Consider the following 115,343-nt stretch of genomic DNA (forward strand, 5'->3'; position numbering starts at 1 on the left):
TCGTCACCAGCGGCTGGCTGGCCGACGCCGGCAAGGACGCGGCGGGCCGGCCGCTTGACGACATGCTCACCTGGGGCCAGGCCCGCGAGGCCGCCGCCAGCGGCATCGAGATCGGCGGCCACAGCCACAGCCACCCGCAGCTCGACCAGCTGGCCGACGCCGAGCTCCGCCAGGAGCTGCGCAGGAACAAGGGCCTGCTGGAGGACAAGGTGGGCACACCTGTCGTGACCATGGCATACCCCTACGGCTACTCCAGCGCGCGGGTGCGCCGCGAGGTGCGCAAGGCCGGGTACTTCGCCGCCTGCGCGGTCAGCAACGCCATCGCCGCCGACCGGCACGACGTGCTGGCCGTGCCGCGGCTGACCGTGGCCAGGCGCACCAGCATGGACCGCTTCCGCCGCGCCGTCGAGGGCCGCGGCGTGCCGCTCATCTACCTGAGGGAACGTACGCTGACCAAGGGCTACGCGATCGTCCGCCGCGCGCGTTACGCGATGCGCCAGGTGTCCCCCGGTGGCTGAGCGCGGCCTGAAGAGGTTCCTGCCCGCCGACCTCAACGACCCGCTGCTGCGCAGCGCCTACTCCCTCATGCTCAACGCCGGCGCGGGCGCCGTCATCGGGCTGGCCTACTGGACCGTGACCGCGCGCGTCTTCGACGAGAAGGACGTCGGCGTCGGCATGGCCATCCTGGCCGCGATGAGGTTCCTGGCCGCGATCACCTCCTTCGGCTTCGTCGGTACGGTCGCCCGCTTCGTCCCCGAAGCCGGCCGGCACACCGCCCGCTTCGTCGGCACCGTCTACGGCGCCGCCACCGGCCTGGCCGTCGCCGGCTGCGCGGTCTTCCTGCTCACGCTGACCAGCTGGGGCGAGACCTACAGCCTGCTGTCCGGCTGGACCGCCGGGCTGGTCTTCACGGTGATGGTGATCGTCTGGAGCATCTGCACGCTGCAGGACGTGGTGCTGACCGGCCTGCGCAAGGCCCCCTGGGTGCCGGTGGCCAACCTGGTCTTCTGGGTGGTCCGCTTCGGCGTTCTGGCCGTGTGCGCCGTGCTGCTGGGCAACTCGGCCGGCGTCTCGGTCTCCTGGGCGGTCTTCCTGGCCTGGATCGCTCCCGGCCTGGTCGTCTCCCTGTGCCTCAACACGGCCGTCTTCCGCAAGCTGATCCCCCAGCACGCCCGGCTCACCGCGGACAAGACGCTGCCGCCCCCGCGCCAGATCGGCCGCTTCCTGGCCGGCGACTACGCCGGCTCGATCTTCACGCTGCTGTTCAACTACGGCGTGCCCGTGCTGGTCGCGGCCCAGGTCTCCAAGGAGATGAACGCCTACTACGGGCTCACCATCACCCTCGGCGCCATGCTGGAGATGCTCAGCTACACGATGGCCTCCTCGCTGACCGTGGAGGGCGCCTTCGACAAGGCGACGCTGGCCGACAACTGCCGCAGGGCGCTGCGGCGCACGTTCCTCATCCTGACGCCGCTGGTCGTCGTGGCGACGCTGCTGGCCCCGGTGGCGCTGCTGCTGTTCGGCGAGGGGTACGCGCAGCACGCCACCGACCTCATGCGGCTGATCGCGCTGGCGGCGCTGCCCCGTGCCGTGGTCGAGCTCTACCTGGGCGCGCTGCGGGCGCTGCGGCGGGCGGGGATGATCGTGTTCGTGCAGTTCGGGATGGCCGTGATGGCGATCGGCGGGGCGCAACTGCTCCTGCCCGTCCACGGGATCACCGGGGTGGGCCTCGCGATTCTGGCCAGCCAGACGATCACCGCGCTGGCGGTGCTGCCGGGGCTGTGGCGGATCGCCTCAGGGCGCGCCCAGGCCGCGCGCCTCCATCCGCCGGACGACCCAGGTGGGGCTCAGGCGTAGCAGGGCGATGGCGGCGACGCCGTACGATCTGACCTCGCGCGGGTCGGTGGTGAAGGCCCGCATCGACCAGCGCAGGGCTTCGGAGCGGCGGCCCACCGCGACGCGGGTGAAGGCGACCTGCCCGGCCAGGCGGGAGTAGCCCTTGCGGGAGGTCTTGATCTCCGGGTAGCGCTCCAGCAGCCACTGCAGGGCCTCGGCGATGACGTCCCAGCGGCCGGCGAAGTGCGACTGGGCGTGCATGCGGACGTGGAGGTGCTCCTCCGGCACGTGCACGATGGGCGCGCACCTGGCGGCGCGCAGGAGCATCTCGTAGTCCTCGCCGTAGCCGCTGGGGATCGTCTCGGAGAACAGGCCGACGGCCTCGCCGGTCAGGGCGGAGCGGCGGGCGAGGAAGCCGGAGGGATGCATGGCGGGCTGGCGCCCGTCGAGCAGGTCGGCGAAGGGAACCCGCTCCTTCTCCAGGTGGATGTGGCGGGTCCAGTCGTCGTGGACGATGAGCGAGCCGCAGGTCGAGAAGACGGCGTCGGGATGCTTCTGGACCGCCCGGACCTGCGCGGTGATCTTCGTGGGCAGCCAGGTGTCGTCGTCGTCGCAGAAGGCGACCCACTCGACGCTCCCGGCGTGGGCGAGGATGCCGCTGTTGCGGGCGGCGGGCAGGCCGCGCGAGCGCTCGTTCCTGATCAGCCGGACCGGGCGGGCCGGGTCGTCGGAGGCGAGCTCGGGATCGGGGTCGCCGCCGTCGAACACGACGACGGTGGTGACCCGGCCCGGATAGTCCTGGGAGGTGATGCCCTTGAGTGTGTCTCTGATCATCTCCGGCCGGTCACCGCGCGTACACACCACGACGCCCACTTCGGGCCACGTGCCAGACTCCATGGAAAGACCGCCTTGGGAGACAAGACCTGCGATCGCTGAAGTTACAGCGTATCGTTCCAGGAGTGCCGAAGAACCAGGGAAAACGGGACGATGTCCTGATCGCGCCGCTGGTTCAGCGGACCGGTCTGCACGGCGTGTACCTGCCCTCCGCCAGGCTCGGGCTCTACCTCGCGTTTCGTGCTCTCGTGGAGCGCGGGCAGCGGGTGCTGATGTCCCCGGTCAACTGCGAGACCGTGCTCTTCGCGGCGGTCGCCGCCGGGCTGCGCCCGGTCATGGCGCCCGTCTCGCCGGACGACGCGACCATCGACGCCGAGCGCGTCGACTGGACCGGGATCGGCGCGGTCGTCGCCACGCACATGTACGGCCTGCCGGGCCAGGTCGACCGCCTGGCCGCCGAGTGCGCGGCCAGAGGCGCGGTCCTGGTCGAGGACTGCGCCCACGCCTTCCAGACCCGGCTCGGCGAGCGGCACGTGGGCACGTTCGGCGCGGCGGCGGCCTTCAGCCTGTCCAAGCACGCGCGGGCGGGCTCCGGCGGCGTTCTGCTGCTGCGCGATGCCGAGGCCGCCCGGCGGGCCGCGGACCTGCGCGACCGGCTGCTACTGGCCCCCTCCACCGCGGGCGAGCTGCGGACCGTCGCCGCCCCCCTCCTGCGCGACGCCGTCTACGCGCTACGCCTGAGCACCCCGGCCTGGCGGCTGGCCCGCGCGCTCGGCATCGAGGCCACCTACGTCAGCGACGACTCGCGCGCCCGCGACCTGGCCGCCGTGGGCGCCGAGGACCTGCCCGCCTTCGACCGCTGGATGTCCGTCGGCTCCGGCGGCTACCGCAACGCCCACGGCGCCGTGCAGCGCCGGTTCGCCGCCGCCCGCCAGCGCACCGCCGAGCGTGAGCGGGCCCGGCGGGTGGCGGGCGTGCGGATGCTGGCCGGGCTGCCCGTGACCGCCCCGCCGGTGCGGGAACTGGCCGACCAGCCGCTCTTCCGCGTACCGCTGCTGGTGGAGGAGCGTGACGAGGCGATCCGCGCGCTGGAACGGCGCGGCGTGATCACCACGGCGCTGTACACGCCGCCGCTGGACGAGGACTTCGGCGCGCCGCTGACCGAGCCCGGCCCCACCCCCGAGGTGGCGTCCTGGTGGACCCGCCACGTGCTGCCCGTCGACCCGCTCCAGGCGGCCCGCGCGCTGCCCGTGCTGCGCACCCTCGCCGCGCCGGTACGGCCGGCCGTCAGTACAGCCGATTGAAGGCGGCCCTCCCTACACTGGAGGCCGATTCACGCGTCATCCGTACGGAGCACCCATGCCTCAGGAATCGGCGGGCAAGCACGCCGTGCCCCGCAAGAGCCGCCGGATCCTGTGGAGTCTGGTCGTCGGCCTCGCCGTCCTCGCCACCGGGACCGTCGTGTACGTCACGTCCTACTCCGACCCGGAAGCGGGCGCCGACGGCACCCGCCCGTGCGGCTCCCCCGCCACCCTCAAGCAGGGCCCCGCGTGCGGCGCCTGGTGGGGCGTCTACACACCGCCGGCCGCCGGCGGCCTGCTCAACTCGGTCACCACGCTGGAACGCCAGGTCGGCAGGAAGTTCGACGTCGTGTTCGCCTACCACGACATGTCCGAGACGCCCAACGGCCAGATGCTGCGCGACGACGAGCCCCAGCTCGGCCGCGACCGGCTCCTGCTGCTCGGCTGGGAGTCCGAACGCTGGAACACCTCCGACAACATCCCCTGGGCCAGCATCGCCCGCGGCGAGGCCGACCACAGCGTCATCGACCCCCAGGCGCGGCGCATCAAGGAGTACGGCAAGCCCGTCCTGCTGGGCTTCGACGGCGAGATGGAGATGCGCAAGAACGCCGGAACCCCGGCCGACTACGTGGCCGCCTACCGGCACATCGTCGACCGCTTCCGCGCCCTCGGCGTCACCAACGTGGCCTGGGTGTGGGGTGTCACCGGCTACTACCCGTTCCGTCATCGCTGGAAGGCCTTCTACCCGGGCGACGGCTACGTCGACTGGGTCAGCTACGACCCCTACAACTTCGCCCGCTGCCGCAACGCCGAGTGGCAGGACTTCAAGACGACGATCAAGCCCACCTACGACTGGTTCGTGAGCAACGGGTTCGGCAAGAAGCCGTTCATCCTGAGCGAGTACGGCAGCGAGCACAACGTGCGCGACGACCGGGCCCGCGGGCGCTGGTACGCCGACGTGCCAGGCGTCCTGGAGGACCTTCCCCACATCAAGGCGGTCGTCCAGTGGAACGCCGTGGACGCCGACGGCTGCGACTTCACACTCACCGGTCCCGGCACGCTGACCGAGTTCGGGCAGGCGGGGAAGGCGGCCTACGTCCGGCAGAGCCTGCCAGCCGCCGTCACCCGGCCGGGGTCCTAGCCTGACGTGAGGGTTCTGCCCCGGGCCCGGGTTCTACCCCGGGCTCGGGGTCCTAGCCGGATTCCGCCCAGGACGGGCGTTCCACGGGCTCGAAGCGGAAGATCTGGTCGCGTTTGCCGGAGCAGGCGAGCTGGGCTATCTCGGCGCCGGGGTGGATGTCGGCTTCGCCGTACAGGGCACCGAGGCATTTGCCGCTGTGGACGGGGCGCAGCCTGAGCCCGTTGCGATCGCGCTCCAGCAGGAAGCGCTGGTGGGCGGCGGCGATGCAGTCGCTGGGGGCGAGCAGGGCCTCGTCGCCGAGGTAGGCGCCGTCCACGCTCAGGCAGCCGACGCCCTGCTTGGGGTGGTGCCATTGGATCTCGTAGACGCCGGGGCCGAGGGATTTGAGGTAGGTGGCCGGGCCCTCGGCCGCGCAGGAGGTCTGGACGGCCAGCGGGCGGTCGGTCTTGCCCGAGCGTTCGCGGCCCTCGCTCACGCACAGGCCGCGGTCGGCGACGTGTAGGGGGACGATCCGATACCAGCCGTCCTGCGGGGGCTGCGCGGCGGCGCTCTGGTTGGCGTCGGCGCGGCCTTCCAGGACGTCGCCCATGCCTCTGATGAGCGTGGGGGCGAACAGGAGCGCGACCGCGAGGCCGGCGGCCACGGCGATCACCGGCCACCACCGGCGCACGAGGGACCGGCGTGCCAAGGACCGGCGCGGCGGGGCGGGCTCCGCCGGGTCCGGTGCCGGGCTCACGGGTGTCTCCGGGTCAGGCCCGATCTCGCCCGAACCCGCCTGCCCACCCACGCCGGCCTGCCCCGAACCGGCCCGGCCCGTGCCGGCCTGGCCCGCCTGGCCCGTGTCGGTCTGGACCGTGTCGGCCTGGCCTGTGTCCGCCTGGCCCGTGCCCGCCTGGCCCGTGATGGTCTGTTCGCCTGTGGGGTGCTGCTCGCCCGTGCCGGCCGCCAGGTTTCTCCGGGCGCGGATCCAGCGGTCGGTCTCCGCCTCGTCCAGGCCGCAGGCGGCGGTGAAGGCCGCCACGAAGTCCTCCCTGGGCAGGGTCGTCCTGCCCAGGACGCCCGCCACCGTGCTCACGGGGAGCGCGCCGCCCGACGCGCTCGCCAGCCGCCGGTAGGTGAGGCCGCTCCAGCGGCGTAATCGGGCCAGCGCGGCGACGTACTCGGCGGCAGTGGTGGCTTGCGCCGGGTCGGGGGGACCGTCCTCGTCCAACGCTGCTTCTTCCGCTCGGAGCCCACTCCCGGCTCGGGCGGTCATGTTAACAAAGGATCTTTACGCGGGTCATCCCCCTGCCTTGGCGCGGGAAGTGGAGGCAGGGGGACGCTCGATCGAGCCCGTCAGCAGCAGATGTCGGCTCCGCGTAGAGCCTTGCCGCGCGGCTCCCGCCTCGGCCGGAGCCGAAGCCGATGCCCCTGTTTCCGGCTTCGTGCTTCCTGACCGCCTCGGAGCGGACACGGACGTGGGATGCGCATCGGGCGACCTCCGTCGGGAAGACTTCAAGGACCACCCAGAAGCTCGCCCACCCGGCCGCCCGCTGCCAAGATCGAACAACGTTCCGAACTGTTCGGAACACTCTGATCGAGACGACGATCAGGCGATTCGGACCGAGTAAAGTCACGGGTAGCCGTCGTTCAGCTCTGGGTCGGGAAAGGTACACACGGTGGAGGGCAGGCAAGCCGACGAGGCGCTCGATGACGAGACGACACGTCAGCTGAAGCGGCCCGCCGCCGATCGGGCGGCCTTACCTGACGACGACGCGACGAAGGTCGCCCGGCTGCCGAGGCCGCGTACGGACGACGAGGACGACGCGCCCACCGGCGTTCTCGTCTGGGACGCGCGCAAGCTGCTCGAACCGGAGCCGGACGAGGACGAGGACGAGGACGACGCCACCAGCACCCGTCCGATCCCGAAGATCACGGCCGAGCCGCCGCCCCCGATCGACGAGAAGACGGTGCCCACGCTCTCCGTGGTCGTCGTCACCGGAGAGGTCGGCGCCTGGCACCAGCTACGCGTCACGATCGCCTCTCTGCGCGCCCAGCTGGAGCCGCCCGAGCAGATCGTCGTGGTCGTCGACCACTGCCCCGAGCTGGCCGACCTGGCCCGCGGCGGGCTGGACGACGTCGTCGTGCTGCACAACGAGGGGCAGCGCGGGGTGGCGGCCGCCCGCAACCTCGGCCTGACGGTCGCGACCGGCGACGTCGTGGCCTTCCACGACGACGAGACCGCCGCCGAGCCTGACTGGTCCACCTGCCTGCTGCGCGCCTTCGACGAGCGGCAGGTCCTGGCCGTGCGGAGCAATCTGACGCTGCGGTGGGTGGCGGGGCGGCCGCGGTGGTTCCCGGAGGAGCTCGCCTGGATCATGGGCGCCTCGTGCACCGGCTCGCCCGAGGAGGCCGGGCCGATCGACGACCTCTACGGCGCCGGGGTGGCCTTCCGCCGCGCCCCCCTGGCCGAGGCCGGCGGCTTTCCCGCCGACCTCGACCACCAGGCGGGCGACGTGCTCGCCGAGCCGCCGGGGGGCGTGAAGGCCGAGCTGTTCCACCTGCTCAAGGAGCTCAACCCCAACGGCAGGGTCCACTTCGAACCCTCCGCGCACCTGCGGGCGGGCATCTCCGCCCGGCGGGCCACGCGCGCGTACGTGATCTCCCGCTGCGTCGCCGAGGGCAAGTCGCTGGCGGCGGTCCCCCACCGCGGGCGGGGGCGGCGGGCGCTCAGCGTGCACCTGGCGCAGGTGAAGTCCTCGCTGCCGCGCACGACCTTCCAGGCGATCACCGTCACCGGGCCCGGCAACGTCCGGCCGGGGCAGGCGCTGATCACCCGGCTGCTGGCGATGCTCGCCACCGTCATCGGCTACATGAGCGGCCGCATGGACTCCACGCGCGCCGACCTGATCCCCGCCGCGGGGAACCTGACCTGGTTCGTGGCCCGCACCGCGCTGCCGGTCTCCACGATCCTGTGGGGGCTGTCGCTGCGCCGGGTCAACCTCGACCAGATGACCGACCTCGGACTGCTCACGGTCCTGCCCGCGACGTTCTGGATCGCGATCGTGGTCATGATCGTCGGGTTCGTGGCGCTGCTCAACGACCGGCACGCGCTGGAGCTGTGGCACGCCGGGTACGCGCTCATCCTCATCGCGGTCCTGCACGCCACGCCCAGCCTGCTCTATCCCACGCTGCGCTACCCATGGGCGTGGAAGCACGTCTCGGTCATCGACTACCTGATCAGGCACGGCGCCACCGACCCGGCCGCGGGCTCGCTGTCGGCGTACCACCAGTGGCCGGGGTTCTTCTCCTTCTTCGCGCTCATGACCGAGGCGGCGGGGCTGGAGAACGCGCTCGACATCGCCAAGTGGGGCCCGCTGGTCTTCAACGTGGCCACGCTGCTGCCGCTGCTGCTGCTGTTCAGGACCGTGACCCGCAACAGGCAGCTCATCTGGGGCGGCATCTGGGTGTACTTCTCCTGCTCGTGGGTCGGGCAGGACTACTTCTCGCCGCAGGCCACCACGCTGGTGCTCTACCTCATCGTGCTGGCCGTGGTCGTACGGAGGTTCAGGCGAGGGCCCATCAGGGCCGGTGACGACCCGCACGGGCTGGCCGCCGAGCCGCCGCCGATGACCACGACGTACGCGCGGCTCACCTGGACGCTGCTGCTGATCGTCCCGATCGCCGCGATCGCCTCCTCGCACCAGCTCACGCCGCTCATGCTGGTGGCCACGCTCGGCTTGCTGTTCATCCTGCGCCGCTACCGCAACTTCGGCATCCTCATGGTGAGCGCGGGGCTGGCGGCCGGCTGGGCCGTGGGCATCGCCTGGCAGGTGCTCGAAAGCAAGATCAACTTCATCGTCGGCTCGCTCGGCGACGCCGGCGGCAACCTCGACGCCGGGCTCGTGGCACTCGGCGACGTCGCCCCCGGCCAGGTGATCGTCGCCTACGCCGACCGCGCCTTGTCCGTCGGCCTGTGGCTGCTGGCCATCGGCGGCGCCATCCTGCGCCGCCAGTGGCTGCGCCGCCCCGGCCTGCCGTTGCTGATGATCGGGCTGGCGCCGCTGGTCTTCTTCGCCGCGGGAAGCTACGGCGGCGAGATCCTCTTCCGCGTCTACCTGTTCACGCTGCCGATGACCGCGTTCCTGGCCGCCGCCGTCTTCCTGCCCAGCAAGCGCGCCTTCGTACGGCTGGCCGTCCTGCCCGTCGTCCTGCTGCTGATGGTCTCCGGCTTCTTCTTCGGCAACTACGGCAAGGAACAGGGCAACTACTTCACCCTCGACGAGGTCGAGCTGGTCAAGGAACTCCACCGGATCGCGCCCGTCAACTCGCTCATCGTCGCGCCCACCTTCTTCCTGCCCGGGGCCTACGACCAGTACGAACGCTTCGACCAGAGCTGGCTCGACGAACTGCCGCCCTCGCGCGAGGCCCTGCCCAACCTGCCCGCGTACGTGCCGACGCTCGCCGAGTTCGTCGAGAAGCCGGCGCCGTCGCTGATCAACCTCATGTCCAAGCTCCCGCCCGGCGCCAAGGGCTACCTCGTGCTCAACCGCACCCAGCGCCCGGCCACCGAGACGCCCGGCATCCTGCCCAAGGGCACCATCGACCGGCTCAAACGGGAGGTCGAGGCGTCGAAGCGGTTCAAGAAGGTGCTGAGCAACCCAGGTGGGGACGTCTACGAACTGCTGCCGGAGAAATCATGACGTTCTCGCGGGTGTCGTTGTTGTTGCTGGGACTGTCCGGGTGGCTCGCCGTCCTGGTCGGCCATCTGGCGGCGGGGTCGGCCGTGCGGGTGGTGGTGACGATCCTGTTCCTGGTGCTGTGCCCGGGGGCTGCGGTGCTGGGGCTGGTCCGGCCGTTGCTGGGGCGGCGGGACCACACGGGTGACGCGATGGAGAGCGGGGCGCTGGCGTTCGCGATCAGTGTGGGGCTGGGGATGCTGGTCAGCGAGGCGTACTTCCTCACCTCGACGTTCACCATGGACCGCGCCCTGATCACTCTGGCCGCCATCACCTCCGCCGCCTCCCTCGCCGCCCTCATCACCACCTCCCGCACCCGCGCCCCCCACGAGGGCGTCCTCCGCCGCCGCGTCTAGCTCTCTCTCCTATCCGTTACGGCAGGCCAAGTGGGCGCCTCCCGCCCTCGCGGGCCCGCACCCGTGCGAGGCCGACCGGCAGTCGGACGGAGTTCTCACCGCAACGCCGCACGTTGGGCCACTGCCCGTGGCCCACGCCGCCCGCCGCGACAACGCGCCGATCACCACCGTCCCCCCTCCCGCCGTCCCGGCGCGGGGAAGAGCCCGGGAACCCGACCTACCCCCGGCGTCTCAGCCCCTCGGCCTCACCCCCCTTGGCGTCTCAGTCCTTCGGCACCGCTCTTGGGTCGCGGGTGCCGGGTGGGTGGGCGGTTAGGTGCGGGAATGGATGTGGGTGGGGGGTGGGGTGGTGGGGTCCAGGACCGGGTCGGGGATGGGGGTGCCGTAGGTGGTGACCAACGGGAGGATGCCGGCCCAGATGGGGAGGGCGTAGTCGTAGTCCTCGTCGCTGGGCGGGCCGGTGCGGAGCTTTACCGAGGCTTCCGTGAGGCTCAGGGCCAGGACCGACGTGGCGGCCAGTTCCTTGCGGCTGGGCTGGCGGGCGTAGTCCCACTGGCCGGGGGCCAGGTGCTCGGTGAGAGCGCGGAGGCCGGCCATGCGTTCGTCGGGGTCGGTGACCAGACGGGCGGTGCCGTAGATCATGGCGCTGCGGTAGTTGAACGAGTGGTTGAAGACGGAGCGCGCCAGGACTATGCCGTCCACGTGCGTCACCGTCACGCAGATCTCCGTGTCCTGGCCGGAGCGCAGCGACTTGGCGCCCGTGGAGCCGTGGAGGTAGAGAGTGTCGTCGATGCGGCCGTAACCGGTCGGGACGACCATCGGGTGCCCGTTGTGCACCACGCCCAGGTGGCAGATCAGCCCGGTGTCGAGCACCTCGTACAGGTCGGCGCGGTCGGTGCTGGCGCGGTGCTTCTCGCGGCCGAGCGTGGTGCGGGGTGTGGTGGAGAGCATGCGGTCCATACTGCTCGGAAGTGGACTTGTAGATTAGGGCCACTAAATGCCGATACATGGAGACCACTTCCTGTGCGCAGCCTTGTTGACCTGCCCGTAGCCCTTTCCCGGGACTCGGCGGAGCCGCTCGCCGCCCAGCTGACCGCCTGGCTGCGGGAGGCCATGCGGGGCGGGACGCTGGCTCCGGGTGAACGGCTGCCGTCCAGCCGGGGGCTGGCGGCGCAGCTGGGCGTGAGCCGTACGGTGGTGACGGAGGCCTACCAGCAGCTTTACGCGGAGGGGTGGCTGGACGGGCGGCACGGGTCGGGGACGTTCGTGGCTCAGCTGTACGCGCCGCCGCCTGCCGTGGATGCCGCCACGACCACTGTGCCCCCGCCGCCCGCCGCCGCCGCGAAGCCTGTGATCGATCTGGCGCCGGGAGAGCCCTGGGTGCGGGACTTCGACCGTGCGGCGTGGAAGCGGGCCTGGCGCAAGGCGGCCGACCTGCCCCCGGGCGACGACCCCGACCCGTACGGCCTGCCGTACCTGCGAGAACTGCTGGCCGCGCACCTCAGACGGACCAGGGCCGTGGCGGTCGGGCCCGAGAACGTCCTTGTCACGCGCGGCACCGCCAACGGCCTGGACCTCGTCACGCTCGCGCTGCTCGGGCGCGGCGGACGGGCCGGGGTGGAGGATCCGGGCTATCGGGTCACGCGGAACGTCTTCGCCGGGCGCGGCGTCGAGGTGGTGCCGTGCCCGGTGGACAGCGACGGCGTGATCGTGGAGGGGCTGCCCGAGGATCTGAGCGTGCTGTACACGACCCCGGCGCACCAGTACCCGATGGGCGGGCGGCTGCCGATCCCGCGCAGGGAGCGGCTGCTGGCGTGGGCCAGGCGGACCGGCGCGATGATCGTGGAGGACGACTACGACGCCGAGTTCCGTTACGACGTGGCGCCGCTGCCCGCGCTCTACGGGCTCGATCCGTCGCGGGTGGTGCTGCTGGGGACGTTGTCGAAGTCGCTCGCCCCGGACGTCGGCGTCGGCTGGCTGGTGGGACCGCGGGACCTTCTGGCCAGGATCGCGGGCATCAGGAAGGATCTGGGCGACCGTACCAGCGGGCCGGTGCAGCAGGCGGTCGGGACGCTGCTTGAGCACGGCGACCTCGACCGGCACCTGCGGCGGATGCGACTGGAGTACGCGCGCCGCCGGGCCGCCGTGGTCGAGATCCTGGGCCCGGTGTGCCGCCTGCACGGCGACACCGCGGGCCTGCACGTCCTGGCCGAGCTGCCCGAGGACGTGGTGCCGGAGATCGTGCGCGAGTCCGCCGCGCGCGGCGTGCGCCTGGACTCGGTGGAGCGCCACCATCACGGCGCGCCGCGGGTGCACGGACTGGTCATCGGGTACGGCTCCGCGTCGCTGGCCGACGTCCGCAAGGGCTGCGCGATTGTCGCGGACCTCATTGCGCCGCCGACCAGAGCAAGGTTCTAATGTGGTCCCATGACCGTTCCCGGCTTGGACTGGCCCCGACTGACCGACTGGCTCGCCGCCCACGTGCCCGGCGCGGGTGAGGCGCTGTCGGCGTCGCTGATCTCCGGCGGCAAGTCGAACCTCACCTACCTCGTCGAATGCCGCGAGCGGCCGGTCGTGCTGCGCCGCCCGCCGCTCGGGCACGTCCTGCCGACCGCGCACGACATGCGCCGCGAGTGGCGGGTGATCTCCGCGCTGAACGGCACGCCGGTTCCGGTGCCGGAGGCGCTCGCCTTCTGCGCCGACGAGACGGTCATCGGGGCGCCCTTCTACGTGATGGGGCAGGTGGACGGCGCCGCCGTACGCACGCGGGCGGAGCTCGGCGACCCGCCGCCCGAGCAGGCGCGGCGGCTGTCGGAACGGCTCGCGGAGATCCTCGCCGCCATCCACGACGTCGACTACCGGCAGGTGGGGCTGGGCGACTTCGGGCGGCCGGAGGGGTACCTGTCCAGGCAGCTGAACCGGTGGGAACAACAGTGGGAGCGGTCGAAGGCGGCCGACCTGCCCGAGTACGACCGGCTCGTGGGGCGGCTGCGCGAGCGGATGCCGTCGCGCTCGGAGAGCACGCTCGTGCACGGCGACTACCGGCTGGACAACACGCTGGTCAGGCGGGATCCGCCGGAGATTCTGGCGGTGGTCGACTGGGAGATGTCCACGCTCGGCGATCCGCTGGCCGATCTGGGGCTGACGCTCACGTACTGGCAGGATCCGGGCGACGCGGAACGTGCGAGCGTGCCGGTGGCGGGGGATGTCACGCTGGCGCCGGGGTTTCTGAACGCGGCCGAGTTCGCCGCGTGCTACGCCAAGGTGTCAGGGCGGGATATCTCCGACATCAATTACTACGTGGCTTTCGGCAACTTCAAGCTGGCCGTCATCGTCGAAGGTATCCATGCCCGGTTCCGGCAGGGTAAGACCGTGGGAGAGGGCTTCGACGGCATCGGCGCCGCCGTACCCACGCTGATCGCCCGCGCCCACCGCATGCTCGACCAGGAGGCCCCATGAGTACGGTCGCGTTGATCACCGGAGCCGCCGGCGGGATCGGCGCGGCCGTCGCCAGGCGGCTGGCCCGCGGCGGCGCCCGCTGCGTGCTCGTCGACGTCGACGCGGACGGCGCGGAACGGCTGGCCAGAGAGCTCGGCGGCACCGCGGTGGCGGGCGACGTCACCGACCGCGAGACCTCCGCGCGGGCCGTCGCCACGGCCGAGCGCGCGTACGGGCGGCTCGACCTCGTCCACCTCAACGCCGGCATCTCCAGCGGCGTCGACCTGACCGCCTTCGACCCCGACCAGTACCGCAAGGCCGTCGGCGTCAACATCGACGGCGTCGTGTACGGCGTGGCCGAATCCCTGCCCGCCCTCGCCCGCGGGGGCGGCGGCGCGATCGTGGTCACCTCCTCGCTGGCCGGGCTCGTCGCCTATGACGGGGACCCGGTGTACACGATGACCAAGCACGCGGTGGTGGGGCTGGTCAGGGGGCTGGCCAAACCTCTTGCCGTGTCCGGGGTACGGATCGGGGCGGTGTGTCCCGGCTTCACCGACACGCCGTTGGTGGCCGGGATGCGGGACGTGTTCCTGGGGGCCGGGTTCCCGCTGCTGGACGCGGAGGACGTGGCGGCGGCGGTGGAGACGGCCTTCTACTCCGAGGAGCCCGGCGCCATCCTGGTCGTCCAGCCGGGACGCGCCCCTGTCCCCTACCGGTTCTCCGGCGTCCCGGGCCCGGCGGGCGGCGAACGCCCACCCACCCCCCTGACCACCCCCTGACCCACCACCCGCTCCGCCGCACCACCCGGCAACCCGCGCCCTCACCCCCACGCCAAGTGCTGCCTCCCTCCGCGGCTGACGGAACCCAGGACCCTTGGAGACGGGGAAACCCCGGAGACGGCGGAGCCCGCTGCCCGGAAGATCGTGGTGCCAACACCCCGGAGCACCCCGAACCCGGAGCGCCCGGAGCCGTGGGCGCCGGCGCCTCGGGGCCGGGTGGGGCATCGCGGAAGGCCCGGATGCCGGTGCCTCGAAGGCCGGGTGGGGCATTTCGGGGGTGGGTGGGGAGGGAGGCCGGGGAGGGCGAAGGTGGCGGGGTGAGGTTGGGGCTGGTCAGGGGGTTGGGTGGGGGAATCGGTTAGAGAAGGTATCGGTATAGCCGTTCACATCCGGAGATGGCAGTAGTTTCATGAAAACCTGACCGCTAGATCGCACGTCCAATCTGGTGGGCCGCCTCCTGATGGGAGTTGGCGATGGAGTGGAGTGCCCCCGGTTACACCGAGATCCGACAGCTCGGTACGGGCGGAAGTGGCCGGGTCGTCTTGGCCGAGCATGACGACACCGGTGTCAAAGTCGCGATCAAGTATTTGGCCGAACGGCTCAGACAGGATCCGGCCGCGCTGGCCAGGTTCCAGTCGGAGGCGCGGCTGCTCACCACGTTACGCGATCAGCACATCGCGACCATGTGGGAGTACATCCAGGAGCCCGCCGGCGCCGCCATCGTGATGGAGCTGGTCAACGGCGTGTCACTGCGCGCCGTGCTCCGCGAGAACGGCACCACGAGCCCCGAGGCGGCCCTGGTCGTGCTGAAGGGTTCGCTGCTCGGGCTGGCCCGTGCGCACACGATCGGACTGGTGCACCGGGACTACAAGCCGGAGAACGTGATCGTCCGCGAGGACGGGATCAGCAAGCTGGTCGACTTCGGCATCGCCGTACGGGAGGGGACGGCCGCCCATCCCGAGGGCACGCCGCCCTACATGGCGCCGGAGATGTGGGCGGGCGGGCCCGCCTCCCCCGCCACCGACGTCTACGCGGCGACGGCGGTCTTCTTCGAGTGCCTGACCGGGCACCGGCCCTACCGCTCGACCGAGCCGAGCGTGCTGGGCTATCAGCATCTGCACGCGCCGATCCCGGTCCACGACGCGCCGGAGCCCGTACGCGACCTCGTCACCCGAGGCATGGCCAAGCATCCCGACCAGCGCCCGGCCAGCGCGGCGGACTTCGTGGCCGAGCTGGAGGAGACCGCCAGGGCGGCCTACGGCGAGGACTGGGAGGAACGCGGCAAACGCCGCCTGGCCGCGCTTGTGGCCCTGCTGGCGACGCTCTGGCCGGTCCCGCAACCGGTGGCGACGCCTCAGGTGGGCACGTCCGTGACGCGGACGGTCTTCAAGGCGATGCGGCACAACGCGGTCAGGATGGGCGTCGGCACGGGCCTGGCGGTCGCGGTGGCGGTCGCCGCGGTGGTGATCCTGAGCTCGCGCGGCCCGTCGACCACCCCGGTGGACGTGGTCGCGGCCTCGCAGACTCCGGCGCCGCTCAGCCCCGCCCAGCTGGGCACACCCCCGACGACCACGCCTCCGGAGTCGCCCGAGGCGGTCGATCCGAGCGCGGTGGCCTCCGTGCCGATAGCCGTGATCCCGTCGGTGTCCAGCCCATCCAGCCCGGACGCCACCGAACCCGCCGGGACCACCGAACCCACCACGAACACCCCCACCACCACCAAGCCCACGACCAAACCGACCACCAAGACGCCCACCCCGAAACCCACGAAGACGCCCGCTCCCCCGGCGACGGTCTCGGGCATCGGCCTGGGCAAGCTGACGCTCTCCTCCTCGAACGGGAACGCGGCCGCCGGAACGGCCACCGTACGCGCCACGAGCAAGGGCCCGATCACGCTGACGGCCCGCTTCACCGTGGGCGGCGCGGTCGCCAAGACCACGACGGCGCGCCTCAGCGGCGCGCTCAGCTACACCCGCGCCTTCAGCCACACCCTGGACGACAGCGCGTGCGGCGAGACGGTCACGCTGACCGTCACCACCTCGCCCGCCGCGACGGGCGGCGCGAAGAGCGCGAGCGTGAACGTCCCCGACTGCCCCACGGACGTCACCCGCCTGCGCGTGGCGCTGTCGGTGGCCGAGTCCCCCGGCCGCTCGGTGAGCATGCGGATCACGGCCGCGGCCGGCGGAACGGCCGCGATCCCGATGCGCGCCAGCCTCTCCTTGAACGGCGAGCCGGTCCTGACCCGGGAGACGACGCTGTCCGGCGACACCTCCTACACCCGCGCCTACAGCCACAGCTTCGCCAAGCGCCCCTGCGGCGGCACGCTGACCGTCACCGTGACCGCGGGCGACCGGCAGGCCTCGTCACGGGCGACGGTCGGGTGTCCGGCGGGCGTGCAGCGCATCAGCGTGCTGCGCGCCGCGCTCGGCGCGCGCGGCCTGGCGAGCGCGACGGTCGCCGTCACCACACTCAACGAGCAGGCGGTACGGCTGAGCGTCACGTTCACCGTGGCCGGACGGACCATCGGCAGCGACGCCATGGACCTGTCCGGGGAGACCGCCTACACCAGGACCGTCTCGTTCGCGGCCGGGAAGACGCCCTGCGGGTCACGGTGGTCGGTGACGGCGTCGGCCGGAGGGAAGGCGGACAGCGCGAGCGGACAAACCCCCGCCTGCCCCTCCGAACCCTCCGAAAGCCCGTCGGAGACGCCAACAGAACAGAAACCCTCCGAGAAGATGTCGGAAACCCCCAAACCGGAACGATGAAATTTCCGACTTCTCTGGAGTAAGACGGGTTACACTGCCGAGCGTCTGCTGTGGGTGGGGGCCCTGACGACTCCAGAGAAGAGGCGTTATGTATGGGCATTGGGGGGTTCCCGGCTACACCGAGGTACGCGAACTCGGAGCCGGTGCGTCGGGACGCGTAGTCCTGGCCACGCGGGACCACGACGGCGAGCAGGTCGCCATCAAGTATCTGTCCGACGAGCTGCGCGCCGACGTCACGTTCGTCGCGCGGTTCCGCCATGAGGCCCGGCTGCTGGGCACCATGCGCAGCCCGTACAACGCCCGGCTGATCGACTACGTCGAGACCGGCGAGGGCGCCGCCATCATCATGGACCTGGTCAACGGCGTCTCCCTGCGCGAGGTCCTCAGCTCCGAGGGCCCCACGGGGCCCGAGGCCGCGCTGACGGTGCTGAAGGGCTCGCTGCTCGGCCTGTCCGAGGCCCACGCGGTCGGCGTGGTCCACCGGGACTTCAAGCCCGAGAACGTGATCGTCCAGGGCGACGGCACCAGCAAGCTGGTCGACTTCGGCATCGCCGTACGGGCCGGGCAAGGGGCGAACACCTCGGGCACGCCGCCGTACATGGCGCCCGAGCAGTGGTCGGGCGCGCCCGCGTCGCCCACGACCGACGTGTACGCGGCCACGATCGTCTTCTTCGAATGCCTGACCGGCGCCCGGCCCTACCGGGCGACCAACCTGGCCGCGCTGGCCCGCCAGCACCACAGCACGCCGCCGCCGGTCGAGGAGGTTCCCGAGGCGCTCAGGGGGCTGGTCGAGCGGGGGCTGGCCAAGCATCCCGCCGAGCGTCCCGAGACGGCCGACGCGCTGCTGGCGGAGCTGGAGGCGGTGGCGGTCGAGGCGTACGGGCCGGGCTGGGAGGAGCGCGGGCACCGGCGTCTGGCCAGGCTGGCCGGGCTGCTGCTGCTCATGTTCCCGACCCCGCCCGAGGAGGTGGCGGAGGTCGCGACGTCGATGGCGCGCACCGACCTCGCGACTCCGGCGGCCAAGCTCATGAGCAAGCTGGGGGCGAAGGTCGCGATCGGCGCGGTCTGCACCGGTGTCCTCGTGGCCGTCGCGATCGTGGTGGTCAACTCCTCCGACGGCGAGCCCACGCTCCAGGCGGCACGCAGTACGCCCACGGCCGGCGCGTCCTCGCTCGAAGTGCCGCTCCCCGAGGAAACCACCGAGGAGCCGACACCCGAGGTGACCACGCCCGAGCCGACCCCGGAGCCGTCCGACACGGTGACCGCGGCGCCGCCGCCCGTGGCGCAGACGACGAAGCCGCCCACCAAGACACCCACCCCGAAGCCCACACCCACCCCCAAGCCGACACCGACCAAGACGAAGAAGCCGACCAAGAAGCCGTCGCCGAGCGAGACACCGGACGAGGGCATCACGGGACGCTCCAGCGCCGACGAGACCTCGCCGCCGCCCAGCTCTTCGCCCCCGGCCACCTCGGCTCCGCCGACCACCCGGCCGCCCACGAGCCAGCCGCCCACCGGCCGCCCGTCCACCACCCCACCGGCCACGACCCAGCCGCCCGAGGGCGAGCCGACCCGCGGCGAGAAGGGCGACGCCCAGCAGGACACGGGATCCCAGCAGGCCGGCTCCCAGGCACAGCCGGCGCCGCGAGCCGCCGCCCAGGAGGACGGCGCCTCGCGGGACGGTGACGCGGCCGTGGAAGGAGTCGCCTCCGAAGGGTTCGACGGAGGAGGCGTGGCGGCGGTGCTGGCTTTCGGGCTGGTGACGTCCGGCGCGGTTCCCGTCACACTTGCGGTGAAGCGCCGCATGTCTGGCAGGCACCGTAGGAGGCGCTAGGAGACCCCGGGGGTAGGACGGCGATGAGCAACGCGAGCGAGTCCATCGCCGGTTACCGGCTCACGGACCACACCCGCATCACCGAGCTCGGCACCTGGTTCGACGCGATCACGCCGTCCGGCCGCCGTGCGGGCGCGCTGCGGTTCGACAGCGGCGTGGTCGGCCTGCCCGGCGTGCGTGAGCGCGTCGTGGCCACGGTGGTGGCCGATCGGCCGCTGACGCAGAACGGGCTGAGCGGCCTGGTGCAGGTGGCCGACGTGGTGGCGGCGGGCGAGGAGGTGTGGCTGCTCACGGCCGGACCGGCCAGCCCGTCGCTGGGCGATCTCATGGCGGCGCGGGCGGTGGACCCGCCGGGGGCGGCGGCCGTACTCGTGGAGACGGCGCAGACGCTGCGGGCCCTGCACGCGTCGGGACTGGCGCACGGCGCCCTGCACCCGGGCACGGTCGTGATCGGGGACGACGGCTCCGCGGTGCTGATCGAGCGCGGCCTGGCCGACGCGATCAGAGGACTGCGGGCCGAGCCGGAACGCGACGTGGCGGCGTGGGCGTCGCTGGCCAGGGCGCTGGGCGCGGACTGCCCGGCGCCGTCCGCGCAACTGCTCGACCGGGCGGCGGCCACGGCCACGCTCCACGGGCTGGAGGCGGCCAGGGACGTACTGCTCGGCCAGCGCGAGGTACTGCCCGGCGGGCAGATCACCCGCGACCGGCTGGCCCAGGAGGTGCGTAACCGGACGACCCTGGAGATCGGCGTCAACCCGATCCCGGACCGCGACGAGGGCGAGATCGTCACTCTGCTGCACGTTCCCGCCCTGGAGCAGCAGCACTTCGGGCCGGGGGTGTCGTCGTCCATCGGCACCACGGCGGAGCGGATCTGGCGGGAGGGCCGCGCCGACGCCGCCGGGACACCGGGCAAGCGGCGCGGGCGGGTCGCGCGGGCCCGGCGGCGGCGGACGATCCTGGCGGCCGCGGTGTTCGCGGTGATCGTGGCGGGGGCGTTGCTGGCGTGGTTCCGGCTGAGCGGGCCCTCGACGCCGCTGGCGGTGACCTCGGTCGACGTGTCGGCGCCGAAGAAGGCCCAGGGCTGCGACGCGGACGTGCTGATCAGCGGCAAGATCGTCACCAACGGCGCGTCCGGGGAGATCGTCTACGAGTGGGCGCAGAGCGACAGGAAGGAGAAGATTCGCCAGACGCAGCGCATCACCTCCGACAAGTCGTCCTACACGGTGCCGCTGAAGTGGAAGGTGTCGGGCAAGAGCACGGCCAAGCTCACGGCGACGCTGACGATCGTCTCGCCGCAGCGCCTGCAGGACAAGGCGAGCTTCACCTACAAGTGCTGACAATGCATCTCATAGCAGTTCTTACTACTCTGGCGACATGACCTCGCAGACCCCGGCGGGCTGGTACCCCGACCCCTACGGATCGCCCCAACTCCGCTGGTGGGACGGCAACCAGTGGACCGACGCCACGCACGCGCAGGAGCAGGCTCCCCCGACCCTTGTCGAGGGCGGCACGGACTGGTCGGCCCACCCGGCCAACCCCACGCTGCAGTTCGGCCAGCCCACGCAGGGCCAGAGCCAGTACGGCCAGCCGGACCCCCAGGCGTCGTCCGGCCCGAACCCGCAGCCGCCCCCCGGGTCCACACCTTTCGCCCAGCCGTCATCCGGCGCGAACCCGTACGGACAGCCGTCATCCGGCGCGAACCCGTACGCCCAGCCGCCTTCCGGCGCGAACCCGTACGCCCAGCCGTCATCGGGCGCGAACGCCCACGAACAGCCGCCCGCCGGAAACCCGTACAGCCAGCCGCCCTCCGGCGGAAACCCCTACGGCCAGCCGCCATCAGGCGCGAACCCGTACGGACAGCCGCCGTCCGGCGCGAACCCGTACGCGCAGCCGTCCTTCGCCGAGAACCCCTACGCCCAGCAACAGCCCGGCCAGTACGCCCAGCAGCCGGGCCAGTACAGCCAGCAGCCGGGCCAGTACGGCCAGCAACCGCCCTACGGCCAGCAGCCGACCGCTCCACACGGGCAGTACGGCCAGCTCCCCGGCCCCACCGCCTACGGCCAGCAGCCGAAGAAGTCCGGCGGCCCCCTGCCCTGGATCCTCGGCGGCGTGGGCGTGCTGGTCGTGGTGGCGCTGATCGTGGTGGCCGCGGTCGTCGTGGTCAACAGGACCGGCGGCACGACCGCCCAGGAGTCCCCGCCGCCCTCCTCGGACATCTTCCCGAGCCCCACCGAGACCGAGGACCCGGGCACCACGCCCACCCCGGACCCGGCGCCCTCGACGATGCCCGGCATCCAGGACGGCCGCATCACCGACCCCCAGGCGGGGGTGTCCTTCGAGGCGCCCGAGGGCTGGACCGTCCCTCCGGCCAACCGGGTCAACGGCACCGACCCGACGCAGCAGAGGTGGAGCAGCGCGGTCGAGGCGGTCTCGCACGAGAAGTACAACGGCGAGTCCAACTGGATCGGCAACGTCTACACCGGCGCGCTGAACGAGCTCTACCCCTATGAGAACGGGCAGAGCCTGCAGACGGCGGCCGGGGCGGTGCTGGCCTCGTTCAGCAACTACTACCAGCTCACGCACACCCGCAAGATCGTCAAGAACGAGGCGCTCAAGATCGGCGACAAGGACGCGTGGGTGTTGCAGTTCGAGCTCGACTTCTCCAAGATCTCCGCGGAGAAGAAGTACAAGTGGAAGAAGGAGAACGGCGCGGTGGTGCTGATGGACCGGGGTCCGGGCGAGCGTCCCGCGCTGGTTTACATCTCCGTTCCCGACAATCTGGGCACCGATGTGGTGGACAAGGTTATCGGCTCACTCAAGCCCGCCTGAGCAGGGGCACTAGGCTGGGCCCATGAGTGACTTGCTCGTATGGATCGACTGCGAGATGACCGGCCTCGACCTGGGTCGCGACGCGCTCGTCGAAGTGGCGTGCGTCATCACCGACAGCGAGCTCAACCAGGTGGACGAGGGCGTCGACGTGGTCATCAAGCCCCCGCCAGAGTCGCTGGAGCAGATGTCGCAGGTGGTGCGCGAGATGCACACGGCCTCGGGTCTTCTGCCGGAGCTGGCCGGCGGGGTCACGCTGGCCGAGGCCGAGTCGCTCGTGCTGGAGTACATCCGCCGCCACGTGCCGGAGTCGAAGAAGGCTCCGCTGTGCGGCAACTCGATCGGCACCGACCGCACGTTCATCTCGCGTGACATGCCCGCGGTCGACGCGTACCTGCACTACCGGATGATCGACGTGTCGTCGATCAAGGAGCTGGTGCGCCGCTGGTATCCGCGGGTCTACTTCGCCGCGCCGGAGAAGCAGGGCGGCCATCGGGCCCTCGCGGACATCACCGAGTCGATCAGGGAGCTGCGCTACTATCGGGCCGCGGTGTTCGTCAGCCAGCCGGGTCCCGATTCGGTGACGGCCCGCGGACTCGCCGAACGTGTCAGCGGCTAATCGGGTGGCGTAAAGACTCCCGAACACCGCTACACTTTTCCTGTGCCGCCGCGATGCGGCACGCATGGTGGGTGTAGCTCAGTTGGTAGAGCGCCAGGTTGTGGTCCTGGATGTCGCGGGTTCAAGTCCCGTCACTCACCCTTGGTGACATGGCCGGTCCTGAGGGACCGGCCATCGTCGTTTTCTCCGGCATCGTCCCCAAACCAAGACTTTGCGAGTTATGCTCGCTGTCTACCGCTAGCGCCGGAAGCACGGGGGTCCCTCGGCGATCTGACCGACATCGTGCCCACGGAGGCCGGATGAGAGTCGACGACACCGCCTTCGGCGGAGTGTTCACATCCTTAAGCAAGCGCGAGGCAGAGGTCATGGATCTGATAGCCACAGGTCAGTCCAATGGCCAGATAGCGCAGCGCTTGTTCCTGAGCGAGAAGACCGTGAAGAACCACGTCAATCGCATCTACGCCAAACTCGGCGTGGATTCCCGCGTCACCGCCATAGGCCTGTGGAACTCAAGGTCTGACGACTAGCCCGTACGGCAGAGCCGCCCCCACCCCGAACCGCCACAAGGGCTGGGGGCCCTCCAGGCCGACGCTCCTCCGCCGCACCGCCTGACCGCCGTGACGCGCGCCCGCGCACCGGCCGGGTGGTCACCCCATGCCCACCTTCAGATAGCCGCTCGCCTCGGCGATCAGGCCGTCGCGCAGCCGCATGAGGTTGAGGCCCCTGGTGACGGCGCCGCCCGAGACGAAGCGCCACCGGATGACCGCCTGGTCGCCCTGCACGCTGACGTCCTCGACCGTCCAGGTGAGCGTCTTGTCCTCGGCCAGCGCCGACCAGAAGCGCAGCGCCTCGCCCGGCCCCGTGTAGGCCGCGCCGTCCACGTTCTCCAGCGCGCAGTCGTCGGCCACCAAAGCGGGCAGGCCGGAGGGGTCGTGGGTGCGGAAGGCGGCGTTGAAACCGTCGATCACGTTCTTCGTCATGCCGACGATCCTGCTCGGCGGCGCGCGGCGCGGCAATTCCCGGCAGGGAATCGTGGCTAGCGCCCGGTTTGGGCTAGAAAGTGCTTGTGGAACGATTCGGAAGCGCGCTGAAGCACTGGCGCGGCGTCCGCCGGGTCAGCCAGCTGGAGCTGGCCGGGCGCGCGGGCACGACGCAGCGGCATCTCAGCTTCATGGAGAGCGGGCGCTCGCGTCCCGGCAGGGAGATCGTGGTCCGCCTGTCCGACTCGCTCGGGCTGTCGCCGCGCGAGCGCAACGGGCTCCTGCTGGCCGCTGGATACGCTCCGGCCTTCCCGGAGTCCAGCCTGGACGATCCTGTGCTGGAGCCGGTCAGAGAGGCGCTGGAGCGCGTGCTGGAGGGGCACCTGCCGTACCCGGCCGTGGTGGTCCGGCCCTACGGCGAGCTGCTCGCCGCCAACGCGGCCTTCGAGGTCCTCACCGAGGGCGCCGCGCCGGAGCTGCTGGAGCCGCCGGTCAACCTGTTCCGGCTGGCGCTGCATCCGCGTGGCATGGGCGCGCGGGTGGCCAACCTGGCCGACTGGGGGCGGCACGTGGTGGAGAACCTGCGGGCCCAGCTGCTGCGCAGCCCGGATCCGCGGCTGGACGTCTACATCGGGGAGCTGGAGTCGTACCTGCCCGCGGCGGCGCCGGGGCCCGAACACCTGGGCTTCGCCGTCCCGCTCCGGCTGCGCTCACGGGACGGCGAGCTGTGCCTGCTGACCACGATCACCTCGTTCGCCACCGCGACGGACGTGACGGTCGCCGAGCTGCACTTGGAGGCGTTCCTGCCGGCCGACGCGGCCACCGCGGCCGCCCTGCGCGAGCGGGCACTCAAAACCAGGGCCTGAGCGGGCCCCTCAGACCAGGGCGCGTGCGATCGCCTTGAGTCCGTGGTCCAGGTCCTCTTCCGGGATGTTCAGGGCGGGGCGCAGCCGTACCGACCGCTCGCCGCACGGCAGGACCAGGACGCCCTCGTCCTCCCTCAGCCGGCTGACCAGCGCGTCGCGCCGGGCCGGGTCGGGCAGGTCGAAGGCGATCATGAAGCCGCGGCCCCGGGCGCTGGACATCAGGTCGGGGTGCTCGGCCTGGATCTTGGTCAGGCCTTCGAGCGCCTGCTCGCCGAGCGTGGCGGCGCGGGCGATGAGGTCGTCGCGCTCGATGATCTCCAGGAGCGCGCGGGAGCGGACCATGTCGACCAGGCCGCCGCCCCAGGTGGAGTTGATCCGGCTGCTGACACGGAAGACGTTGTCGGCGACCTCGTCCACCCTGCGCCCGGCCATGATGCCGCCCACCTGGACCTTCTTGGCGAAGGCCACGATGTCGGGTTCGAGGCCGAGCTGCTGGTAGGCCCAGGGGGTACCGGTGGTCCCGCCGCCGGTCTGCACCTCGTCGAGGACGAACAGCGCGTCGTACTCGTGGCACAGGTGCTGCATCGCCCGCAGAAACTCCGGGCGCATGTGGTTGTCGCCGCCCTCGCCCTGGATGGGCTCGGCGATGAAGCAGGCGATGTCGTGGGGGTGGGCCTCGAACGCGGCACGGGCCTGGGCGAGGGCGCGCGCCTCGGCGGCCTCCACGTCGCCGTGGTGGATCGCGGGGACCTCGACGCGCGGCCAGCCGAAGGTGGGGAAGCGGTCGGTCTTGGCCGGGTCGGTGTTGGTGAGGCTGAGGGTGTAGCCGCTGCGGCCGTGGAAGGCGCGCGTCAGGTGCAGGACCTTGGTCCCGAGGGTACGGCCGCGCCCGGCCGCCTCGTTGCGCCGGCTCTTCCAGTCGAAGGCGGTCTTGAGCGCGTTCTCGACGGCCAGCGCCCCGCCTTCCACGAAGAACAGGTGGGGCAGCTCCGGGTCGCCGAGCACGCGGCTGAAGGTGTCGGCGAAGTCGGCCAGGTGCTCGGTGTACATGTCCGGGTTGGCGGGCTTGTTACGCGCCACCTCGCCCAGGAGCCGGGCCGTTTCCGCGTCGAACGGGGGGTTCACGCCCAGCGGAGCCGAAGCGAAGAACGTGTAGAAGTCCAGGTACCTGCGGCCGGTGCGCAGGTCGGTGAGCCAGGAGCCCTGGCTGCGTTCGAGGTCGAGCACCAGCCGGTAGCCGTCGACGAGGAGATGGCGGGCGAGGCGGTCGAGTACATCCATGTCTTCCTCCCGGGTGAGCCAGACACGACATACCTTCCCTATAGATGCCGTAAATACCCGTAAACTTTCCGTGCCCACCGCTTCACGGCGCCAGCTTCTTCACCTTGAAGGACAGGACGACCATCGCGATGCCGTAGATGATCGCGAAGACGCCGAGCAGCCAGGTCAGCGTGAGCATCCCGGTGGCCGGCCAGATGATGAGCAGGATGCCGAAGATCACCGAGAGCACGCCGCCCAGGATGAGCATCCACTCGTTGTCGATCTCCTTGCGGAGCGCGATGCCGGCGACGATCTCGGCGATGCCGGTGAAGATCGCCCAGAAGGCGATGACGTAGAGCAGGGCGAGCGCGGTGATCCCCGGCCAGGCGAAGGCCACGATGCCGGCGAGGATGCCGATGATGCCGGAGATGATGAGCCAGGCCCTCGACTGCACGTTGTGGCCGAAGGCGGCGAAGAGCGAGAAAAGGCCGCTGACGATCGCGTAGGCGCCGAAGAAGATCACCAGGACGTACAGCGTGATCCCCGGCCAGACCAGCGCGAGGATGCCGAAGATGATGGCGCAGATGCCTCGGATGAGTACGAGCCACCACGTGCGCGCGATTTGCTCCATGCCCCGATGCTTTCCAGAAAGATCACTCATGGAGACCCCGATGGGGTCAAATATCGGTGATCCGGATGGCAAGAGTTCCGGTGGCACCCCTTCTGAGCCGGCTGCCCAGCAGGGTGATCCGCCCGATCAGGCCGTACTTGCGCCGCAGCAGGACGCGCACCCGCTCGGTCTCCCCGGCCGGGAGGATCTCCGCCGTGCCGTCCACGGCCGGGCCGCTCACCTTGCCGCGCAGGTCGCACGGGGCGACGCTCACGCGCGGGTTGGCGCGGATGCGCTTGACCTTCCACGAGTCGGCGACCGTCCAGATCACGACCGCCTCGCCGTCGCGGGCGCACCAGACCGGGGTGGCCACGGGGGTGCCGTCGCGCTTGAAGGAGGTCACCGACACGTACTGCTCATCACCGAGGTTCACACGTGGGAGTACACCACGATCGAGACGGCGATGTACTGCACCAGGTACGCGGCGAGGGTGAAGGCGTGGAAGACCTCGTGGAACCCGAACCACGCGGGTGACGGGTCCGGGCGGCGCAGGCCGTACACGATGGCTCCGGCGCTGTAGAAGACGCCGCCCACGGCCACCAGCACGACGGCGGCGAGGCCCGCGCCCTCCAGCAGCTGGGGCATCACGAAGATGGCGGCCCAGCCGAGCGCGAGGTAGAGGACGGTGTAGAGCCAGCGCGGCGCCCCCATCCAGAAGACGCGGAACAGCACGCCCATCAGCGCTCCGCCCCAGATGACCGAGACGACCGCGATGCGGGCGACGCCGGACAGGGCGAGCAGGGCGAAGGGCGTGTAGGTGCCCGCGATGATCAGGTAGATGTTGGCGTGGTCGAACCGGCGCAGCACCTCTGCCAGCCTGGGGCCGAGGGTGCCGCGGTGGTAGGTGGCCGAGATGCCGAAGAGCAGCCCCGAGGTGACGGCGTAGATCGCCGAGGCCAGCCGTGCCTGCAGCGTCGGGCCTAGTGCCACGAGCGCGAATCCCGCGACAAGCGTCACGGGCAGCGCCCCCGTGTGCAACCAGCCGCGCAGCCTGGGCTTCGCGAAGGTGGTCGTCATATAACCTACGGTACCGTAGGTTAGGTACCCCTTAGCAACCCCTACAGTCCCTGCAGGAACCGCGCCGCGATGGGGACCGCGGCCGAACGGCCCGAGCCGCCGTTGCGGACGAACACGCAGAAGGCCAGGTCGTCCCGGTAGCCGATGAACCAGCCGTGCTCGCTCTGCGTGTCCACCTCGGCCGTGCCGGTCTTGCCCGCCACGCCCTCGGGCAGGCCGGCGCCGGCGGCGGTGCCGTACTCGACCACGGCCCGCATCATCTCGCGCAGCCCCTCGGCCACGTCGGTGTCCAGCTCGACGTCGCGCAGGGGCGGGCCCTCCAGGTCGGCCGCCTCGTCGGCGGGCAGCAGCCGGGGCGAGCGCCACACCCCGCTCTCGACCGCGGCGGCGACGGCGGCCATGCACAGCGGCGTGGCCTGCACGCTCGCCTGGCCGATGACGGCCTCGCCGAACCAGTCCAGGTTCAACTTCTCCGGCTCGGGGATCTGACCGCAGGCGCCGCCCGCGCCGGTGGGCAGCCGCAGGCCGCGAAAGCCCCAGGGCGCGGCCGCCTCGATCAGGTCGCCGGGCTCCATGCGGGTGGTGGCCTCCTCGACGAAGGTGGTGTTGCAGGAGTGCGCGAACGCCTCGGTGAAGCTGATCGTGCCCCGGTCGGCGGCGCCGGCGTTCCTGAAGGATCTGAAGCCGGGGATCTGGTAGGTGGCCGGGCACTCGACCTGCGACGATCCGGACAGCCCCGTCCCCATCAACGCCGCGGCCACCACGGTCTTGAACGTCGAGCCGGGCGGGAACAACGACGTGAACGCCTTGCTGCCGCCCTCAAGCCGGTCGGCCACGCCCAGAATCTCGCCGGTGCTCGACCGGATCGCCACGATGGCCGCGTCCGAGACGCCGTCCAGGGCCCGCGCGGCGGCGGCCTGCACGGCGCGCGAGAGCGTGGTCTTCTGCGCCTTGGGCTTCGACACCTTGCTGATCAGCGTCTGGGTGCTGTCGTCCGGCAGGATCGCCTGGAGCGCGGTGCCCTTCTTGTGCGGGTACGCGTCGGCCAGCTTCTCCAGGTAGTACTCGGCGTAGCTGTTCTCGGGGAAGCGCTCGCCCTCGCTGGTGACCAGTTCGACCGAGGGCGCCTGCACCGTGGCCAGCTCCAGGATGCCGTTGTCCTTGAGCAGCGGGTGCAGGGTCTCCGGGGTCCAGAGGACGTGCCAGCCCTTCTCGCGTACGGCCAGCCTCAGCGTGCCCTGGAACTCCCACCAGCCGAGCTCGCGTAATTTCCGCCTCCCGGAGAACGGCACCTCGGCGCTCTCCTCGCCGGTCATCGTGAGCGTGCCGGGGGCCAGCTCGATGGCGTCCACGCGCAGCGAACTGGACAGGGACAGGTGCCGTGCCATGAAATCGTCGGGCACCTGGAAGACGAGCCTGCTCATGGCCTGCACGTCGCCGCGGCGCCAGGCGGTGAAGTACGACTCGGCCGTCTTCTCCGGGCTTCCGTGCGTGCTGTTGGCCGCGAGGACCGCGAAGGCTCCCGCCCCCATCACCGCCAGAAGCGCAATAAGGAGGACAATCAGCCTTCGTCGTCGCATACCGTTTCTCCCAGGAAAGGGGACAGAAAGTGGCACGTGGACAGCGGGAGCCGATGCCCGGCCGGTACCCGGTGACGTTCGGTGAGGTCGAGCTTCTCCGGGATCTGGACAGGCAGGACGGCTGGGTGCTGTCCAAGGATGGCGTACCTCAGTCCTATATCGACCTACAAGACCCCACATTCCTGGAATTTGAGTATGTGCGGTTGATGGCCGATGTGATCGACGTCATGGACGACGGCCCGATCAGCTGTCTGCACGTCGGCGGCGGCGCGTGCTCCATCCCCCGCTACGTCTCCGCCACCCGCCCCGGCTCCCGCCACATCGTCCTCGAGCCCGACGGCCTGCTGGTCAACCTCGTGCGCGAGCAACTCGACCTGCGCTCGGTCCCCAAGCTCAAGGTGATCGTCGCCGGAGGCAGGGAGGGCACTCAGAAGGTCTGGGACGAGAGCGCCGACCTGGTCGTGCTCGACGCCTTCACCGCCGCCACGATGCCGGTCGAACTGGCCACCGCCGAGTACCTGGCCGACCTGGCGCGCGTGCTGCGTCCCACCGGGACACTGCTGATCAACATCGCGGACGGCAAGGGCCTGTCCTTCGCCCGCCGCCTGCTGGCCACCGTCACCGCCGCCTACGGCCACGTCGCGCTGCTGGCCGAGCCCGCCATCATGCGCGGGCGCCGCTTCGGCAACCTCATCGTCGCCGCCTCCCGCACCGCCCTGCCCGTCGACCTGCTCACCCGCCGCGCGGCCGGCGGCCTCACCCAGGCCAGATGCGTGTACGGCGAGGCCCTCACGAACTTCGTCGCCGGCGCCGCCCCCATCCGCGACGGCGACCCGGTCCTCGCCCCGGTGCCGCCGCCTTCTGTTTTCGGATGACGCGACTTCGGATGAGGTCTCAGCCCTCCAGGTAGGCCAGCACCGCGGCCACCCGCCGGTTGACGTCGCCGGTGTTCTCCAGCCCGAGCTTGGAGAAGATCACGTTGACGTTCTTCTCCACCGACGACAGCGACAGGTGCAGCGCCCGTCCGATCGCCGGGTTGGACCGCCCCCGCGCCATCTCCCGCAGCACCCCGCGCTCCCGCTCGGTCAGCGAGCCGAGCGGCGAGTCGCCCCCGCCGCGCACCTCCCGCCGCGACATCAGCCCCTCGACCACCTTGGGGTCGATCACCGAGCCGCCCTCGGCCACCGCGGTGATCGCGCCGAGCAGCTCGTCGAGGTCGCCGACCCGGTCCTTCAGCAGGTAGGCGAAGCCCTCGGTGCCCTTCTTGAACAGCTCGAAGGCGTACAGCGCGTCGCCGAACTGCGACAGCACCACCACCCCGACCCCGGGATACGCCGACCGGACGGCGTGGGCAGCGTCGATGCCCTCGAACCCGGCCCGCCAGCCCCCGCCCGGCATCCTGATGTCGGTGAGCACCACGTCGGGCGCGAACCTGCGGACCGCGTCGAGCAGCTCGTCGGCGTTGCCCACAGCGGCCACCACCTCCACCCGCCCCGACGTCTCCAGCAGCCGCCTGGCGCCCTCGCGCACCAGGTAGTGGTCGTCGGCCACGACCGTACGCAGCGGCTCAGCCATGTGCCGGCACCCAGGCGCTCACCGTGGTCCCCTTTCCTGTCGTGCTGGTCACCTCCAGGCCCCCGCCGAGCGCGCTCAGCCGGTCGGCCAGGGCGCCCAGGGCGGTCGCGGCCGGCTCGAACCCCCTGCCGTCGTCACGGACCGAGGCCCGCAGCCGGCCGTCGTGGTGCGACAGCCGTACCTCTATCTTCCCAGCGGCGGCGTGCTTGAGCGCGTTGGCCAGCGCCTCGCTGACGGTGAAGTACAGCGCGCCCTCGATCTCGTCGGCGAAGCGGGCCGCGCGCAGCTCCGGATCGGCCAGCACGGTCGTCGGCACCGGCAGGCGGGCGCAGCGCGACTCCACCGCCTCCACCAAGCCGCCCTGCGCCAGCACGGAGGGGTGGATGCCGGCGGCCAGCTCCCGCAGGTCGTCGAGGGTCTGGCGGGCCTGCTCGCGCAGCGGCGGCAGCATCTCGGGGGCGCCGCCGGAGGCGCGGGCCAGCTCCAGCCCGGCGATGAGCGCGACGAGCTGCTGCTGGACGCCGTCGTGGATGTTGCGCTCCAGCCGCCGCCGCTCGGCCTCCTGGGCGTTGACCAGCCGCCCGGCCAGCGCGGCGCTGCGGATGGCCAGCCCGACCGGCACCGCGAACGCGTGCAGCAGCCGCCGGTCCTCCGCGGTGAAGCGCCCCTGGTTCTTCTCCCCCACGGCCAGTTCCCCGAGCCCGCCGGCCACGCGCTCGCGCACGGTCGCCTCGCCCTGTCTGCCGCCGGCGGTGAACCGCGCGCCGCCCGTGAGCGACACCTCCGCCCACCGCACGTCCAATCCCTCCCGTACGGCCCGCGCCAGCCCGGCCAGTTGCTCTCCTGGCTCGGCGTCCTGGAGCTCCGGCGACAGCTCGGACAGCAGTTCGCTCACCGTGGGCCGCATGTCGAAGACGAGCGAGAGCCTGGAGCCCCGGATGCCGAGCCGGATGTCGAGCAGCCGGTGCCGCACCAGCGCGACACCGATCGCCCCCGGCACGGCCGCCAGCACGGCCAGGGTGCCGATGCTCACGATCGCCAGGTGGCCGACGACCACGTAGATCAGCACCACCGCGAACCCGATGACGCCGAGTGCGCTTCCGCAGAGCATCCACAGGTACTGCGGCCGCTCCCGCGCCCCCGCGCGCCGCCACCGCACGACCAGCCCGAAGAGCACGACGATCGCCATGATGTACACGACCAGCTGCGCCATCCCGCTGACCACCGAGGCCACCAGGTCGGCCGGTCCGGTCATGACGGGCGGCCCCTGCTTGAGCGGGTCCAGGGACGACAGGGTCGTCGCCACCGCGTGCAGGACGATCGCCACTCCGGCGATCCAGGCGACCGGCCGCCACCGCCGCGAGGGCAGTCGGCCGTCGGGGAACAGCAACGGCAGGAAGACCCACACCAGCCCGTAGAAGACCGCGAACAAGGCGGCGAACCACTTGCCCGGAACATCCGCGCCGACGTGCCGGGCCAGCGAGCTGCCCAGCGTGCCCACCCCGAGGAAGCATGCGGTGGCCAGCAGCAGCCAGCCGTACGGGATCTCGGGGCGGCGCAGCGTGATCAGCCAGCCGAGCACGGGCGTGAGCAGGCCGATCAGCATGTAGAGCCACTGGCCGGCCCCGGTGCCGTCCATCATCGAGCCGATGATCAGGCTCGCCCCGGACAGCGCCGCCAGGGCGCTCGCGAACGCTCTCATGGGTGTCCATCCTGCTCAGAGGGCATGCGCCACGTCTATGCGGTTGACCGCATACCGGTGTGCGGTCAACCCGGTGGGTACGGCGGGCCCGCGTCGCCAGAGTGGAACCATGATCCCTCAACTGACATCGAAGTCCCTGCTCGCCCTGGCCGTCGCCGCGACGCTGCTGGCCGGATCAGGCGTCGCGACCGCCGCCGGTGCCGCGGCCGGCCCGTCGCCCTCCCCCACGGGCTCGCCCGGCGTGGAGATCCCCGCGACGCCCGCCGGGCAGCAGTTGCGCTGGGTGCTCGACGCCATCGGGCGCGCGCCGGTCCCGGAGAGCGAGATCAAGGAGCACATCGCCGACAGCTACCTCGCCGCGGTGCCGCCGGCAGAGGTCAACACGTTCCTCCGGCAGCTGTCGGGGCTGACGCTGAACGCCGTGGACAGCTCCCGGCCGAAACAGATCGAGGTCACGGCCACTCTGGCGGGCCACAAGTTCACGGTCACGCTGGGAGTCGACGGCACCGGCAAGATCGATCTCCTGGGCGCCGAGCCGATCCTGCCCCTGCCTCCGGAGCCCAAGACCTGGAAGGAGCTGGACGAGCGCCTCGCCAAGGTGGCGCCCCGGCATGCCTACCTGGCGGCGGAGCTCAAGGGGAGCCGGATCCGCCCGATCCACGCGATCGGCCAGAACACCGACCGGCCGATCGGCTCGATGTTCAAGCTCTACATTCTCGGCACGCTCGCCAAGCAGATCCGCCAGGGCAGGCTGTCCTGGAACACTCAGCTCACGATCACGCCGGAGCTGAAGAGCCTGCCCAGCGGCGAGTTGCAGGACCGTCCCGACGGCAGCAAGGTCAGCGTCCTCGAGGCGGCCACGCTGATGATCTCCATCAGCGACAACACCGGCACGGACATGCTCCTGCACAAGGTGGGCAAGAAGGCCGTCGAGAAGACCATGCGAGCCTGGGGCGCCCGGGACAAGAGAAACTTCCCGGTCCTCAGCACCCGGGAGATGTTCACGCTCAAGGGCGCCGACTATCCCAAGCACACCAAGGCCTACCTCGCGCTCGGCACTGCGGCGAAGCGCGCCTACCTGCGTGACACGATCGGCAAGCTGCCGCTCACCTCGATCACGCCGTGGCTGAAGCCGCCGCGCGAGCTCGACACCATCGAATGGTTCGCCTCCCCCACCGACATCGCCCGCGCCCACGCCGAGCTGCGAAGGTTCACCGACCCGAACGTCGGCCGGGTGATGTCGGTCAACCCCGGCAGCCTGGCGGAGGGCACCTGGTACAAGGGCGGCTCGGAGGTGGGCCTTCTGGCCCTCGGCCATTCCTACCGGGCGGCGAACGGGAAGGTCTACGTCATCACCACGCTGGCGGCCGACCCGTCCGCGCCGTTCCCGGCCACCGCGACGCCCGAGTTGGTGTCTCTGACACGGGGCGCGGTCAAGCTGGCGAAGTGATCGCCAGATCCAGGAAGAGGGCGGCCGACCAGCCGAAGCCGCTGGTCGCCCGCTTCGCCTTCCTGCCCGTCTCCGGGTTCCAGTACTCGTAGAGGCCGCCGCCGTCGCGGACCATGGCCAGCGTCCTGGCCACCAGGGCGTCGGCGGCCTCGCCGTACCCGGAACGGCGCAGCCCGTCGGCGAGCAGGTAGTTGACGTTCAGCCAGACCGGTCCGCGCCACATGGCGTCGGGGTCGTGGCGGGGGTCGTCGAAGGCCACGGTGGGCACCGGACGCTCGCCCCAGAAGGAGGGCGAGCGGAGGTCGGCCACCAGGCGGTCGGCGACCTCCTTCGGCAGCCGGCCGGTGAACAGCGGCATCAGGTCCAGCGGGGTTCTGACCTCGGCCTCAACCTCGCCGACCAGGGTGCGGAAGCGAGCGCCCGTCCAGCGCCGCCCGACCATGAGATCGGTGAGCGCCTGGGCCCTGGCCCGCCAGTCCGCGGCCTCGGGTCGGCCGAGCTCGGCCGCGATGTCGGCCAGCCGGTCGTACTGCAGGGCCAGGTAGGAGTTGAGGTCCGGGGGCTCGGCGCGGGGGCCGTGATCCCAGATCGGGCTGTCGTCCAGGCCGGAGGAGTACGGGTGCAGGTACTCGGCCAGGCCGTCGCCGTCCGGGTCGGAGCGCTCGAACCACCACTCCTGCGAGCGGACCAGCTTCGGGTAGACCTCTTCCAGGAAGCCGCGGTCGGGGGCGGCCTCGTGGATCTTCCAGACGGCCCACGCGGTCAGCGGGGGCTTGGTGACCGGCACGACCTCCCTGATCGGCTCGCCGCCGACGTGCTCGGCCAGGCGGGCCAGGTCGGAGCGGGGCAGGTCGGTGGTCTCGGCCAGCGATCCGTGGTCGTGCACGACGTCGGGGATCAGCCCGTCCTCGCGCTGGTTGTCCAGCAGGATGCGGATCTGCTCGCGGGCCAGCTCCGGGTCGGCGTGCCGCAGGGCGATGGCGTGGAAGTAGGAGTCCCAGTTCCACAGGCCGACGTAGCCGTACTTGGAGGGGACGAGCGACTCGCGGCCCCTGATGTCGATCAGGTTGACCGCGAGCGTCCACCAGGCCATCTGGGCGCGCTCGCGCAGGTCCGCGCGGACGGCGGGCAGCTTGGCGAACCACGCCGCCCACCTGGCGGCCGCCTTCTCCAGGACGTCCTCGTGGACGCCCTCGCCGACGAGGGTGAACGTTCCTTCCACGGCGGCCTCGCCCTGGTCCCAGACCGCGCGGGCGCCGGCGCCGACCAGGACGAGGGCCTCCGGGCCGGCGAAGGCCAGGCTCACGCCGTCCTCGAAGTCGATCCGGTCGGGCAGCGCCTGCCGTACCCGCAGCTCGTGGTCGCCGCGGAAGAGCCGCAGGCCCGTCAGGACGGTCGTCTCGCCGAGGCGGGTCTCGTACTGGGCGCGGGCGATCCAGAGGGAACCGTCGGCGGCGGCCATCACCAGCAGGCGGGAACCGCGGTCGGTGAAGGGGCGCTCGCGCAGGTCGAGGGTGAACAAGGTCAGCGTCCTCCGAGGCCGGAAGCGGCCATCGAGTTGATGATCTTCCGCTGGCCGATCAGGAAGGCGATCAGCGTGGGCACGACCGCGATCGAGGAGGCGGCCAGGATGAGGCCGTAGTCGATCGCGCCGAACTGCTTGGCGTAGGTGGCCAGGAGCAGCGGCACCGTGAACAGCTCAGGCGTGTTGAGGAAGATCAGCGGGAAGAAGTAGGAGTTCCAGGCGGCGAGGAAGGCGATGATGCCCATGGCGCCGAGGCCCGGCTTGATGTTGGGCAGGACCACGCGCCAGAAGATCGTCCAGCGGCCGGCGCCGTCGATCCTGGCCGCCTCCTCCAGCTCCATCGGCACCGCCCGGATGAACTGGCGCAGCAGGAAGACGGCGAACGGGTTGACGATCGTGGGCACGATCAGCGCCAGGTGCGAGTCGACCCAGCCGACCTTGGCCAGCATGAGGTACAGCGCCGTGATCGTCACCTGCGGCGGCACCATCTGGGTGGCCAGGAAGAGCACGAACAGCGCGCCCGAGCCCCTGAACTTGATCCGCGCGAAGGCGTAGGCGGCCATCGCCGAGGTCAGCAGCGTGAGCGCGACGTTGACGACGGCGATGTAAAAGCTGTTCCAGTACGCGGGAAGGATCGTGCTCTCGCCGAGCACGTCGCCGTAGTTCTGCGGCTGCCACGGGCTGGGCAGCCAGTCGGTCGGGTTGTTGAGCATCTGGTGCGTGCCCTTGAAGGATGTCAGCAGCATCCAGACGAAGGGGAACAGCATCAGGAGCCCGCCGACGGTCAGCGAGACGTGCAGGGCGACCTGCCTGGTTCGCATGGCGGATCCCTTAGGAGTCGTAGTGGACGAAGCGCTTCTGCGCCATGAACTGGACCAGGGTGACGATCAGCGTCAGCACCAGCAGCAGGACGCCCGCGGCGCTGCTCATGCCGAACTCGAACTTCTTGAAGCCGAGGTCGAAGAGGTGGTACACGATCGTCTGCGCGCCCTCGTTGTCCTTCGGGTCGACCAGCACGTAGATCAGGTCGAACGCCTGCAGGGAGCTGATGACGGCGACCACGGTGGAGAAGAAGATCGTCGGTGACAGCAGCGGCAGCGTGACCCGGCGGAACGTCTGGAAGGCCGTCGCGCCGTCGATCCTGGACGCCTCGAAGATCGCCGGCGGGATCGTCTGCAGCCCGGCCATGAAGATGACCACGTTGAGCCCGAGCGAGGACCAGATGGTCACGGCCGCGATCGAGACGATCACCCAGGCGGGGCTGCCCAGCCAGTCGGGGCCCGTGATGCCGAACAGGTTCTGCAGCGTGGTGTTCAGCACGCCGTTCTCGTCGTTGGCCAGGATGACCTGCCAGATCAGCGCGACCGCGACCGAGCTGGTGACGACGGGCATGAAGTACAGCACGCGGTAGACGTTGCTGCCCTTGAGGTTGTTGAGCCCCACCGCGACCAGCACGGCCAGGGTCAGGCCCACGGGCACGGTGATCAGCGCGATCGCCACCGTGTTCCAGACGGCCCTGCCGAAGTCCGGGCTGCTCAGCTGGGCGGCGAAGTTGTCGAAGCCGACCCACTCCGTGGCGCCGAGACCGTCCCACTTCATGAACGCCAGGACCACGGCGAACAGCAGCGGCACGATGAGGAACAACACCAGGCCCAGGACCTGCGGCGCGAGGAAGAAGGCGGCCCACAGGCCGTCCCGGTTCCGGACCTTCTTGGAGGAGGTCCGGGCCGGGGCGGCCGTGGGGCGGGTGAGCGTCGCCACTAGCCGAGCTTGCCTTCGACGAGCTTCTGCAGCTCGGTCATGCCCTGCTCGACGGGGACCTTGCCCTGCCAGACCTTCAGCAGATGGTCGTTGATGTCCTTGGTCAGGCCCGGCACGGCGACTTCCTCCGGGTAGTTGGCGAAGCCGTTGTCACGCACGTCGATCAGGGTCTGCGCGTGCTCGGGGTAGCCGTCCAGGACGACCGACTCCGCGCCCTTGATCGACGGCACGGCGCCGCCGCCCTTCATGCGGGTGATCTGGCCTTCCTTGCTGACGAAGTTCGTGAAGAACTGGAAGGCCTCCTTCGCGTGCGGAGTGTCCTTGTTGATCGCCAGGTAGGAGGCGGCCACGGCGCCCGACATCGGCTTCCCGTCCGGGGAGGGGAAGGGGACGATGTCGTAGTTGGACTTGTCGCCGCCCTTCTTGAGGATGTCGATCACCCAGCGGCCACCGGCGTAGAAGCCGGCCTTGTGCTTGAGGAACTGCGTGTTGCCGCCGTTGCTGGCCGGGAGCAGGTCGATCGAGACGAACGTCTTGTCCTGGTAGCCCTTGGCCAGCGTCTGCAGCGCCTCACGGGACTTGGGGTCGGTCGTCGCGGTGAACTTGCCGCCGTCCCACGCCTTGCCGCCGAAGCCGTGGATCATGCTGTACGTGGAGCCGTACCAGTTCCAGAACAGGGAACCGGACTTGCCCGCCTTGACCAGCTTCTGGCCCATCTCCAGGTACTTGGGCATCGTCCACTGGCCGGCGGCGTACAGCTCGGCCGGGTTCTCGGTGATGCCGGCGTCCTTGAGCGCCTGCTTGTCGAACCAGAGGACCTCGGGGTTGACGTCGTTCGGGACGCCGTAGATCTGGCCGTCCTTCTTGGCGCCGCCGTACACGCCGTCGAAGAAGTCCTCGGGCTTGCTCTTGGAGTCGGCGCCGGCGAGCTTGTCGTTGAGCGGGGTCAGGACACCGGCCTGGACGAACTTGCCGATGTTGTCGTCGCCCACGAAGAACACGTCGGGCGCGGTCTTGCTGGTCAGCTGGGTGAGGAGCTTGGGGTGGTAGTCGTCGTACTTGGCCACCGGCTCAAGCTTGAGCTTGATGTTGGGGTTCTTGCTCTCGAACTCCTTGACCAGGGGCTCGTAGAGCTTCATGTCCTCCGCCGACCCCCAGGCCGACCAGCGAATGGTCACCGGGCCGCCGGCGGCGTCCTTGCCGCCGGAGCCGGCGACGCCCGGTGCGCCGCCGCCGCCACTGCACGCAGTGGCAGCGATCGCGAGGATGCCGATGACGGCCGCCGCACGCTTCATGTCTTACTCCTGAGGGGTGTTACGCGAGCCCGCCGCCGTCGACGACGAGCGCTGATCCGGTGATGTAGCTGGCGGCGTCACTCGCCAGGAAGAGCACGGCCTGAGCGATCTCCTCGGGGGTGCCCGAGCGACCCATCGGCCGGTCGGCGGCGTCCTTCTCGAACGCCGCCCAGTCCTCGTTGAGCTGCTTGGCCTCGTCGCGCAGCATCGGGGTGTTGGTGTCGCCGGGATTGACGGAGTTGACGCGGATCCCGGCCTTGGCGTGGTCGATCGCCAGCGCCCTGGTCATGTTGACCACGGCCGCCTTGGAGGCGCAGTAGGAGATCGCGTTGCCGCCGCCCTTGAGGCCCCAGCCCGAACCGGTGTTGACGATCGAGCCGCCTTCGGTCATGGCCGGGATGGCGTACTTGCTCATGAGGAACACCGAGCGCACGTTGACCGCCATGACCCGGTCCCACTCCTCGACGTCGAGGTCGAGTGCGGTGGTGCGGCGGATGATGCCGGCGTTGTTGAACAGCACGTGCAGGCCGCCGTAGGTCTCGACCGCCGTGCGGACGATCAGCTCGCAGTCCTCCGGCCGCGACACGTCGGCCGGTACGGCGGTGCCGCCGATCTCCTCGGCCACGGCCCGCGCGCCCGCGGCGTCGACGTCGGCGACGACGACCTTCGCGCCCTCCTTGGCGAACAGGATCGCGGTCGCGCGGCCGATGCCCGAGGCACCGCCGGTGACGACCGCTACCTTGCCGTCGAGCGTGCTCATATCTGGAACTCCTCACTTGCCGGACAGATCCGGTAGATCGTGCTTTCGCGGTAACCGGTGATCACCCGGACGTGCCCGCTGAGCTTGCTGTCTGTCTCGTCGTCGCCGGTGTCGGCCAGCAGCGGCCGGCCGTTGAGCGCGGCCAGCTTCTGCTGGGTGGCCAGCACGAACAGCTCCCCTCCGCCGTCCCTGACCGCGTCGAGCACCCGGGGCGAGACCTGCTGGTTGCCGCGGCCGAGCACGAAGCCCTGCCCGCCGATCACCGACAGGACCAGCGCCGACCGCTCGCCGCTCACCAGCTCGAACAACTCGGGCTCCGAGACGTCCGCACCGACCACGACACCACCGACGCCGCCGAATCCCGAGCCGCCACGCTCGACCACGTCCACGCCCAGCAGGGTCGTGGCCAGCCCCAGCTCCCTGCCCACGGCCAGCGTGGTCGCGCCGGGGCCCAGGACGTAGCGGATGCCGGGGCGCATCGTGGCCACGACCTCGCGGGCGATGCCCTCGACGGTCCCCTCGGCCGTCGCGGACGAGCCCGCCTTCCTGCCCGACAGCGCCGCACGGGCCGCGGGGACCCTGAGCGAGCCGTACAGGCGTGGACTGACCGCGCCGCGGCGGTAGAGCTCCTCGTCGAGATCCACCACCTCGGCCTCGGCCGTCGTGCCGTCGAAGTCGGCGGCCACGAACCCGGCCGTGGCCGGGCTGAGGGCGAAGCAGCCCGAGTAGACCTTGACACCCGCCGGGATCCCGAGGACCGGAGGGGCCGCTTCACCCAGCTCCCGGACGGCGTCCAGGACGTCGCGCGCGGTGCCGTCGCCGCCGGCGAACAGCAGCAGGTCGACATCGGCCAGCGCGGCCACCGCCGCCCTGGTGTCCGCCGCCGTCGTCAGCCCCACCCCGCCGGCGATCCGGCCGGGCTCCGGGTTGTGGGGGGCCGGTGGCCGTACCAGCTCGTGGGCGCCTTCGACGCCCATCGGGCCGGGGACCGTGGCGATCCGGACGCCGGGACGGCGGGCGAGCAGCGTGCGGACGGCCTGCGCCGCCCGCTCCCCCGCCCGCGGCCGCGCGCCCCTGGCCAGGGCCTCGCGCTGGACGTCCGGCCCGTCGCTGCCCTTGAGCCCGGCCGAGCCGCCGAGCCCGGCCACCGGATTGACCACCAACCCCACGGTGAACATGGCTCAGTCCCGGCCCTGCAGGTGCTTGCGGACGTAGGCGCGCCAGGTGGGCGCCCACTGCTTGGGGTCGTCCAGCGACGTCATGTCGATCTTGTGGATCGTCTGGTTGTACGGCGCGCCCTTGACGAACTCCGGATCCCGGCGCGCCTCATCGGCGACGTGGGCCAGGATCGCGGCGTACTCGTCGAGGTCCTCCTTGGCGTAGGACTCGGTCGGCTCCAGCGTGAAGGGCTCGGGCACCAGGTAGGGGTGGTGCGAGGTCCAGTAGTGGACGCCGAAGTCGGCGGCGCGCACGCCGATCTCCTCCGAGTGCACGCCGGTCTCCTCCGACAACTGCTGCCAGGAGTAGCGGGCCTGCTCGACGTGGCGACTGTTCCATGGGACGGAGGCGCCGGGAATCTGGAGGATCTTGTGCATGAGGTAGTTGTTGTTGAGCACCGCGGTCTCGGCGACCTGACGGAGCCCTTCCGCGCCCAGCGACATGATCCATGCGTAGGCCCGGACGACGTTCGGGGTGACGCCGAGGAACGGGCGGATCTTGCCAACGGACTTTTCCGGATATTTCAGCACAAAACGCTCAGTGCCGTCGAATTCAGTAGTGTCGGATTCAACCCGGTCGACGGTCGGCTCGGGCAGGAACGGCTCCAGCGCGGACGAGACGCCACAGGCGCCCGCCGCCGGTCCGCCGCAGGCGTGCGGGGTGGAGAACGTCTTGTGCAGGTTGAAGTGGCACAGGTCGAAACCGACGTCACGCGCCCGGGTGATGCCCAGGATGCCGTTGGCGTTGGCCTGGTCGTAGCAGGCCAGGCCGCCCACCGAGTGGACCAGGTCCACGAACTCCTTGATCCGCGGGTTGAAGACGCCCGTGTCCTCGGGGTTGGTGATCATCAGCGCGGCGGTGCGCGGGCCGATGGCCGCCTTCAGCGCCTCGATGTCCGGCAGGCCCTCGGCGTCCGGCATCAGCGTGATGACCTCGTACCCGGCGGTCTTGGCGCAGGCCGCGTTGGACGGGTGCGAGAACATCGTGGTGATGACCTGGTCGCGGCCCTCACCGCCGTTGGCGGCGTGGTAGGCGCGGATCATCGCGATGTTGGCGTAGATCGCCGCCGACCCCGAGCCCGGCTGCAGCGAGACCCGGGACATCCCCGAGATCTCCGCCAGCATCCGCTCCATGCGCCAGTAGATCTCCAGCACGCCCTGCACGGTGTCCTCGTGCTGGTGCGGGTGGAGCGGCCCGGTCGCCTTGGCGAACAGGTCGTTGACCTTGGGGCTGTACTTCATCGTGCAGGTGCCCTGGCCGACGTCGATGTTGAGGTCGAAGCCCAGGTTCTCCTGCGACAGCCGCAGATAGTGCCGCAGCACGTGCAGCTGCGACATCTCGGGCAGCTTCGGCGCGTGCTCCCGACGCACCGACGCGGGCAGCTCCACCGCGGGCCCCTCAGCCTTGGGCACGGCGATGCCGCGCCGTCCAGGGTGCGAGAGCTCGAAGATGATCGGCTCGTCCCACCGGGCCTGGTGGAAGCGGCGCAGCGGCGGCTTCGGCGCCACCGGCAGCTCGGCGAACGACTCTCCGTGACCGCTCATGCGCCCAGAACCTCCTTGACGGCCGCTGCGAGCCGGTCGATGTCGTCGGTGGAGTGGCACTCGGTCACGCACACGAGCACCGTGCGGTCGTCGAGGGCGACGCCGCCGAAGATCCCCTTGTCCCGCAGCCCGTCCAGGAGCGCGCCGGACGAGGGCACCTCGATCGCGAACTCGCGGAAGTGCACGGCGTCCTTGTGGCGCACGGTGACGTGCCGGCCCAGGGCGTCCATGGCGTAGCGGGTGCGCGACAGGATCGTCTCCCCGAGCTCCTTCATGCCCTCCGGGCCCATGAGCGCCAGATAGACACCGGCCGTGATGCCCCACAGGGCGGCGGCCGTACCCACCCATTCCTTGCCCTCTTCGCGGTGGGCGAAGGAGGTGCGGTCGTAGTAGACGTCGCCGAAGCCGTACTCGCCGGGGACCTTCGTCGGCGCGATGCCGAACAGGCGCGAGGGGAACTCCGCGACCAGCGGCTCGTGGTCCTGGGTGGCGATGTAGCCGGCGTGGCCGCCGCCGAAGCCCGGGTGCATGCCGAGCGGCTGGATGTCGCCGCAGGCGATGTCGGCGCCGTAGGCGGCCGGGGGCGCGAGGACGCCGAGGGAGATCGGGTCGGCGCTGACGACCAGCAGCGCGCCGTTGGCGTGCGCCAGGTCGGCCAGTTCCTTGCCCCGGGTCTCGACCACGCCGTAGACGTTGGGGGTCTCCAGGTAGATCGCGCCGAAGGTGTCGTCGATCGCGACCTCGCCGATCTCGCCGTTGGCGGCGACCGGCGCGAAGACCATCTCGATGTCGTGGCCGAGGAAGTCACGCAGCTTGCTCAGCTTGTCGGCGGCGATGGCGCCGCTGAGCAGGACCTTGGGCCGGCCGGTGTAGCGGCAGGCCATGCGGATGGCGGTGCCGGACGCCTGGTAGCCGTCGTAGGTGGGGACGTTGACCACGTCCATCTCGAGCAGCTCGCCCATCATGCTCACGTACTCGAACAGGGCCTGGAAACGCCCGTGGTCCTCGTACGGCTCGCCGGCGTAGGCGGTGAGGAACTCGCTGCGGGAGTTGACCTCGTCGCAGACGGCCGGGACGTAGTGCGCGTAGCTGCCGTGCCCGAGGAAGCTCAGCCCGGCCACGTTCTTGGCGAACAGGCCCTCCATGTGGCGCACCAGGTCCTGCTCGGCCACCAGCGGCGCGGGCAGGTCGAGGGGACGGTTCAGGCGGAGCTCGGCCGGGATGTCGGCATAGAACTCCTCGACGCTCCGCGCGCCGACGGCGGCCAGCATCTCGGCCCTGACACCCGGCTCGGTGTTCGGGATATAGGGGTGTGTCAACGGATCTCCTTCAACACGATGGCGTCTCGGGGGGCGAGCTCGATCTCGCCGTGGAGGTTGGTCTGGGTGAGCAGGTCCTCGCCGCGGTGCGGGAGCGTGACCCGCCGGGTCTCGGCGGTGTGGTTGAGCAGGAAGAGGTACGCGCCCCTCCGCACGGCCTCCACCCCCTCGGGAACCTCGACGCCGCGGACGCCCGCGCGGGCGAGCACGTCGTCGAGGATCGGCGTCACGTCGTCGAGCAGGCAGCTCAGGTAGGTGGCCCGGCCCTTGCGGGTGATCGCGGGCCGCCCGTCGAGGTCGCCGCCCTGGTAGCGGGCGAGCACCTCGGCGTCGATCGGCCGCAGCCACTCCGCCCACGTGTGCGCGCTGCCGCCCTCCACGGGCTGGCGGACGCCGTCGGGCAGCGGCCACCACTCGTCCACGGCCACGCCGAGCAGCTCGCGCAGCGGTCCCGGCGCGCCGCCGTCGTGCACCTGGTCGTTGGCGTCGACTACGCCGCTGAACGGCCCCACGACCAGCTCTCCCCGGTACGCCGCGAGCTCGTCACCGGCGAGGTAGAGGTTGGGCGCGATCACCAGCTTGTAGCCGGACAGGTCCCGGCCGGGCGGCGTGAGGTCCACGGCGATGCCGCGCGCGTGCAGCGGCGCGTACCAGGCCAGCAGGAGGTCCTTGAGCTTGAGCCGGTTGGACGGCATCGACTCGGGCGCCTCCAGGCCCCACCAGCTGTCCCAGTCGAGGACCAGGGCTACCTCGGCGTCGCTGTGGGAGCCGGCGACCTCGCCGAGCCTGCGCAGGTCCGCGCCCAGGCGCAGGGTGTCCTGCCAGCCCCGGGTGTCGGTGCCGCCGTGCGGGAGCATCGCGGAGTGGAACTTCTCCGGGCCGTACTTGGCCTGGCGCCACTGGAAGAACATGACGCCGTCGGAGCCGTGGGCCAGCGCCTGCAGGCTGTGCAGGCGCATCATGCCGGGCGGCTTGGGCGCGTTGACCTCGCGCCACGACACGGCGCTCGGGGCCGACTCCAGCAGCAGCCACGGCTGCCGCTTCAGCGAGCGCATGAGGTCGTAGCTGAGGGCCACGGCCACGTGCGAGCGCGGGTCGGCGGGGTCGGGGTAGGCGTCGTCGCTGACGAGGTCCTCGGCGGCGGCCCACTTCCAGTAGTCCAGGCCGTGCAGGATGCTCATGAAGTTCGTGGTGACCTTGACCTCGGGGGTCACCCGGCGCAGCACGGCCTTCTCGGCCTCGAAGAGCTCCAGCAGGGCGTCGCTGCAGAAGCGGCGCCAGTCGAGGAGCTGTGCGGGGTTGACCGGGCCGGGGGCGGTGCGGGGCGGCTCGACCTGGGCCAGGTCGGTGTAGTGCTGGCCCCAGCAGGACGTGCCCCAGGCGGCGTTGAGGCCGTCGGCGTCCTTGTAGCGCTCGGCGAGCCAGCGGCGGAAGTGCCGGGCCGACTCCTCGCAGAAGCATTCGAGTGTGTGGTCGGCGTACTCGTTGCCGATGTGCCACATGGCCAGGGCCGGGTGGTCCTTGTAGCGCTCGGCCATCGCCTCGGCCAGCCGTACGACGTGGTCCTTGAAGACCGGGGAGCTGGGGCAGTAGCCCTGCCGGGAGCCGAACTCCAGACGCACGCCGTCGGCGCTCACCGGCATCACCGAGGGGTGCTCGCGCACCAGCCACGGCGGCGGGGTGGCGGTCGCGGTGGCCAGGTCGGCGGCGATCCCGTGCTCGTGCAGGAGGTCGAGGACGCGGTCGAGCCAGCCGAAGTCGTACTCGCCCCGCCTCGGCTCCAGCCGCGACCACGAGAACACGGCGACGGTGGCCATGTTCACGCCGGCCTCGGCCATCAGACGCATGTCCTCGGCCCAGACCTCCTCGGGCCACTGCTCGGGGTTGTAGTCCCCTCCGAACAGCAACCCCGGCACCCGGGTCAGCCCCACGCTTACTCCTCTTGTGCTGTGTACTATTTTGTACACAGAATTCATAGTGCAGTATTTTGCATCACGTCAAGCGCTACGCTGATCAGGGAAGATCACACCGAAGGAGTGCCATGCCGATCGAGCGGCGACCACTGCGCGAGCAGATCAGGGACGAGCTCTTGAGAAGGCTCGATCGCGGCGACTTTTCCGCGGGCACGGACATCAACGAGGCGGCGCTGGCGGGCGAGCTCGGCGTCAGCCGTACTCCCCTGCGTGAGGCGCTCATCACACTCGCGGGCGAGGGCGTGCTGGAGAGCTCCCAAGGCAGGGGCTTCCGGTTCGCACCGGTGAGCAAGAGGGAGTTCAGGGAGCTGTGCGAGATCGTCGCCGCCCTGGAGTCACTGGCGCTGGAGACCTCCGACCCCGGCTACCTGCGCAAGATCGCTCCCGAGCTGCTACGGCTGGCGCGCGACTTCCCCGACCCGGTCGCCGAGCAGCAGATCATAGAACGGCACGACGACGAGTGGCACGACCTGCTGCTGAGCGGCTGCCAGAACGAACGGCTGCTGGACCTGATCACCAGCGTCAAGGCCGGCATGCGGCGCTACGCCCACCTGATCGCCGGCGACGACGCCCCCCTGGAGCGCGAGGCGGCCGAGCACTGCGAGGTGGCCGAACTGCTCATGGCCGGGCACCTCGACAAGGCGACCGAGGCGCTGCGCGACAACTGGGTGAACGGGATGGAACGCATGATGTCCCGCATCCCCTCCGCTTAGACCCGGAATAGTTGAAAGATAAACTGGGTTAGGCCCTGCAGACACCGCAGGAAGGAGCCCGACATGCCCGCCGTAACCGTCGAGAACCCGCTCACCCTCCCGCGCATCCCGGCCCACACCGGTCCGCAGCGCAAGGTGCTGGCGGTCGAGACCGCGCCCACCGGCTTCGAGGGCGAGGGCTTCCCCGTCCACAAGGCCCTGGCCGCCATCAAGCCGCAGTACCTCGACCCGTTCGTCATGATGGACCAGATGGGCGAGGTCGACTACGCCGCCGGCGAGCCCAAGGGCACCCCGTGGCACCCGCACCGCGGCTTCGAGACCGTCACGTACATGATCGACGGAGTCATGGACCACCTCGACTCCAACGGCGGCGGCGGCACGATCACCAACGGCGACACCCAGTGGATGACGGCCGGCGCCGGCATCCTGCACAAGGAGGCGCCGCCGGAGTGGCTCGTCCAGAAGGGCGGCCTCTTCCACGGCATCCAGCTCTGGGTCAACCTCCCCGGGTCCAAGAAGATGATCGCCCCCCGCTACCAGGACATCGGCAGGTCCAGCGTCGTCCTGCTCAGCAGCGACGACGGCGGCGCGCTGGTGCGCCTGATCGCCGGCGACCTGGGCGGGCACGCCGGGCCCGGCTCCACCCAGACGCCCATCACGCTGCTGCACGCCTCGCTCAGCCCCGGCGCGCGCCTGACGCTGCCGTGGCGCAAGGACTTCAACGCCCTCGCGTACGCGCTGTCAGGGAACGGCAGCGCCGGGACGGAGAAGACGGCGTTCGGCAGCGGGCAACTGGCGGTGTTCGACGGGTTCGGCAACCGGCCCGGAATGGCCACCTCGGGTGAGGCGATCACGCTCACCGCGGCGCCGCGTTCGGCGCTTGAGGTGATCGTCCTGGGCGGCGAGCCCATCGGGGAGCCGGTGGCGCACTACGGGCCGTTCGTCATGAACACGCGGGCCGAGCTGGTTCAGGCCTTCGAGGACTACCAGGCGGGCAAGCTGGGCGTCATCCCGGCCGAACACGCCTGACCTCATCCGGCCCGCTTCTCCGATTCCGCGGCCGCCCACGCGAAGACGCTTCTGGCCATCAGCGACTGTTCGCCCGCCGCCCTGGCGGCGAAGACCTCGGCGCGGACCCGGTGCACGCCCGGGTCGCCGGGGGCGGCCAGTGCGGCCATCTCGGCCAAGTGGCCGGCCAGGCGCTCGTCACCCTCGCCCAGGGCCTTCAGCGCGGCGTCGGCCAGCACCGAGGCGCCGCCGGCCAGCCCGGCGACCGCCGCGGCCACGGTGGCGTCCGGGGCGGGCTTCAGGGTGGCGGGGTTGCCGTCGTACCAGCCGCCGTACAGCCGCCAGAGGTTCCTGACCACGAACTCGGGCTCGTCGTAGCGGGCACGCAGGTACGGCCGGTCGGACAGGTGCGCCGGCGGGCGTACCGTGTGCATGATCTCGTCCAGGCGGGCGCCGGCGTTGAGGAGGCCGAGCGCCTGGGTGACCAGGGACTCCAGCCATTCCGCCGTCTCCAGGAGCGCCGTGCGGACGCGGTCGCGGCCGAAGACGGGCGCGCCGTGGCTCGGGAGCATGATCTCGGCGTCCAGGGCCGCCATGCGGCGCAGGGCGTGGACCCACTCGCGCGGGTAGCGCTGGACCTTCTGCGGATTGCCGCAGTTCGGGGTGACCCAGATGAACAGGTCGCCGGGCAGCAGGAGCTTGTGTTCCGGGACGTAGCAGACGCTCGCGTCGTCGGTCTCACCCTTTGCGTGGAAAAGGTCGAAGGTGAGGCTGCCGCGCCGTACCGTCAGAGAGTCGTCGAAGGTGACGTCGGGGTGACGGTAGTCCATGGGCCAGCGCAGGTTCGGGGCCTGGAACTGGCGCTGGTTGATGATCGCGTTGTAGCCGTTCGTCAGCACGTAGCGGTGGAAACGGGCTACAACTGCTTTGTGGGCGTAGATCGTCGCGCGGGGTCCGGACTCCTCGAAGGGCGCGGTGCCGAAGACGTGGTCGATGTGGCCGTGAGAGTAGAAAGCCGTGGTCAGCGGGGCCTTCGACCAGGCGCGTACGTCGGTGTGGAGCTGGGCAGCCGAGAAGGGGCTGCTGGTGTCGAAGAGGACCAGTTCGCCCTCGGTCTCGAAGGTGATCACGTTTCCGAAGCCCGGCCACCACCCGAGCCCGTCCGCGATCGGCTGGACGCCCTTGCCGTCCATGCCCGTGTCCACGATGCTGTCGTCCGACTCGCCGTTCCAGATTCGGTCCGCGTACTCCTCAATCATGGGCATCACCTTGTTCTAGAACACGATTCTAGGCAAGGGGTCACGGAAGCGCCTCACAAGGTCACGGGTCGATTGCGCCCTCTTGACGGGAGTCACCGGACATTCGTACGTTCGGCAAAACGTTTAGGAAACTTTCCTAATTGATCCCCTTCAGGAGAGATCCGTATGTCCCACCCGGGAGAGATCACACGGCGCCAGCTGCTGCGCCGGATCGGCCTGACCGCGTTCGTCGCCGGCCCCGGGGTGGGCCTGCTCTCAGCCTGCGCCACCGGCGGCACGGCGGCTCCGTCCGCCTCCGCCCCCGCACCCGCCTCCAGCGCCGGCTCCGACCCGAAGAACCCCTTCGGCGTCGACGCCAAGAAGGGCCTCGAGGTCGTCATCTTCACCGGCGGCTTCAAGGACGACTACGCCAAGCTCGTCCACGAGGCGATGTACACCAAGTCCTTCGCCGGCGTCTCCATCAAGCACACCGGCACCCAGAACGTCGGCACCATGCTGCGCCCGCGCTTCCTGGCCGGCGACGCGCCCGACGTCGTCAACAACTCCGGCCCCGAGGCCATGGACGTGGCCGCGCTCGCCGCCGAGGGCCACGTCGCCGACCTGGGCCCGCTCTGGGACGCCCCGGCGCTCGACGACCCGGGCAAGAAGGTCCGTGACACCGTCACCCCGGCCGCGCTCGAGGAGGGCAAGCTCAACGGCAAGGACATGACGCTCAACTACGTCGTGTCCCACCGCGGGCTCTGGTACAACAGCAAGCTCTTCGAGAAGGAGGGCTGGACGCTCCCGCAGACCCTCGACGAGTTCAAGGCGCTGGGCGACAAGGCCAAGGCCAAGGGCATCCACCTGTTCGCCTACCCGGGCCAGAAGGGCCCGTACTACATGCTGTGGAACATGCTCTACCAGGCCGCGAAGATCGGCGGCAACCAGGCCATCATCGACATCGACAACCTGGTGGACAACGCCTGGAAGTCGGAGGCGTTCAAGGCGTCCGTGACCGCCTGGCACGAGATCTTCACGAAGTACAGCGACAAGTCCTACCTCGGCCTGGACCACACCCAGACCCAGATCAAGCACCTGCAGGACAAGTTCCTGTTCTACCCGACCGGCTCCTGGCTGGAAGGTGAGATGGCCAAGGACAAGCCCGACACCTTCGAGTACGCCCTCGCGCCGTTCCCCACCGTCACCGCCAACGACACGATGCCCTACGGCGCCATCCAGGTCGGCACCGGCGAGGTCTTCTTCGCCACCGCGAAGGGCAAGAACCCGCAGGGCGCGCTGGAGTACCTGCGCATCATGCTCTCCAAGGAGGGCGCGAAGGGCTTCGTCCAGCAGACCAAGAGCCTCACCATCGTGAACGGCTCCGCCGAGGGCGTCGACCTGCCCCCGGGCCTGGCCTCGGCCAACAAGGTGCAGACCGCCGCCGGTCAGAGCCTCATCACCTCCGCGCGCTTCGAGGGCTGGTACAAGGAGCTGTTCGACTACGCCTGGGCGCAGCAGAACATCCTCATGGGCGGCCGGATGACCGTCGACGAGTTCCTGGACAAGGTCCAGAAGAAGGCCGACGACATCAAGGCCGACTCCTCCGTCGCCAAGCAGACCAGGAACGCGTAACTCGATGGAGCGGCTTCGCAAGTACGGTTTCGTCCTGGGATTTCTCGCCGTCCCGGTGACGCTTTACGTAGTCTTCGTGATCAGTCCGTACATCCAGGCTTTTCAGCTCTCGCTGACGAGCTGGAACGGCTACCAGGCGAACCCCGCCTTCGTCGGGTTTGAGAACTTCACCAGACTCTTCAACGACGAGGTCTTCTGGAACGCCCTGCGGACCCACGGGATCGTCCTGCTTGTGATGCCGCTCGTCGTGCTCGCCCTCGCGCTGGTCTTCGCCTTCCTGCTCAATCTGGGCGGCGGCTCGCGCGGGGCCGGCATGCGGGGCGTGTGGGGCTCGACCTTCTACAAGGTCGTGTTCTTCGCGCCCCAGGTTCTGGCCGTCGCCATCGTCGGCGTGCTCTGGAAGGCGATCTACCGCCCCGACGAGAGCGGCGTGATCAACGGCGCCGTCATGAAACTGGGCGGCGAGCCGATCGGCTGGATGAGCGACCCGAACCTGGCCCTCTGGTCGCTCATCGCGGTCATGGTCTGGCAGGCGGTCGGCTTCTACGTGGTGCTGTTCTCCGCGGGCATGTCGGCCATCCCGAAGGACTACTTCGAGGCCGCCGCGCTCGACGGGGCCGGCCGGTTCACCCTCTTCTTCCGCATCACGCTGCCGCTGCTGCGTGACACGATCCAGGTCGGCTGGGTCTACCTGGGCATCGCCGCCTTCGACTGCTTCGCCCTGGTCCAGGTGCTCACCCTGGACGCCGGCGGCCCCGACGGCGCCACCACCGTGCTCCCCGTGGAGATCTTCAAGACCGCCTTCTCCTACAGCAAGGTCGGGTACGCCTCCGCGATGGGCGTGGCGCTGTTCTTCCTGACGGTCACCTTCGCGGTGCTGACCCTGCGCGTCACCCGGCGCGAGAAGATCGAGATGTGATGGATCCGAAGCGACACGCATCCATCCGTCATCGCTCCGCAAGAGGACTCTGACATGCGAAACAAGCCGAAGCCCAGCGCCCTGAGCGGCCTGTCGCACGTCGCGCTCGCCGTCTGGGCGCTGCTGATCATCCTGCCGCTCCTGTGGACGTTCCTGGCCGCGTTCAAGGACAACACCGAGATCTTCGGCGACGCGCTCCAGTTCCCCGGCGCGGCCCGCTGGGACAACTGGGCCCGTGCCTGGGAGAAGGCCCACGTCGGGCAGTACATGATCAACACGGTGATCGTCGTGTTCTTCAGCACGCTCGGCACGATGTTGTTCGGCTCGATGGCCGCGTACGTGCTGGCCCGCTACAAGTTCGTCGGCAGCAAGCTCATCTACCTGCTGTTCGTCTCCGGCATGGCGTTCCCGGTGTTCCTGGCGATCACCCCGCTGTTCTTCGTGGTGAAGCAGGTCGGGCTGCTCAACTCCTATCTCGGCCTGATCATCGTCTACATCGCCTACTCGCTGCCCTTCACCGTGTTCTTCCTGGCCGCCTTCTTCCGTACGCTGCCCGAGGCGGTAGCGGAAGCGGCGAAGATCGACGGGGCCTCGCACACCCGCACGTTCTTCCAGGTCATGCTGCCGATGGCCAAGCCCGGCCTGATCAGCATCACCATCTTCAACGTGCTGGGCCAGTGGAACCAGTACCTGCTGCCGCTCGCGCTCGTGCCGGCCGACCGTTCGAAATGGGTCATCACGCAGGGCATCGCCGACATCTCCACCATCGCCGGCTATGAGGCCGACTGGCCTGCCCTGTTCGCCGCCATGAACCTGGCGATCATCCCGGTGCTGATCGTCTACATCATCTTCCAGCGCCAGATCCAGTCCGGGCTCGGCGCGGGAGCCTTGAAGTAACGTTGCCCTCATGAGTGAGTGGACCCGCGAAGGTGAGGAACTCCGGCGCACGATCACCGCGCCGGACTTCCCCACGGCCATCCGCATCGTCGACGAGATCGCGGTCAAGGCCGAGGAGATGAACCACCATCCCGACATCGACATCCGGTGGCGTACCCTCCACCTGGTCCTGACCACGCACGACGCGGGCGGCCTGACCGACCTCGACCACCGGCTGGCGGCCATCATCGACGACATCGCGGCAAAACACGGAGCGTAGGCGCCCGATCACTCGCTAGAGTTGGCGGGCCCACAGCCCGTCACTCCGGGGAGAGAGCATGCGCCGGCCCGCCATCCTTCTGTCGTTGTTCGTGCCGCTGCTGGCCGCGGGCTGCACGCAGTCCGCCACCCCCGCGGCGGCCCCGTCACCCGCCGCCGCCGTGACGCTCAAGGGCGCCGGCCGCTTCACCGACGCCAACACCGCGGCCATCGCCTACGACCGCGCGCTCGCCCCCGCCGGGTCACAGGCCAGCCTGACCGCCGAGTCGATCGGCGGCAGGACAACGTCGTCGCTGGTCGTGGAGGGGCTGCTGCCCAAGCGTGCGTACGGCGCGCACCTGCACACCAACCCGTGCGGCGCCAAGCCCGACGACGCCGGGCCCCACTTCCAGCACCACGGGAAGAGCGCCAGTGCGGCGAACGAGGTGTGGCTCGACCTCACCACGGACGCCGAGGGCACGGGGCGCGCGACAGCCCGCAACGACTGGGCCCTGGAGCCGGGCCATCTCCCCCGCGCCCTGGTCATCCACGCCCAGACGACCACCAGCACGGGACCGTCAGCGGGCACCGCAGGCCCCCGAGTAGCCTGCCTCACCCTCAACTAGCCTCACCCCTCCCCCGGCCCCGCCCCTCCCCGGGAGGCGGCGCCGCTCATTCAGCTGTGAGCGCCGCGCCACCCGCTCTCCCTCGCAACGCCGCTTCACGTCGCCACCACGTCCGCATCGCTGCGTGCCCCGCCCTCGCCGCGCGCTTCGCTTCGCCTCGCCCCGCTCACCCGCGCGCGCCGCCCGTTTCGCGCCGCCGCTCCCTTCGCGCTCGGCCTTTCGCGCACGCCCGCTGAAGCGCCCCACTCCCGTGCCCAGGTCTGGGCGGACTTGTCGGCTATGGCCCTAGGATGCTTACACAATTACGTCGAAGGGCTTGAAGAATGTCTGAACGCCGGTGGCAGCCGCCCCGCTTAAGGCTTTTCGAGGGTGACCACAGGCGCGCCACCTGGCTGGAACTCCTGTACGACCTCGTGTTCGTCGTGGCCGTCGCGGAGCTCGCCGACGTACTGGCCCACGGAAACGGCCTGGCCTTCGTCGGCCTGTTCGTCCCGCTCTGGTGGGCCTGGGCGGGCTATGTCTTCTACGCCAACCGCTTCGACACCGACGATGTCAGCCACCGCCTGCTCATGCTGCCGCAGATCCTCGCGATCGCCCTCATGGCGGCCAGCGTCGGCGACATCGGCAACCGGTCGGCGTTGTTCGCCGTGTCGTACGTCGTCGTACGCCTGCTGCTCATCGTCGCCTACATCAGGGCGCGCAAGCACGTCCCCGAGGCCCGCGCGCTCACCACCCGCTACATCCAGGGCTTCGCGATCGCGGCGGCGATCTGGCTGCTGTCGCTGGCGTTCGAGCCGCCGATCCGGTACGTCCTGTGGGGCGTCGCCGTGGCCATCGACCTGGCGACGCCGTTCCTCGCGCGACGCCATCAAGGCTCACTGCCGCCGCAGACGGAACACCTCCCCGAGCGGTTCGGACTGTTCGTCGTGATCGTCCTGGGCGAGGTCGTGGCGGCGGTCGTGTTCGGCCTCAAGAGCCACGCCGTGACGCCGGGCAGCGTCCTGATCGCGCTGAGCGGGATCGCGGTGGCGATGGCCTTCTGGTGGCTGTACTTCGGGCACCTCGACGAGTCCGTCGTCCTGCGCACGCGGCTGGCCGGGCAGGTATGGGTGTATTCGCACCTGCCGCTCGCGCTCGGGCTGGCCGCGTTCGGCATCGGGGTGGAGCACGCCCTGGCCGATCCGGGATCGTCCGGCTGGTCGGTGGGCATCCCCGCCGCGCTCGTACTGGCGGCACTCGGCCTGCAACACCTCTGCTCCGGCGACCGCCGTTCCTCCACCGTCCGCGCCGCGAGCGCCGGGCTGATCCTCGTGTTCTCGTGGCTCCCGGTGACCGCTGTGCTCCTGTTCGTCCTGCTCCTCGGCGCCGGTCAGGTCGCGTACCTGCTGGCCCGCCCCGTCACCGGAGACGCACAATGATCGAAGACCTCTTCACCCGCCAGCTGACGGCCATCGCCGACGGCGACCTGGAGGCCATCCTCGCCCAGTACCACGAGGACGCCATGATCGTCCGCCTGGACCACGTGGCAACGGGCCCCGAGGAGATCCGCGCCTTCTTCACCGCCTACCTGGCGCTCAAGCCCCAGGTGGCGGAGATCAAAGCCCTCCAGGCCGTGAACGACACCATCTTCTACAACGCCGTCATGACGGTGAACAACAACCAGGTCAGCGCCTACGGCACCCTGATCATCCGAGACGGCCGGATCTGGCGCCAAACCGCCGCCGCCATCCCCCTGTAGCCCACCCTCCTCACCCGACCGCGCCGCACCGCCTCAGGCGCGGCGCCCTTCATCCGGTACGCCGTCCAACCCGGCCTCCACCACAACCCACGCCCTACCCCGGCCAGTTCGCGCGCCTACACCCTCACGGCCACATCACGCTGCTCCACCCCCAGCCGCATCGCACGCACGCCCCTACCTCGGCCGCCTCGCGCCGCCCTACACCCTCACGGCCACATCACGCTGCTCCACCCCCAGCCGCATCGCACGCACGCCCCTACCTCGGCCACATCGCACCGCCCTACACCCTCACGGCCACATCACGCTGCTCCACCCCCAGCCGCATCGCACGCACGCCCCTACCTCGGCCACATCGCACCGCCCAACTCCTACGGCCACCTCGCGCCGCCCCACTCCCTCGACGGAACCAGCCCTCTCTGCGCGGTCAACACCCGCACACCCGCACACCCGCACACCCGCACACCCGCACACCCGCGCACCCGCACACCCGCACACCCGCACACCCGCACACCCGCACACCCGCACACCCGCACACCGAGGCATTGCACTGCCTGGCAGCACGGATCGCCCAGGGACCGCTCCATCACGGGCCTCCCTGGGCGCGGGTCCCGATGCCCTGAGGCGGCCCCCGCGCGAGGGGAGGCGTCGCCTGGTCGTTCGCCGGTGTCAGCCGAGGTGAGCGCGGGTTTCGGCGAAGGCGGCGTCGGTGCCTTCCAGGGCGCGGGCCACGTCGGCCTCCGTGTGGGCGGCGGACATGAACCAGTTGTGCCACGGATGGATGTACACCCCATGCCGCAAGCACGCCGAACTCCAATGCATGGCCACCGACAGATCGGCGTCACCCTCGAAGCTCAACCAGGGAATCGTCACCGGCCCCGTCTGCTTCACCGTGAACCCGTGGGACTTGGCCTGCGCGTACAGGCCTTCACGCAGTTGGGTGCCGGCCTTCTCCATGGCGGCGATGCCGTTCGTGTCGCGCAGGGTCTCGATCGTGGCCTTGGCGGCGGCCATGGCCACGGCGGAGAACCAGAAGGAGCCGGTCGAGTACAGGGTCTGCGCCGGCCCGCGCAGTGCGTCCGTGCCGGTGACCGCGGCGATCGGATAGCCGTTGGCCATCGCCTTGGACCAGGCGGTCAGGTCGGGCCGCACGCCGTACGGCTCCCAAGACCCGCGCAGATCGATCCGGAACCCCGCCCGAACGTCGTCGATCACCAGCGCGGCCCCGAGCCGATCGGCCAGCGCCCGCGCACCCCGCGCGAACGCCGGCTCCACGAGCTCCTGATCCTCGAACGAGTCGTGCTTGAACGGCGTCACGATGATCGCCGCCACATCCCCCTCAACCGTGGCCGCGGCCTCCTCCAGGCCGGCCAGCGAGTTGTAGGCGAACTCCACGAGATCGGCCCGCTCATTGGGCGTGGTCCCGGCCGGCGACGGCGTACACCAGGGATCGGCCCCGTGGTAGGCGCCATGGGCCATCAGCACCTTGTTCCGCCCCGTGGCCGCCCTGGCCACCATCAACGCCTGGGTAGTGGCATCGGTGCCGTTCTTGGAGAACATCGCCCAATCAGCGCTGGGCACGGTGTCGACCAGCAACTCCGCCAGCTCGACCATGACCGCGCCCGGCCCGTTGAGACAGTCCCCCTTGGCCAGCTGAGCGGCCGCCGCCTCCTCCACCTCGGGATGCCGATGCCCAAGCACCACCGGCCCCCAACTGCACATGAAGTCGATGTACTCCCGCCCGTCCACATCCCACTGCCGACACCCATCCCCGCGCTCAAAGAACTGCGGGTAGCCCGGCGCGAAGATGGCAGCGTTGAGATGCCCATACATCCCGCCCGGCACAACCTTGTTAGCGCGCTGACGAAGTTCGCTATCTGTCATCTCAATTCCTTCCGGCGTCGCCCCCCAGGAGTCACCCCTCCAAGCCACACGTCCCGGGTACCGCACGATCTGGGTACCGCACGTCTCGGGTCTCGCGCGTCCTGAATGCCGCGCTCCTCGGGTGGCGCACCTCTCGGGCGGCATCTGCCGGGTGGCGCGTCCCGGCCGTGGGGCGAACTGTGGGGTTGTGGTGGCGGGTCGAGGTGGGCTGATCGGGCCAGCTGCCTGGGGCGGCAAGTGGGGGTGGGCAGTGCGGTCGTGGGCCACAGGAGCGGGCAGTGGCGGGTCGAGGTGGCGTCGCCGGGATGGTCCGGCGGGGTGGTCGGGGCGACGGGTAGCGGTGGCGTGGACGGGTGGTGGGTGAGGTGGTGCATGGGGGTGGGGCGGGTGGTTGGGGTGGGGCGGGTGGTTGGGGTGGGGCGGGTGGTTGGGGTGGGGCGGGTGGTTGGGATGGGGCGGGTGGTTGGGATGGGGCGGGTGGTTGGAGTGGGGCGGGTGGTTGGAGTGGGGTGGGGTGTTAGGTCGGGGTGGTTAGGAGGGTCAAGGTGGAGGGGAGGTCGGTGATGCCGGCGTCGGAGCCCAGGCCGGTTGCGACGCGGGCGGCGGCGGCTGTGCCCCAGTGGGCGGCGGTCAGGACGGTCTGGCCGTGCAGGAGGCCGGTGATGAAGCCGGCGCAGTACGCGTCGCCGCAGCCGGTTGTGTCGCTGACCTCGGCTTTCAGGGCTGGTACCACCTCCACGGTCACCGGGCCTCCGGCCACGGGGGTGGTGTGGATGCGGCTGCCCTTCTCGCCCATGGTGATCAGGACGGCCTTCGGGCCCTCGGCCAGCAGGGCTGCGGCGGCCTCTTCCAGGGTTGGGGCGCCGGTCATGAGGAGGGCCTGGGACTCGTTCGGGAGGACGTAGTCGACGTGCGGGAGGAACGCCTTTGCCATGGCCAGGAGGTCGGGCATCTCCGAGAGGAGGTCCATGGTGATGATGGTTCCGGCGGCGCGCAGTGTGTCCAGGAGAGCGAAGAACGCGGGGTCGCCCAGGCCGAAGGTCACGTCTACGCCGCCCAGGTGGACGGCCTTGGCCGTACGCAGGATGTCGGGGTCCACGTCGGCGGGGGTGACCGAGAGGTTGGCGCCGGGGACGTGGAAGCTGGGACGGCCGCCGTCGGGGCGGATGGGGAGGATGGAGGCGGCGGTCTGTTCGCCGGGGCGGCGGCGGATGTGGGAGACGTTCACGCCGTGCCGGCCCATGACCATGAGGAGGAAGTCGCCGAGCTCGTCGTCGCCTATGGCACCCAGGGAGATCACCTGGTTGCCGAGTTTGGCCAGGTCCACGGCAGTGCCGGCGGCGGCGCCCGCGGCGGTGAGGCGGATCTGGTCGACGAGCACGGTGTCCTGGCCCGGGGGGATGTGTTCCACGGGGCGGGTGAGGATGTCGACGATGTGCACGCCGACTGTGACGACCGTCATACCGCGTTAGTAGACAGACGTCCGACTAAAAAGTCAATACAATGCCCGCATGCCGAAGATCGTGGACCACGACGAGCGCCGGCGCGACGTGCTGACCGCCGCCAGCAGGGTCATCGTGCGGGATGGCATCGACGCGGCCACCACCCGCGCCATCGCCAAGGAGGCGGGGCTCTCCAATGGTGTTCTGTCCCATTACTTCGCCGACAAGGACGAGATCCTGCTGTCGGCGTTGCGGGAGTCGCATCGGCGGATCCGGGAGCGGCTGACCGCCAAGGTCGGCGAGCTCGGCGGGCTCGCGGCCTTGCGGGAGGTGTTGCTGGACAACCTTCCGCTCGACGCGGAGCGCACCGAGGAGACCCGGCTGGAGGTCAGCTTCTGGAGCCGGAGTCTGGCGTCGGAAGAACTGGCCGAGGTGCAGCGGGAGGAGGCGGGTGAGTTGCGCGCCGCCGTACACGGACTGCTGGTCGAGGCTCGGGCGGCGGGAGAGGTACGCGCGGAGGCGGACCTCGATGATGCCACCGAGCATCTGCTCGCCCTGGTCGACGGGTTGAGTGTGCATCTGCTGCTGTATCCCGGCCGGCTGCGGGATGCGGACCTTGAACGGCTCATGAGGGTGGCGATCGACGGACTCGCGACAAGTTAGGGTTGTCGAATGGGCGTCGACAACTTAGCATTGTCGGCATGGACAGCCACGCGCTGAACACCCAGGCCATGATCGAGGCGGTGGCCGAGCGGGCCGCCTCGCCGGAGCCTCTGGCACAACTCGAAGCCGCCATCGCCTACGCGGCGCTGGCGGGCGCCGCCGCCGATGGCATGGTCGACCACTACGTCGACGCCGCCCGCACCGCCGGGCTCTCCTGGACCGACATCGGCGAACGGCTCGGCATCAGCAAGCAGGCCGCTCGCCAGCGGTTCGCGCCGAGGCTGGAGGTGAGCGGCGGGCCCGCGGCCGAACCGGCGCCGGTCGCGCCGCGGCTGTCGGTGTGCGTCGAGGTCGCGCAGGCCCTCGCGGACGCGGAGGGAAGCGTGCCCGGCACCCAGCATCTGCTGCTCGGGCTGCTGGAGGTGGGGGTCGCCGCGAGTGTGCTCGACCGGGTGGGGGTGACCAGGGAAGGGATCCGCGAATCGGCCGCGCGGCTGCTCGCGCCGCGTGGGGGCGTGGTGGGGGACGGCGAGGCGTACGACAACGTGATGCGCGCCCGCCGCCTCGCCGCGAGCAGGGGGCAGAACCTGACCCGCACCCAGCACCTGCTGTGGATCCTGGCCATGGATCCCGGTTCGTCGGCGCGGCGCGTCCTGGACGATCTCGGCGTCGACCCCGCGCGGATCAAGAAGGAGCTCAACGACCTCATCCCGCCCCCTCCCCGGCCCGGACGACGCGGACGGAAGCTCGGCAAGCGGGACGTTTCGGCCTGCTCGTTCTGCGGCTGCGTGGATCCAGGGCGGGCGATGGTCAACGGGCCGGGCGTGCGGATCTGCGGCGAATGCGTCGGGTTCGCCACGGAGATCATCCACACCGCCCACGGCGCGGCGACCGCGCCCGGCCGCCGCCTGATCCCCTGACCGGTTCGCGATAGATTGTCCGGCATGCTGCTGGCCGAGCTCAGACAACAGATGTGCGAGTACGGCCGGCGCGCCGTCGACCAGGGCCTGGTCATCGGCTCATCCGGGAACCTGAGCGCCAGGGAAGGCGACCTCGTCGCGGTGACACCGTCCGGGGTCCAGCTCGACCGGCTCACCGCGGAGGCGTGCCCGGTCGTCGACATGGACGGGTACCTGGTGGAGGGCGACCTCCAGCCGTCGTCCGAGACCCCGATGCACCTCGCCGTCTACGCCACCACGTCGGCGCGGGCCATCGTGCACACGCACTCGGTGTTCGGGACGGTGGTGGCCACCACGATGACCGAACTGCCTCCGGTGCATTACAACGCGCTCATGCTGGGCGGGGTGGTGCGGGTGGCCGAGTACGCCACGTATGGGACGCCTGAGCTGGCGGCGAACGTCAGGCTGGCCATGGAGGGCAAGCAGGCGGCGTTGCTGGCCAACCATGGCGGGGTGACGATCGGCGGCACGGTGGAGCAGGCGTTCGAGGCTGGTCGGCTGCTTGAGTGGTTGTGTGAGGTGTACGTGCGTGGGTTGTCGATCGGGAAGCCTACGGTGCTGACCGAGGACCAGCTGGCCGCGGTGATCGACCGCTCCTTCAACCCACCCACCTTCCCCCGCCGCACCCCCTGACCACCCTTCGTGGTCCGGGGTCCCCCGGTAGCCGGAGCTTGGGGAGAACACCGGAAGGGAAGCCCGCGGACGGGACCAGGAGACGCGAAGGGCCACAGGCCAAGAGCCGAGGCCCCTGGGAGGCGCAGGCTCAGGCCGGAAGGGCGGGAGCCGCGAGGCCCGGAGGCTCGGGACCGGGGCCCCGAGGCTCCCGGAGGGCAGCGGCCCAGGCGTGCGGGAGCCGCGAGGCCCGGAGTCGCGAGAGCCCGCGACGCCCGGCGTGCGGAGGCTTGCGGGGGTTGGAGCCCGGAAGGGCGGGAGCCCACGGGATCGGGCGCCCCGGGGCTCCAGGAGGGCAGCGGTCCGGAGGGGTGGGAGCCCGGGTCTGCGGGGTTGGGGGCTCGGGGTCAGGGGTGGGTCAGGGCCTTTTCGGCCAGGCCGAGGGGGAGGCCGCCGGAGCCGGCCAGGCGGTCGTGGAACGACTTGAGGGTGCCCGGGTAGGACTCCCGGATGCGGTCGATCTCGATGGCGCCCGTCAGGTACGAAGGCGCCTGCGTGGGCCAGGCGCAGTACCGGTTGACCTCCCCCTGCGCCGTCCCCGGCGACAACGACGCCCGCGTGGCCATGAAGGTCTCGGCCTGTTCGATCGTCATGTCCCCGCAGTGCAGCGCCGTGTCCACGACGATGCGGGCGGCGCGGAAGATGCGGCAGTCCAGGTGGGCCAGTTCGGTGGCGGGCGTGTCGAAGTAGCCCTGCTCGTGCAGCATCTTCTCGACGTACAGGGCCCACCCCTCGGTGAAGTACGGCGTGCGGAACACCTTCCTGACCGTCCGGCGGCTCTCGGCGATGTGCGACAGGTGCCAGTGGTGTCCCGGGTAGGCCTCGTGGACCGCGATCGACGGCATCTGGGCGCGGGCGTTGGTGCGCAGGCGCTGCCGTATCTGCTCGTCGGTGAAGTCGTCGGGGGTGTAGGGCACGTAGAAGATGCCGGTGCGGGAGGTGCTGAGGGGCGGCGGGGCGAGGTAGTGGGCCACCGCGAGGATGGGGCGCGTGTACTCGGCCGAGGGCAGCACCTTGCACTCCTCCCCTTCGGGGAAGGTGACGAGGTCGCGGTCGCGGACGAATTCGCGGGCCCGCTGGGTCTCGGCCTCGTATTCGGCGCGCATGGCTTCGAGGGTGGGCGGGTGGTCGTCCATGAGGGATTCCATGGCGGCGCGCCAGTCTTCGGTGCCGTTGACGCGCTGGGCCACCTCGCGCATGCGGGTGTCGAGGGCGGCCCACTCGTGTTCGCCCTTGGTGTGGAGGTCGGCGGCGCCGTACCCGAGGAGCTCGCGCTCGCGCAGGAGGACGGTGTAGAGCTGTTCGCCCATACGCCAGGTGCCGCCGCACTCGAAGCCGTCGAGGAAGGTGACGAGCTGGTCGAAGGCGTCGGCGGCGGGTTCGGCCGCGGCGGCCAGCTTGGCGCGCAGGTCGGGGTCGTCGACCAGCGACGGGAGCGTGGAGGTGAGGAAGCGGCGGCCGGTACGGGCCTGGCCGAGTCCGCGCTGGATGAGCAGCGGCGCGGCGATCGTGGGGTCGAGGTTGGCGCGGCAGTCGGCCAGGACGCCGGGGATCTCGGCCAGCCGCGAGATGGCGGCGGCGACCAGTTCGTGCTCGGGCTTGAGCTTCTGCTGGAACGGCGTGTTCAGGGAGGTGAACACGAGGGCCACGTAGAACGCGGGGTCGCGCCGCCACGCCGGCCACTGCGCCATCGCGACGGAGCCGCGCAGCTGCGACAGGACGAGGTCGCGATCGATCGCGTCGTCGAGGGTCGGGGGCTCCAGCTCGGACAGGCGGGTGATCCAGCGGCGCTCTTCGTCTTCGACGGCGATCAGCCCGGCGGCGGAGAAGTCGCCGAGCGTGTGGTCGTATCCGTCGGCGCCGAGGTGGTTGGCGAGGATGGGGTGGTTGGTGAAGTACCAGGAGAGAAACTCGTCCACGGATCGCACCATATCCTGATGAAATGCCCCTACAGATCACCGGCGCGCTGGGTGACCCCGACCTGATCCGGCTGCCCTGGGAGACCCCTCTCGCCGAGTGGCCGCAGCACCATCTGGTCGACCTGCCCCGCGGCATCTCGCGGCACGTGGTCCGCTTCGCCCGCCTGTCCGGCAAGGTCTACGCGATCAAGGAGATCAGCGAGAGGTACGCCAAGCGCGAGTACCAGCTGCTCTGGGACCTGGCCAGGCTGGATGCCCCGTCGGTGGAGCCGGTCGCCTACGTCACCGGCCGCGACGAGGGCCTGGACGCCGCGCTGATCACCCGGCACCTGCAGTTCTCGCTGCCCTACCGGGCGGTGATGTCCGGCACGCTGCGCCCCGACACGCTGACCAGGCTGCTCGACGCGCTGGCCGTGCTGCTGGTGCGCCTGCATCTCAACGGCTTCTACTGGGGCGACTGCTCACTGTCGAACACACTCTTCCGCCGGGACGCGGGCGCGTTCGCCGCGTACCTGGTGGACGCCGAGACCGGCGAGATGCACCCGATGATCAGCGAGGGCCAGCGGCTGGCCGACATCGAGACCGCGCACGTCAACATCTTCGGCGAGATGCTCGACCTGGAGACCGGTGGCCTGCTGCACCCGTCGATCGATCCGATGGAGACGGCCGAGGACATCGTCACCCGCTACCACCGGCTGTGGAGCGAGATCACCCAGGACGAGATCATCGAAGAGGTCGACTGGCACAAGGTCGAGCAGCGTATCCGGCGGCTCAACCTGCTCGGTTTCGACGTGGCCGAGATGATGGTGCGCCGCAAGGTCGGCACCGGGCGGCTGATCGTGCGGCCCAAGGTGGTCGACGCGGGACACCACCAGCGACGCCTGCTCCGCCTGACCGGCCTGGACGTGGAGGAGAACCAGGCCCGCAGGCTGCTCAACGACCTGGACGGCTTCCGCGTCGCCAAGGGCCTGCGGCACGAGGACGAGGCGATCGTGGCGCACCGGTGGCTCGCCGAGGCCTTCCAGCCGACGATAGAGGCGATCCCGGCCGACCTGCGCCGCAAGCTCGACACGGCGCAGGTGTTCCACGAGGTGCTCGACCACCGGTGGTACCTGTCGGAGGCGGCGGGCAGCGATGTGGGGCTGAGCGCGGCGGTGAAGTCGTACATCGACGAGGTGCTGGTCCACAAGCCGGATGAGAAGGCCCTGCTGCCCGACGAGCCCACAATGTGAGGAAATTTCGTTTGTAGCCGGGCATTGTGCCTGGTGGGGGCTATATATGCCACCTGGTGGGGATATCTTCCGCTGGGGAGCAAAGCCCTTCCCCGCGGCCCGGGGCGGGATGGCCGTCCGGCTCTACGCTGCGTCAGTGCTCGCACTTGACGACTGCCTCCTCAGCGTGATGGACATCCCGGGTGTCCTCGACGCGCTGGTGATGGATCACCTCAGCGGAACCGTGATGGCCTCCGGCGGGCGCGGCGAGGCCGAGCGGTCGGCGCCCGCGCTCGGCGAGACGCTGCGCGTCACCATGGACGCCCTCGCCGGCGCCACCCACCGTGGAACGGTCCGCATCGACGACCTGATCGTCGTCGCCGACGACGGCTACCACCTGCTCCATCCGGTGGAGATGCCCTTCGACGGCCCGCTGGTGATCTACGTGCGGCTCGACCTCGGCCGCGCCAACCTGGCGCTGGCCCGCCACCAGCTCAGCTCGATCAGCGGCCGGCTGCGGGGCTGACGTCGTGGCCGCCGTCCATACGCTGCTCACCGGTCTGGCCAGGGAACGCGCCACCGGTTCGCTCAACGTGCCGCCGGCCGGCAAGGCGTACCTGCGCGAAGGGCGGATCGCCCACCTGGAGTGCCCGCGCACGCCGTCGGTCGAGCGGCTGCTGACCGCGCACGGCGGGGCGGGCGCCTACAGCAGGGCCGAGCTGGAGTTCTGCGTGGCCGGCGCGGTGCTGGACGCCGCCTACTTCCTGCTGCCGGCCGAGCTCCCGGCGGCGCGGCCGAAGTTCCGGCCGGGCGAGTGCCCGCGGCCGGACACCCGGCTGGAGTTCGAGCTCGCCTGGCTGGTCGGCGAATGCGCGCGAAGGAGAGCCCAGTTGGCGCAGATCTGGTCCTCGGCCGAGCTGGACGACGTCCCGGTGACCCCGGCCGCGCGGCTGCCCGGGCATCGGGCGACCGTGAGCGCGCTGGAGTGGGAGATCCTGCTCGGCGCCGACCGGGTGGCGACGCCGGCCGAGCTCGCCGACCGGCTGGGGCAGCCCGCCTACTCGGTGCTGCTCGCGGTCCGCCGCCTGGCCGCCGCGGGGCTTCTGGTCGCGCCGCTGATGCCGCGCCGGCGCGGGCGGGCGCTGGATCGGGCCGTGCCGCCGGCTCTCCCGCAGAGTGACCCGAATGTCCTGGCCGCGGTGAAGAGGGCGCTGGAGGAGCTGGCGTGAGGTTCTCCGCGACGAGCCTGCGCCTACGCGCCCTGCGACGGAACGGAAGGAGACCCTCCGTGGAACTCTGCGAGCGGGTGCTCAGCGAGATGTCCAGGCTGCGCGAGCGCGTGCCCGAGGTCAGCGGCAGCGTCGCCTGCACCGTGGACGGGCTGCCGATCGCCGGCGACCTGCCCGGCGACCGGTGCGACCAGACCGCCGCGCTCTCGGCGGCGGTGCTGGCGCTCAGCCGGCGCATGGCCGACCTCGCGGGAAAGGGTGTGCTGCAGGAGACGCTGGTGTCGGCCAGCGCCGGGTTCGCCGCCCTTTACGCCGCGGGACCCACCATCGTCCTCACCGTCGTGGCCGAGCCGGGCGCCAATCTCGGCCTGCTGCGGCTGGAGGGGCGCAAGACGGCGGCCGCGCTGGCCGCCATCGCATCGCGACAGCGGTGAACACACACAAGGAGGTACGCATGGCCGGCATGGACGTCTCCCTCAAGGAGATGATGGCCATCGACGGCGCCGTCGGCGCGGCGGTGGTCGATCACGGCAGCGGCATGGCGCTGGGCACCCTCGGCGGCTCCAAGGACCTCGACCTGCAGGTCGCGGCGGCGGGCAACACCGAGGTGGTCAAGGCGAAGATGCGCACGATGGACTCGCTCGGCCTCAAGGACGCCATCGAGGACATCCTCATCACGCTCGGCACCCAGTACCACATCATCCGGCCGATGGCCGGGCGCGGCGGCAAGGGCCTGTTCCTCTACCTGGCGCTCGACCGCGGCCGGGCCAACCTGGCGATGGCCCGCCACCACCTGCGCAACGTGGAGGAGAAGCTGGAGGTCTGAGGGCGTCGCGCGGCCGCCGTGGGGGAACGGCCGCGCGACGCGGGTCACCCGGCCGTGTGTTTCGTGATCTCTTCCACGAACCGCGACCAGAGTGGCTTGGGCAGATCGTGCCCCATTCCGGGGAACGTGACCAGTCTTGAGCGCGGAATTGCCGCAGCGGTTGCGTGGCCGCCGGCGACCGGAATGAGCGCGTCGTCCTCTCCGTGCAGGACAAGCGTGGGTACGGCCAGCCGGGCCAGCCTTTCGGTCCGGTCACCGGAGGCCAGAATGGCGGCCAATTGACGGGCCGTCCCCGCCGGGTCGTGCGCCCGGTCATAGGCGAGCCCCGCCAGCAGGGCGATCCGCTCGGTGTCCAGGTCGTATCCGGGCGAGCCGATCACCGCCCAGGTCCGCTGGGCCAGCGCGATCGCGGCCGCGCGGTCGGGCGGCGGGGGCGACATCAGGGCCGCGCCGGCTTCCGGCGTGGGCGGCGCGACCTGCGGTCCGGGCGTGGACATGATCGAGGTCAGCGTGCGCACCCGCCCGGGATGGTCGAGTGCGAGTTGCTGCGCGACCATGCCGCCCATGGACGCGCCGACGACGTGCGCGGCGGGCCAGCCGAGCGCGTCGATCAGCCCGGCCGCGTCCCGCGCCATGTCCGCCAGCAGGTACGGCGAAGCGGGCGATCCGAATTCCGGAACGCCCGCCTCGTGAAGATGCGTGGATTCACCGGCGTCGCGGTTGTCGAACCGGACGACGTGGTGGCCCTGCTCGGCGAGGAGCTCGCAGAACTCCTCGTCCCAGTGGATGAGCTGGGCGCCGAGCCCCATGATGAGCAGCAGCGGCCGTGCTTGTGGCGAGCCGAAGCTGTCGTAGACGATCTCGATGCCGTTGACGGCGGCGCGCTGACCCATGAGGAACAGAATCACATTCTGTTCCTCGTGAGTAAAGAGGTCAGCGGTCGAACGCCTTGCGGATGCGGCCGCGGGCCAGGAACATGCCGCCGCTCAGGAGGGCCAGAGCGCTGATGAGGGCGAGCCCGCCCACGCCGTTCGACTCGGTCTCGCGGGTGGTGACCGCCGCGGCCAGCTCGGCCTGCGGCGCCTTGTCCTGCGCTGAAGCCTTCACAGGGGCCTTCTCAGGGGCCTGCGCGGGAGCCTTCTCGGCGACCTGGGCGGGAGCGGCCGGGGTCTCGGGCCTCTCCTCGTCCTTCTTCTCGGTCTTCTCCTCCGCGGTCACGACCGGGGGCGTGGCCGGCCGGGCGTCCTTGCGGGACCAGGCGCCGGTGGAGAAGGCGACGGGGTGGTTCTTCTTGCCCACGCCGGGGCCCCACTTGGTGATGACGTATTCGATCTTGATGTGTCCCTGGCCGCCGACGCCGTCGACGCTCAGCGAGCTGGAGTTGAACTTGCCGCCGGTCAGCGAGGCGAAGGTCTTGGCGTCGAGGTCGAGCATGATGCCCCTGTTCGACGGGACCCCGGGGCCGCGGTCGCCGACGAAGAACGGCTCCTTCTTGCCCTTGTAGATGACGTAGCCCTCGGTCAGGAGGGGCCAGCTCGGGCTGGCGGCCAGGCCCTTCTGCATGGGCTTGCCGGAGGCGGGAAGACCGGTGTCGCCGTTGCGGCCGGAGGCGTCGTCCCAGTAGTAGGAGGCGGTGGTGGAGCCCTTGAGAAGGGGCTTCTTCTCGGAGAAGTCATCCGCGTGTGCGGTTGCGCCGGTGCTGAGGGTGACCGCGCCGATGACGGCGACGGAGGCGAGCATGGTGAAAGAACGCATGCCAAAGCGGGAAGACATGAAGAAGAGAAGTCCTTTGTGCGGGGACAGGGGAAATGCGCTCGTCAAAGCGGCGTAGCCGGGCACAAAGCCGAACGGACGCTACGCGAAAGCGCGGGGGGAAAGCCTGGGGAAGGGGCCGCTCAGTAGGCGGCGGGTGAAACTACGCGGAATGGGGGTTCATCGCGGTGGTGCATGAAAAGATCAGTCCTCTCCATCGCGCCTACCGGGTTAGCTGACGGGTTCGGGCGTGGAGATGCCCTACCGACGCGTACGTCGGATTCACCCCAAGGAACATTGGTTCCCCGGTTCCCGCGGGTACGGGATTCGGCGCCAGCCGGCCGCCTCTTCCTGGTGAAGGGTCGGGTCGCCAGCTGGTAACGCTTAGGACTGTAAGTGCCAAAGACGGCAAAAGCAAAACAATCGCCATGAAACGGGCGAAGATCTACCTAAGAAGGTCAAGAAAAAGGGGGGTACGGCCAAGCCGTACCCCCTCAGAACGCCGACTCAGCCGCCGCTCTTGCGCCGGAACGAACGCTTGCTGGCAGCAGGGCCGTGTGCGCCGTGGATCTTTGACTGATCCGTGCCCCTGCCACCCGCACCCGAGTCGGAGTGCTGATTGCGCTTACGCTCCAGGGCCTCCCGGAACTTGCGCTTCATCTCGTCCTCGGGAGTTTCGCTGACTTCCGGCTCCGGTGTTTCCGCCATGAGGACCTCCTGGTGTTGGGGACCACAACAGCTTCGCACGACGGCCGACCTGACGCGAAACCGGGCACCGCGTCAGCCCAGCCTGGCCAGCTCCTCCTCGGTGAGCTCCAGGTCGGCGGCGGCCAGCGAGTCGAGGATCGTCGCCGGGCGGCTTGAGCCGGGAATCGGGATCACCACCGGGCTCCTGGCCAGCTCCCACGCCAGGCAGACCCGCTGCGGGGAGACCCCGCGCTCGGCCGCGACCTCCCCGAAGGCGGCGTGGCGGCGGCCGAGGCGGCCGACGTGGTTCATGCCGCCCAGCGGCTCCCACGGCAGGAACGCCACGCCGATCTCCTCACAGACGTCCACCTCCGGCTCGCTGCTGCGGAAGCTCGGCGAGTACTGGTTCTGCACGCTCACCAGCCGCCCGCCGAGGATCTCGTTGGCCTGCCTGATCTGGGCCGGGTTCGCGTTGGAGATCCCGGCCATCCGGATCTTCCCGGCGTCGAGCAGGTCCACGAGCGTGCCGATCGACTCCTCGTACGGCACCGCCGGGTCGGGCCGGTGATGCTGGTAAAGCCCGATCGACTCGACGCCCAGCGCCTTGAGCGAGCGGTCGCAGGCCCGCTTGAGGTACTCGGGCCGGCCGTCCACGTCCCAGCGCCCGCGCGGCCGGGTGTGCCCGCCCTTGGTGGCCACCAGCACCGCGTCCTTGTCGCCGCCCCAGCTCGCCAGCGCCTTGGCCACGATGCGCTCGTTGTGCCCGACCTCGGCCTCCGTCGGCGTGTAGGCGTCGGCGGTGTCGATCAGCGTGATCCCGGCGTCCAGGGCCGCGTGGATGGTCCTGATCGACTGCTCCTCGTCGGGCATGTGGCCCTCCACCGACATCGGCATCGCGCCGAGCCCGATGGCACTGACACTCATCTGACCGATCAGTCGTGTCTGCATGCGTCCATGGTCATACATTCCGGCCGCTGAGTCGCCGTGGTCACCGTGAACAGGCCGACCTTCTCCCGCCTGCTGACGACGTCGGCGTACCCGGCCTCGACGGCCCAGGTGTGCAGCTGCTCGGCCGAGCGGCACTTCATCACCCACAGCCGCCCGTCGCGGTTGGGCAGCACGTTGGCGATGAACTCCAGCTGCGGGTGGCGGGTCTGCGTGGTGAAGATCAGCACGCCGTCGTGGGCGAGCAGGTCGCGCAGCCTGGCCAGGGACTTCCTGATCGTCTCGTCGTCCAGGATCAGCTCGTACAGTCCGCTGACCACGATGATGTCGGCCGGCCGGTCCAGCGGCTCGGGGTCGAAGGCGTCGCCGCGCTCGTAGCGGATGTTCGCCAGACCGCGTTCCTTGGCCAGTTCCCTTCCCAGGCGCAGGCCGTCGGCGGCCAGGTCACGGCAGACCACCTCGGCCTCGGGCTGCTCCCTGGCGACGTCCTGCAGGTAGCGGCCGGGCCCGGCGGCCACGTCGAGGATCAGCGCGCGGCCCGCCCTGGCCGAGACCTCGTCCCTGATGACCTCCTTGAGCAGATCGCGGCGGGCGCGGATGGCCCGCCAGCCGACCGAGTTCAGGTAGATCCGGTCGAGGGGCCGGCCGTGGGCCTTGTTGACGTAGACGTAGTCGAGCATGGTGCCGCTGTCGAAGCCGTGGCGGTAGCCGATGCGGATGCCGCGGCTGGTCCGGCCGACGGTGCGCATCAGGAGCCGCATAAGTGCCCACTTCATGAAATTTCACCCTTCGGGAGTTGTCGGGAGCTGTCGGGAGCGCATGAGGTGGTGTGCCGTCTCCAGGTCGGACACGGGCGGCAGGAAGCGGACCGTCACCGGGGCGCGGCTCAGGCGGCCGTGCACCGGCAGCACCCGGCCGGTCCCCTCCAGCAGGACCGGGACGATCGGGACACCGGCCGCCTCGGCCAGCCGCGCCGCGCCGCCGTGGAAGTCGCCGACACGGCCGTCGCGCGAGCGGGTGCCCTCCGGGTAGACGACCAGGACCCGGCCTTGGTCCAGCAGTCGTACGGCTGCCGCCAGGTCCCTGGAGCCGCCACCGCCCCGCCGTACCGGGAAGCCGGAGACCAGCGTCCGGCAGACCAGCGCCCGCGCCCGGTTGGCGAACCAGTAGTCGGCGGCGGCCGCCACCGACGGGCGCAGCCGCGCGGGCAGCGCGGCCAGCAGGGCGGCGGTGTCGGCGTGAGAGCAGTGGTTGGCGACCACGACGCACGGCCCGCCCGGCACCGGGCCCTCGACGGCCAGGCCGCCGCTGCAGGCGAAGGCGGTACGCCACAGCCGCCGCCGCATCGCGGCCCCGAGCCTCACGGCAGCACCACCACGACGGCCAGCGCCACGAGCAGCGAGTCCACGCGGTCCAGCAGGCCGCCGAAGCCGGGCAGCCAGGTGCCCGCGTCCTTGACCCCGGCGCCCCGCTTGAGCATCGACTCCAGCAGGTCGCCGAGCGGCGCCCCGGCTGCCACCGCCAGCGCGGTGACCGGGGTGAGCTCGCCCAGCAGGAACAGGACGGTCAGGCCGCCCACGGCGCCGCCGACCACCCCGCCCCAGGTCTTGGCCGGGGACAGCGGCGACAGCGCGGGCCCGCCCAGGAGCCTGCCGCCGCACCAGGCGCAGACGTCGGCGAGCGCGACGGCCAGGACGAGGGCGAACGCGGTCGCCGGAGCGAGCGTGACCAGGGCGCTCAGCGGCGCGATCCAGAGCAGTCCGAAGACCGAGTACGCGGCCCGCCTGCCGCCGTCCTCGGCGTCGCCGCCGAGCACCGGGACGAGGACGAGCGCCAGCAGCAGCAACGGGCCCGCGGCGAGCGGCGAGGGCAGGAACGGCAGCACGGCGGCGGCGCCGGCGAGGATCAGGGCCTCCGGCGGGCGCAACCGGACCAGCCGGGCGTACTCGGCGGCGCACACGACGCCGAGCGCCGCGGCCAGCGCCGCCGCGCCGACCGGACCGGCCAGCAGCGCCAGCGTCACCACCGGGGCGGCCACGGCCCAGGTCAGCCAGCGCTGGACGAGCTCGCGCCGGTGCGAGATCCACACGGCCACGCCGCTGGCGCCGAGCGCGCCGGCCAGGAAGGGAGCGGTCTCGAGTATCACGCCAGTTCCTTTCCGATGCGCGCCAGCCGTACCAGGGCGGTGATCGCCGAGCCGGCGGCGAGCACGATCAGCCACGGCGCCCAGCCCGTGAGGGCGAAGGCGACCAGCAGCACGCAGCGCTCGGTCTTGCCCACAGGGCCGCCCTGCGCGCGCCGCGCCCCCGCGGCGGCACCGGCCAGGGCGACCCACGACGGCAGGGTGGCCGCCAGCGCCGCGCTCGCCACCAGCGCGGGCGGGGCCAGGACGAGGCAGCCGGCGAGCACGGCCAGTTCGGCGAGGCGGTCGCCCAGCTCGTTGACGACGGCGCCGAACCGGGTGGCGCGCCCGCTCTCGCGGGCGACGCCGCCGTCGAGGTTGGCACAGGCCAGCCGGGCGGCCAGGAGCAGCGCGACGGCGAGCGCGGCGAGCGGCCCCGCGGGAGCGGTCGCCAGTACGGCTCCCGCCGCGGCCGCGAAGGCGACCCCGGCGGCCGTGATGGCCCACGGGGGTACCTCGCGGGCGACCAGGAGGGCGCGCACGCCACCCAGCCGGGCGGCGTACCAGGGCTTGAGTGCGTAGAGGCCGTTCATGTGACCAGGTTCTGACCTGGAGAGGGTCCGACACATGGGGCTTTAAGCGCATATGAGGTGAGTAGCCCTACTCAACCCGTCAAAGGATCGAACGTTCTTGAGGTTGTGGTGGAACTTCGCCGGATATGAGGCTCAACATGACCCGCCGACCGATTGGTGCGATATGAACCCCATGCGCATCCTGGGCCAGGATCTGGCGCTGGACCTCGGAGCAGCCAGCACCCAGATCTACGCCAGGAAGCGCGGCATCGTCATCAACGAACCCTCACTCGTCGTCCGCTGCGCCACCACCGGCAAGGTGATCGGCTACGGCGCGGACACCCCGCCGGGCACCGGCCCCGACCCCGTCGCGATCCGGCCCGTCGTCGGCGGCGTCCCCGCCGACGTGGACCTGACCACGCGCATGATCCGGCACTTCCTGCGCAAGGTGCACGGCCATCCGTTCTCCCGTCCGCGCATGGTCATCGCGCTGCCCGCCGACAGCACGGGCTTCGCCGGCAACGCCCTGCGCGACCTGGCCTTCCAGGCCGAGGCCCGGCGCGTCTACCTCGTCCACCACGGCCTGGCCGCCGCGCTGGGCGCCGGCCTGCCGGTGAGGGAGGCCGCCGGGAACATGATCATCGACATCGGCCGCGACACCACCAGGATCGCCGTCGTCTCGTGCGCCAGCGTCGTGCACGCCGCCACCGTCCAGTCCGGCGGCGCCGACGTCAACCGGGCCATCGTCGCCCAGGTCAAGCACGACCACGGCCTCGACATCACCGAGCAGTCCGCCGAGGTGGCCAAGCGCGGCATCGGCTCGGCCTGGCGGCCCGTGACCCGGACGGCGAGCGTGCGGGGCGTCGACCGCTCCGGCCGGGCCGGCATCGTGGCGATCTCCGCCGGGCAGGTGTACGAGGCCACCCGGCAGACCGTCAGCATGATCGTACGGGCCGCCCGCGAGGTCATCGAGCGCTGCTCCCCCGACCTGGCCGCCGACGTGGCCGACCGGGGCGCGGTGCTGACCGGCGGCGGCGCGCTCATGCGCGGACTGGCGCGGCGGCTGCGGCTCGAACTGGAGGTGCCGGTCCAGCGGGCCGAGCGCCCGGTCGAGACGGTCGCGCTCGGCCTCGGCCGCTGCGTGGACGACATCGGCCGGATCAGCAAGGACGCGCTGATGCACCCGTAGGGTCGAAGGATGGACGACACGCTGCACCTCGGCCTGCTCGGCCCGGTCCGCGCGCGGCGCGGGCCGGTCGAGCTCGACCTGGGCTCGCCCAAGCAGCGGCTGCTGCTGGCCGCCCTGGTCCTGGCCGAGGGCCGCACACTCGGCCGTGACCAGCTGATCGACGTGCTCTGGGCCGACGACCCGCCCGCCACCGCCCGCAACGTCCTGCGGACCTACGCCTCCCGGCTGCGCGGCGTGCTCGGCCGCGAGTCGCTGGTGTCCGTCGGATCCGGTTACCGGCTCGTCCGCGTCTCGACCGATCTGGCGGAGTTCGAGCGGCTGCGGGACGCAGGGCGGCTGCCCGAGGCGCTGGCCCTGTGGCGGGGTGAGCCGCTGGCCGACCTGCCCGGCCCCTACGCCGAGGCCAGGCGGGCCGCGCTGGAGGAGGAGCGGCTGGCCGTGCTGGAGCGGCGGCTGGCCGCCGACCTGGAGGCCGGGGTGGAGGTGACCGGCGAGCTGGGCGCGCTGGTGGCCGCGTACCCGTTGCGGGAGAGCGTGCGCGCCCTGCTGATGCGGGCGCTGTACCGGGCCGGGCGGCAGTCGGAGGCGATCGGGGTCTTCACCGAGGCGCGCCGCGTCCTGGACGAGGAGCTGGGAGTCGAGCCGTCGTCCGAGCTCGCCGACGTCTACCGGCAGGTCATCACGGGCTCGCTTCCCGCCGGCCCGCCCTTTGCCGGTACGGCGGGCCCGATCCCTGCCCAGTTGCCGGGGGACATTCCCGATTTCACCGGGCGGCGGGAGGCCGTGAAGGCAGTCGAGGAGCTTCTGCGGACCGGCGTGGTGGCGATCTCCGGGCTCGGCGGCGTCGGGAAGACGGCGCTGGCCGTCCACGTCGCGCACCGAGTCAGGGAGCGGTACCCCGACGGCCAGCTCCACGTGGACCTGCGCGGTGCCGGAGCGGACCCGGCCGACCCCGCCCTGGTGCTCGAACGTTTCCTCGACGCCCTCGGCGCCGGGCGCGTCCCGCCCGGCCAGGAAGCGCGGGCCGCCCTGCTGCGCACGCTCACCGCGGACAGGCGGGTGCTGTTCCTGCTGGACAACGCGGCCTCCGCGGCCCAGATCCGGCCGCTGCTGCCGTCAGGGCCGGGCAGCGGGGCGCTGGTCACCAGCCGCGCCCGGCTGTCCGACCTCATCGGGGCCCGGCACGTGGACCTCGACGTGCTGCCCGAGCGCGAGGCCGTCGCCCTGTTCACCGCGGTGGCCCGGGTTCCCTCCGGGCGGACGGCCGCGCAGGTGGTGGCAGCGTGCGGGTACCTGCCGCTGGCGGTGCGGGTGGCCGGAGCGCGGCTGGCGGCGCGGCCCCGGTGGAGCGTCGATGACCTGCTGGCCCGGCTGTCCGAGCAGCGGCTGGGTGAGCTGCGGGTGGGGGATCTGGGGGTGGAGGCGTCGTTCGCGCTGAGCTATGACCAGCTTGGGGAAGAACTGGCCAGGGGGTTTCGGCGGCTGGCCGTACCCGACAGCGCTGAACTGACCGTGGAGCTGGCGGCGGCGGTGCTCGGCCGCGACGCGCGGGAGGCCGAGCGGACCTGCGAGGAACTCGTGGACCTCAGCCTGCTGGAGTCGGCCGCGGCCGGTCGCTACCGCTACCACGACCTGCTGCGGGACTTCGCGCTCGCCCGCACGCCCGAGACGGAGCGGCGCGCGGCGCTCGCCACCGTGCAGGCGAGCTGGCTGGCGGCCGTCACCGGCGCGGCGGAACGTGCCATGACCGATCCCGGCGCCCGTGACCTTCTGCTGGAGGAGGCGTCGTGCCTGGCCGCCATGGACCGGCGTCACCGCGGCGCGCCCGACCCCGAGCTGACGGTGGGCAGCACGCTCGTGGTGGCCCGCGCGCTGGCCCTGGTCGGGGCGCTCGACCCGCCGCCCGCCGACCCCTTCTCCCCCGCCGACCCCAGGATCGCCTACGCCCGCGGCCTGCTCGCCCTCGGCCTGTGGGAGGCCGGAACGCACCAGGTCGTCCACGGCAAAGCCGCCCTGGAGGCCGCACTCGCCGCGCTCGGGCGTTGAAGACGGATTCCATCGTTCTTCAACACCCGCGCTCCAGGCTGTTCCCCATGACCGGTATCGAAGGATTCACCTACCAGCGCGTCCCCGTCGACGGGGACGTCTCGCTCAACGTGGCCGTCGGCGGCTCCGGCTCGCCGATCGTGCTCCTGCACGGCTTCCCGCAGACCCACCTCATCTGGCGGCACGTCGCCCCCGCCCTCGCCGCCGGCCATCAGGTGATCGTCCCCGACCTGCGCGGGTACGGCGCCAGCGACAAGCCGGCCGACCTCGACGGGCAGACCTACTCCAAGCGGCGCATGGCACAGGACGTCGTCGAGCTGGCCCGTGCGCTCGGGCACGAACGGTTCGCGCTGGCCGGACATGACCGGGGCGGGCTCGTCGCCTTCCGGGCCGGGCTGGACCATCCGGACGCGATCACCCATCTGGCGCCGATCGACATGCTGCCCACCGCCGACATGTGGGAGGTCATGAACGGGGTGGCGGCCGCGGTCGGGTTCCACCTGTACCTGATGGCGCAACCGCCCGGGTTGCCGGAACGGCTGATCGCCGCGGCGTCCGACGAGTTCTTCGGGCACTTCCTCGACACGTGGGTACTCCGGGCCGAGGCGATCCCGGCCGGCGTGCGGGCGGAGTATCTGCGGGCCTCGCGGGAGGCGGTGACCTCGATCGTGGCCGACTACCGGGCCAGCGCCGGCGTCGACCGTGAGCATGATCTGGCCGATCGGGCGGCGGGGCGGCGGCTGGGCATGCCGGTGACCGTACTGCAGCAGGACTGGGGTGCCGTGCTGCCTTACGACGCCGTCGCACTCTGGGGCGCCTGGGCGCCGGATCTCGAGCATCGCACGATCACCAGCGGGCATTTCGTCGCCGAGGAGGACCCTGAGCTGGTGCTCAAGGCCCTCCGCGACCTGTTGTCCCGTCGGTGAGGTGCTATTCGGCGCTCGCGGTCCAGGCCGCTGCCTGGGCCGCGGCGAGTGCGGCCAGGCCGCCGCCGTCGACGTTGTAGTCGAGGACGTGCAGGCCCAGGGCCGAGTTGGAGGAGCGGATGCCGTCCAGCCCGTCCACCTGCAGCCAGTCGAGCCTGCCCTTGCTGGTGTCGGTGCGTGCGCACCTTCCCGTGGCCAGGTCCGCGTACGCCGCGAAGCCCGTCGGATGCGCGGTCGGCGTGAAGTTGAGCAGCAGGCTGAGCGAACCGGCCGGTGCCAGCAGGTTCCCCCTGAGGAGCTTCTTGGTCGGCATGTAGGGGCGCATGGGGGTGGTCGCGTCCGCGGGTCCGCCGGCCAGGACTGCGGCCGGGTTCACGCACAGGACGCGGTGCGCCGGGTCCGGCGCGCGGCCGAAGGCGACCGTCTCCTCGTGGCCGGGCTGCAGATCGGCCGAGTTGAACGCCACCACACAGCCGACCGGCACGGGGGCCTGGCCGCTCGGCCGTTCACACGCCGGCAGGTGCTGGAACGTCGAGACCGGGTCCGAGCCGCCCCCGGACGGCGCGTCGACCGGCACCCTGACCTCGGCGCCGACGATGTAGGCGGCGACCAGGCTCTTCGTGTTGGCCGCGTTGCCGTCGAACTCCTCCTGCAGCAGGCGGGCCAGATGGAAGGCGCCCTGCGAGTGGCCGAGCAGGATGACGCCGCGCCGCTCGCCGGTGGCCGGGTCGATGTTGTCGGTGTCCCAGTACTGGCGGAAGGCCTGCTTCAGGTCCTGGTACGCGGTCTCGAAGTGCGGCGGGATGATGGCGCCCAGCAGGTAGCCGGTGAGAGCGACCTGGCGGTAGAGCGGCACGAACACCCGGCAGTTGCTCGTCAAGCGGCCCATCTGCGTCAGCGTGACGGCGGCCTCGCTCTCCCTGGCGACCGGCGGATTGCCGCCGAGCAGCAGGAGCGGGTTGGCCAGCAGGTTGACGGTGGGGTAGGCGTAGAAGCAGTCCACCTTCGGGGACTGGGGTGGGGGCAGCGGTTCGTTCGTCGTGGTGCCGTCGGGGCGGATGACGGTGGCGTCCAGGCCGACCTGGTGGCCGTCCGGGTACCTGCCGGTGATCACGGGGTCCATGGGGTTGCCGGCGGCGTCCTGGCCACAGGGGTTGGCCGTCTTGCCGGGACGGCACAACCAGACGGGCTGGGCCAGCGGACCGGTCAGCAAATCCTTGGCCTCCTCCTCCGCCGCCAGGCCCTCCGCAGCCTCGCCGTCCCCAGGCGAGCCGCCCGCGGGCGTCCCGCCCTCTGGCTGCCCCGGTCCGTCTGCGGACTTCCCATCCCCGGACGTCCCATCCGCGGGAATCCCGTTCACAGGCGTGCCGCTCGTAGCTCGGCCGTCCTCTGACGGTCCGTCCGTGGCCTTGCCCTTCACCGGCGTGCCCCTCAAGGGCGTCCCGTTCACAGGCGTGCCGTTCGTGGCTGGGCTGTGCTGGCCGGACAGGGTGAGGGCGGTCCCGGTCTGATCGGATGACGCTTGGGTGGTGGTTGGGGGTGGGGTGGTGTGGGCGGCGGCCGGGGTGGTCGCGGTTAAGCACGCTGCCGTGATCAGGCAGGCGGCGGACAGTACGGCGGTGCGTCTGCGCATGCGCTGCTCCAAAAAACCTACCGACTGATTGGTAGCCTCACCGTAGGGCCAGTGAATCACCCCGTCAACGGCCTCGGCGAATGCCTACCAATTGATCGGTAGTTTTTGTTAGCCTCGCCGTACTGCGCGCCCTGACCGCGAAAGGAAACGCATGACAGACAACCCTCTCGACCGGCTCACCCTCGCCGAGCGAGCCGCGCTCACCTCCGGCGAGTCGCTCTGGCGTACCCAGGCCATCGAGCGGGCCGGGATACCGTCGATCACGCTCAGCGACGGGCCGCACGGCGTACGCCGCCAGCCGGACGACGGCGACCATCTGGGAGTCGGGCACAGTGCGCCCGCCACCTGCTTCCCGCCCGCCGTGGCGCTCGGCTCCTCCTGGGACCCGGACCTCGTGCGCAGGGTGGGCGAGGCGCTCGGCCGGGAGTCGCGTGCGATGGACGTGCAGGTGCTGCTCGGTCCCGGCGTCAACATCAAGCGCTCCCCGCTGTGCGGCCGCAACTTCGAGTACTTCTCCGAGGACCCGCGCCTGTCCGGCGTGCTCGGCGCCGCGCTCGTCCTCGGCATCCAGTCGCAAGGCGTCGGCGCCGCCGTCAAGCACTTCGCGGCCAACAACCAGGAGACCGACCGCATGCGCGTCAGCGCCGAGGTCGACGAACGCACCCTTCGCGAGATCTACCTCCCCGCCTTCCAGCACGTCGTCACCGTCGCGAAGCCGTGGATGGTGATGAGCGCGTACAACCGGGTCAACGGCGTGTACGCCTCCGAACATCCGTGGCTGCTGACCGAGGTGCTGCGCGAGGAGTGGGGCTTCCGTGGCGTCGTCGTGTCCGACTGGGGCGCGGTCGACGACCGGGTGGCGGCGCTCTGGGCGGGCCTGGACCTGGAGATGCCGACCTCCGGCCGCGCCTCCGACGCGTCGGTGGTCAAGGCGGTCGAGGCCGGCGCGCTCGACCAGGAGTTGCTTGACGCCTCCGCCGCCCGCGTCCTGGCGCTGGTCGCGCGGGCCCAGCCCGGCGAGGGGACGTTCGACGCCGGCGCACACCACCGGCTGGCGCGCGAGGTGGCCGGTCAGTGTGCCGTGTTGCTGAAGAACGACGGCGTGCTGCCTCTGGGGTTCCAGGATTCGGTGGCGGTGGTGGGCGAACTCGCGCGTACCCCCCGATATCAGGGGGCGGGCAGCTCCCACATCGTGCCCACGCGGCTGGACGACGTGCTCACCGAGATGCGCGCGCTGGCCGGGCGGGAGCTGGAGTACGCGCCCGGATACCGGCTGGGCGACGCCGGCCGTTCACCCGAGCTGGAGGAGGAGGCGCGGGCCGTCGCGGCGCGCGCCGCGACCACGGTCGTCTGCCTCGGGTTGCCGCCGGAGGACGAGGGTGAGGGATACGACCGTACGCATCTGGAGCTTCCGGACAATCAGCGGGCGCTGCTCGACGTCGTGGCCGCCACCGGGACGCGGGTGGTCGTCGTGCTGTCCAACGGCGGTGTGGTCAGGGTGGCGGACTGGGATGGGGCGGCCTCGGCCGTACTGGAAGGATGGTTGCTCGGACAGGCCGGCGGCGGCGCGATCGCCGACGTCCTCTACGGCGCGGTCAACCCGTCCGGGCGCCTGGCCGAGACCATCCCGCTGCGCCTGGAGGACACCGCCTCCTACCTCGACTTTCCCGGCGAACTCGGCACCGTCCGCTACACCGAGGGCGTCTTCGTCGGCTACCGCTACCACGACGCGCTCGACGCGCCGGTCAGCTACCCGTTCGGGCACGGCCTGTCTTATACCGAGTTCGGCTACTCCGACCTCGATGTCCACACCCGCGGCTCCGGCGAGGAGCTCGTCGTCCGCGTCAGCGTCCGCATCACCAACCTCGGCGACCGGGCCGGCCAGGAGGTGGCGCAGGTCTACGTCGCCGCCCCCAGCCACGACGTCCGCCGCCCCGCCCGCGAACTGCGCGCCTTCCGAAAAGTCCCTCTAGAGCCGGGTGCCTCCACGACCGTGCGCTTCTACCTCTCCTTCCGCGACTTCGCCTACTTCCATCCGGTACGGCGGCGCTGGACCATCGACCCGGGCACCGCCACCATCCACGTCGGCGCTTCCTCCCGGGACCTGCGGGTCGCGGCCACGGTGGAGATGGAGGGCACCAAGCAGCCGCTACCGGCGGCCATCACCCCTGATTCGCCCTTGGCTGATTGGCTTGCGGCGCCGGGTGGGCTGGACGTGCTGCGACGGGAGATGCGACCGCCTGCCGAGACCGGGCAGTCCCATTCGCGCTTTCTCACTGAGCCGGCTCTGCGGATGGCCGGGTCGGTGCCGGTGCGGCGGCTCGCCCGGTTTCCCGGGGCCTATTTGGATCCGGAGCGGTTGGACAAACTGGCTGACGAGGTGAATGAACGGGCGGGCTGGTGAAACCGTTCCCCTGCTGAGGTCGACCGCGAGCCGCGCTCCCACCCGGCGGCGCTCTCCACACGGCGCTCTCCGCGTGAGGCGGAGTAGCGGCTTGGGTCCGGCCGGCGCGAGCCGGCCGGTGCTGTAGGTGGGGCCCGACCGGCACGTCCGGAACCGGGTGACCGGGGCCGGGCGGTGAGGGAGCCGGTCGGGCACGTACGCGTCGGGGATCACCCGGTGATGGAGTCCAGGTAGGCGTCGAGCGCCCCAAGCAGGTCGAAGTCCGACTCAATGAGCCACTGGATCTGCAGACCATCGAGCACAGCGATCAGCAACGGCCCGTTCACCGGCCGGGTGATCTCCCCATTGGCACGGGCCTTGGCCAGCGTGGCCGAGAACAGCTCCCGACTCGTCCGGTACCGCTTGACGAAGAAGTCATGCGCGGGATGCCCGGGATCGGTGGCCTCAGCCGAAAGCGTCACGAACAGCCGCATGACCCCGGGATCGGCCATGTTCCGCACCATCAGCTCGCGAACGGCCAGCCGAAAGCTCCCCAGCTCGGCCCACGTCTGCTCGAACCAGGGGACGTCCATGTCGGTCCGCTGCTGAAGCACCTCGGCCAGCAGCTCTTCCTTGGACGGAAAGTAGTGCAACACTCCAGCCAGCGTCAGCCCGACCTCCGCCGCCACGTCTCGCATCGACGCGCCCCGGTAACCACGGACGCTGAAGAGCTCTCGGGCCGCCTGAAGGATCTGCATTCTCCGGGCGATCCCCACGGCGTACGGTCGTTTCGACGGCATACCCGCCACCCTAACAAATCAACCAACCGATAGGTCGTTTTTCCACCCCAGCACAACTCCTGGCCAGCACCGCCCCGCCACAACTCCCGGCCGACACCGCCCGGCGCAACTCCCGGCCGACACCGCCCGCCGCAGTTCCGCTCGGCCGACACCGCGCCTCCACGGCTGCCGCTCGGCCAGCACGCGCATCTCGGTGAGCACATCCGAACAGCCGCCCTCCCCAACCGCTCGCCCTCCCCGCGCGGCCAACCTCCCCGCCCGCCCAGACACCAGAACCCCAACAACCCCGTTCCGACATGACGCCCAACCACCGCCACCGAGCCGTGAGTCCGCAAGCCTGCGAAGAACCCGCGAACCACCAGAATCACAAGCCCGGCGACAACGCCGGCGCCCATGGGGCGCGGAACCACCTCGCTTCTGGCGAGGCCTATCGCGTGATGCTGTCGAGGTAGGCGTCCAAGGCGGTCAGAAGGTCGAAGTCCGGCTCCAGCAGCCACTGCACCTGCAGCCCGTCCAGCACGGCGATCAGCAACGGCCCGCTCGCGCCCTCCACCACCTCGCCCCGCTCCTGAGCCTTGGCCAGCGTGGCCGAGAACAGCTCCCGACTCGTCCGGTACCGCTTCGCGAAGAAGTCGTGCGCCGGATGCTGGGCGTCAGCGGCCTCGGCCGACAACGTGACGAACAACCGCATGACCCCGGCCCGCCCCATGTTCCGTACCTGAAGCTCCCGCACCGCCAGCCGGAAGCTCCCCAGTTCAGCCCACTTCTCCTCGAACCACGGAATATCGATGTCATCACGCTGCTGAAGCACCTCAGCCAGCAGATCCTCTTTGGACGGGAAGTAATGCAAAACCCCCGCCAGGCTGAGCCCCACGCGCGCGGCCACGTCCCGCATGGACCCACCGCGATAGCCCCTGACGCTGAACACCTCACGAGCGGCCTCGAGAATCTGCTCCCTGCGAGCCACCCCGACGGCATAGCGCCTCTTGGCTACCATGCAACAAACCTTACCAAAAATTACCTATCAGTAGGTAGGTTTTCCCAGCTACCAAGCACTCGGTAGCTTTCTCCCCGCCGCCGGGCAGGGTCCGCGTGCACCCAACCAAGCGCGTACCGCGTCCACCCACCCCAGCGGGTACCGCGTGCACTCACCCGGCGCACCGCATGCGGCCCCTGGGTCGGACGGGGTCAGGGCTGGGGGAGGGGGACTTTGCGGGCGGCCAGGTCGGCGGCGGCGCGGGCGGCTACTTCGCGGGTGATCGGGTACGCGGCGAAGGCCAGGGCGCCGACGATGCCGATGGCGGCCGGGATCAGGCTTTGGGCGTACAGGATGCCCTGGATCGCTTCTGAGCCCTGGGCGACGCCGCCGCTGCGGTAGCCGGTGGCGGCCAGCGTGTACGCGAGCAGGCCGCCGCCCACACCGCTGCCCGCCTTGGTGGCGAACGAGGTCATGGCGGCGAGGGAGGCTTCGGTGCGGAAGCCGTACCGCCACTCGGTGTAGTCGGCGAGTTCGGCGAGCAGGACCAGACCGAGCGCCACGGCGCCGCCGAAGCCGAAGCCCGTCAGCGCGAAGCAGGCGAGCACGGGCAGGGGCGTCGGCGGGACGGCCATCAGCAGGGCGAGACCGGCGATGGAGACGGCGAGGCTGAGGAGGTACCAGGGTTTGGCGCCGTGCCGCCTGGCCATGACGGGGACCACGATCGCGCCGATGACCATGGGCACGGCCATGACCAGGGCTGCGGCGGAGAGGTAGGCCTGGTCGCCGATGTAGTAGAGGAAGAAGAACGGCATGGCGGCGGTGAGGGAGCCGCTGGCCGCCTGTACCGCCACTTTTGAGGTGAGCAGGATCGGGACGGCTCGGTGGGCGAAGAAGACGCGGCGTACATCGGACAGCCGGTAGCGCTCCGGCAACAACGGCTTGACGCGCTCGCGCACGCGCACCGCCATGACGGTCACCAGGACGCAGCCCACCAGGGCGATCATGCTGACGTACGTGAGCCAGCCGCCCGTGCCGCCCCCGAGCGCCTTGACGATCGGCAGCGTGGCGCCGGTGCTCAGCGCCGCCGCCAGCAGGCCGGTGAGGCCGACGATGCTCGCGAGCTGACTTCTGGTACGCGCGTCGCCGGCCACCACGGGCAGCAACGACGTCAACGGGATCTGGAACAGGTCGAGCAGGAGGCCCCACAGCAGGTACGTGATCCAGGCGGCGAGCAGGGCGTTCGGGAACCAGGCGGGGGCGGCGAAGAGCGCCACCAGGCAGACGGCGCAGAGGATGCCGCCGATGAGCACGTACAGGCGGAACCGGCCCCACCGAGTGACTGGTAGGTGGTCGACGAGGTAGCCCATGATCGGATCGCTCGCGCCGTCGACGATCCGGGCCACCAGCATCAGGGTGCCGACGGCTGCGGCGCCGATGCCGACCACGTCGGTGAGGTACAGCAGGAGGAAACCGGAGGCCGCGCCCATCAGCGCCCCACCCGCGACGCCGCCGAAGAAGGCGAGCTTTTCCACCAGACCGGGCCGGTCTTCCATACGCCCTCCAAAAACCTACCAACTGATTGGTAGCAGACAGGCTAGGTGAGCTATGTCATTCCGGTCAACGCCCCAAAACCACGCTTTCTCAAGACCTTCGAGAGGGTACGGCTGCCGCCTGCGGGGGCGGATCGCGTCGGCCCACGGCAGGTCGCGCAGAGCCCTTCGCGCCCTTCGCGCCCTTCGCGCCCTTCGCGCCCTTCGCGCCCTTCGCGCCCTTCGCGCCCTTCGCGCCCTTCGCGCCCTTCGCGCCCTTCGCAGCGAAGGTCTTTGCGCTACAGGTGTGACCTGCAAGCACAGAGGATCCCGGGGCTCAATGCTTGTGTATGTCACCCTGGAGCGTGTTGCGAGCCTTCTAGGGCTGCACCCGGGCGGCAGCCCCCACCGGGGCGTGGGGGCCGCGCCCCCACTCAACACAGCCTGAGCCCCAGGCGCGAAGCGCCCCATGCGAAGCCCTTGGGTCCAAGCGCGAAGCGCCCCATGCGGAGCCCTTGGGCCCAAGCGCGAAGTGCCCTATGCCAAGCCCTTGGCCGTGCCGTCCGCCCCCGGCCAAGGGGTGGTCCAGTGGTAGGTGCCGGATGGGATGTCGAAGGGGGGTGTGTGGGGGAGGGTGACCTGGGCTGTGGTGTTCGGGGGGATGGTGGCGTTGGTGGTCATGGTGTTCCTGGTCAGGGTCCAGGAGAGTTCCACCCTTCCGTACGGGGTGCGGAGGGTCGCTTTCGCGTGTGTCAGATTCGCGCCCGGACGGGGGGCCAGCAGGATGCGGCGGTAGCCCGGCGCCGCCGGGGCTATTCCGGCCACCACGCGGTGCAGCCAGTCGGCCACCGCGCCGAACGCGTAGTGGTTGAACGACGTCATCTCGCCCGGGTTCACGGTGCCGTCGGGCAGCATGCTGTCCCATCTCTCCCAGATCGTCGTGGCGCCCATGGTCACGGCGTACAGCCAGGACGGGCATTCTCGCTGGAGCAGCAGCCGGTACGCGGCCTCCACCTGCCCGGCCTCGGTCAGGGCGTCGCACACCTCCGGGGTTCCGAGGAAGCCCGTGGCGATGTGGTGGCCGCCGTCGGCGAGTACTCGGGCCAGCCGTTCACCGGCGAACGTCCGCTGCTCCCGCGTGGGAAGCAGGTCGAAGCGCAGGGCGAGCGCGTAGCCGGTGGCCGAATCCCCCAGCACCATTCCCTCCGGCGAGACATAGGCGGCCGCGAAGGCCTGCCGGACTTGGGCGGACAAAGCGGTGTAGGGCCCGGCGTCCTGTCCCAGCACCGCCGCCGCCTCCGCGACGACCCTGGCGGAGTGCGCGAGGTAGGCGGTGGCGACAACCTCCTTGGGTGTACGCCCGTCGCCCGGCTTGTCCGGCGGCGCGGCAGGGTCCAGCCAGTCGCCGAACTGGTAGCCGCTATCCCAAAGCCGCCCATCACCCGCCAGCTCCGCAACATGGTCGACATAGCGCCGCATGCTGGGGAACTGCCGCTCCAGGAGCCCGGCGTCGCCGTACCGCTGAAAGAGGGTCCAGGGGACGAGGACGGCGGCGTCGCCCCACCCGGCGGCGGCGATCACGGCGCGCTCCCCCAGCACGTTGGGGACCACGACGGGAACGGCACCGTTCGGCGCCTGTTCGGCGGCGAGGTCGGCCAGCCAGGAGGTGAGCATCCCGGCGCAGTCGTGCAGGAAGGCGGCGGCGGGGGTGAAGACCTGGAGGTCGCCGGTCCAGCCGAGGCGTTCGTCGCGCTGGGGGCAGTCGGTGGGCAGGTCGAGGAAGTTGCCGCGCATGCTCCACACCACGTTCTCGTGCAGGCGGTTGACCAGCGGGTCCGAGCACTCGAAGTGGCCGGTGCGCTCCATGTCGGTGTGGCAGACGACGGCGCGGACCAGCGCCGGGTCCACGGGTCCTTCGACGGAGGCGTAGCGGAAGCCGTGGAAGGTGAAGCGCGGTTCCCAGACCTCTTCCGCGTCGCCGCGCAGGATGTAGACGTCGGTCGCGGCGGCGGTGCGCAGGGGGCGGATGGACAGTTCACCGCCCTCCAGCACCTCCGCGTGGCGCAGGACGACGCGCTCGCCCGCCTGCCCGCGTGCGGTGATGCGCAGGCGGCCGACGAGGTTCTGGCCGAAGTCGAGGATGGTCTGTCCCGACGGCGAGGTCAGGATCTCTTTCGGGGCGAGTTCCTGGGTACGGCGCACCGGCGGGCCGCTGGGAGCCACCAGCGTGGACAGGTCGTGCTCCAGCGTGTCGACGGGGCGCCATCCGGTGGGGGTTCGCAGGCGGGCGTCGTGGGTCTCGCCGTCGTAGATGCCGCTGGCCAGGATGGGGCCGGGGGCGCACTGCCAGTCGGGGCCGGTGCCGTACCGCTGGACGGTGCCGTCGGCGTAGGTGATCTCCAGCTGGGCCAGAAGCGCGAGGCGCTCGCCGTAGACGGCGACGGTACCGCCCTGGAAACCCAGGCGGCCCCGGTACCAGCCCTCGGCAAGGATCGCGCCGAGCGTGTTGGGGCCGGGGCGCAGGAGCGTGGTGACGTCGTGAGTCTGGTAGCGCAGGCGGTGGGTGTAGCTGGTCCAGCCGGGCGCCATGACGTGGTCGCCGACCGTGACGCCGTTGAGCTCGATCTCGTAGACGCCCAGGGCGGTGGCGTAGAGCCTGGCCGACGCTACGGCGGGCCGTACCGTGAACACGCCGCGCAGGAGTTGCTCCTCGCCCGGCGGCGCGACGAAGCGCGCGGTCCAGTCGGCCGGGCCGAGCAGGCCGGCCTCGGCGACGGCGGGCGGGCTCCAGTCCGTCCACGCGCCCTCCGCGTCGCGCACGCGGACGCCGACCTCCACGCGCTCGCGGGCGGCCAGCGGCGCGAACGGCCACGGGACCAACACCGACTCCGCCGACTCGACCAGGACGCGCTCGCCCCGGGCCGATATCTCGTAGGCGCTCTGGCGCCATCCTGGGCTTTCGCTGTCAACGGTCCAGGAGAGTCTCGGACGGCTTTCGCCCAGGCCAAGAGCCTCGTCGAGGTGTTCGAAGCGGGGAGCTGCGATGTCCATGAGGCATGCTTACTTACAACTAAGTAAGTTGTCCATATGAAGAACCGCAAGGAGGAGATCGCGGCCGTGGCCGCCGAACTCTTCGCCCGCACCGGCTTCCGCGGCACCGGAATGACCGAGATCGCCCAGCGTGTGGGCATCACCGAGCCGGGGCTGCTCTACCACTTCCGCAACAAGGAGGGCCTGCTGCGCGCGGTCATCGAGTGGCGCGACGGCAGGAGCCTCGACTTCGCCCGCGAGGCGGCGGCGCTCGGCGGGCTGGACACGATCCGCGAGATGCCCGCCTTCGCCCGGCGCAACCGGGAGGAACGCGGGCTGACCAAACTGTTCGCGGTCCTGGTGGCGGAGAATCTGGAGCCCGGCGCGCCCGCGCACGAGTACTTCCGCGAGCGCTACCGGGCGATGCGCGCCCTGGTGGCCGCAGCGCTGCGCGCGGGCCAGGAACGCGGCGAGATCCGGGCGGACCTCGACCCGGAGGGCAAGGCGGCCGAGATCATCGCCACGCTCGACGGCCTGGCGACCCAATGGCTGCTGGATCCCGAGCAGGTGGATCTGGTCGAGCGCATCGAGGCGTACGCGCTGTCGCTCCAGCGCGATCTGCCCTAAACCCAGAGGGCGTGCACCTCCGCACGGTGGTCCTCCACGACCGCCGATTCGGCGTCGAAGACCATCGTCGGCCGGGTCGAGGGGTTCCACGCGGGCCAGCCCGGCTCCCCGGTGATGGCGAAGCGCACCCACGCCGCGTGCATCTCGTCGGCCAGGCCCTGCGGCGGGTTCTCCCCCACCATCCAGCGCGACTCGGGCATGGCCAGCGCGTCGAAGACGAACGGGATCTCCATGGCGTGGGCCGCGCCCAGGTCACGCTCGGGCGAGCGCCAGGCGAACTCGTACAGCCACGTGCGCCCGATCGGCCGCCCCTCGGCCAGGCGGCGGTTGGCCAGCCGTACCAGGCGGTCGGTGAGCACGAGCCCGAACACCTCGCCCGGCTTGGCTCCCTGATACAACGCCTTGTAGCCGCGCCAGATCCGCCCTTTCACCCCCATCTTGAGCATCGCCAGGCGGGCCATCAGCGGCCCCATACGGTCGACGCCGCCGGTCGGCACGAACCACAGCCGGTACTCCTCCGTGGTGTGCCCGATCAGCACCTCCACCTCGGGGTCGACGTTCTCCTCCGGCGGCCCGGCGACCAGCTCGCCGTCGATCACGGGCCCCAGCTCGGGCCCGCCGGCCAGGCCGCTCCTGCTCATGACCGCGGCCTGCGCGTCGAGCAGCCGTTCCTGGTCCACGTCGGCGAAGGCGGCGGCGGTGGCGGGCACGCCGAGGCGGCGCGCGATCTGACCGGTCGCCTTTCTGACGGCCGCGCGATGGCCGGCGGCCGGCCCGCCGCTCTGGATGATCGCCCGGTTCAGCAGCCGCCGGGCCGCCGGGATGCCGAGCAGTACCCCGAGGTCGATCGCGCCGGCCGACTCGCCGAAGACGGTGACGTTGTCCGGATCGCCGCCGAACGCCTCGATGTTCTCCCGCACCCAGGTCAGCGCGGCGATCTGGTCGAGCAGCCCGCGGTTGTCCGGCGCGTCGGGGAAACTGGCCCAGCCCTCGACGCCCAGGCGGTAGTTGATCGCCACCATCACCACGCCGTCGCGGGCGAACGTGCTGCCGTCATACAGGGGGACGGCGTTGGAGCCGTTGCGGTTGGAGCCGCCGTGGATCCACACCATGACCGGGCGCCGCCCGTCGAGGCCGGGCGTCCAGAGGTTGAGGTTGAGGCAGTCCTCGCCCGGGATGGCCACCTCGGCGAGGATCTCGTCCAGCGGCGGGCGGTAACCGCGCTTGGCCGCCGTGGGGCCGTTGGCGAGCGCGTCGCGCACGCCCTCCCACGGTGGGGGCGGCTCGGGCGCGCGAAAGCGCAGCTCGCCGAAGGGCGGTGCGGCGTACGGCACGCCGCGGAAGACGGCGACGCCATCCTCCAGCAGGCCGCGCAGCTTGCCCGGCCGGGTCTCGACGATGATCTCCATGGCGCCTGCCTTCAGCGATAAGGGCGGTGGCTCCATTTTCCTGGAACCTCGTTCTACCGGCACTGGGCCATAGACACGGCTTTCCGGTCAGGGTTTGGGCGCTGGCACAAGTCGGTGGCCGATCAGGGCGGCGTACAGGGCGGCCACGTCCCCGGGGCGCTCCAGCGACCGGCCGGTGAGGCGTTCGATCCTGCTCAGCCGGTTGCGGACGGTGTTGCGGTGGCAGTAGAGCCTGCGGGCCAGCTCTGACGTGGACTCGCCGCTCTCCATCCACGCCGACAGCACCTCCAGCAGGGCCCCGGCGTCGGGGCGGTCGAGTACCGGGCCGAGCACCGCGGCGGTGACCCGTTCCGCCAGGTCGGGGGCTGCCGCGACGAGCGCGCCGATCGGGCGGCTGTCCACGGTGGCCGCCTCCCTGCTGCCCGGCGGCAGGCCCGCCCACACGAGCCTGGCCAGGCGGAAGGCGGCGGCGGTCTGCGGCAGCCGTTCGTAGGGGGCGCTGATCCCGATCCTGCCGCGCCCGGCCAGCGCCGCCCGCACCGCGCCCGAGTCGGCCACGATGCCCACCTGGTCGTCGGCGCGCAGCCGCCACGCGCCGCGCAGCCCGATCGTGGACAACGGCACCGCCGGGTCGGCCACCACGCACACGTACGGCCCGCGCGCCGGCAGCCCGAGCGCGTGCGCGCTGCCGCCCAGCACGCTCCAGTCGGTGACCCGCCCCTCGATCAGGGCGTCGAGCAGCACCTGGCGCTCGCGCTCGTCCTGCCTGGCCAGCTCCAGCATGGCCTCGTGGTAGCTGTCGGTGACCGCCACGGAGTAGCCGTCGATGAGCGACCAGACCTCGGTCATCGAGGTGGCGAGCGTCTCGACGGGGTAGCCGGGGTCGGCCATGGCCCGCGCGACCAGGCTCTCCCAGACCACCCGGAACCCGATGCGGTAGGCGTGCAGCACCGTGCCGAGCGGCACCCCCTGCCCGGCCCGGCGGCGCGCGGTCTCCCTGGACACCACGGCTTTGACCGGGCGCTGTTCCGCCAGGTCGAGCAGGTGCTCGTCGAGGTTGCGCCGGTTGTACTCGCGCACCTCGGCCAGCCGTTCCTCCGGCATGGCGGCGTAGGTCTCGTCCTCGGCCACGATGGCGGCGAACATGCGGTCGGCGAGCCCCTGCACGTCCTCCAGCAGCTCGGCGGCCAGGCGCGCGATCCGTGGGTCACCCATGCGCGGCAGCATAACGGCCACCCCTTGTGCCCCCGCACATGAGAGCAGGTCAGCGGCATGCCGCACCGCACGTCAACAGCGCGATGCGCTGCCCACCGCAGGTCAGGACCAAAGGTCAGCGCTGCGGGTCAGCGGGTCATGACGGTGGCGATCGAGTTCACGACGGTCGCGCGCCACTCGCGCGAGGAGGCCAGCATCCCGGTCAGGGTGTGCGAGCCGTGGACGTGCCCGGGGAACTCGCGGAAGGTCACCGGCACGCCCGCCTCGGCCAGCCGCGCGGCGTAGCGGCGGGCGTCGCCGGCCAGCGGGTCGCACTCGGCCGAGAGGATCACCGCGGGCGGCAGCCCGGCCAGGTCGGCGGCGTGCAGCGGCGAGGCGATGGGGTCGGTGGCGTCGTGCCCGGACAGGTAGGTGCCCACGCACCACTCCAGCTCCGGCTTCGTCAGCACGTGCCCCTCGGCGTAGGTCTCCACGGTGGGCGAGGACATCGTCAGGTCGAAGGCGGGGATCTCCATCACCTGGATCACCGGCATCGGCCCGCCCCGCTCCTTGGCCAGGAGCGACACGGCCGCGCTCAGGTTGCCGCCGGCGCTCTCGCCGCCCACGCCCACCCGCGTGGGGTCGAACCCGAACCGCCCGGCCTGCTCGACGGTCCACTCGAAGGCGCGGTAGCAGTCCTCGGCGGGAACGGGGAAGGGGAACTCGGGCGCCAGCCGGTAGTCCACGTTGACCACCACGACGCCGGCGCCCGCGGCGATGGCGCGTGAGCGGCGGTCGCTGTCGTCGATCGTGCCCATCAGCCAGCCGCCGCCGTGGAAGAGCACCATCGCCCCGGCGTTCTCCTCCGCGGGCCGGTAGACGCGGACTGTGATCTCGCCGTCCGGGTCGGCGACCTTGACCTTCTCCTCGAAGACCGTCGCGATCTCGGGCTCCACCTGCACGTAGTCGCCGTAGGGGTCGGCCCCCTCCGCCTTGCGCTCGGCGTTCATGCGGCGCCGGGCGACGGGGTCGTGGGGCGCCGGAGGCTGGGAGTGGATCATGGCGATCAGGGGGGCGATCTGCGGGTCGACGGGCATGTGAACTCCTCGGATCGGCATCGTTACCAAAAGCCTACCAATTGATAGGTAGTTTTTGTTAGCCTCGCCACACCCCCATCCGAGGAGGTTCCGATGCCGAGATCTCGCGGGACGGCCTTGGCGGCCGCCGCCGTCGCCCTCGCAGTCGCGGGCACCGCATGTTCAGGCGGCGCTGCCGAACGCGCCGCCACGGCGGAGCGCATGCTCACCCTGGCCGTAGCGGCCGACGTCTCGTCCTGGGACCCAGCCGTCGGCGCCGGGGGCAACTCCCTGGGCTACCTGCAGGCCGTCTACTCGTCCCTGACCACGCTCAACGCCGACTTCTCCGTCTCGCCCGGCGTGGCCACCACCTGGGCCTACGACCAGCCCAAGACCACGCTGACCATGACCATCCGCGACGGCCTGACCTTCTCCGACGGCACCCCGCTCGACGCCGCCGCGGTCAAGGCGAACCTGGACCGCGGGCTGAGCACACCGGGCGCCACCCAGTCGGCGCTGGCCGGCATCGCGAGCGTCGAGGCCACCGGCCCGGCCGAGCTGATGGTCAAGCTCAAGAAGCCCGATCCCGGCCTGCTCTACCAGCTCTCCATGGTCCCCGGCATGATCGCCAGCCCCAAGGCCTTCGCCACGCTCAAGACCAACCCGGTGGGCAGCGGGCCGTACGTGCTGGACCTGAACGCCAGCACCCGCGGCACGTCCTACACCTTCACCCGCAACCCCAAGTACTCCCTGCCGGCCACGTTCGGCTTCGACAAGCTGGTGATGAAGGCGCTGCCCGACACCAACGCGATGGCCAACGCCGCGCTCAGCGGCCAGGTCGACGCCGGCGGCGTGCCCATGGCGAGCCTGCCGCAGGTTCAGGGCGCGGGCCTGGAGCACAGGAAGATGCCCGGCCTGATCATGGGCATGTGGATCGTCGACCGCGCGGGCAAGCTGGCTCCCCCGCTGGCCAAGCTCAAGGTACGGCAGGCCGTCAACCACGGTCTCGACGCCGAGGGGATACTCAAGGCGGTCGACAAGGGCAACGGCGACCGGCGCACCCAGATGTTCGCCGCCGGCACCCCCGCCTACGTGGCCGCGCTCAACTCCCGCTACCCCTACGACCCGGCCAAGGCGAAGCGGCTGCTGGCCGAGGCGGGCTATCCGGACGGCTTCGAGCTCACCCTGCCCAGCGAGAACACCTACGTGCCCGCGCTGTACCCGATCGTCGCCCAGCAACTGGGCCAGATCGGCATCAAGGTGAAGTACAAGCCGGTCTCCAGCAACCTGATCACCCAGCAGTATCTGGCCGGCACCTACCCGGCCTTCATGTACACCTACACCGCCACCGAGAACTGGCTGGACGCCTCGCTGTTCCTGGCCAAGGGCGGGGTGTTCAACCCGTTCCACGTGGAGGACCCGGTGGTCGCCAAGCTCATGGACCGGATCGCCGTCGCGGAGGAGGCCGAGCGCGGCAAGCTGTTCCAGGAGCTCAACACCTATGTGGTGGAGCAGGCGTGGTTCGCCCCGCTGTACGCCGCCACCAACCTCATGGTCTGGAAGAAGGACAAGGTCAGGATCGACGCCGCCGCCGACCAGATCTTCGTCTTCCTGCGCGACTACCACCCGGTGGGCTGAGGTGCTCAGGCTGCTGTCGCGGCGGCTGATCGCGGCGGGCGTCCTGCTCGTCGTGATCACCGCGCTCACCTCGCTGCTCACCACGCTGGTGCCCGACCCCACGCACAACCTGCTCGGCATGACGGCCACGGCCGAGCAGATCGCCGCCAAGCGGGTGGAGCTCGGGCTGGACCGGCCGGTCAGCGTGCGCTACCTGGACTGGCTGGGCGGGGCCGTACGGGGGGATCTGGGGGTGTCGTGGTTCACCGGGCTGCCGGTGGTCGAGACGATCACCGCCCGGCTGCCCATCACGGTCTCGCTGGCGGTCATCGCGACGCTGGTCTCGGCGGTGACCGGCATCGCCTTCGGCATGGCGGCGGCGCTGCGGCGCGGCTGGCTGGACCGGGCGCTGCAGGTCGCGGCGGCGCTCGGCTTCGCCGTACCGGGGATGTGGGTGGCGTTGCTGCTGGTCATCGTCTTCGCGGTGCAGTTGAGGTGGCTGCCGGCGACCGGGTACGTGGCGTTCGCGGAGAGCCCGGCCGACTGGGCGCGTTCGCTGCTGCTGCCGGTCGTGGCGATCGCCGCAGGGTCGGTGGCGGCCGTGGCGGCGCAGACCCGCAACGCGGTGGCCGCCGTGCTGAACCAGGACTACGTGCGCACGCTGCGCGGCCGGGGCCTGCCTCGGCGCCGGCTGCTGCTGCGCCATGTGCTGCGCAACGCCGCGCCCACCGCGCTGACCGTGGTCAGCCTGCAGTTCATCGGTCTGCTCGGCGGGGCCATCATCGTCGAGCAGATCTTCGCGATCAACGGGCTCGGCAGCCTGGCCGCCGCCGCATCCAGCCGCTCCGACATCCCGGTGGTGCTGGGCGTGGTGGTGGTCGGCGTGCTCATCGTGCTCACCGTCAACCTGGTCGTCGACCTGCTGGTGAGCTGGCTCGACCCGAAGGTGCGCACCCCATGAGCGGAACTCTCCCGGGCCCGAAGGCTGCGCCCCTCATGAGCAGAACTCTTCTCAAAAGGCCCGCCGCGCTCGTGGCCGCCGTCGTGCTGCTGCTGGTCGTCGTCGCGGCGGTGGCCGGGGCGTGGCTGGCGCCGTACGGGCCGGACCAGGTCGACCTGCGGGCCGCCCTGGCCGGTCCCGGCCCCGGGCATCCGCTCGGCGGCGACGGCTCCGGCCGCGACGTGCTCAGCCGGCTGCTGCACGGCACCCGGGCCACCGTGTCGGGCGCGCTGCTGGCGGCCGGGGTGGCACTGGTGATGGGCGTCGTGGCCGGGACGCTGGCCGGATACTTCGCTCGATGGGCGGACGCGGTGGCGAGCTGGTTGTTCAACCTGCTCATGGCGCTGCCGGCGTTCATCGTCGTGCTGGCCTTCGTCGCGGTGATGGGCCCGGACCTCGTCGGCACCATGGCGTTCGTCGGCTTCCTGGCCTCGCCGTCCATCTACCGGCTCGTCCGCGCCGCGACCATGCGGGTGCGCGGCGAGTTCTACATCGACGCCGCCCGCGTGTCCGGGCTGTCCGACCTGCGCGTCGTGCGCAGGCACGTGCTGCCGGTGGTCCGCTCGGCGATCATCGTGCAGGCGCCGCTGCTGTTCGGCGCGGCCCTGCTGCTCCAGGCCGGCATCGACTTCCTCGGCCTCGGCGAGCCCGGCGCCGCCAGCTGGGGCGCGATGCTCAACGACGCCGCCGCCAACGTCTTCCGCGCCCCGTGGCTGTCGATCTGGCCCGGCCTCGCCATCGCCGCGACCGTGCTCGCGGTGACGGTCCTCGGCAACGCCGTACGCGACGCGCTCGAGGACACTCCGATCCAGGCGGCGGGCCGCGCCCCCTCTACCCGCCGGCCCGCCGCCTCCTCCCCCGCCCCGGTACCCGCCGACGGCGCCCTGCTCACCGTCTCCGGCCTCACGGTCACGCACCGTACGGCCGGCGGCGAGGTCACCGTCGTCGACGGCGTCGACCTCCAGGTACGGCCGGGCGAGGTCGTCGGCCTCGTCGGCGAGTCAGGCTCGGGCAAGACCCAGACCGTCCTGGCCGCCCTCGGCCTGCTGCCGCCGAGCGGCCGGGTCGCCGCCGGATCGGTCCGCTTCGCCGGGGCCGAACTGACCGAGCTGACCGAACGCGAGCTGAACCGCGTGCGCGGCCCCCGCATCGGCTACGTCTCCCAGGAGCCGATGTCCAACCTCGACCCGAGCTTCCGCGTGGGCAGCCAGCTCGTCGAACCGCTGCGCGCGCACCTCGGCCTGTCCGGGCGGGCCGCCCGGCGCCGGGCGCTCGAACTGCTGGCCAGGGTGGGGATCGCCGAGCCCGAGCGCATCTACCGCGCCTACCCGCACGAGATCTCGGGCGGCACCGCCCAGCGCGTGCTGATCGCGGGAGCCATCTCCTGCGACCCCGAGCTGCTGGTGGCCGACGAGCCCACCACGGCGCTGGACGTCACCGTGCAGGCCGAGGTGCTCGACCTGCTGCGTTCCCTGCGCGGTGAACGCGACATGGCGGTGCTGCTGGTGACCCACGACCTGGGCGTGGTGGCGGACATGTGCGACCGGGTCACGGTGATGCGCGACGGGCGCCTCGTGGAGAGCGCGCCCACCCGGACGTTGTTCGCCCAGCCGGCGCAGCCGTACACGAAGGATCTGCTGGCGGCCAACCCGCACAACGCCGCGCCACGCGAACGGAGTGCGGCGGTCGGGGCGCCGCTGCTGGAGATCGACCGCCTGCGGGTGGACTACCCGCAGCGCGGCCTGGGGCGCCCGCCGGTGCGGGTGCTCAAGGAGGTCAGCCTGACCGTCGGCGAGGGCGAGACGCTCGGGCTGGTCGGCGAGTCCGGCTCGGGCAAGACGACGCTCGGCCGCGCGGTGCTGGGCCTCGCGCCGGTCGTCGGCGGCTCCATCCGGTACGGCGGGCAGCCCCTACCCGGTCGCCGTGCGCGCGCCCGCCAGATCCAGGCGGTCTTCCAGGACCCGTTCAGCTCGCTCAACCCGGCCATGAGCATCCACGACATCCTGGTCGAGCCGCTGCTCGCGCACGGCGTGGCCGACCGGGCGGAGGCCGACCGGCGCATCGCCCTGCTGCTTGACCGGGTCGAGCTGCCGGCCGGCACCGGCGCGCGGCGCGCCCGCGAGCTGTCGGGCGGGCAGCGCCAGCGGGTGGCCATCGCCCGCGCGCTCGCCCTCGGCCCGCGCCTGATCATCTGCGACGAGCCCGTCTCCGCGCTCGACGTCTCGACGCAGGCGCAGGTGCTCGGCCTGCTCACCGAGATCCAGCGCGACACCGGGGTGAGCTATCTGTTCATCTCGCACGACTTGGCGGTGGTGCGCAACGTCAGCGACCGGGTCGCGGTCATGTCGCAGGGCGTGCTGGTCGAGACCGGTGACGCCGAGCAGGTGACCACCGAGCCGCGTGATCCGTACACGCGGCGGCTGCTGCTGTCGGCGCTGGTGCCCGACCCGGACCGGCAGGCGGCCCGGCGCGCGGCCCGGCTCGGCCTGGCCGCGAAGGAGCAGGCGTGAAGGAGCAGGCGTGAAGGAGCAGGCGTGATCGACAGGGAGCGGCTGGTGCGACGGCACGCGGTGGTGCTCACGTCCTGGCATCCCTCGTGCACGCTCAGCCTGGGCAACGGCGACTTCGCGGTCAACGTGGACGTGACCGGGCTGCAGACGTTCCCGGAGGCGCACGAGCTGCCGCCCCGGCGCGAGCCCGGGGTCTTCGATCCTGACGACTTCCCGGTGCCGTTGCGGATCCAGTCGAGCTGGGGCTGGTACTCCACCGACCCGGGCGTGCCGTACCGGCTGGAGGAGGCGGGGACGGGCTATTCCACCCGCACCCGTATGGTGCGCTACCCCGACCGGATGCGGATCGGGGCGGACGGCGTGGCCTCCGCCGACGCGGGCGGCTGGCTCTACGCCAATCCGCGGCGGCTCGATCTCGGGCGGATCGGGCTGCGGTTCGACCCGGCGCTGGAGCTGACGGAGACGCGCGTGGAGCTCGACCTGTGGACGGGCAGCGTGCGCTCGGCTTTCCTGCTCGGCGGGCAGCCGGTCGAGGTGCGGACCGTGGTCCATCCCGAGCTGGACGTGGTCGCCACGCGGGTGCGCTCGCCGTTGCTCGCGGCCGGTGCGCTGGGCGTCGCGATCACCTTTCCCGGGCAGCGCGATCCGCTCTCCCCGGGCGAGCGGCTGGCGCAGACCACCTGTTACGGGCCGGAGGGGATCTCGCGCGACGTCGGCGACGCGCGCTACCACCTGCGCGTGCGGACCGACGGGCGCTGGGGGCCGGGCCCGGTGGTGGGCACCGGAGCGGCGGAGCTGAGGCTGAGCGCCGCCTTCTCCGCCGAGCCGCCGGACGAGCCGCCCGCCTTCGACGCGGTGGAGGAGGCGGCGGCCGGGTACTGGCGGGCGTACTGGACGTCCGGCGCGGCGGTCAGCTTCGAGGGCAGCGCCGATCCGCGGGCGGGCGAGCTGGAGCGGCGGGTGGTGCTCTCGCAGTACCTGACCGCCGTGCACTGCTCGGGGTCGGCGCCGCCGCAGGAGTCGGGGCTCGTGCACAACTCCTGGGGCGGCAAGTTCCATCTGGAGATGCACTGGTGGCACGCCGCCCACTTCGTCCTGTGGGGACGGCCCGAACTGCTCGAACGCGGTCTCGGCTGGTACCGCGAGATCCTGGGCCAGGCCCGGCGGACCGCCGCGGAGCAGGGCTACTCCGGCGCCCGCTGGCCCAAGCAGGTCGGCCCGGACGGCCGCGAGGCGCCCAGCCCGATCGGCGCCTTCCTCATCTGGCAGCAGCCGCACCCGATCCACTACGCCGAACTGCTCCGGCACAACGGCGTGCCCGGGGCGCTGGAGCGCTACGCCGACCTGGTCTTCGCCACGGCGGACTTCATGGCCTCCTACGCCGAACCGGACGAGGACGGCGTCCACCACCTCGGTCCGCCGCTGGTCCCGGCGCAGGAGACGTACTTCCCCGGCCGGGCCGGCACCGCCGACCCCACCTTCGAGCTGGCCTACTGGCACTGGGGCCTGCGGGTCGCGCAGGAATGGCGCGAGCGGCTCGGCCTGGAGCGGGAGCCCGGGTGGGACGCGGTGCTGCATGGGCTGGCCAGGCCCCTGGTGCGCGACGGCGTGTACGCGGCGGTCGCCACCGAGCCGTACACGCTGCCCGACGACCACCCGTCGATGCTCATGGCACTCGGCTTCCTGCCCGCCACCCCGCTGATCGATCCCGGGATCATGTCGGCCACGTTCGACCACGTGCTGCGTACCTGGGATCTGGGGAGCACGTGGGGGTGGGACTACCCGGTGCTGGCCATGTGCGCCACCCGGCTCGGCCGTCCGGGCGACGCGGTCGACGCGCTGCTCATGGAGACGTACAAGAACCACTACCTGCCCACCGGGCACGTGCCGCAGTTTCCCGGCGGGCTGTCGGTCTACCTGCCGGCCAACGGCGGGCTGCTCGCGGCCGTGGCGCTCATGGCCGGCCGGTTTCCCGAGGGGTGGCGGGTGTCGCACGAGGGGCTGGGGACGTTCCCGCCGTGACCGCGCGGCGGTCGAGCGCCTGCGCCCATTTGACCGCGACGGCCGCGACCTGGATCAGTTCGGTGCGCAGCGCCTCGGAGCCGGACTCCGCGAACGCCTCCAGCACCTCTTCGGCCAGGATGTGCCGCCAGGTCAGCGTGCCGTCGTCGGCCGCGGCCGAGGTCTCGCGCTTGGCCTCGTCGGCGGCGGGCGTACGGGATGGGGAGGTTCCGTCGGGCATGTCCTGGATGCCCCAGCGCGCGTCCTGGGCCCGTCGTTCCCCGGCGATCTCGTCCAGGACGCGCGCCAGCGAGCCGGGCAGGCCGTAGTCTCCGTCGTTCACAGGGTCTCCAGGACACGGAAGCGTTCGGTCACCACGAGGGTGTCGTCGTCGATCACGGGCGCGCGGCCCAGGTGGGCCACGTGCTCGGGGCTGAGCCAGAAGCGCTCGTGACCGGCCCGCCACTCGGCGACGCCGGCGTAGCCCTCGCCCTCGTCGTGGGCGAAGCGCTCGTCGATCTCCCGGATCGGCGCCACCTTCACCTCGGTGGTCTCCAGCAGCGCCACGCGCCGCCCGGCCGAGTCGATCAGCGCGTCCCAGGAGCCCGCCACCGGAAGCGGCTCGTCCTCGTGCTCGTAGTCGGCCAGCAGCGAACTCGTCGCGGTCTTGCGCCCGGCCAGGATCGCCGCGACCAGTTCGTCCCGCAGCGGGCCCGGGTAGGCGAACTCCGCCTCCCCGACCTCCCCGAACGGGAAGCACGCCCGCCGCCGCCACGTCTCGCCGTCGAAGACCTCCAGCGTCACGCCGCTGGCCCGCATCCGCACCGGCAGCCCGCTCAGGCCGCGCTCGATCGCGTCCGCGCTCTCGTCGTCCATCCCCTGCCCGACCGTGAGGTGCGGCGTGATCTCCCCATATTTCCCCTGGTACGGCTGCGCCTGCGGCCACCGCGCCACCACGGCCTCGGTCAGCTTCCTGACCGGCTCCGCCGGCTCGGGAGCCAGGTAGACCACGCCGGGAAACCGCGCGAACCGCTCGAAGACCAGATCGAAGCGTTCACAGGAGGCGAACAGTTCGCGCAGCGCGTCCTCGTCCACCCGGGCGGCGTCGAGGAACGGGTAGAGCACGGTCACGTGGGCGGGCACGCCGTAGGCGGTCGACGGGTCGTAGCGCTGCCGCCACGGGCCCACGACCTGCTCGGCGGCGGGCACGGTGACCGTCAGCGCGGTCTCGCCTCGGGTGAACATGGCCGGAAGTATCCCATGGGGCCGGCGTTCGAGCCGCGACTCAGGATGATCACCCTTGACCTGGCATTACCCCTGGAAGAAAAGTTTGTTTACCAAAGGAAATGCCAGCTCACGCCCCTACTTCATTCCACGAAATATCCATGATGCCGACTTTATATCGCGACATATCCCGGTATTGACATGTCAGATCACCCACAACCAGTATGGGTCCCCGGTCACCCGACTGCGGGTGGTGGCCGACGGGGAAACACCCTTAGCGACTGCATTGCCAGTCGGTCCGTTGGGGGTCTGAACGTGCACCGCCTTCTTTGTCGTTCAATTTTCAAACAGGCCTGCTCAGCATGAGCGATGCCACCGTATTGGCCCTGGTCGGGACGGGGAGCCTGGCTCGCGCATTCTGTTACTCGCTCGCCGTCGTCGCGACCAGTCCGATCCGTGTTGTGATACTCGGCCGTAACATCGACAAAACACACGAAGCCGCCTATGTGTCGTCAACTCGCGCCGCACTTTCCGGCGCCCCGGTCGTCTTCGAGGCCCGAAAAATCAGCTTGACCAGCAATGAAGCACTCGCGGAGACACTCGGTCAGATCGTTCCCAATGGCGTGCTCGTCGCCGCCTCCACCCAGTCACCCTGGGAACGCCAGAATTCCCCCTCCAAATGGACGGAATTCCTGGAAAAGGCGGGATTCGGGGTCACTCTGCCCTTCCAGGCGGAGGCCGCGCTCCGGGTCACCCGCGCGGCCCCGGCGGGGACCTGGGTGATCAACGCCTGCTTCCCCGACGCGGTGAACCCCCTCGCCGCGGCGCTGGGACTGCCCCTGTGGTGTGGCATCGGCAACGCGGCGCTGCTCGCCGCGAGCGCACAGGCCGCGCTGGGCCTGTCCGACCAGCGTGACCTGCGGATGCTCGCCCACCACAGCCACCTCTATCCACCGCGGGACGGCCACCCGGAGGCGCGCGCCTGGCTCGGGGACGAAGATCGGGGCGGAGACCGGGGAGCGGGTCGGGAAGAGGATCGGGAGCTGGCGGACGTGGGCGGCCTGCTGGCCGCGCAGCGCGCCGCCGGGCGCGCCGAGCTCAACCACGTCACCGGCCTGGCCTCCGCCCGGCTGGTCGCCGCCCTGATCGCGGGCCACGACATGCCCACCCACCTGCCAGGACCGCTGGGGCTGCCCGGCGGGTATCCGGTCCACGCCTCGCTCGCCTCGGGGATACGGCTGCGCCTGCCGTACGGCGTGGAGGAGAAGGAGGCGGTCGACTTCAACCAGCGGGCGGCCCTGCGCGACGGGGTGGTCGTCGAAGACGGCCGCGTCACCTTCGCGCCCGCCGCACGAGAACAGCTGGCCGCCGTCGCACCCGACCTCGCGGACGGCTTCCCCGTCACCGACCTGGAGCCGGCCACCGCCGCCCTTGAGCAGCTCAGAACCCGGCTCCGCCGCGCGCCGGCCGGCCGGCAGGACACCGGCCGCGAACCGGCCTGAACCACTTCAGCGGTCCCGAACCCGGAACCGCCGCACCACCACGGTCCCACCAGGACCATCGCCAGGAAGAGGGGCGTTGACGCCATGCCGAACTCCTTACGCACCGTCGAGACGACCGCCAACCTGCTGACCGACTTCTACGACCAGTTGCCCCGCTCGATCGCGGCCTGCGTCGCCGACCCGGAGCCGGTCAGGGAGCCGGCCGGCTTCTCCCCCGGCTTCCTGCTACCGGAGCTCGACGACGACGTACGCGGCTTCCTCGACGTGGCGACGGCGGCGTGGCGGCCGCTCGGCGACTACGGCGGGCACGACCTCAGCCTCCTCGACCTGACCGGAAACCCGGGCACCGGCACCACGAAGACGTTCGCCTCGCTGCTCATCGTGGCGCGCGCGGTGGAGTACATCCGCCGCCACGGCGAGCCGATCACGATCTTCTCCCCCACTTCGGCGAACAAGGGCACCGCCCTGCGCGACGCGGTGCTGCGCGCGATCGACCACGGCCTGGCCGACCCCGCCCAGCTGCGCGTGGTCATCCTGGCGCCGGAGTCGTGCCAGGCCAAGCTGCGCGCCTCGCGCCTGTCGTCCGATCCGGCCCTGGCCGCGCTCAACCCGATGCTGGTCTACGGCGGCGAGCACCCGGAGGACGTCAAGGCCATCGGCCGACGCTTCGCCGACAAGTACGCCGGCGAGTTCCGCGCCGCCGGCGGCAACCTGTGGTTCTCGCTGGAGCTGGGCAACTACCTGGTGGCCGACACCGCCCGCGCGTTCTTCGAGCAGCGCGCCGCCCCCGACGCTGGGCCGCGCCTGCACGCGCACGCGGTCTCCAGCGCCTTCGGCCTGCTCGGCTACCACCGCGGCCGCGAGGTCCTGGAGCTCGCCGGCCTGGCCGACCCGGCGGCCCGCCCGGCGAGCCTGCTGGTGCAGCACCTCGGCACCCCGGACATGGTGCTCAACCTGCGCCACGGCGGCTTCGAGCGGGACAACGCGCCCGTCTACGAGGCCGTGGACGGTCGCTACGTGCAGAGCGCCGACCCCCGCTTCCCGCAGGTCACCTACGACCCGGCGGAGGTGCTCGACCCGACCTTCTACACCCACCGCCCGGCCACCTCCCCGGCCATGAACGAGCTGATCGCCAGGCACGGCGGCGACGGCATCGTGGTCTCGCTGGCCGAGTGCGTCGAGCGTTATCCGCGGCTGCGCGAGATGCTCGCGGGCACCGGTCGCGAGCTGCCCGCCGACTTCCGGACGCTCCGCGAATGGTCGCTGGTCATGGCGCTGACCGGGGTGCTGAACGCGATCGACCGCGGCCTGGTCGAGGCGCCGCGCGACGTGGTGGTGCACGGCTCGGGCAGCTACTCCACCGCCGATTACGAGGTGCTGCCGCGCTCCGCCCAGATCATGGTGGACGGCGCCGAGGACGTGGCGCGGGCGGTCCTCGGCTGATGGACGGCTCGTACACCGGCGACGAGATCGCCATCGTCGGCGTGGCCGGCCGCTTCCCCGGCGCGGCCGGGGTGCCGGAGCTCTGGCGCAACCTCCTCGACGGCGTGGACTGCGTGCACGACTACACCGAGGCGGAGCTGCGCGCGCTCGGCCTGCCCGAACGGCTGATCGCCGACCCCGCGCACGTGCCGTCCGGCGGCCGGGTGGACGGCGTGGACGGCTTCGACGCCGACTTCTTCGGCGTGCCAGCGGACGAGGCCGTGCGCATGGACCCGCAGCAGCGGCTCTTCGTCGAGCAGGCGTGGGCGTGCATGGAGGACGCCGGCCACGCCCCCGGCTCCTACGACGGCGTCGTCGGCGTCTTCGCCGGCTCCTCGGTCAACCGGTACTTCCTGTACCGGCTCCTGGCCGGAGGCCAGCCCGACGACTGGGAGGAACGACTGGCCCCCGGCTGGACGGCCGACTACCTGCCCGCGCAGGCCGCCTACCGGCTGGGTCTCACCGGCCCGGCGGTGGCCGTGCAGACCGCCTGTTCCAGCTCGCTCGTCGCGGTCTGCCAGGCGGCGCAAAGCCTGCTCGACTACCGCTGCGACCTGGCGCTGGCGGGCGGGGTGAGCGTCATCGAGCCGCGCTTCAAGCACGTCGAGGGCGGGATGGTCGCCCCGGACGGCCGCTGCCGCGCGTTCGACGCCGCCGCCCAGGGCGCCGCCTACGGCAGCGGGGTCGCGGTGCTCGCGCTCAAGCGCATGGAGGACGCGCTCACCGACCGCAACCACGTGTACGGCGTGCTGCGCGGCTGGGCGGTCGCCAACGACGGCGCGGCCCGCGCCGGGTTCGCCGCTCCCGGGCTGGAGGGCCAGGCGGCCGTGGTGGCCGAGGCGCTGGCGGGGGCGGAGCTGAACCCGGGCGACATCGGGTTCGTGGAGGCTCACGGCAGCGGTACGCCGGTCGGTGACGCGATCGAGGTGGCGGCGCTGGCGCGGGTGTTCAGGGGGCCGCTGGTACTGGGGTCGGTCAAGACCAACCTGGGCAACCTTGACGCCGCCGCCGGGGCCGTGGGGCTGATCAAGGCGGTGCTGGCCGTACAGACCGGGCTGATTCCGGCCAATCTCCACTTCAAGACGAAAAATCCGGATCTGGGGGACGTGCCGTTCGTGATCCCCCAGCAGACCGTGACCTGGGAGGATCCCATACGGCGAGCCGGAGTCAGCTCGTTCGGGCTCGGCGGCACCAACGCCCACGTGATCGTCGAACAGCCCCCGGAACCACCCGAGCGCCCCCCGCTCACCGGCCGGTACGCGCTCCCCCTCTCGGCCCGCACCCCCGAGGCGCTCTCCCGGCTCGCGGCCGCCCTCGCCGCCCACCTCGCCGCCCATCCCGGCCTCCGCCTCGACGACGTCGCCCACACCCTGTGGAACGGACGCCGCTTCTTCACCCACCGCACGGCCGTCCTGGCCGAAGATCTCCCCGGCGCCGTCGCCGCCCTGGCCACCGCCACGCCGGGCACCGTGGCCCCGGCTCCCCGGACGGGCGACGCCCCGCACGAGCCGGCCGAGCGGTGGCTGCGAGGCGAGCCCGTCACTCCGCCCGAGCATCCCGGCGCCCGCCGGGTCCCGCTGCCCGGCTACCCGTTCGAGCGACGCACGTACTGGTCGGAGATCCCGCGATGACCACCCCCATCCTCTTCTGCATCCCCTACGCCGGCGGCGCGCCGAGCGCCTTCCGCGCCTGGCAGGCGATCGCCGGGCACCGGCTGGACGTGCGCGCCGTGGCGCTGCCCGGACGGGAGGCGCGGTTCCTGGAGCCGCCGGACGTGAACGTGGCCCAGCTCGCCGACGACATCGCCGGGCAGGCGGGCGGCCGGCCGTACGCGATCTTCGGGCATTCCATGGGCGGGCGGCTGGGCTTCGAGGTGGTGCGGGAGCTGCGCAGGCGCGGCGAAGACCTGCCGCTGGCGCTGTACGTGAGCGCGTGCCGCGCGCCCGACACGGTCGAACCGCTGTCGGAGCTGGCAAGGGCGGACGACGAGGCGCTGTTCGCGCGGCTGACGGAGCTCGGCGGGATGCCGCGCGAGATCCTCGACGACCCCGAGATGCGCGAGCTGCTGCTGCCGGTCTTCCGCGCCGACTTCGCCTGGCTGGACACCTACGTCTACGAGCGCGAGGCCCCGCTGGAGGTGCCGATCACGGCCTTCGCCGGCCGGGACGACCCCTCCATCGACCCCGGGCTCGTGGACGGCTGGCGCCGCGAGAGCACCGCCGGCTTCGAGCTGCGGACCGAGCCCGGCGGCCACTTCTTCGTGCACGAACGCGCCCCGCAGATCCTGGACGCGATCTGCCACGACCTCGGCAGGCAGCCGCGCCATCTGCTGCCGCTGGGCGGGACCGGCTGGTCGGTGTGGAAGGACGCGGTGCTGCGCAGCACCGGCTTCCCCGCCGACGGTCTGGCGCGCTTCTCCGCCCCCGAGTGCGCGCGAGCCGCCGACGCCTTTCTCGCCGGGGAACTCGACGAGGAGACCTTCGCCAAGACGCTGGCCGCCGCGCTCGCCGCGGGCAGCGAGGACGCCTGCGAGCTGGCCGCCGACCCGTTGTTCCGCGAGGCCGTCACCTGGCAGAACCGCACCGCCCTCGCCGCGCTCGACGGCCTGGTCAAGGGCGGTCCCGGCCAGAAGCGCAACAACAAGCGCCGCGAACGCGAACAGATCATCCTCAAGTACTGGCAGCGCTACACCGCCAAGAACGACAGCGTCGGCTTCTTCGGCCCGGTCACCTGGGCCGGAATCCGCGCGGACGGCCCCGCGGTCACCGCCGAACCCGGCCCCGGCCTGTTGGCGAGCCGCCGCGTCCGCTTCGAGGACTGGGCGCTCAGGGCATTGGCCGCCAAGCTCGCCGAGGACCCCGCCGTACGCCGCGGCTACCCGCCGGTCCTGCAGCCCCACCTGACCCTGGCCGGACGCAAGCTTCTGCGCCCCGCCTTCCCGCCGGTGCCGATCTCGGCGGCCGAGGAGGCCGTGCTGAGCCGCTGCGACGGGCGGCCCGCCGTGGAGATCGCCGGCGAGCTGATCGGCGCCGCCGGCTTCAGGTCGCCCGACGATGTCTACCTGACCCTCGACATGCTGGCCGAGCGCGAGCTGATCGACTGGACGGGCAACGTGCCGGTCACCGAGGAGGCCGAGCGGCACGTGCACAAGCTGCTGACCCGCGCGGGCCACGCCGGCGCGCTGGCCGTGTTCAAGGACCTGCGCGCCGCCAGGGACCGGGTGGCCGACGCGGCGGGCGATCCCGACGAGCTTCTGGCCGCATTGCTGGCGCTGAACGACCGGTTCACCTCGGTCGTCGGCGAGACCGTGCGCCGCCCCGGGCAGACCTACGCCGGTCGTGGCCTGCTCTACGAGGACACCACCCGCGACCTGCGCGTGGTCTTCGGCGGTCAGCTCCTCGACGACCTCGCCGAGCCGATGGCGCTGATGCTCCAGGCCGCCCGCTGGCTGACCGTCGAACTGGTCAGGGTCTACGGCGACGCGCTGCGCGAGCTCTTCGACGAGCTGCGGGCCGACACCGAGGGCGAGGTCCTGCTGGCCGACGTGTGGTACCTGGCCCAGGGCGCCCTGTTCGGCTCGACGCGGCGGCCGGTGGACGAGGTGGCGGCCGGCTTCGCCGCCCGCTGGCGCGCGGTGTTCGGCCTGGACGACCTGCCCGAGGACGCCTCCGAGGTACGGCTGACCGCCGCCGAGCTGGCCGGGGCGGTGGCGCGTACCTTCCCGGCGGCCCGCCCCGGCTGGTGGGCGGGCCGGTTGCACGCCCCCGACCTGCAGATCTGCGCGCCCGACGCGGACGCGGTCAACCGGGGCGACTACACGGTCGTGCTCGGCGAGATGCACGCGGCCTGGCCGACGTTCGACACCTGGGTGTTCACCGGCGCGCACCCGGACCCCGGCGCGCTCGCCGACGCCCTCGACGCCGACATCGGGCCGAACCGCCTCGCGCCGCTCTACCCCGACACCTGGCCGCTGCACACCGGCAGGGTCTCGCGCGCGCTGGCGGGTCCCGGCCTGCGGCGGCTCGGCTGGACCGCCGCGCCCGGCGCGGACCCGGCCACGATCCTGCCCGCGACCTCGATCCAGGTCCGCGAGGTCGGCGGCGGCCTGGTCGCCGTCGCGCCGGACGGGCAGCGCTGGCCGCTGGTCGAGGTGTTCTCCGAGCTGCTGGCGATCCACGCGGTCGACGGCTTCAAGCTGGCCGCCGCCGGTGGGCACACGCCGCGGATCTCCATCGGCCGCCTCGTCGTCGCCCGGGAGACCTGGCGGACCACGGCCGGGGAGAGCGGCCTGACCGAGGTGACCGGCGAGCGCGAACGCTACCTCGCCGTACGCCGCTGGCGCCTGGCACTCGGCCTGCCGGAGCACGTCTTCGTCAAGCTGAGCAGCGAGATCAAACCCACCTACGTCGATCTGACCAGCCCGTTCTACGCCTCGATGCTCTGCATGATGCTGCGCTCGGCCCAGGCGCGCGCGGGCGGCGGCGTGAAGGTCACGATCACCGAGCTGCTGCCCGGCCCCGGGCAGGCGTGGCTGCCCGACGCGCGGGGCCGCGGCTACTTCAACGAACTGCGCCTGCACCTGGTCGATCCCGCGACTCCCGGAGGTCTCGCGTGAGCCTGGCTGAACTCATCCTCTCCCGGGCCGCGCGGCGGCCCGGCGCGGTGGCCGTCCGGCAGTGGGCGGACGTGCTCACCTATGGCGAGCTCGCCGCCCGTGCCGAGCGGCTGGCGATACGGCTGCGCGCCCTCGGCGTCGGCCCCGAGACGCTGGTGGGCGTGTGCCTGCGGCGCCGGCCGTCGATGATCGTCGCGATTCTGGGCGTGCTGCGTGCCGGTGGCGCGTACGTGCCGCTCGACCCGGACGGCCCGCCCGTCCGGCGCGAGGAGATCCTCGCCGACGCGGGCATCACCACCGTGATCGTCGACGACGACACCGCGGCCGGGTTCACCGGTGTGCGGCGGGTGCGCGCCGACGCCGGCGACGACGGCCCGTGCCCGCCGTCGGGCGCCGGGCCGGGCAACGCCGCCTACGTCCTGTACACCTCGGGCTCGACCGGGCGGCCCAAGGGCGTCGTGGTCGAGCAGCACAGCGTGGCGGCCTTCGCCGACGGCTTCGCCCGGCACACCGGGGCGGGGCAGGACACCAGGGCGCTGGGGTTCGCCGCGCTCACGTTCGACCTGTCCGTGCTCGACATCTTCGTCACGCTGGCCACCGGCGGCGCGCTGCAGCTGGCCGGGGACGCCGACCGGGCCGACCCCGGCCGGCTGCAGCGGTTCGTGGCCGGGCACCGGGTGGACTGGGGCTGGATCCCGGTGGTGCTGCTGACCCTTCTGGAACCGGCCGGGCTGCCGGAGTGGCGTACCGTCATCACCGGCGGCGAGGCCCCCGGGCCCGAGCAGGTCGAGCGCTGGACCTCGACCGGCAAGCGCTTCCTCAACTGCTACGGCCCCACCGAGGCGACCGTCTGGGCCACCTCCTTCGAGGCGCGCGGCCGCTGGGAGCGCTCCCTCCCGATCGGCGCCCCGCTGCCCGGCTACACGGCGGCGGTCTTCGACGAGACCGTCGGCGCGATGCCCGACGGCGGCACCGGGGAACTGCTGCTCGGCGGCACCGGCGTGGCCAGGGGCTACCTGGGGCGGCCCGCGCTGACCGCCGACCGCTTCGTGCCCGACCCCTCCGGGCACGGCGCCCGCCTCTACCGCACCGGCGACCTGGCCAGGCGCGACGAGCAGGGCCTGCACTTCCTGGGGCGGAGTGACCGCCAGGTCAAGATCCGCGGGCAGCGAGTGGAGATCGGCGAGGTCGAGACCGTCCTGCGGGCCCATCCGTCGGTCGAGCACGCGGTGGTCGAGGCCGTGGACGGACCCTCGGGTCCGCGGCTGGTCGCCTTCTGCAGCCCGGACGCGGACGCGTCCGACCTCCTCTCCCACTGCGCCGAGCGCCTGCCCGCCGCGATGGTCCCCGCCCAGCTCGTACGGCTCGCCGCCCTCCCTCTGACCCCCTCGGGCAAGGTGGACGGCCTGGCCCTGCGCGCCCTGACCGAGAACGGCCGGACACCGGACGGCGGCTTGGCCGGGAACGGCCGGACGCCGGACGGGAGCTTGGTGGACGGCCGGGCACCCGGCGGCGCGGTCGGCGCGGTCGTGCCCGCCACCCCGCTGGAACGCGCGCTGGCCGACCTGTGGACCCAGGTGCTGGGTTACCGGGACGCCGCGATGGAGGACGACTTCTTCGCCATGGGCGGGGACTCGGTGGCCGCGATGCGCCTGGTCGCGGCCGTGGGCGGCACGCTGGAGCTGGCCGTCGCGGTGGAGGACGTGTTCGCCGGGCGCACCCTGGGCGGCTTCGCGGCCCGCGCCGCCGCCGCCGGTCCACGGGCAAAGCGGCTCCCCACCGGCAACCCGCCCGCGCTGTCACCGGCGCAGCGCCGCCTGTGGTTCGTGGACAAGCTCGCCCCCGGCGCCACCGCCTACAACCTCGCCCTGGCCGAACGCCTGCACGGGCCGCTGAACGTGGCCGCGCTGGGCGGCGCGCTGGCCACGGTGATCGCCCGGCACGAGGTCCTGCGCTGGCGGGTGCCGGACGCGGCGGGCGTGCCGTACGTGGAGGTGGACCCGCCGACGGCGGTGCGGCTGGCGGTGGAGGACGTTTCCGAGGAGCGGCTGGAGGCGGTGCTGGCGCAGGAGTCCGGGCACCGCTTCGAGCTGGCGGCTGGGCCGTTGTGGCGGGCCAGGCTGTTGCGGCTCGGGGAGCGGGAGCACGTGCTGGCGCTCACCTTCCACCACGCGGTCTTCGACGGCTGGTCGCAGCGCCCGTTCCTGGAGGACCTCGGCCGGGCCTACGCGGGCGAGGACCTGCCCGCCCCGCCCGCGCGGTTCGCCGACTACGTGGCCTGGCGCGACCGCCAGGAGCGCGAACACGGCCAGGACCATCTGAACTGGTGGAAGGCGCACCTCGACGGCGCCCCCGTCGTGCTGGACCTGCCCCGCGACCGCCCCCGGCCGCCGGTGCAGACCTACGCGGGCGGCCGGGCGAGCCTCACGCTGGGCGCGCACACCTCGGGCGCGCTCAGGACACTGGCCGTCGAACTCGGCACGACCCCGCCCACCGCCATGCTGGCCGCGTTCGCCGAGGTGGTGCGCCGGGTCACCGGCCGCGACGACATCCTGGTCGGCACGCCGTCGGCCGACCGCAGGCACGAGGCCTTCCACGACCTGGTCGGCTTCTTCCTGGAGGTGGTGCCGCTCCGGCTGCGCGCGGACGCGGGCGACAGCTTCGCCGACCGGGTACGCGCCGCCGCCGGCGAGTTCCTGTCCGCCCTCGGTCACCACGCGGTGGCGCTGGACCGGATCGTGGACGCCGTCGCCGTGCCCCGCGACCCGGGCCGTGCCCCGCTGGTGCAGGTGCTGTTCAACGTCTACAACTTCCCCGAGCCCAGGCTGCCGCTGCCCGGGGTGCGCTCGGAGCGGGCGGTGCCCGGGGTGGCCGGCTCGCCGTTCGACCTGACGATCTACGCGGTCGAGCGCGACGGCGCGTACGCGATCGACTGCGTCTACAACGCCGACCTGTACACGGCCGCGCGCGTGGAGCGGCTGCTGTCGGCCTACGGCGCGCTGCTCGCGGCGGCGGCGGCCGACCCGCACGCCCCGATCGGCGCCCACGAGCTGCCCGGCGCCGGCGCACTGGCCGAGGGCGTCCGCGAGCTGCCCGGCGCCGGCGCACTGGCTGAAGGCGTCCGCGAGCTGCCCGGCAAGGCGCCGGGCGAGGGCCCGGCGCGGGCGGCGCCGATGGCCGGCTCGGCGCGGCCGGTCACGGTGACCGAACGGCTGGTCGCCCGGGTCTGGCGGGAGGTGCTCGACCGCGAGGACGAGGTCGGCGCCACCGCGAACTTCTTCGACGCCGGCGGCAACTCGCTGGCCATGGTCAGGGTCAGGGCCCGCCTCGCGGCGCTGCTCGGCCGGGAGCTGACCATCGTCGACCTCTTCAAGCACACGACAGTCCGTGGACTCGCGGCCTTCCTCGACGGGGAGTCCGGCACGCCAGAACTGAACAGAGCCGACCGGCGCGCCCAGGCCCGCCGGAGCCGGCAGGAAAAGCGCAGGAGGATCTAGTGACGGAGTTCGCCGCCGAGCCCATCGCCATCATCGGCATGAGCGCCCGGGTGCCGGGCGCGGCCAGCATCGAGGAGTTCTGGCGCAACCTCGTCGCCGGCCACGACTCGCTGACCGTGACCACGCTGGAGGAGCAGCTCGCGCTGGGCGCCAACCGCGAGATGGTCGAGCACCCGGCCTTCGTGCCCGCCGCCCAGATCATCAGCGACATGGAGTACTTCGACGCGGGCCTGTTCGGCATGAACCCGCGCGAGGCCGAGATCGCCGACCCGCAGCTGCGCGTCTTCCTGGAGCAGGCGCACGCGACGCTGCTCAACGCCGGTTACGACGCCACCCGCTTCGACGGCGACATCGGCGTCTACACCGGCACCGGCCCGAGCGTCTACCAGTGGCTGAACATCCGCACCCACGCCGCCCAGTCGCTCGGCGCCATCGGCGTCGGCGTGGCGGTCAGCAACAACATCGACTACATCGCCACCACCGTCTCCTACCGCCTGGACCTGCGCGGCCCGAGCATGACGGTCTCGACGGCCTGCTCGTCCTCGCTGGTGGCCGTCCACCTGGCCTGCGAGGCGCTGCGCAGCGCCGAGTGCGACATGGCGCTGGCCGGCGGCGTGTGCCTGGAGTTCCCGTGGGGGCTCGGCTACCCGTCCATGGACGGGTTCACCTCCTCCGACGGCCACGTACGCCCGTTCGACGCCAAGGCCGACGGCACCATCTGGGGCAGCGGCACCGGCGTGATCATGCTCAAGCGGCTCAGCGACGCGCAGGCCGACGGCGACCACGTCAGGGGCCTGATCCTGGGCAACGCGATCAACAACGACGGCGCCGGCAAGGCGGGCTTCTCCGCGCCGAGCGTCGAGGGCCAGGCCGCGGTCATCCAGGAGGCGCTCGGCGTCGCGAACGTGGACCCGCGCACCGTCGGCTACGTCGAGGCCCACGGCACCGGCACCGCGCTCGGCGACCCGATCGAGGTGGCCGCGCTGACCAGCGTCTACGGCCGCGACGCCCAGGACACCGGCTGGTGCGGCATCGGCTCGGTGAAGTCCAACATCGGCCACCTCAGCCAGGCCTCCGGCGTGATCGGCCTGATCAAGGCGGTGCTCACGCTGGAGCACGGGATGATCCCGCCGAGCATCAACTTCGACGAGCCGAACCCGGCCATCGACTTCGACGCCGGCCCGTTCTACGTGGTCACCGCGCCCACCAAGTGGCTGGCGGGAGGCGAGCCGAGGCGGGCGGCGGTCAGCTCGTTCGGCATCGGCGGCACGAACGCGCACGTGGTGCTCCAGGAGGCGCCCGCGCCCGAGCCGCGTCCCGCCCCCGCCGGCCGTCCCCGCCTGCTGCGCCTGTCCGCCCGTACGGCCGGCGCCCTGAGCACCGCCCGCGACCAGCTCGCCGCCCACCTGGAGAAGACCGCGGACCTGGTCCTGGACGACGTCGCCCACACGCTCGACGTGGGCCGCTCGGTCTACAAACACCGCGCGGCCGTGGTCGCCGCCGACCTGACCGACGCGGTGAGCGCGCTGCGCGAGCGCCGCCGCTTCCTCACCGGCACCGCAGGCGACCCGGCGCCGGGCGTCGCGCTGCTGTTCTCCGGCCAGGGCGCCCAGTACGCGGGCATGGGCGCGGAACTGTACGAGACGGAGCCGGTCTTCGCCGCGGCGATCGACGAGTGCGCCGAGCTCGCCGCGGCCGAGCTGGGCGAGGACCTGCGGGCGGCGATGTTCGGCCGCGGCCCGGAGTCCGACGCGCTGCTGCGCGAGACCCGCCGCACCCAGCCCGCCCTCTTCATGATCGGGTACGGCCTGGCCAAGCTCTGGCGGCACTGGGGTGTCGAGCCGGCGGCCATGATCGGCCACTCGATCGGCGAGTACGTGGCGGCCACGCTCGCCGGCGTCTTCACCCTGCCCGACGCGGTGCGCCTGGTGTGCGCCCGTGGCCGGCTGATGCAGTCGATGCCGGCCGGGTCGATGCTGGCCGTACAGCGGGACGAGGAGTGGGTGGCGGCGCGGCTGCCCGAGGGCGTGGGCATCGCCACCGTGAACGGCCCAGGCGTCTGCGTGGTGGCGGGGCCCGCGGCGGCGGTGGACGCGTTCGCGGCGCGGCTGAAGGACGAGGAGGACGTCAAGACCACCGCGCTGCGCACCTCGCACGCCTTCCACTCACCGATGATGGACCCGATCCTGGCCGAGTTCACCGAGGTGGTCGCCGCGGTGCCGAGGCAGGCGCCGCTGCTGCCGTTCCTGTCGAACGTGACCGGCGACTGGATCACCCCGGAGGAGGCCGTGGACCCGGCGTACTGGGCCCGGCATCTGCGGCGGCCGGTGCGTTTCGCCGACTGCGTGGCGACGCTGCTGGCCGAGGGCCGGTGGGTGCTGCTGGAGTGCGGGCCGGGCAAGCAACTGGCCGGTCTGGCCAGGATGCAGACGCCGAAGGACGGCCTGGCGCCGCTGGCCAGCCTGCCCGCGGCGACCGAGCGGGCGGGCGCGGCCGAGACGCTGCTGACCTCGGCCGGGCGGCTGTGGACCGCCGGGGTCGCGGTGGACATCCCGGTGCCGGGGCGGCGGGCGCCGCTGCCCGGCTATCCGTACGAGCGTGAGTACCACTTCCTCAGCCCGTCGGCGCCGGAGGCGGTCGCCGCCCCGGTGCTGCCGTCGGGGCCGCGGGGTCTCGACGACTGGTTCGAGGTGCCCGCCTGGAACGAGGTGCCGACGGTCGCGGCCGGTGAGCCGTTCGCCCGGTGCCTGGCCTTCGCCGGCGACGCCCGGGGCGAGGAACTGGTCGCGGCGTTGCGGGCGGGGGGCACGGAGGTCGTCACCGTGCGTCCCGGTTCCGGCTTCGCCCGGCTCGCGGACGGGTACACGCTCGTGCCCGGCGATCGGGCGGGCTATGACGCGCTGGTCGAGGCGCTGGTGAACGACGGCGGCGTACCGGCGAGGATCGTGCACGCCTGGCCGCTGACCGGTCACCCGGCCGGGACCGACCCGGAGGCCACCGCCGCCGCCCAGGAGAACGGTCTCTACAGCCTGCTCTGGCTGACGCAGGCGCTGGCCGCCGCGCAGGTGGCCGCGGGCGTGCGGATCGACGTGGTCACCGACGGCACCCAGGACGTGCTGGGCCACGACCTGACCCGTCCCGAGCACGCCACCGTGGCCGGGATCGCCCAGGTCGCCCCGGTGGAGATCGACGGCCTGACCGTCGGCCACCTCGACCTCGACCCGGCGGGCACACCGGTGAAGGCGCTGCTGGCCGAGCTGCGCCGGCCCGCCGAGCAGGGCACGCTGGCCCTGCGCAACGGGCGGCGCTGGCAGCGCGGCTTCCGCCCGGCACCGCTGCCCGCCGACGTGCCGGGCGACGTGCTCAAGCCCGGCGGACGCTACCTGATCACCGGCGGCACCGGCGGCATCGGCATCACCATGGCCGAGGAGCTCGGCACCCGGCTGCGCGCGCGGATCGTGCTGCTGAGCCGTTCGGGACTGCCCGAGGGCGACCCCCGCACCGCGCGGGCCTCGGCCGCGATCCGGCGGGTCGAGGCCGCGGGCGGCTCGGTGAAGGTCGTCGCCGCCGACGTCACCGACCCCGTACGGCTGCGCCGGATCCGCGAGGAGGCGGTGGCCGAGCTCGGCGGACTCGACGGCATCGTGCACGCGGCCGGCCTGCCCGGCGGCGGCATGGTCGAGCTGAAGGAGCGCGGGGAGGCGCAGGCCGTCCTCGCCCCCAAGATCTACGGCACGCTCGCCCTCTGGAACGCCTTCGGCGACCTCGACCTGGACTTCGTCGCCCTGTGCTCCTCGGTGACCGGCATCGCCGGCGGCTTCGGCCAGGTGGACTACACGGCGGGCAACGCCTTCGAGGACGCCTTCGCCCGCTCCCGCCAGGGCGGCCCGCGCGTCCTCTCGCTCAACTGGGGCGTCTGGCTGGAGGTGGGCATGGCCGCCGACACCGACGCCCCGGCCGCCGTCGGCAGGAACGCCGGCGTCACCGCCGCGGTGCCCGTCGAGCACGGCATCCTGCGCAGCCGGATCGGCCACGAGGTACGCGGCCCGATCTCGGCGGAGACCCACGCGATGCTGGACGAGCACCGGATGGGCGAGGTCCCGATCATGCCGGGGACGGGGCAGCTGGAGTGCGTGCGGGCGGCGTTCGAGGCGGTCGTGCCCAGCCCGGGTCCCGGCCACGTCATCGAGCTGCGCGACCTGGCCTTCGTCAAGCCGCTGGCCGTACGGCCCGGCACCACCGGCGAGGTGGTCGTGGAGGTGGTCACGACAGCGGACGGCGGCGAGCTGGAGCTGCGTACCCACGAGGGCATGCACGCCCGGGGCAGCGCCGTCTGGGCCGAGGCGCGGCCGCCCGCGCGGGTGGACCTGGACGCGCTGCTGGGCGGGTTGCGCAAGGCCACCGCCGAGGAGATCGTCGGCGTCCACGACAGCGTGCTCAACTTCGGGCCGAGCTGGCACCACCCCGAGCACGTCTGGTTCGGCGAGCGCGAGCAGATCGGCCTGGTCGAGGCGATCGACGCGGTGGCCGCCGACCTGGACCGGTGGGGGCTGCACCCGGTGCTGCTCGACATCGCCACCTCCTTCGGCACCGGCGACGGCCGCCAGACGGGGCTTTCCTACATGCCGCTGGCGTACGGGACCGTGCGTGTCCACGACCGGCTGCCCGACCGCTTCTACAGCCACCTGCGCATGGGCGACTTCCGCAGGGACAGCCGGATGGTGGCGCTGAACTTCACGCTCATCGACGAGTCGGGCAAGGTCCTGGTGGAGATCGAGGACTTCGAGGTGCGCCAGGTGGAGCCGGGCACGGTGAGCGCGCTGGGCGACGTGCCCGAGTCCGCGCCGACCGGCTGGAGCTATGCCGGGGCGAGCGGGGAGCCGAGCGACGGCATCCGGCCGGTGGACGGCGTCGAGGCGTTCCGCCGCGCGCTGGCCGCCGACGCGGGCGCGCAGATCGTGATCAGCTCGATGGCGATCGCCGAGATCATCGAGGGCGAGCGGCGTTTCTCCGCCGACGAGCCCGCGCCGGAGCAGGCGGCCGAGGCGGTGCGGGTGGTCCGCGACGGCGACTTCCTGGCGCCGGAGGGCGAGCTGCAGACGACGCTGGCCGGGATCTGGAGCGGGGTCCTCGGGGTGAAGGACATCGCCGCCGACGACGACTTCATCGACCTGGGCGGCAACTCGCTCGTCGCGGTCCAGCTCATCGCGCAGGTCAGAACCACTGTCGGGGTGCGGCTGCCGATGCGGGCGCTGTTCGAGGCGCCGACCATCGCGCAGATGGCGGCCAAGATCGAATCGCTCAGGGCCGCCCAGGACGGCGCGGCCCCCGCCGCCGCCCCGTCCGCGTCGGCGCCGATCCCCCGCGTCGCCCGGCGCATGTCCTAGAACCCACCCACCCGGAAAGGAGCTCGCGATGCCGGACTTCAAGGTAGTGATCAACGACGAGGAGCAGTACTCCGTCTGGGCCGCCGACCGCCCGGCGCCCGCAGGCTGGCGGGAGTCCGGCTTCGCCGGCTCGCGGCAGGAGTGCCTCGACCACATCGACCAGGTCTGGACGGACATGCGGCCGCTCAGCCTGCGTACGGCCATGGGCGGATGAGCATGGAAGGCTACGTGCTCCCCGCCTCGTTCGGGCAGGAGCGCCTCTGGTTCGTGGACCAGATGGAGCCCGGTCTGACGGCGTACAACATCGCGTTCGTCAAGCTGCTGCGGCGCGGCCTGGACCCGGACCGGTTCGAGGCGGCGCTGCGGGAGCTGGTGAAGCGGCACGAGACGCTGCGCACCGGGCTGGAGCTGCGCGACGGCGAGCTGGCGCAGATCGTGCTGCCCGAGCTCCACGTGGACGTCGAGCGGACCGACCTGCGCGGGCTGGACGAGAGCGAGCAGGCGGCGCGGCTGGCGGAGATCCACGCCGCCGACGCCGCCCGCCCCATCCCGCTGGACCGGGCGCCGCTGTGGCAGACCAAGCTCTTCCGGCTGAGCGAGGACGAGTGGCAGGGGTTCTTCCTCTTCCACCACATCATCTTCGACGGCACCTCGGTGGAGATCTTCATCACCGACCTGGCCGCCCTCTACGACGGCAAGACCCTGCCGGAACCGCCCATCCAGTACGGCGACTTCGCCGCCTGGCAGCGCGGCCGGTGGGACAACGGCGAACTGGCCGACCAGCTCGCGTACTGGAAGAAGCAGCTGGCCGAGCCGCCGCCCCCGCTGGAGCTCTCCCCGCGCGCCCCCGACCCGGA

94 protein-coding genes, 1 tRNA gene and 1 riboswitch (2 of these 96 running past the window's edge) are annotated in these 115,343 nt (G+C 71.5%); of the genes, 53 read left to right on the top strand and 42 right to left on the bottom strand.

The window, feature by feature from the left end; translation table 11 throughout:
• Both ACIBI5_RS08075 and ACIBI5_RS08080 read left to right on the top strand, forming a co-directional pair.
• Positions 1–518, top strand: the 3' portion of a protein-coding gene (locus ACIBI5_RS08075; protein WP_397244423.1) for a polysaccharide deacetylase family protein. 277 nt of this gene lie to the left of the window's left edge; 518 of the gene's 795 nt are visible here — the last part of the coding sequence; its start codon lies beyond the left edge, outside the window; it ends in the stop codon at positions 516–518.
• Positions 511–1,857 carry a lipopolysaccharide biosynthesis protein gene (locus ACIBI5_RS08080; RefSeq protein ID WP_397244425.1) on the top strand — a complete coding sequence of 449 codons (1,347 nt, stop codon included), beginning with the start codon at positions 511–513 and terminating at the stop codon, positions 1,855–1,857. Before ACIBI5_RS08075 ends, ACIBI5_RS08080 begins: the two co-directional genes overlap by 8 nt.
• On the opposite strand, the gene ACIBI5_RS08085 is transcribed toward ACIBI5_RS08080, so the two are convergent.
• Positions 1,795–2,733 carry a glycosyltransferase family 2 protein gene (locus tag ACIBI5_RS08085; protein ID WP_397244427.1) on the bottom strand — a complete coding sequence of 313 codons (939 nt, stop codon included), beginning with the start codon at positions 2,731–2,733 and terminating at the stop codon, positions 1,795–1,797. The genes ACIBI5_RS08080 and ACIBI5_RS08085 overlap by 63 nt on opposite strands.
• A gap of 62 nt (positions 2,734–2,795) precedes the next feature.
• Between ACIBI5_RS08085 and ACIBI5_RS08090 the strand changes: the two genes are divergently transcribed.
• Together ACIBI5_RS08090 and ACIBI5_RS08095 are read left to right on the top strand one after the other, a co-directional pair.
• Positions 2,796–3,974: a DegT/DnrJ/EryC1/StrS family aminotransferase gene (locus ACIBI5_RS08090; RefSeq protein ID WP_397244429.1), complete on the top strand. Its 1,179-nt coding sequence runs from the start codon at positions 2,796–2,798 to the stop codon at positions 3,972–3,974.
• 55 nt (positions 3,975–4,029) lie between these two features.
• Entirely contained in the window at positions 4,030–5,112 is a 1,083-nt protein-coding gene (locus ACIBI5_RS08095; RefSeq protein WP_397244431.1) for a glycoside hydrolase family 26 protein, read from the top strand.
• A gap of 52 nt (positions 5,113–5,164) precedes the next feature.
• Here the strand turns inward: ACIBI5_RS08095 and ACIBI5_RS08100 are convergent, their stop codons facing one another.
• Positions 5,165–6,322 carry a helix-turn-helix domain-containing protein gene (locus ACIBI5_RS08100; RefSeq protein WP_397244433.1) on the bottom strand — a complete coding sequence of 386 codons (1,158 nt, stop codon included), beginning with the start codon at positions 6,320–6,322 and terminating at the stop codon, positions 5,165–5,167.
• 448 nt (positions 6,323–6,770) lie between these two features.
• Here ACIBI5_RS08100 and ACIBI5_RS08105 point away from each other — a divergent pair, with 448 nt between their 5' ends.
• Both ACIBI5_RS08105 and ACIBI5_RS08110 read left to right on the top strand, forming a co-directional pair.
• Positions 6,771–9,794 (top strand): glycosyltransferase family 2 protein, encoded by a 3,024-nt coding sequence (locus ACIBI5_RS08105; RefSeq protein ID WP_397244434.1) that lies wholly within the window; start codon positions 6,771–6,773, stop codon positions 9,792–9,794.
• Positions 9,791–10,186, top strand: a complete 396-nt coding sequence (locus ACIBI5_RS08110) for a hypothetical protein (RefSeq protein WP_397244436.1) — start codon at positions 9,791–9,793, stop codon at positions 10,184–10,186. The genes ACIBI5_RS08105 and ACIBI5_RS08110 overlap by 4 nt, the downstream gene beginning before the upstream one ends.
• A 312-nt stretch (positions 10,187–10,498) precedes the next feature.
• On the opposite strand, the gene ACIBI5_RS08115 is transcribed toward ACIBI5_RS08110, so the two are convergent.
• Entirely contained in the window at positions 10,499–11,137 is a 639-nt protein-coding gene (locus ACIBI5_RS08115) for a pyridoxamine 5'-phosphate oxidase family protein (protein WP_397244438.1), read from the bottom strand.
• A 72-nt stretch (positions 11,138–11,209) separates the two neighbouring features.
• On the opposite strand from ACIBI5_RS08115, the gene ACIBI5_RS08120 reads away from it, so the two are divergent.
• The 10 genes from ACIBI5_RS08120 (at position 11,210) to ACIBI5_RS08165 (ending at position 22,974) form a co-directional block, all read left to right on the top strand.
• Complete coding sequence (locus ACIBI5_RS08120) at positions 11,210–12,604, top strand: PLP-dependent aminotransferase family protein (protein ID WP_397244440.1); 1,395 nt, start codon at positions 11,210–11,212, stop codon at positions 12,602–12,604.
• Positions 12,605–12,613: 9 nt separating this feature from the next.
• Positions 12,614–13,645, top strand: a complete 1,032-nt coding sequence (locus tag ACIBI5_RS08125; RefSeq protein WP_397244442.1) for a phosphotransferase family protein — start codon at positions 12,614–12,616, stop codon at positions 13,643–13,645.
• Positions 13,642–14,403: an SDR family oxidoreductase gene (locus ACIBI5_RS08130; RefSeq protein ID WP_397244445.1), complete on the top strand. Its 762-nt coding sequence runs from the start codon at positions 13,642–13,644 to the stop codon at positions 14,401–14,403. The genes ACIBI5_RS08125 and ACIBI5_RS08130 overlap by 4 nt, the downstream gene beginning before the upstream one ends.
• A gap of 473 nt (positions 14,404–14,876) precedes the next feature.
• Complete coding sequence (locus ACIBI5_RS08135) at positions 14,877–17,168, top strand: serine/threonine-protein kinase (protein WP_397244447.1); 2,292 nt, start codon at positions 14,877–14,879, stop codon at positions 17,166–17,168.
• An 88-nt stretch (positions 17,169–17,256) separates the two neighbouring features.
• Positions 17,257–19,002, top strand: a complete 1,746-nt coding sequence (locus ACIBI5_RS08140; RefSeq protein WP_397244449.1) for a serine/threonine-protein kinase — start codon at positions 17,257–17,259, stop codon at positions 19,000–19,002.
• 23 nt (positions 19,003–19,025) lie between these two features.
• Positions 19,026–20,339, top strand: a complete 1,314-nt coding sequence (locus ACIBI5_RS08145; RefSeq protein WP_397244452.1) for a hypothetical protein — start codon at positions 19,026–19,028, stop codon at positions 20,337–20,339.
• A 37-nt stretch (positions 20,340–20,376) separates the two neighbouring features.
• Positions 20,377–21,831 carry a DUF2510 domain-containing protein gene (locus tag ACIBI5_RS08150; protein ID WP_397244454.1) on the top strand — a complete coding sequence of 485 codons (1,455 nt, stop codon included), beginning with the start codon at positions 20,377–20,379 and terminating at the stop codon, positions 21,829–21,831.
• A 22-nt stretch (positions 21,832–21,853) separates the two neighbouring features.
• A complete protein-coding gene (gene orn / locus ACIBI5_RS08155) occupies positions 21,854–22,447 on the top strand; it encodes an oligoribonuclease (RefSeq protein ID WP_397244456.1) in 594 nt (197 codons plus the stop codon).
• A gap of 67 nt (positions 22,448–22,514) precedes the next feature.
• A tRNA-His gene (locus ACIBI5_RS08160) sits at positions 22,515–22,587 on the top strand.
• A 159-nt stretch (positions 22,588–22,746) separates the two neighbouring features.
• Complete coding sequence (locus ACIBI5_RS08165; RefSeq protein WP_184960057.1) at positions 22,747–22,974, top strand: helix-turn-helix transcriptional regulator; 228 nt, start codon at positions 22,747–22,749, stop codon at positions 22,972–22,974.
• Between the two features lie 120 nt (positions 22,975–23,094).
• Here ACIBI5_RS08165 and ACIBI5_RS08170 read toward each other — a convergent pair whose 3' ends face one another.
• A complete protein-coding gene (locus ACIBI5_RS08170; RefSeq protein ID WP_397244458.1) occupies positions 23,095–23,427 on the bottom strand; it encodes a nuclear transport factor 2 family protein in 333 nt (110 codons plus the stop codon).
• 86 nt (positions 23,428–23,513) lie between these two features.
• On the opposite strand from ACIBI5_RS08170, the gene ACIBI5_RS08175 reads away from it, so the two are divergent.
• Positions 23,514–24,293: a helix-turn-helix domain-containing protein gene (locus tag ACIBI5_RS08175; RefSeq protein WP_397244460.1), complete on the top strand. Its 780-nt coding sequence runs from the start codon at positions 23,514–23,516 to the stop codon at positions 24,291–24,293.
• Between the two features lie 9 nt (positions 24,294–24,302).
• Here the strand turns inward: ACIBI5_RS08175 and lat are convergent, their stop codons facing one another.
• The 5 genes from lat to ACIBI5_RS08200 form a co-directional block, all read right to left on the bottom strand.
• Positions 24,303–25,574: an L-lysine 6-transaminase gene (lat, locus tag ACIBI5_RS08180; protein WP_397244462.1), complete on the bottom strand. Its 1,272-nt coding sequence runs from the start codon at positions 25,572–25,574 to the stop codon at positions 24,303–24,305.
• 82 nt (positions 25,575–25,656) lie between these two features.
• On the bottom strand, positions 25,657–26,184 hold the full coding sequence (locus ACIBI5_RS08185) for an HdeD family acid-resistance protein (RefSeq protein ID WP_397244465.1): 528 nt from the start codon (positions 26,182–26,184) through the stop codon (positions 25,657–25,659).
• A gap of 46 nt (positions 26,185–26,230) precedes the next feature.
• Positions 26,231–26,596: a PPOX class F420-dependent oxidoreductase gene (locus ACIBI5_RS08190; RefSeq protein ID WP_397244467.1), complete on the bottom strand. Its 366-nt coding sequence runs from the start codon at positions 26,594–26,596 to the stop codon at positions 26,231–26,233.
• Positions 26,593–27,240, bottom strand: coding sequence for a hemolysin III family protein (locus ACIBI5_RS08195; protein WP_397244469.1), 648 nt, complete (start codon positions 27,238–27,240; stop codon positions 26,593–26,595). The genes ACIBI5_RS08190 and ACIBI5_RS08195 overlap by 4 nt, the downstream gene beginning before the upstream one ends.
• 41 nt (positions 27,241–27,281) lie before the next feature.
• Positions 27,282–28,820, bottom strand: coding sequence for a penicillin-binding transpeptidase domain-containing protein (locus ACIBI5_RS08200; RefSeq protein ID WP_397244471.1), 1,539 nt, complete (start codon positions 28,818–28,820; stop codon positions 27,282–27,284).
• Positions 28,821–28,849: 29 nt separating this feature from the next.
• Here ACIBI5_RS08200 and ACIBI5_RS08205 point away from each other — a divergent pair, with 29 nt between their 5' ends.
• Positions 28,850–29,695, top strand: coding sequence for a spermidine synthase (locus ACIBI5_RS08205; protein WP_397244473.1), 846 nt, complete (start codon positions 28,850–28,852; stop codon positions 29,693–29,695).
• A 19-nt stretch (positions 29,696–29,714) separates the two neighbouring features.
• Here the strand turns inward: ACIBI5_RS08205 and ACIBI5_RS08210 are convergent, their stop codons facing one another.
• Positions 29,715–30,395, bottom strand: coding sequence for a response regulator (locus tag ACIBI5_RS08210; RefSeq protein ID WP_397244475.1), 681 nt, complete (start codon positions 30,393–30,395; stop codon positions 29,715–29,717).
• Positions 30,388–32,097: an ATP-binding protein gene (locus ACIBI5_RS08215; RefSeq protein WP_397244477.1), complete on the bottom strand. Its 1,710-nt coding sequence runs from the start codon at positions 32,095–32,097 to the stop codon at positions 30,388–30,390. Before ACIBI5_RS08215 ends, ACIBI5_RS08210 begins: the two co-directional genes overlap by 8 nt.
• A gap of 109 nt (positions 32,098–32,206) precedes the next feature.
• Between ACIBI5_RS08215 and ACIBI5_RS08220 the strand changes: the two genes are divergently transcribed.
• Positions 32,207–33,547 (top strand): serine hydrolase, encoded by a 1,341-nt coding sequence (locus ACIBI5_RS08220; RefSeq protein ID WP_397244479.1) that lies wholly within the window; start codon positions 32,207–32,209, stop codon positions 33,545–33,547.
• Here ACIBI5_RS08220 and ACIBI5_RS08225 read toward each other — a convergent pair.
• Genes ACIBI5_RS08225 through ACIBI5_RS08265 form a run of 9 tightly spaced genes read right to left on the bottom strand, consistent with a single transcriptional unit; the run spans position 33,531 to position 44,900 of the window.
• Complete coding sequence (locus ACIBI5_RS08225; protein ID WP_397244481.1) at positions 33,531–35,069, bottom strand: amylo-alpha-1,6-glucosidase; 1,539 nt, start codon at positions 35,067–35,069, stop codon at positions 33,531–33,533. The two genes, ACIBI5_RS08220 and ACIBI5_RS08225, sit on opposite strands and share 17 nt — an antisense overlap.
• A 2-nt stretch (positions 35,070–35,071) precedes the next feature.
• Entirely contained in the window at positions 35,072–35,893 is an 822-nt protein-coding gene (locus tag ACIBI5_RS08230) for a carbohydrate ABC transporter permease (protein WP_397244483.1), read from the bottom strand.
• 10 nt (positions 35,894–35,903) lie between these two features.
• A complete protein-coding gene (locus tag ACIBI5_RS08235) occupies positions 35,904–36,833 on the bottom strand; it encodes a carbohydrate ABC transporter permease (protein WP_397244486.1) in 930 nt (309 codons plus the stop codon).
• The gene (locus ACIBI5_RS08240) at positions 36,833–38,128 is read right to left on the bottom strand and encodes an ABC transporter substrate-binding protein (RefSeq protein ID WP_397244488.1); all 1,296 of its coding nucleotides are present in this window, start codon (positions 38,126–38,128) and stop codon (positions 36,833–36,835) included. Before ACIBI5_RS08240 ends, ACIBI5_RS08235 begins: the two co-directional genes overlap by 1 nt.
• Positions 38,129–38,147: 19 nt before the next feature.
• Positions 38,148–38,888 (bottom strand): SDR family NAD(P)-dependent oxidoreductase, encoded by a 741-nt coding sequence (locus tag ACIBI5_RS08245; protein WP_397244490.1) that lies wholly within the window; start codon positions 38,886–38,888, stop codon positions 38,148–38,150.
• Positions 38,885–40,066 carry an ATP-NAD kinase family protein gene (locus ACIBI5_RS08250; protein WP_397244492.1) on the bottom strand — a complete coding sequence of 394 codons (1,182 nt, stop codon included), beginning with the start codon at positions 40,064–40,066 and terminating at the stop codon, positions 38,885–38,887. Before ACIBI5_RS08250 ends, ACIBI5_RS08245 begins: the two co-directional genes overlap by 4 nt.
• Positions 40,067–40,069: 3 nt before the next feature.
• On the bottom strand, positions 40,070–41,650 hold the full coding sequence (gene gcvPB / locus ACIBI5_RS08255; protein WP_397244494.1) for an aminomethyl-transferring glycine dehydrogenase subunit GcvPB: 1,581 nt from the start codon (positions 41,648–41,650) through the stop codon (positions 40,070–40,072).
• Entirely contained in the window at positions 41,647–42,969 is a 1,323-nt protein-coding gene (gene gcvPA, locus ACIBI5_RS08260; RefSeq protein ID WP_397244496.1) for an aminomethyl-transferring glycine dehydrogenase subunit GcvPA, read from the bottom strand. Before gcvPA ends, gcvPB begins: the two co-directional genes overlap by 4 nt.
• Positions 42,966–44,900 carry a beta-galactosidase gene (locus ACIBI5_RS08265; RefSeq protein WP_397244498.1) on the bottom strand — a complete coding sequence of 645 codons (1,935 nt, stop codon included), beginning with the start codon at positions 44,898–44,900 and terminating at the stop codon, positions 42,966–42,968. The genes gcvPA and ACIBI5_RS08265 overlap by 4 nt, the downstream gene beginning before the upstream one ends.
• Positions 44,901–45,010: 110 nt before the next feature.
• Here ACIBI5_RS08265 and ACIBI5_RS08270 point away from each other — a divergent pair, with 110 nt between their 5' ends.
• Both ACIBI5_RS08270 and ACIBI5_RS08275 read left to right on the top strand, forming a co-directional pair.
• A complete protein-coding gene (locus tag ACIBI5_RS08270) occupies positions 45,011–45,655 on the top strand; it encodes a GntR family transcriptional regulator (protein WP_184960088.1) in 645 nt (214 codons plus the stop codon).
• 63 nt (positions 45,656–45,718) lie between these two features.
• Complete coding sequence (locus ACIBI5_RS08275; RefSeq protein WP_397244500.1) at positions 45,719–46,684, top strand: pirin family protein; 966 nt, start codon at positions 45,719–45,721, stop codon at positions 46,682–46,684.
• Between the two features lie 2 nt (positions 46,685–46,686).
• Here the strand turns inward: ACIBI5_RS08275 and ACIBI5_RS08280 are convergent, their stop codons facing one another.
• A complete protein-coding gene (locus ACIBI5_RS08280; protein WP_397244502.1) occupies positions 46,687–47,922 on the bottom strand; it encodes an alkyl sulfatase dimerization domain-containing protein in 1,236 nt (411 codons plus the stop codon).
• A gap of 165 nt (positions 47,923–48,087) precedes the next feature.
• Here ACIBI5_RS08280 and ngcE point away from each other — a divergent pair, with 165 nt between their 5' ends.
• The 7 genes from ngcE to ACIBI5_RS08315 all read left to right on the top strand — a co-directional run bounded on the left by ngcE (position 48,088) and on the right by ACIBI5_RS08315 (position 53,950).
• On the top strand, positions 48,088–49,533 hold the full coding sequence (gene ngcE, locus ACIBI5_RS08285) for an N-acetylglucosamine/diacetylchitobiose ABC transporter substrate-binding protein (RefSeq protein ID WP_397244504.1): 1,446 nt from the start codon (positions 48,088–48,090) through the stop codon (positions 49,531–49,533).
• Between the two features lie 76 nt (positions 49,534–49,609).
• Complete coding sequence (locus ACIBI5_RS08290) at positions 49,610–50,452, top strand: carbohydrate ABC transporter permease (RefSeq protein ID WP_397244506.1); 843 nt, start codon at positions 49,610–49,612, stop codon at positions 50,450–50,452.
• 54 nt (positions 50,453–50,506) lie between these two features.
• The gene (locus ACIBI5_RS08295; protein WP_184960098.1) at positions 50,507–51,349 is read left to right on the top strand and encodes a carbohydrate ABC transporter permease; all 843 of its coding nucleotides are present in this window, start codon (positions 50,507–50,509) and stop codon (positions 51,347–51,349) included.
• A 10-nt stretch (positions 51,350–51,359) separates the two neighbouring features.
• Complete coding sequence (locus tag ACIBI5_RS08300; RefSeq protein ID WP_397244508.1) at positions 51,360–51,608, top strand: 4a-hydroxytetrahydrobiopterin dehydratase; 249 nt, start codon at positions 51,360–51,362, stop codon at positions 51,606–51,608.
• Positions 51,609–51,666: 58 nt separating this feature from the next.
• Positions 51,667–52,212, top strand: a complete 546-nt coding sequence (locus ACIBI5_RS08305; RefSeq protein WP_397244510.1) for a superoxide dismutase family protein — start codon at positions 51,667–51,669, stop codon at positions 52,210–52,212.
• Between the two features lie 323 nt (positions 52,213–52,535).
• The gene (locus tag ACIBI5_RS08310) at positions 52,536–53,630 is read left to right on the top strand and encodes a low temperature requirement protein A (RefSeq protein WP_397244512.1); all 1,095 of its coding nucleotides are present in this window, start codon (positions 52,536–52,538) and stop codon (positions 53,628–53,630) included.
• Positions 53,627–53,950: a nuclear transport factor 2 family protein gene (locus tag ACIBI5_RS08315; RefSeq protein ID WP_397244514.1), complete on the top strand. Its 324-nt coding sequence runs from the start codon at positions 53,627–53,629 to the stop codon at positions 53,948–53,950. Before ACIBI5_RS08310 ends, ACIBI5_RS08315 begins: the two co-directional genes overlap by 4 nt.
• Before the next feature lie 666 nt (positions 53,951–54,616).
• Here ACIBI5_RS08315 and ACIBI5_RS08320 read toward each other — a convergent pair.
• Both ACIBI5_RS08320 and ACIBI5_RS08325 read right to left on the bottom strand, forming a co-directional pair.
• Positions 54,617–55,831: an aminotransferase class III-fold pyridoxal phosphate-dependent enzyme gene (locus ACIBI5_RS08320; RefSeq protein ID WP_397244516.1), complete on the bottom strand. Its 1,215-nt coding sequence runs from the start codon at positions 55,829–55,831 to the stop codon at positions 54,617–54,619.
• A 517-nt stretch (positions 55,832–56,348) separates the two neighbouring features.
• A complete protein-coding gene (locus tag ACIBI5_RS08325) occupies positions 56,349–57,293 on the bottom strand; it encodes a carbohydrate kinase family protein (protein ID WP_397244519.1) in 945 nt (314 codons plus the stop codon).
• A gap of 49 nt (positions 57,294–57,342) precedes the next feature.
• Here ACIBI5_RS08325 and ACIBI5_RS08330 point away from each other — a divergent pair, with 49 nt between their 5' ends.
• From ACIBI5_RS08330 to ACIBI5_RS08340, 3 genes are read left to right on the top strand one after another with little or no spacing between them, the layout of a single operon-like run.
• Positions 57,343–57,936, top strand: a complete 594-nt coding sequence (locus tag ACIBI5_RS08330; protein ID WP_397244520.1) for a TetR/AcrR family transcriptional regulator — start codon at positions 57,343–57,345, stop codon at positions 57,934–57,936.
• Positions 57,937–57,974: 38 nt separating this feature from the next.
• Complete coding sequence (locus ACIBI5_RS08335) at positions 57,975–58,856, top strand: Clp protease N-terminal domain-containing protein (RefSeq protein WP_397244523.1); 882 nt, start codon at positions 57,975–57,977, stop codon at positions 58,854–58,856.
• Positions 58,857–58,880: 24 nt separating this feature from the next.
• The gene (locus ACIBI5_RS08340) at positions 58,881–59,528 is read left to right on the top strand and encodes a class II aldolase/adducin family protein (protein WP_397244526.1); all 648 of its coding nucleotides are present in this window, start codon (positions 58,881–58,883) and stop codon (positions 59,526–59,528) included.
• 386 nt (positions 59,529–59,914) lie between these two features.
• On the opposite strand, the gene ACIBI5_RS08345 is transcribed toward ACIBI5_RS08340, so the two are convergent.
• Positions 59,915–61,486, bottom strand: coding sequence for a DUF885 domain-containing protein (locus ACIBI5_RS08345; protein ID WP_397244528.1), 1,572 nt, complete (start codon positions 61,484–61,486; stop codon positions 59,915–59,917).
• A 23-nt stretch (positions 61,487–61,509) separates the two neighbouring features.
• On the opposite strand from ACIBI5_RS08345, the gene ACIBI5_RS08350 reads away from it, so the two are divergent.
• The 5 genes from ACIBI5_RS08350 (at position 61,510) to ACIBI5_RS08370 (ending at position 64,752) form a co-directional block, all read left to right on the top strand.
• The gene (locus ACIBI5_RS08350) at positions 61,510–62,718 is read left to right on the top strand and encodes a DUF4032 domain-containing protein (protein WP_379610413.1); all 1,209 of its coding nucleotides are present in this window, start codon (positions 61,510–61,512) and stop codon (positions 62,716–62,718) included.
• A gap of 136 nt (positions 62,719–62,854) precedes the next feature.
• Positions 62,855–63,223 carry a roadblock/LC7 domain-containing protein gene (locus ACIBI5_RS08355; protein ID WP_397244530.1) on the top strand — a complete coding sequence of 123 codons (369 nt, stop codon included), beginning with the start codon at positions 62,855–62,857 and terminating at the stop codon, positions 63,221–63,223.
• Between the two features lie 4 nt (positions 63,224–63,227).
• Positions 63,228–63,926 (top strand): hypothetical protein, encoded by a 699-nt coding sequence (locus ACIBI5_RS08360; protein WP_397244532.1) that lies wholly within the window; start codon positions 63,228–63,230, stop codon positions 63,924–63,926.
• Between the two features lie 59 nt (positions 63,927–63,985).
• Positions 63,986–64,360 (top strand): roadblock/LC7 domain-containing protein, encoded by a 375-nt coding sequence (locus tag ACIBI5_RS08365; RefSeq protein WP_397244534.1) that lies wholly within the window; start codon positions 63,986–63,988, stop codon positions 64,358–64,360.
• Positions 64,361–64,380: 20 nt separating this feature from the next.
• Positions 64,381–64,752, top strand: coding sequence for a hypothetical protein (locus tag ACIBI5_RS08370; protein ID WP_184960524.1), 372 nt, complete (start codon positions 64,381–64,383; stop codon positions 64,750–64,752).
• Positions 64,753–64,796: 44 nt separating this feature from the next.
• Here ACIBI5_RS08370 and ACIBI5_RS08375 read toward each other — a convergent pair whose 3' ends face one another.
• The 8 genes from ACIBI5_RS08375 to ACIBI5_RS08410 form a co-directional block, all read right to left on the bottom strand.
• Positions 64,797–65,660: an alpha/beta fold hydrolase gene (locus tag ACIBI5_RS08375; RefSeq protein WP_397244536.1), complete on the bottom strand. Its 864-nt coding sequence runs from the start codon at positions 65,658–65,660 to the stop codon at positions 64,797–64,799.
• A 25-nt stretch (positions 65,661–65,685) separates the two neighbouring features.
• Entirely contained in the window at positions 65,686–66,525 is an 840-nt protein-coding gene (locus ACIBI5_RS08380; RefSeq protein WP_397244538.1) for a hypothetical protein, read from the bottom strand.
• Positions 66,526–66,709: 184 nt separating this feature from the next.
• Positions 66,710–66,847: riboswitch (cyclic di-AMP (ydaO/yuaA leader) on the bottom strand.
• A gap of 164 nt (positions 66,848–67,011) precedes the next feature.
• Complete coding sequence (locus ACIBI5_RS08385; protein ID WP_184960130.1) at positions 67,012–67,212, bottom strand: DUF5302 domain-containing protein; 201 nt, start codon at positions 67,210–67,212, stop codon at positions 67,012–67,014.
• A gap of 72 nt (positions 67,213–67,284) precedes the next feature.
• Entirely contained in the window at positions 67,285–68,139 is an 855-nt protein-coding gene (locus ACIBI5_RS08390) for an aldo/keto reductase (RefSeq protein ID WP_397244540.1), read from the bottom strand.
• Positions 68,124–68,912, bottom strand: coding sequence for a class I SAM-dependent methyltransferase family protein (locus ACIBI5_RS08395; protein ID WP_397244542.1), 789 nt, complete (start codon positions 68,910–68,912; stop codon positions 68,124–68,126). The genes ACIBI5_RS08390 and ACIBI5_RS08395 overlap by 16 nt, the downstream gene beginning before the upstream one ends.
• Positions 68,913–68,918: 6 nt before the next feature.
• Complete coding sequence (locus ACIBI5_RS08400; protein ID WP_397244544.1) at positions 68,919–69,500, bottom strand: lysophospholipid acyltransferase family protein; 582 nt, start codon at positions 69,498–69,500, stop codon at positions 68,919–68,921.
• A complete protein-coding gene (locus ACIBI5_RS08405) occupies positions 69,497–70,282 on the bottom strand; it encodes a phosphatidate cytidylyltransferase (protein WP_397244547.1) in 786 nt (261 codons plus the stop codon). Before ACIBI5_RS08405 ends, ACIBI5_RS08400 begins: the two co-directional genes overlap by 4 nt.
• Positions 70,279–70,851, bottom strand: a complete 573-nt coding sequence (locus ACIBI5_RS08410; protein WP_397244550.1) for a CDP-alcohol phosphatidyltransferase family protein — start codon at positions 70,849–70,851, stop codon at positions 70,279–70,281. Before ACIBI5_RS08410 ends, ACIBI5_RS08405 begins: the two co-directional genes overlap by 4 nt.
• A gap of 163 nt (positions 70,852–71,014) precedes the next feature.
• On the opposite strand from ACIBI5_RS08410, the gene ACIBI5_RS08415 reads away from it, so the two are divergent.
• The 3 genes from ACIBI5_RS08415 to ACIBI5_RS08425 are packed head-to-tail and all read left to right on the top strand — an operon-like array spanning position 71,015 to position 74,991.
• On the top strand, positions 71,015–72,019 hold the full coding sequence (locus ACIBI5_RS08415; RefSeq protein WP_397244553.1) for a rod shape-determining protein: 1,005 nt from the start codon (positions 71,015–71,017) through the stop codon (positions 72,017–72,019).
• A gap of 9 nt (positions 72,020–72,028) precedes the next feature.
• A complete protein-coding gene (locus ACIBI5_RS08420) occupies positions 72,029–74,065 on the top strand; it encodes a BTAD domain-containing putative transcriptional regulator (protein WP_397244555.1) in 2,037 nt (678 codons plus the stop codon).
• Positions 74,066–74,112: 47 nt separating this feature from the next.
• Positions 74,113–74,991 carry an alpha/beta fold hydrolase gene (locus tag ACIBI5_RS08425; RefSeq protein ID WP_397244557.1) on the top strand — a complete coding sequence of 293 codons (879 nt, stop codon included), beginning with the start codon at positions 74,113–74,115 and terminating at the stop codon, positions 74,989–74,991.
• A gap of 4 nt (positions 74,992–74,995) precedes the next feature.
• On the opposite strand, the gene ACIBI5_RS08430 is transcribed toward ACIBI5_RS08425, so the two are convergent.
• Positions 74,996–76,624, bottom strand: coding sequence for a DUF3089 domain-containing protein (locus tag ACIBI5_RS08430; protein ID WP_397244559.1), 1,629 nt, complete (start codon positions 76,622–76,624; stop codon positions 74,996–74,998).
• Between the two features lie 151 nt (positions 76,625–76,775).
• Between ACIBI5_RS08430 and ACIBI5_RS08435 the strand changes: the two genes are divergently transcribed.
• A complete protein-coding gene (locus ACIBI5_RS08435; protein ID WP_397244561.1) occupies positions 76,776–79,028 on the top strand; it encodes a glycoside hydrolase family 3 C-terminal domain-containing protein in 2,253 nt (750 codons plus the stop codon).
• A gap of 209 nt (positions 79,029–79,237) precedes the next feature.
• Here the strand turns inward: ACIBI5_RS08435 and ACIBI5_RS08440 are convergent, their stop codons facing one another.
• The 4 genes from ACIBI5_RS08440 to ACIBI5_RS08455 all read right to left on the bottom strand — a co-directional run bounded on the left by ACIBI5_RS08440 (position 79,238) and on the right by ACIBI5_RS08455 (position 85,366).
• Entirely contained in the window at positions 79,238–79,765 is a 528-nt protein-coding gene (locus ACIBI5_RS08440) for a TetR/AcrR family transcriptional regulator (RefSeq protein ID WP_379610431.1), read from the bottom strand.
• Between the two features lie 469 nt (positions 79,766–80,234).
• Positions 80,235–80,804, bottom strand: coding sequence for a TetR/AcrR family transcriptional regulator (locus ACIBI5_RS08445; RefSeq protein ID WP_184960145.1), 570 nt, complete (start codon positions 80,802–80,804; stop codon positions 80,235–80,237).
• Between the two features lie 191 nt (positions 80,805–80,995).
• Positions 80,996–82,339: an MFS transporter gene (locus tag ACIBI5_RS08450; protein WP_397244563.1), complete on the bottom strand. Its 1,344-nt coding sequence runs from the start codon at positions 82,337–82,339 to the stop codon at positions 80,996–80,998.
• A gap of 513 nt (positions 82,340–82,852) precedes the next feature.
• On the bottom strand, positions 82,853–85,366 hold the full coding sequence (locus tag ACIBI5_RS08455) for a family 78 glycoside hydrolase catalytic domain (RefSeq protein WP_397244565.1): 2,514 nt from the start codon (positions 85,364–85,366) through the stop codon (positions 82,853–82,855).
• A gap of 36 nt (positions 85,367–85,402) precedes the next feature.
• Between ACIBI5_RS08455 and ACIBI5_RS08460 the strand changes: the two genes are divergently transcribed.
• Entirely contained in the window at positions 85,403–85,972 is a 570-nt protein-coding gene (locus ACIBI5_RS08460; RefSeq protein ID WP_397244567.1) for a TetR/AcrR family transcriptional regulator, read from the top strand.
• Here the strand turns inward: ACIBI5_RS08460 and ACIBI5_RS08465 are convergent.
• From ACIBI5_RS08465 to ACIBI5_RS08475, 3 genes are all read right to left on the bottom strand, one after another.
• Positions 85,969–87,381: a carboxylesterase/lipase family protein gene (locus tag ACIBI5_RS08465; RefSeq protein WP_397244569.1), complete on the bottom strand. Its 1,413-nt coding sequence runs from the start codon at positions 87,379–87,381 to the stop codon at positions 85,969–85,971. The two genes, ACIBI5_RS08460 and ACIBI5_RS08465, sit on opposite strands and share 4 nt — an antisense overlap.
• An 87-nt stretch (positions 87,382–87,468) precedes the next feature.
• Positions 87,469–88,596 carry a PucR family transcriptional regulator gene (locus ACIBI5_RS08470; RefSeq protein WP_397244572.1) on the bottom strand — a complete coding sequence of 376 codons (1,128 nt, stop codon included), beginning with the start codon at positions 88,594–88,596 and terminating at the stop codon, positions 87,469–87,471.
• Between the two features lie 128 nt (positions 88,597–88,724).
• The gene (locus ACIBI5_RS08475) at positions 88,725–89,672 is read right to left on the bottom strand and encodes an alpha/beta hydrolase (protein ID WP_397244575.1); all 948 of its coding nucleotides are present in this window, start codon (positions 89,670–89,672) and stop codon (positions 88,725–88,727) included.
• Between the two features lie 93 nt (positions 89,673–89,765).
• Here ACIBI5_RS08475 and ACIBI5_RS08480 point away from each other — a divergent pair, with 93 nt between their 5' ends.
• The 4 genes from ACIBI5_RS08480 to ACIBI5_RS08495 are packed head-to-tail and all read left to right on the top strand — an operon-like array spanning position 89,766 to position 96,800.
• The gene (locus tag ACIBI5_RS08480) at positions 89,766–91,289 is read left to right on the top strand and encodes an ABC transporter substrate-binding protein (protein ID WP_397244577.1); all 1,524 of its coding nucleotides are present in this window, start codon (positions 89,766–89,768) and stop codon (positions 91,287–91,289) included.
• A 1-nt stretch (position 91,290) separates the two neighbouring features.
• The gene (locus ACIBI5_RS08485) at positions 91,291–92,229 is read left to right on the top strand and encodes an ABC transporter permease (RefSeq protein WP_397244579.1); all 939 of its coding nucleotides are present in this window, start codon (positions 91,291–91,293) and stop codon (positions 92,227–92,229) included.
• 35 nt (positions 92,230–92,264) lie between these two features.
• Positions 92,265–94,778, top strand: a complete 2,514-nt coding sequence (locus ACIBI5_RS08490; RefSeq protein ID WP_397244581.1) for a dipeptide ABC transporter ATP-binding protein — start codon at positions 92,265–92,267, stop codon at positions 94,776–94,778.
• A 24-nt stretch (positions 94,779–94,802) separates the two neighbouring features.
• Complete coding sequence (locus tag ACIBI5_RS08495) at positions 94,803–96,800, top strand: hypothetical protein (RefSeq protein WP_397244583.1); 1,998 nt, start codon at positions 94,803–94,805, stop codon at positions 96,798–96,800.
• On the opposite strand, the gene ACIBI5_RS08500 is transcribed toward ACIBI5_RS08495, so the two are convergent.
• Positions 96,733–97,122 carry a hypothetical protein gene (locus tag ACIBI5_RS08500; protein WP_397244584.1) on the bottom strand — a complete coding sequence of 130 codons (390 nt, stop codon included), beginning with the start codon at positions 97,120–97,122 and terminating at the stop codon, positions 96,733–96,735. The two genes, ACIBI5_RS08495 and ACIBI5_RS08500, sit on opposite strands and share 68 nt — an antisense overlap.
• Complete coding sequence (locus ACIBI5_RS08505; RefSeq protein ID WP_397244586.1) at positions 97,119–98,024, bottom strand: 2'-5' RNA ligase family protein; 906 nt, start codon at positions 98,022–98,024, stop codon at positions 97,119–97,121. The genes ACIBI5_RS08500 and ACIBI5_RS08505 overlap by 4 nt, the downstream gene beginning before the upstream one ends.
• A 548-nt stretch (positions 98,025–98,572) precedes the next feature.
• Here ACIBI5_RS08505 and ACIBI5_RS08510 point away from each other — a divergent pair.
• From ACIBI5_RS08510 to ACIBI5_RS08545, 8 genes are all read left to right on the top strand, one after another.
• On the top strand, positions 98,573–99,505 hold the full coding sequence (locus ACIBI5_RS08510) for a hypothetical protein (RefSeq protein ID WP_397244588.1): 933 nt from the start codon (positions 98,573–98,575) through the stop codon (positions 99,503–99,505).
• An 84-nt stretch (positions 99,506–99,589) separates the two neighbouring features.
• Positions 99,590–100,948 (top strand): DUF6002 family protein, encoded by a 1,359-nt coding sequence (locus ACIBI5_RS08515; RefSeq protein ID WP_397244590.1) that lies wholly within the window; start codon positions 99,590–99,592, stop codon positions 100,946–100,948.
• Positions 100,948–102,618, top strand: coding sequence for a beta-ketoacyl synthase N-terminal-like domain-containing protein (locus ACIBI5_RS08520; protein WP_397244592.1), 1,671 nt, complete (start codon positions 100,948–100,950; stop codon positions 102,616–102,618). Before ACIBI5_RS08515 ends, ACIBI5_RS08520 begins: the two co-directional genes overlap by 1 nt.
• The gene (locus ACIBI5_RS08525; protein ID WP_397244594.1) at positions 102,615–105,602 is read left to right on the top strand and encodes a thioesterase domain-containing protein; all 2,988 of its coding nucleotides are present in this window, start codon (positions 102,615–102,617) and stop codon (positions 105,600–105,602) included. The genes ACIBI5_RS08520 and ACIBI5_RS08525 overlap by 4 nt, the downstream gene beginning before the upstream one ends.
• Positions 105,599–109,099: an amino acid adenylation domain-containing protein gene (locus tag ACIBI5_RS08530; protein WP_397244596.1), complete on the top strand. Its 3,501-nt coding sequence runs from the start codon at positions 105,599–105,601 to the stop codon at positions 109,097–109,099. Before ACIBI5_RS08525 ends, ACIBI5_RS08530 begins: the two co-directional genes overlap by 4 nt.
• Entirely contained in the window at positions 109,099–114,486 is a 5,388-nt protein-coding gene (locus tag ACIBI5_RS08535) for an SDR family NAD(P)-dependent oxidoreductase (protein WP_397244599.1), read from the top strand. The genes ACIBI5_RS08530 and ACIBI5_RS08535 overlap by 1 nt, the downstream gene beginning before the upstream one ends.
• Positions 114,487–114,514: 28 nt before the next feature.
• Complete coding sequence (locus ACIBI5_RS08540) at positions 114,515–114,700, top strand: MbtH family protein (protein ID WP_379610453.1); 186 nt, start codon at positions 114,515–114,517, stop codon at positions 114,698–114,700.
• Positions 114,697–115,343: the beginning of an amino acid adenylation domain-containing protein gene (locus ACIBI5_RS08545; RefSeq protein WP_397244601.1), read on the top strand. It continues 5,641 nt past the right edge of the window; the window shows 647 of its 6,288 coding nt (coding positions 1–647); its start codon is at positions 114,697–114,699; its stop codon lies beyond the right edge, outside the window. The genes ACIBI5_RS08540 and ACIBI5_RS08545 overlap by 4 nt, the downstream gene beginning before the upstream one ends.

Source organism: Nonomuraea sp. NPDC050540, assembly GCF_044457485.1.
Lineage (GTDB): Bacteria > Actinomycetota > Actinomycetes > Streptosporangiales > Streptosporangiaceae > Nonomuraea.

Excerpts from the sequence above, each read along its gene's own strand:
- ACIBI5_RS08450 (WP_397244563.1), bottom strand. The coding sequence starts at position 82,339 with ATGGAAGACCGGCCCGGTCTGGTGGAAAAGCTCGCCTTCTTCGGCGGC.
- ACIBI5_RS08215 (WP_397244477.1), bottom strand. The coding sequence starts at position 32,097 with ATGAGAGCGTTCGCGAGCGCCCTGGCGGCGCTGTCCGGGGCGAGCCTG.
- ACIBI5_RS08490 (WP_397244581.1), top strand. The coding sequence starts at position 92,265 with ATGAGCAGAACTCTTCTCAAAAGGCCCGCCGCGCTCGTGGCCGCCGTC.
- ACIBI5_RS08300 (WP_397244508.1), top strand. The coding sequence starts at position 51,360 with ATGAGTGAGTGGACCCGCGAAGGTGAGGAACTCCGGCGCACGATCACC.
- ACIBI5_RS08540 (WP_379610453.1), top strand. The coding sequence starts at position 114,515 with ATGCCGGACTTCAAGGTAGTGATCAACGACGAGGAGCAGTACTCCGTC.
- ACIBI5_RS08295 (WP_184960098.1), top strand. The coding sequence starts at position 50,507 with ATGCGAAACAAGCCGAAGCCCAGCGCCCTGAGCGGCCTGTCGCACGTC.
- ACIBI5_RS08245 (WP_397244490.1), bottom strand. The coding sequence starts at position 38,888 with ATGAGCACGCTCGACGGCAAGGTAGCGGTCGTCACCGGCGGTGCCTCG.
- ACIBI5_RS08170 (WP_397244458.1), bottom strand. The coding sequence starts at position 23,427 with ATGACGAAGAACGTGATCGACGGTTTCAACGCCGCCTTCCGCACCCAC.
- ACIBI5_RS08095 (WP_397244431.1), top strand. The coding sequence starts at position 4,030 with ATGCCTCAGGAATCGGCGGGCAAGCACGCCGTGCCCCGCAAGAGCCGC.
- ACIBI5_RS08515 (WP_397244590.1), top strand. The coding sequence starts at position 99,590 with ATGCCGAACTCCTTACGCACCGTCGAGACGACCGCCAACCTGCTGACC.
- ACIBI5_RS08430 (WP_397244559.1), bottom strand. The coding sequence starts at position 76,624 with ATGCGCAGACGCACCGCCGTACTGTCCGCCGCCTGCCTGATCACGGCA.
- ACIBI5_RS08330 (WP_397244520.1), top strand. The coding sequence starts at position 57,343 with ATGCCGAAGATCGTGGACCACGACGAGCGCCGGCGCGACGTGCTGACC.
- ACIBI5_RS08350 (WP_379610413.1), top strand. The coding sequence starts at position 61,510 with ATGCCCCTACAGATCACCGGCGCGCTGGGTGACCCCGACCTGATCCGG.
- ACIBI5_RS08315 (WP_397244514.1), top strand. The coding sequence starts at position 53,627 with ATGATCGAAGACCTCTTCACCCGCCAGCTGACGGCCATCGCCGACGGC.
- ACIBI5_RS08420 (WP_397244555.1), top strand. The coding sequence starts at position 72,029 with ATGGACGACACGCTGCACCTCGGCCTGCTCGGCCCGGTCCGCGCGCGG.
- orn (WP_397244456.1), top strand. The coding sequence starts at position 21,854 with ATGAGTGACTTGCTCGTATGGATCGACTGCGAGATGACCGGCCTCGAC.
- ACIBI5_RS08130 (WP_397244445.1), top strand. The coding sequence starts at position 13,642 with ATGAGTACGGTCGCGTTGATCACCGGAGCCGCCGGCGGGATCGGCGCG.
- ACIBI5_RS08240 (WP_397244488.1), bottom strand. The coding sequence starts at position 38,128 with ATGAAGCGTGCGGCGGCCGTCATCGGCATCCTCGCGATCGCTGCCACT.
- ACIBI5_RS08470 (WP_397244572.1), bottom strand. The coding sequence starts at position 88,596 with ATGGGTGACCCACGGATCGCGCGCCTGGCCGCCGAGCTGCTGGAGGAC.
- ACIBI5_RS08250 (WP_397244492.1), bottom strand. The coding sequence starts at position 40,066 with ATGTTCACCGTGGGGTTGGTGGTCAATCCGGTGGCCGGGCTCGGCGGC.
- ACIBI5_RS08320 (WP_397244516.1), bottom strand. The coding sequence starts at position 55,831 with ATGACAGATAGCGAACTTCGTCAGCGCGCTAACAAGGTTGTGCCGGGC.
- ACIBI5_RS08230 (WP_397244483.1), bottom strand. The coding sequence starts at position 35,893 with ATGCGAACCAGGCAGGTCGCCCTGCACGTCTCGCTGACCGTCGGCGGG.
- ACIBI5_RS08195 (WP_397244469.1), bottom strand. The coding sequence starts at position 27,240 with ATGACGACCACCTTCGCGAAGCCCAGGCTGCGCGGCTGGTTGCACACG.
- ACIBI5_RS08410 (WP_397244550.1), bottom strand. The coding sequence starts at position 70,851 with ATGAACGGCCTCTACGCACTCAAGCCCTGGTACGCCGCCCGGCTGGGT.
- ACIBI5_RS08340 (WP_397244526.1), top strand. The coding sequence starts at position 58,881 with ATGCTGCTGGCCGAGCTCAGACAACAGATGTGCGAGTACGGCCGGCGC.
- ACIBI5_RS08525 (WP_397244594.1), top strand. The coding sequence starts at position 102,615 with ATGACCACCCCCATCCTCTTCTGCATCCCCTACGCCGGCGGCGCGCCG.
- ACIBI5_RS08465 (WP_397244569.1), bottom strand. The coding sequence starts at position 87,381 with ATGGAGATCATCGTCGAGACCCGGCCGGGCAAGCTGCGCGGCCTGCTG.
- ACIBI5_RS08140 (WP_397244449.1), top strand. The coding sequence starts at position 17,257 with ATGTATGGGCATTGGGGGGTTCCCGGCTACACCGAGGTACGCGAACTC.
- ACIBI5_RS08210 (WP_397244475.1), bottom strand. The coding sequence starts at position 30,395 with ATGGCTGAGCCGCTGCGTACGGTCGTGGCCGACGACCACTACCTGGTG.
- ACIBI5_RS08380 (WP_397244538.1), bottom strand. The coding sequence starts at position 66,525 with ATGTCTTCCCGCTTTGGCATGCGTTCTTTCACCATGCTCGCCTCCGTC.
- ACIBI5_RS08395 (WP_397244542.1), bottom strand. The coding sequence starts at position 68,912 with ATGAAGTGGGCACTTATGCGGCTCCTGATGCGCACCGTCGGCCGGACC.
- ACIBI5_RS08270 (WP_184960088.1), top strand. The coding sequence starts at position 45,011 with ATGCCGATCGAGCGGCGACCACTGCGCGAGCAGATCAGGGACGAGCTC.
- lat (WP_397244462.1), bottom strand. The coding sequence starts at position 25,574 with ATGGATGTACTCGACCGCCTCGCCCGCCATCTCCTCGTCGACGGCTAC.
- ACIBI5_RS08415 (WP_397244553.1), top strand. The coding sequence starts at position 71,015 with ATGAACCCCATGCGCATCCTGGGCCAGGATCTGGCGCTGGACCTCGGA.
- ACIBI5_RS08185 (WP_397244465.1), bottom strand. The coding sequence starts at position 26,184 with ATGGAGCAAATCGCGCGCACGTGGTGGCTCGTACTCATCCGAGGCATC.
- ACIBI5_RS08085 (WP_397244427.1), bottom strand. The coding sequence starts at position 2,733 with ATGGAGTCTGGCACGTGGCCCGAAGTGGGCGTCGTGGTGTGTACGCGC.
- ACIBI5_RS08460 (WP_397244567.1), top strand. The coding sequence starts at position 85,403 with ATGAAGAACCGCAAGGAGGAGATCGCGGCCGTGGCCGCCGAACTCTTC.
- ACIBI5_RS08145 (WP_397244452.1), top strand. The coding sequence starts at position 19,026 with ATGAGCAACGCGAGCGAGTCCATCGCCGGTTACCGGCTCACGGACCAC.
- ACIBI5_RS08220 (WP_397244479.1), top strand. The coding sequence starts at position 32,207 with ATGATCCCTCAACTGACATCGAAGTCCCTGCTCGCCCTGGCCGTCGCC.
- ACIBI5_RS08385 (WP_184960130.1), bottom strand. The coding sequence starts at position 67,212 with ATGGCGGAAACACCGGAGCCGGAAGTCAGCGAAACTCCCGAGGACGAG.
- ACIBI5_RS08135 (WP_397244447.1), top strand. The coding sequence starts at position 14,877 with ATGGAGTGGAGTGCCCCCGGTTACACCGAGATCCGACAGCTCGGTACG.
- ACIBI5_RS08275 (WP_397244500.1), top strand. The coding sequence starts at position 45,719 with ATGCCCGCCGTAACCGTCGAGAACCCGCTCACCCTCCCGCGCATCCCG.
- ACIBI5_RS08335 (WP_397244523.1), top strand. The coding sequence starts at position 57,975 with ATGGACAGCCACGCGCTGAACACCCAGGCCATGATCGAGGCGGTGGCC.
- ACIBI5_RS08325 (WP_397244519.1), bottom strand. The coding sequence starts at position 57,293 with ATGACGGTCGTCACAGTCGGCGTGCACATCGTCGACATCCTCACCCGC.
- ACIBI5_RS08455 (WP_397244565.1), bottom strand. The coding sequence starts at position 85,366 with ATGGACATCGCAGCTCCCCGCTTCGAACACCTCGACGAGGCTCTTGGC.
- ACIBI5_RS08505 (WP_397244586.1), bottom strand. The coding sequence starts at position 98,024 with ATGTTCACCCGAGGCGAGACCGCGCTGACGGTCACCGTGCCCGCCGCC.
- ACIBI5_RS08370 (WP_184960524.1), top strand. The coding sequence starts at position 64,381 with ATGGCCGGCATGGACGTCTCCCTCAAGGAGATGATGGCCATCGACGGC.
- ACIBI5_RS08125 (WP_397244442.1), top strand. The coding sequence starts at position 12,614 with ATGACCGTTCCCGGCTTGGACTGGCCCCGACTGACCGACTGGCTCGCC.
- gcvPB (WP_397244494.1), bottom strand. The coding sequence starts at position 41,650 with ATGAGCGGTCACGGAGAGTCGTTCGCCGAGCTGCCGGTGGCGCCGAAG.
- ACIBI5_RS08475 (WP_397244575.1), bottom strand. The coding sequence starts at position 89,672 with ATGCCCGTCGACCCGCAGATCGCCCCCCTGATCGCCATGATCCACTCC.
- ACIBI5_RS08425 (WP_397244557.1), top strand. The coding sequence starts at position 74,113 with ATGACCGGTATCGAAGGATTCACCTACCAGCGCGTCCCCGTCGACGGG.
- ACIBI5_RS08445 (WP_184960145.1), bottom strand. The coding sequence starts at position 80,804 with ATGGTAGCCAAGAGGCGCTATGCCGTCGGGGTGGCTCGCAGGGAGCAG.
- ACIBI5_RS08480 (WP_397244577.1), top strand. The coding sequence starts at position 89,766 with ATGCCGAGATCTCGCGGGACGGCCTTGGCGGCCGCCGCCGTCGCCCTC.
- ACIBI5_RS08165 (WP_184960057.1), top strand. The coding sequence starts at position 22,747 with ATGAGAGTCGACGACACCGCCTTCGGCGGAGTGTTCACATCCTTAAGC.
- ACIBI5_RS08280 (WP_397244502.1), bottom strand. The coding sequence starts at position 47,922 with ATGATTGAGGAGTACGCGGACCGAATCTGGAACGGCGAGTCGGACGAC.
- ACIBI5_RS08440 (WP_379610431.1), bottom strand. The coding sequence starts at position 79,765 with ATGCAGATCCTTCAGGCGGCCCGAGAGCTCTTCAGCGTCCGTGGTTAC.
- ACIBI5_RS08390 (WP_397244540.1), bottom strand. The coding sequence starts at position 68,139 with ATGCAGACACGACTGATCGGTCAGATGAGTGTCAGTGCCATCGGGCTC.
- ACIBI5_RS08200 (WP_397244471.1), bottom strand. The coding sequence starts at position 28,820 with ATGCGACGACGAAGGCTGATTGTCCTCCTTATTGCGCTTCTGGCGGTG.
- ACIBI5_RS08310 (WP_397244512.1), top strand. The coding sequence starts at position 52,536 with ATGTCTGAACGCCGGTGGCAGCCGCCCCGCTTAAGGCTTTTCGAGGGT.
- ACIBI5_RS08115 (WP_397244438.1), bottom strand. The coding sequence starts at position 11,137 with ATGCTCTCCACCACACCCCGCACCACGCTCGGCCGCGAGAAGCACCGC.
- ACIBI5_RS08305 (WP_397244510.1), top strand. The coding sequence starts at position 51,667 with ATGCGCCGGCCCGCCATCCTTCTGTCGTTGTTCGTGCCGCTGCTGGCC.
- ACIBI5_RS08150 (WP_397244454.1), top strand. The coding sequence starts at position 20,377 with ATGACCTCGCAGACCCCGGCGGGCTGGTACCCCGACCCCTACGGATCG.
- ACIBI5_RS08435 (WP_397244561.1), top strand. The coding sequence starts at position 76,776 with ATGACAGACAACCCTCTCGACCGGCTCACCCTCGCCGAGCGAGCCGCG.
- ACIBI5_RS08110 (WP_397244436.1), top strand. The coding sequence starts at position 9,791 with ATGACGTTCTCGCGGGTGTCGTTGTTGTTGCTGGGACTGTCCGGGTGG.
- ACIBI5_RS08520 (WP_397244592.1), top strand. The coding sequence starts at position 100,948 with ATGGACGGCTCGTACACCGGCGACGAGATCGCCATCGTCGGCGTGGCC.
- ngcE (WP_397244504.1), top strand. The coding sequence starts at position 48,088 with ATGTCCCACCCGGGAGAGATCACACGGCGCCAGCTGCTGCGCCGGATC.